Annotated in this window: 90 protein-coding genes (1 of these 90 cut by a window edge); 45 read left to right on the top strand and 45 right to left on the bottom strand. The window is 40.8% G+C overall.

What is annotated here, in order from left to right; genetic code table 11:
* The first annotated feature begins 107 nt into the window (after positions 1 to 107).
* Both BC659_RS04710 and BC659_RS04715 read left to right on the top strand, forming a co-directional pair.
* Positions 108 to 875: a Bax inhibitor-1/YccA family protein gene (locus BC659_RS04710; protein ID WP_133473510.1), complete on the top strand. Its 768-nt coding sequence runs from the start codon at positions 108 to 110 to the stop codon at positions 873 to 875.
* A 107-nt stretch (positions 876 to 982) separates the two neighbouring features.
* Positions 983 to 3,007 carry an alpha-ketoacid dehydrogenase subunit alpha/beta gene (locus BC659_RS04715; RefSeq protein ID WP_133473511.1) on the top strand — a complete coding sequence of 675 codons (2,025 nt, stop codon included), beginning with the start codon at positions 983 to 985 and terminating at the stop codon, positions 3,005 to 3,007.
* A gap of 17 nt (positions 3,008 to 3,024) precedes the next feature.
* Here the strand turns inward: BC659_RS04715 and BC659_RS04720 are convergent, their stop codons facing one another.
* Both BC659_RS04720 and BC659_RS04725 read right to left on the bottom strand, forming a co-directional pair.
* Positions 3,025 to 3,684, bottom strand: coding sequence for an NADPH-dependent F420 reductase (locus BC659_RS04720; protein WP_281277237.1), 660 nt, complete (start codon positions 3,682 to 3,684; stop codon positions 3,025 to 3,027).
* A gap of 35 nt (positions 3,685 to 3,719) precedes the next feature.
* Positions 3,720 to 5,237 (bottom strand): alpha/beta fold hydrolase, encoded by a 1,518-nt coding sequence (locus BC659_RS04725; RefSeq protein WP_133473513.1) that lies wholly within the window; start codon positions 5,235 to 5,237, stop codon positions 3,720 to 3,722.
* 115 nt (positions 5,238 to 5,352) lie between these two features.
* On the opposite strand from BC659_RS04725, the gene BC659_RS04730 reads away from it, so the two are divergent.
* Positions 5,353 to 5,727: a winged helix-turn-helix transcriptional regulator gene (locus tag BC659_RS04730; RefSeq protein ID WP_133473514.1), complete on the top strand. Its 375-nt coding sequence runs from the start codon at positions 5,353 to 5,355 to the stop codon at positions 5,725 to 5,727.
* A gap of 75 nt (positions 5,728 to 5,802) precedes the next feature.
* Here the strand turns inward: BC659_RS04730 and BC659_RS04735 are convergent, their stop codons facing one another.
* On the bottom strand, positions 5,803 to 6,561 hold the full coding sequence (locus tag BC659_RS04735) for an SIMPL domain-containing protein (protein WP_133473515.1): 759 nt from the start codon (positions 6,559 to 6,561) through the stop codon (positions 5,803 to 5,805).
* Positions 6,562 to 6,789: 228 nt separating this feature from the next.
* Here BC659_RS04735 and BC659_RS04740 point away from each other — a divergent pair, with 228 nt between their 5' ends.
* The 3 genes from BC659_RS04740 to BC659_RS04750 all read left to right on the top strand — a co-directional run bounded on the left by BC659_RS04740 (position 6,790) and on the right by BC659_RS04750 (position 10,208).
* On the top strand, positions 6,790 to 8,331 hold the full coding sequence (locus BC659_RS04740) for a serine hydrolase domain-containing protein (RefSeq protein ID WP_133473516.1): 1,542 nt from the start codon (positions 6,790 to 6,792) through the stop codon (positions 8,329 to 8,331).
* A gap of 172 nt (positions 8,332 to 8,503) precedes the next feature.
* A complete protein-coding gene (locus BC659_RS04745) occupies positions 8,504 to 9,724 on the top strand; it encodes a porin (RefSeq protein WP_211340701.1) in 1,221 nt (406 codons plus the stop codon).
* 73 nt (positions 9,725 to 9,797) lie between these two features.
* The gene (locus BC659_RS04750; protein ID WP_133473517.1) at positions 9,798 to 10,208 is read left to right on the top strand and encodes a DUF1801 domain-containing protein; all 411 of its coding nucleotides are present in this window, start codon (positions 9,798 to 9,800) and stop codon (positions 10,206 to 10,208) included.
* A 10-nt stretch (positions 10,209 to 10,218) separates the two neighbouring features.
* Here the strand turns inward: BC659_RS04750 and BC659_RS04755 are convergent, their stop codons facing one another.
* The 3 genes from BC659_RS04755 to BC659_RS04765 are packed head-to-tail and all read right to left on the bottom strand — an operon-like array spanning position 10,219 to position 13,459.
* Positions 10,219 to 10,650, bottom strand: coding sequence for a hypothetical protein (locus BC659_RS04755; RefSeq protein ID WP_133473518.1), 432 nt, complete (start codon positions 10,648 to 10,650; stop codon positions 10,219 to 10,221).
* A gap of 23 nt (positions 10,651 to 10,673) precedes the next feature.
* Positions 10,674 to 11,852 (bottom strand): dipeptidase, encoded by a 1,179-nt coding sequence (locus tag BC659_RS04760; protein ID WP_133473519.1) that lies wholly within the window; start codon positions 11,850 to 11,852, stop codon positions 10,674 to 10,676.
* A gap of 47 nt (positions 11,853 to 11,899) precedes the next feature.
* On the bottom strand, positions 11,900 to 13,459 hold the full coding sequence (locus tag BC659_RS04765) for an N-acyl-D-amino-acid deacylase family protein (protein WP_133473520.1): 1,560 nt from the start codon (positions 13,457 to 13,459) through the stop codon (positions 11,900 to 11,902).
* A gap of 172 nt (positions 13,460 to 13,631) precedes the next feature.
* On the opposite strand from BC659_RS04765, the gene prfA reads away from it, so the two are divergent.
* The 4 genes from prfA (at position 13,632) to BC659_RS04785 (ending at position 16,951) form a co-directional block, all read left to right on the top strand.
* Complete coding sequence (gene prfA / locus BC659_RS04770) at positions 13,632 to 14,693, top strand: peptide chain release factor 1 (RefSeq protein WP_133473521.1); 1,062 nt, start codon at positions 13,632 to 13,634, stop codon at positions 14,691 to 14,693.
* A 74-nt stretch (positions 14,694 to 14,767) separates the two neighbouring features.
* The gene (locus BC659_RS04775; RefSeq protein WP_133473522.1) at positions 14,768 to 15,463 is read left to right on the top strand and encodes a hypothetical protein; all 696 of its coding nucleotides are present in this window, start codon (positions 14,768 to 14,770) and stop codon (positions 15,461 to 15,463) included.
* A 19-nt stretch (positions 15,464 to 15,482) separates the two neighbouring features.
* Positions 15,483 to 16,223, top strand: coding sequence for a hypothetical protein (locus BC659_RS04780; protein ID WP_133473523.1), 741 nt, complete (start codon positions 15,483 to 15,485; stop codon positions 16,221 to 16,223).
* 38 nt (positions 16,224 to 16,261) lie between these two features.
* Positions 16,262 to 16,951 carry a hypothetical protein gene (locus BC659_RS04785; protein ID WP_133473524.1) on the top strand — a complete coding sequence of 230 codons (690 nt, stop codon included), beginning with the start codon at positions 16,262 to 16,264 and terminating at the stop codon, positions 16,949 to 16,951.
* 4 nt (positions 16,952 to 16,955) lie between these two features.
* Here BC659_RS04785 and galE read toward each other — a convergent pair whose 3' ends face one another.
* From galE to BC659_RS04810, 5 genes are all read right to left on the bottom strand, one after another.
* Positions 16,956 to 17,999 (bottom strand): UDP-glucose 4-epimerase GalE, encoded by a 1,044-nt coding sequence (galE, locus tag BC659_RS04790; protein WP_133473525.1) that lies wholly within the window; start codon positions 17,997 to 17,999, stop codon positions 16,956 to 16,958.
* A gap of 42 nt (positions 18,000 to 18,041) precedes the next feature.
* On the bottom strand, positions 18,042 to 19,082 hold the full coding sequence (locus tag BC659_RS04795) for an inorganic phosphate transporter (protein ID WP_133473526.1): 1,041 nt from the start codon (positions 19,080 to 19,082) through the stop codon (positions 18,042 to 18,044).
* Positions 19,083 to 19,152: 70 nt separating this feature from the next.
* A complete protein-coding gene (locus BC659_RS04800; protein WP_133473527.1) occupies positions 19,153 to 19,800 on the bottom strand; it encodes a DUF47 domain-containing protein in 648 nt (215 codons plus the stop codon).
* Between the two features lie 357 nt (positions 19,801 to 20,157).
* Complete coding sequence (locus tag BC659_RS04805; RefSeq protein WP_133473528.1) at positions 20,158 to 21,207, bottom strand: sensor histidine kinase; 1,050 nt, start codon at positions 21,205 to 21,207, stop codon at positions 20,158 to 20,160.
* Between the two features lie 111 nt (positions 21,208 to 21,318).
* On the bottom strand, positions 21,319 to 21,999 hold the full coding sequence (locus BC659_RS04810; RefSeq protein WP_133473529.1) for a response regulator: 681 nt from the start codon (positions 21,997 to 21,999) through the stop codon (positions 21,319 to 21,321).
* Positions 22,000 to 22,169: 170 nt separating this feature from the next.
* Here BC659_RS04810 and BC659_RS04815 point away from each other — a divergent pair, with 170 nt between their 5' ends.
* On the top strand, positions 22,170 to 24,356 hold the full coding sequence (locus tag BC659_RS04815) for a hypothetical protein (protein ID WP_133473530.1): 2,187 nt from the start codon (positions 22,170 to 22,172) through the stop codon (positions 24,354 to 24,356).
* 2 nt (positions 24,357 to 24,358) lie between these two features.
* Here the strand turns inward: BC659_RS04815 and BC659_RS04820 are convergent, their stop codons facing one another.
* The gene (locus BC659_RS04820; RefSeq protein ID WP_133473531.1) at positions 24,359 to 24,994 is read right to left on the bottom strand and encodes an MBL fold metallo-hydrolase; all 636 of its coding nucleotides are present in this window, start codon (positions 24,992 to 24,994) and stop codon (positions 24,359 to 24,361) included.
* A gap of 61 nt (positions 24,995 to 25,055) precedes the next feature.
* Between BC659_RS04820 and BC659_RS04825 the strand changes: the two genes are divergently transcribed.
* Positions 25,056 to 28,433: a hypothetical protein gene (locus BC659_RS04825; RefSeq protein ID WP_133473532.1), complete on the top strand. Its 3,378-nt coding sequence runs from the start codon at positions 25,056 to 25,058 to the stop codon at positions 28,431 to 28,433.
* A 95-nt stretch (positions 28,434 to 28,528) separates the two neighbouring features.
* Here the strand turns inward: BC659_RS04825 and nth are convergent, their stop codons facing one another.
* The 7 genes from nth to BC659_RS04860 form a co-directional block, all read right to left on the bottom strand.
* The gene (gene nth / locus BC659_RS04830) at positions 28,529 to 29,176 is read right to left on the bottom strand and encodes an endonuclease III (protein ID WP_133473533.1); all 648 of its coding nucleotides are present in this window, start codon (positions 29,174 to 29,176) and stop codon (positions 28,529 to 28,531) included.
* Between the two features lie 86 nt (positions 29,177 to 29,262).
* On the bottom strand, positions 29,263 to 29,496 hold the full coding sequence (locus tag BC659_RS04835) for a hypothetical protein (RefSeq protein ID WP_133473534.1): 234 nt from the start codon (positions 29,494 to 29,496) through the stop codon (positions 29,263 to 29,265).
* Between the two features lie 213 nt (positions 29,497 to 29,709).
* A complete protein-coding gene (locus tag BC659_RS04840; RefSeq protein WP_133473535.1) occupies positions 29,710 to 30,015 on the bottom strand; it encodes an FtsB family cell division protein in 306 nt (101 codons plus the stop codon).
* 92 nt (positions 30,016 to 30,107) lie between these two features.
* The gene (eno, locus tag BC659_RS04845) at positions 30,108 to 31,400 is read right to left on the bottom strand and encodes a phosphopyruvate hydratase (RefSeq protein ID WP_133473536.1); all 1,293 of its coding nucleotides are present in this window, start codon (positions 31,398 to 31,400) and stop codon (positions 30,108 to 30,110) included.
* A gap of 53 nt (positions 31,401 to 31,453) precedes the next feature.
* Positions 31,454 to 32,173: an ATP-binding cassette domain-containing protein gene (locus BC659_RS04850; protein WP_133473537.1), complete on the bottom strand. Its 720-nt coding sequence runs from the start codon at positions 32,171 to 32,173 to the stop codon at positions 31,454 to 31,456.
* A gap of 101 nt (positions 32,174 to 32,274) precedes the next feature.
* Positions 32,275 to 32,496, bottom strand: coding sequence for a DUF6814 family protein (locus BC659_RS04855; protein ID WP_133473538.1), 222 nt, complete (start codon positions 32,494 to 32,496; stop codon positions 32,275 to 32,277).
* A 5-nt stretch (positions 32,497 to 32,501) separates the two neighbouring features.
* Positions 32,502 to 34,022 carry an MFS transporter gene (locus BC659_RS04860; RefSeq protein WP_133473539.1) on the bottom strand — a complete coding sequence of 507 codons (1,521 nt, stop codon included), beginning with the start codon at positions 34,020 to 34,022 and terminating at the stop codon, positions 32,502 to 32,504.
* A 181-nt stretch (positions 34,023 to 34,203) separates the two neighbouring features.
* On the opposite strand from BC659_RS04860, the gene acs reads away from it, so the two are divergent.
* The gene (gene acs, locus BC659_RS04865; protein ID WP_133473540.1) at positions 34,204 to 36,141 is read left to right on the top strand and encodes an acetate--CoA ligase; all 1,938 of its coding nucleotides are present in this window, start codon (positions 34,204 to 34,206) and stop codon (positions 36,139 to 36,141) included.
* Positions 36,142 to 36,227: 86 nt separating this feature from the next.
* Positions 36,228 to 37,115, top strand: coding sequence for a WG repeat-containing protein (locus BC659_RS04870; protein ID WP_133473541.1), 888 nt, complete (start codon positions 36,228 to 36,230; stop codon positions 37,113 to 37,115).
* Positions 37,116 to 37,608: 493 nt separating this feature from the next.
* Here the strand turns inward: BC659_RS04870 and BC659_RS04875 are convergent, their stop codons facing one another.
* The 3 genes from BC659_RS04875 to BC659_RS04885 all read right to left on the bottom strand — a co-directional run bounded on the left by BC659_RS04875 (position 37,609) and on the right by BC659_RS04885 (position 43,103).
* Complete coding sequence (locus tag BC659_RS04875; RefSeq protein ID WP_133473542.1) at positions 37,609 to 38,865, bottom strand: DUF1501 domain-containing protein; 1,257 nt, start codon at positions 38,863 to 38,865, stop codon at positions 37,609 to 37,611.
* Positions 38,866 to 38,950: 85 nt separating this feature from the next.
* On the bottom strand, positions 38,951 to 40,885 hold the full coding sequence (locus BC659_RS04880; protein WP_162847353.1) for a DUF1800 domain-containing protein: 1,935 nt from the start codon (positions 40,883 to 40,885) through the stop codon (positions 38,951 to 38,953).
* A gap of 166 nt (positions 40,886 to 41,051) precedes the next feature.
* Complete coding sequence (locus BC659_RS04885; RefSeq protein ID WP_133473544.1) at positions 41,052 to 43,103, bottom strand: OPT family oligopeptide transporter; 2,052 nt, start codon at positions 43,101 to 43,103, stop codon at positions 41,052 to 41,054.
* Between the two features lie 94 nt (positions 43,104 to 43,197).
* Here BC659_RS04885 and BC659_RS04890 point away from each other — a divergent pair, with 94 nt between their 5' ends.
* The 8 genes from BC659_RS04890 to BC659_RS04925 all read left to right on the top strand — a co-directional run bounded on the left by BC659_RS04890 (position 43,198) and on the right by BC659_RS04925 (position 53,141).
* Positions 43,198 to 44,640 carry a POT-type proton-dependent oligopeptide transporter gene (locus BC659_RS04890; RefSeq protein ID WP_133473545.1) on the top strand — a complete coding sequence of 481 codons (1,443 nt, stop codon included), beginning with the start codon at positions 43,198 to 43,200 and terminating at the stop codon, positions 44,638 to 44,640.
* Between the two features lie 95 nt (positions 44,641 to 44,735).
* Entirely contained in the window at positions 44,736 to 46,034 is a 1,299-nt protein-coding gene (gene purD, locus BC659_RS04895) for a phosphoribosylamine--glycine ligase (RefSeq protein WP_133473546.1), read from the top strand.
* Positions 46,035 to 46,210: 176 nt separating this feature from the next.
* Complete coding sequence (locus tag BC659_RS04900) at positions 46,211 to 47,236, top strand: rod shape-determining protein (RefSeq protein WP_133473547.1); 1,026 nt, start codon at positions 46,211 to 46,213, stop codon at positions 47,234 to 47,236.
* Between the two features lie 63 nt (positions 47,237 to 47,299).
* Positions 47,300 to 48,151 (top strand): rod shape-determining protein MreC, encoded by an 852-nt coding sequence (gene mreC / locus BC659_RS04905; RefSeq protein WP_133473548.1) that lies wholly within the window; start codon positions 47,300 to 47,302, stop codon positions 48,149 to 48,151.
* Positions 48,148 to 48,681 (top strand): rod shape-determining protein MreD, encoded by a 534-nt coding sequence (locus tag BC659_RS04910; protein ID WP_133473549.1) that lies wholly within the window; start codon positions 48,148 to 48,150, stop codon positions 48,679 to 48,681. Before mreC ends, BC659_RS04910 begins: the two co-directional genes overlap by 4 nt.
* 246 nt (positions 48,682 to 48,927) lie before the next feature.
* Positions 48,928 to 51,024, top strand: coding sequence for a peptidoglycan D,D-transpeptidase FtsI family protein (locus BC659_RS04915; RefSeq protein WP_133473550.1), 2,097 nt, complete (start codon positions 48,928 to 48,930; stop codon positions 51,022 to 51,024).
* Positions 51,025 to 51,029: 5 nt separating this feature from the next.
* On the top strand, positions 51,030 to 52,376 hold the full coding sequence (rodA, locus tag BC659_RS04920) for a rod shape-determining protein RodA (protein WP_133473551.1): 1,347 nt from the start codon (positions 51,030 to 51,032) through the stop codon (positions 52,374 to 52,376).
* 9 nt (positions 52,377 to 52,385) lie between these two features.
* Positions 52,386 to 53,141 carry an MBL fold metallo-hydrolase gene (locus BC659_RS04925; RefSeq protein WP_133473552.1) on the top strand — a complete coding sequence of 252 codons (756 nt, stop codon included), beginning with the start codon at positions 52,386 to 52,388 and terminating at the stop codon, positions 53,139 to 53,141.
* On the opposite strand, the gene BC659_RS04930 is transcribed toward BC659_RS04925, so the two are convergent.
* From BC659_RS04930 to BC659_RS04940, 3 genes are read right to left on the bottom strand one after another with little or no spacing between them, the layout of a single operon-like run.
* Positions 53,142 to 53,567 (bottom strand): hypothetical protein, encoded by a 426-nt coding sequence (locus BC659_RS04930; protein ID WP_133473553.1) that lies wholly within the window; start codon positions 53,565 to 53,567, stop codon positions 53,142 to 53,144. It abuts the gene before it with no gap.
* A complete protein-coding gene (locus BC659_RS04935; protein ID WP_133473554.1) occupies positions 53,564 to 54,307 on the bottom strand; it encodes a hypothetical protein in 744 nt (247 codons plus the stop codon). Before BC659_RS04935 ends, BC659_RS04930 begins: the two co-directional genes overlap by 4 nt.
* A gap of 32 nt (positions 54,308 to 54,339) precedes the next feature.
* Positions 54,340 to 54,885 carry an RNA polymerase sigma factor gene (locus BC659_RS04940; RefSeq protein ID WP_133473555.1) on the bottom strand — a complete coding sequence of 182 codons (546 nt, stop codon included), beginning with the start codon at positions 54,883 to 54,885 and terminating at the stop codon, positions 54,340 to 54,342.
* A 172-nt stretch (positions 54,886 to 55,057) separates the two neighbouring features.
* Between BC659_RS04940 and BC659_RS04945 the strand changes: the two genes are divergently transcribed.
* Complete coding sequence (locus tag BC659_RS04945) at positions 55,058 to 57,643, top strand: phosphoenolpyruvate carboxylase (protein WP_133473556.1); 2,586 nt, start codon at positions 55,058 to 55,060, stop codon at positions 57,641 to 57,643.
* A gap of 257 nt (positions 57,644 to 57,900) precedes the next feature.
* Here the strand turns inward: BC659_RS04945 and BC659_RS04950 are convergent, their stop codons facing one another.
* On the bottom strand, positions 57,901 to 58,494 hold the full coding sequence (locus tag BC659_RS04950; RefSeq protein ID WP_133473557.1) for a DNA-3-methyladenine glycosylase family protein: 594 nt from the start codon (positions 58,492 to 58,494) through the stop codon (positions 57,901 to 57,903).
* A gap of 60 nt (positions 58,495 to 58,554) precedes the next feature.
* Here BC659_RS04950 and mnmC2 point away from each other — a divergent pair, with 60 nt between their 5' ends.
* Genes mnmC2 through BC659_RS04965 form a run of 3 tightly spaced genes read left to right on the top strand, consistent with a single transcriptional unit; the run spans position 58,555 to position 60,639 of the window.
* The gene (gene mnmC2 / locus BC659_RS04955) at positions 58,555 to 59,223 is read left to right on the top strand and encodes a tRNA (5-methylaminomethyl-2-thiouridine)(34)-methyltransferase MnmC2 (protein WP_133473558.1); all 669 of its coding nucleotides are present in this window, start codon (positions 58,555 to 58,557) and stop codon (positions 59,221 to 59,223) included.
* A 29-nt stretch (positions 59,224 to 59,252) separates the two neighbouring features.
* Positions 59,253 to 59,675 carry a YybH family protein gene (locus BC659_RS04960; protein WP_133473559.1) on the top strand — a complete coding sequence of 141 codons (423 nt, stop codon included), beginning with the start codon at positions 59,253 to 59,255 and terminating at the stop codon, positions 59,673 to 59,675.
* 46 nt (positions 59,676 to 59,721) lie between these two features.
* Positions 59,722 to 60,639 (top strand): prohibitin family protein, encoded by a 918-nt coding sequence (locus BC659_RS04965; protein WP_133473560.1) that lies wholly within the window; start codon positions 59,722 to 59,724, stop codon positions 60,637 to 60,639.
* A gap of 50 nt (positions 60,640 to 60,689) precedes the next feature.
* Here the strand turns inward: BC659_RS04965 and BC659_RS04970 are convergent, their stop codons facing one another.
* The 3 genes from BC659_RS04970 to BC659_RS04980 form a co-directional block, all read right to left on the bottom strand.
* Positions 60,690 to 61,079, bottom strand: coding sequence for a hypothetical protein (locus BC659_RS04970; protein ID WP_133473561.1), 390 nt, complete (start codon positions 61,077 to 61,079; stop codon positions 60,690 to 60,692).
* 139 nt (positions 61,080 to 61,218) lie between these two features.
* Positions 61,219 to 61,449 (bottom strand): hypothetical protein, encoded by a 231-nt coding sequence (locus BC659_RS04975; RefSeq protein ID WP_133473562.1) that lies wholly within the window; start codon positions 61,447 to 61,449, stop codon positions 61,219 to 61,221.
* 156 nt (positions 61,450 to 61,605) lie between these two features.
* Positions 61,606 to 62,577, bottom strand: coding sequence for a M23 family metallopeptidase (locus BC659_RS04980; protein WP_133473563.1), 972 nt, complete (start codon positions 62,575 to 62,577; stop codon positions 61,606 to 61,608).
* 120 nt (positions 62,578 to 62,697) lie between these two features.
* On the opposite strand from BC659_RS04980, the gene alaS reads away from it, so the two are divergent.
* The 6 genes from alaS (at position 62,698) to BC659_RS05010 (ending at position 70,881) form a co-directional block, all read left to right on the top strand.
* The gene (gene alaS / locus BC659_RS04985) at positions 62,698 to 65,313 is read left to right on the top strand and encodes an alanine--tRNA ligase (RefSeq protein ID WP_133473564.1); all 2,616 of its coding nucleotides are present in this window, start codon (positions 62,698 to 62,700) and stop codon (positions 65,311 to 65,313) included.
* A 53-nt stretch (positions 65,314 to 65,366) separates the two neighbouring features.
* Positions 65,367 to 65,879 (top strand): GNAT family N-acetyltransferase, encoded by a 513-nt coding sequence (locus BC659_RS04990; protein ID WP_162847354.1) that lies wholly within the window; start codon positions 65,367 to 65,369, stop codon positions 65,877 to 65,879.
* Positions 65,880 to 66,157: 278 nt separating this feature from the next.
* Entirely contained in the window at positions 66,158 to 67,105 is a 948-nt protein-coding gene (locus BC659_RS04995) for a PDZ domain-containing protein (RefSeq protein WP_133473566.1), read from the top strand.
* 146 nt (positions 67,106 to 67,251) lie between these two features.
* Entirely contained in the window at positions 67,252 to 68,235 is a 984-nt protein-coding gene (locus BC659_RS05000; protein ID WP_133473567.1) for a DUF1028 domain-containing protein, read from the top strand.
* Between the two features lie 62 nt (positions 68,236 to 68,297).
* A complete protein-coding gene (gene gatB / locus BC659_RS05005) occupies positions 68,298 to 69,743 on the top strand; it encodes an Asp-tRNA(Asn)/Glu-tRNA(Gln) amidotransferase subunit GatB (RefSeq protein ID WP_133473568.1) in 1,446 nt (481 codons plus the stop codon).
* Positions 69,744 to 69,753: 10 nt separating this feature from the next.
* Positions 69,754 to 70,881 (top strand): TlpA disulfide reductase family protein, encoded by a 1,128-nt coding sequence (locus BC659_RS05010; RefSeq protein ID WP_133473569.1) that lies wholly within the window; start codon positions 69,754 to 69,756, stop codon positions 70,879 to 70,881.
* A 393-nt stretch (positions 70,882 to 71,274) separates the two neighbouring features.
* Here the strand turns inward: BC659_RS05010 and BC659_RS05015 are convergent, their stop codons facing one another.
* From BC659_RS05015 to BC659_RS05035, 5 genes are all read right to left on the bottom strand, one after another.
* Complete coding sequence (locus BC659_RS05015) at positions 71,275 to 72,717, bottom strand: RagB/SusD family nutrient uptake outer membrane protein (protein WP_162847355.1); 1,443 nt, start codon at positions 72,715 to 72,717, stop codon at positions 71,275 to 71,277.
* Between the two features lie 52 nt (positions 72,718 to 72,769).
* Positions 72,770 to 75,847 carry a SusC/RagA family TonB-linked outer membrane protein gene (locus BC659_RS05020; protein WP_133473571.1) on the bottom strand — a complete coding sequence of 1,026 codons (3,078 nt, stop codon included), beginning with the start codon at positions 75,845 to 75,847 and terminating at the stop codon, positions 72,770 to 72,772.
* A 404-nt stretch (positions 75,848 to 76,251) separates the two neighbouring features.
* Complete coding sequence (locus BC659_RS05025) at positions 76,252 to 77,712, bottom strand: RagB/SusD family nutrient uptake outer membrane protein (protein WP_133473572.1); 1,461 nt, start codon at positions 77,710 to 77,712, stop codon at positions 76,252 to 76,254.
* A gap of 24 nt (positions 77,713 to 77,736) precedes the next feature.
* Positions 77,737 to 80,868 carry a SusC/RagA family TonB-linked outer membrane protein gene (locus BC659_RS05030; protein WP_133473573.1) on the bottom strand — a complete coding sequence of 1,044 codons (3,132 nt, stop codon included), beginning with the start codon at positions 80,866 to 80,868 and terminating at the stop codon, positions 77,737 to 77,739.
* 318 nt (positions 80,869 to 81,186) lie between these two features.
* A complete protein-coding gene (locus BC659_RS05035) occupies positions 81,187 to 83,517 on the bottom strand; it encodes an efflux RND transporter permease subunit (RefSeq protein WP_133473574.1) in 2,331 nt (776 codons plus the stop codon).
* Positions 83,518 to 83,764: 247 nt separating this feature from the next.
* On the opposite strand from BC659_RS05035, the gene BC659_RS05040 reads away from it, so the two are divergent.
* Positions 83,765 to 91,522 carry a PKD domain-containing protein gene (locus tag BC659_RS05040; protein ID WP_162847356.1) on the top strand — a complete coding sequence of 2,586 codons (7,758 nt, stop codon included), beginning with the start codon at positions 83,765 to 83,767 and terminating at the stop codon, positions 91,520 to 91,522.
* A complete protein-coding gene (locus tag BC659_RS05045; RefSeq protein ID WP_133473576.1) occupies positions 91,522 to 92,556 on the top strand; it encodes a PorP/SprF family type IX secretion system membrane protein in 1,035 nt (344 codons plus the stop codon). The genes BC659_RS05040 and BC659_RS05045 overlap by 1 nt, the downstream gene beginning before the upstream one ends.
* 4 nt (positions 92,557 to 92,560) lie before the next feature.
* Here BC659_RS05045 and BC659_RS05050 read toward each other — a convergent pair whose 3' ends face one another.
* From BC659_RS05050 to BC659_RS05065, 4 genes are all read right to left on the bottom strand, one after another.
* The gene (locus tag BC659_RS05050; protein ID WP_133473577.1) at positions 92,561 to 93,220 is read right to left on the bottom strand and encodes a hypothetical protein; all 660 of its coding nucleotides are present in this window, start codon (positions 93,218 to 93,220) and stop codon (positions 92,561 to 92,563) included.
* A 65-nt stretch (positions 93,221 to 93,285) separates the two neighbouring features.
* On the bottom strand, positions 93,286 to 94,776 hold the full coding sequence (gene rpoN / locus BC659_RS05055) for an RNA polymerase factor sigma-54 (protein ID WP_133473578.1): 1,491 nt from the start codon (positions 94,774 to 94,776) through the stop codon (positions 93,286 to 93,288).
* A 379-nt stretch (positions 94,777 to 95,155) separates the two neighbouring features.
* Positions 95,156 to 95,674: a hypothetical protein gene (locus BC659_RS05060; protein ID WP_133473579.1), complete on the bottom strand. Its 519-nt coding sequence runs from the start codon at positions 95,672 to 95,674 to the stop codon at positions 95,156 to 95,158.
* A complete protein-coding gene (locus BC659_RS05065; RefSeq protein ID WP_133473580.1) occupies positions 95,667 to 96,884 on the bottom strand; it encodes a DegT/DnrJ/EryC1/StrS family aminotransferase in 1,218 nt (405 codons plus the stop codon). The genes BC659_RS05060 and BC659_RS05065 overlap by 8 nt, the downstream gene beginning before the upstream one ends.
* A gap of 130 nt (positions 96,885 to 97,014) precedes the next feature.
* On the opposite strand from BC659_RS05065, the gene BC659_RS05070 reads away from it, so the two are divergent.
* Together BC659_RS05070 and BC659_RS05075 are read left to right on the top strand one after the other, a co-directional pair.
* Complete coding sequence (locus BC659_RS05070) at positions 97,015 to 97,668, top strand: DsbA family protein (protein ID WP_133473581.1); 654 nt, start codon at positions 97,015 to 97,017, stop codon at positions 97,666 to 97,668.
* A gap of 82 nt (positions 97,669 to 97,750) precedes the next feature.
* The gene (locus BC659_RS05075; protein WP_133473582.1) at positions 97,751 to 98,872 is read left to right on the top strand and encodes an amidohydrolase family protein; all 1,122 of its coding nucleotides are present in this window, start codon (positions 97,751 to 97,753) and stop codon (positions 98,870 to 98,872) included.
* 72 nt (positions 98,873 to 98,944) lie between these two features.
* Here BC659_RS05075 and BC659_RS05080 read toward each other — a convergent pair whose 3' ends face one another.
* The 5 genes from BC659_RS05080 to BC659_RS05100 all read right to left on the bottom strand — a co-directional run bounded on the left by BC659_RS05080 (position 98,945) and on the right by BC659_RS05100 (position 101,288).
* On the bottom strand, positions 98,945 to 99,166 hold the full coding sequence (locus BC659_RS05080; protein WP_133473583.1) for a hypothetical protein: 222 nt from the start codon (positions 99,164 to 99,166) through the stop codon (positions 98,945 to 98,947).
* A 131-nt stretch (positions 99,167 to 99,297) separates the two neighbouring features.
* Positions 99,298 to 99,834 carry a DinB family protein gene (locus BC659_RS05085; RefSeq protein WP_211340702.1) on the bottom strand — a complete coding sequence of 179 codons (537 nt, stop codon included), beginning with the start codon at positions 99,832 to 99,834 and terminating at the stop codon, positions 99,298 to 99,300.
* A gap of 26 nt (positions 99,835 to 99,860) precedes the next feature.
* Positions 99,861 to 100,241: a VOC family protein gene (locus tag BC659_RS05090; RefSeq protein WP_133473584.1), complete on the bottom strand. Its 381-nt coding sequence runs from the start codon at positions 100,239 to 100,241 to the stop codon at positions 99,861 to 99,863.
* A 15-nt stretch (positions 100,242 to 100,256) separates the two neighbouring features.
* Complete coding sequence (locus BC659_RS05095) at positions 100,257 to 100,754, bottom strand: ankyrin repeat domain-containing protein (RefSeq protein WP_211340703.1); 498 nt, start codon at positions 100,752 to 100,754, stop codon at positions 100,257 to 100,259.
* A gap of 24 nt (positions 100,755 to 100,778) precedes the next feature.
* Complete coding sequence (locus tag BC659_RS05100; protein WP_133473585.1) at positions 100,779 to 101,288, bottom strand: hypothetical protein; 510 nt, start codon at positions 101,286 to 101,288, stop codon at positions 100,779 to 100,781.
* Between the two features lie 302 nt (positions 101,289 to 101,590).
* Between BC659_RS05100 and BC659_RS05105 the strand changes: the two genes are divergently transcribed.
* From BC659_RS05105 to BC659_RS05140, 8 genes are all read left to right on the top strand, one after another.
* A complete protein-coding gene (locus tag BC659_RS05105) occupies positions 101,591 to 102,010 on the top strand; it encodes a DUF5606 family protein (RefSeq protein WP_133473586.1) in 420 nt (139 codons plus the stop codon).
* A gap of 156 nt (positions 102,011 to 102,166) precedes the next feature.
* Complete coding sequence (locus BC659_RS05110; protein WP_133473587.1) at positions 102,167 to 105,067, top strand: serine hydrolase domain-containing protein; 2,901 nt, start codon at positions 102,167 to 102,169, stop codon at positions 105,065 to 105,067.
* Between the two features lie 66 nt (positions 105,068 to 105,133).
* Complete coding sequence (locus tag BC659_RS05115) at positions 105,134 to 106,876, top strand: DUF4836 family protein (protein ID WP_133473588.1); 1,743 nt, start codon at positions 105,134 to 105,136, stop codon at positions 106,874 to 106,876.
* Between the two features lie 70 nt (positions 106,877 to 106,946).
* Positions 106,947 to 107,594: an ATP-binding cassette domain-containing protein gene (locus BC659_RS05120; protein ID WP_133473589.1), complete on the top strand. Its 648-nt coding sequence runs from the start codon at positions 106,947 to 106,949 to the stop codon at positions 107,592 to 107,594.
* 8 nt (positions 107,595 to 107,602) lie between these two features.
* On the top strand, positions 107,603 to 108,796 hold the full coding sequence (locus tag BC659_RS05125) for an FtsX-like permease family protein (protein WP_133473590.1): 1,194 nt from the start codon (positions 107,603 to 107,605) through the stop codon (positions 108,794 to 108,796).
* Positions 108,797 to 109,027: 231 nt separating this feature from the next.
* Positions 109,028 to 109,510, top strand: a complete 483-nt coding sequence (locus BC659_RS05130) for a hypothetical protein (RefSeq protein ID WP_133473591.1) — start codon at positions 109,028 to 109,030, stop codon at positions 109,508 to 109,510.
* 721 nt (positions 109,511 to 110,231) lie between these two features.
* Entirely contained in the window at positions 110,232 to 111,011 is a 780-nt protein-coding gene (locus BC659_RS05135; RefSeq protein WP_133473592.1) for a sensor histidine kinase, read from the top strand.
* 11 nt (positions 111,012 to 111,022) lie between these two features.
* On the top strand, positions 111,023 to 111,673 hold the full coding sequence (locus tag BC659_RS05140; protein WP_133473593.1) for a response regulator transcription factor: 651 nt from the start codon (positions 111,023 to 111,025) through the stop codon (positions 111,671 to 111,673).
* A 61-nt stretch (positions 111,674 to 111,734) separates the two neighbouring features.
* Here BC659_RS05140 and BC659_RS05145 read toward each other — a convergent pair whose 3' ends face one another.
* The gene (locus tag BC659_RS05145) at positions 111,735 to 111,983 is read right to left on the bottom strand and encodes a hypothetical protein (RefSeq protein WP_133473594.1); all 249 of its coding nucleotides are present in this window, start codon (positions 111,981 to 111,983) and stop codon (positions 111,735 to 111,737) included.
* A 443-nt stretch (positions 111,984 to 112,426) separates the two neighbouring features.
* Here BC659_RS05145 and porZ point away from each other — a divergent pair, with 443 nt between their 5' ends.
* On the top strand, positions 112,427 to 114,751 hold the full coding sequence (gene porZ / locus BC659_RS05150; protein ID WP_133473595.1) for a type IX secretion system anionic LPS delivery protein PorZ: 2,325 nt from the start codon (positions 112,427 to 112,429) through the stop codon (positions 114,749 to 114,751).
* 9 nt (positions 114,752 to 114,760) lie between these two features.
* On the opposite strand, the gene BC659_RS05155 is transcribed toward porZ, so the two are convergent.
* Positions 114,761 to 115,343, bottom strand: the 3' portion of a protein-coding gene (locus BC659_RS05155) for a hypothetical protein (protein ID WP_133473596.1). It continues 14 nt past the right edge of the window; only the last 583 of its 597 coding nucleotides appear in the window; its start codon lies beyond the right edge, outside the window; it ends in the stop codon at positions 114,761 to 114,763.

Here is a 115,343-nt window from a genome sequence, read left to right on the forward strand (position 1 = left end):
TTTAAAGGTTATAACTGAATTCGTTTTAGTTAAAATATTGTATTCCTGCCGATTTTCAAAGCAAGACCGCCAGAATTGCGTAACTTAGTATAATAAAAGATATATATATGGCTTTATTCAAATCGGGTAACCCTACCCTTACTGAAAAGATGTTTAATAAAACCCTGCACAGCGAAGCTGCTGCACAAGGTGTGATGAGTGTAAGAGGTACCATCAACAAATTCGGCTTTCTCATGTTGATGGTAATTGGTTCGGCATCCTATACATGGTATTTATTCGAGCAACTCAACCAGGGTTTAATGACAACCCTGATGATCGTAGGTGCTATTGGTGGTTTAATTACTGGTCTGGTAATTGCCTTTAAACCCAACTGGGCACAATATGCGGCACCTGCTTATGGCATTTTGCAGGGTTTCTTTATTGGTGGCATATCGGCCATACTGAATGATGCATTTGCCGATAAATATCCCGGACTGGTTATGCAGGCAGTAGGTTTAACTTTTGGTGTTGCTATTTCTATGTTCCTGTTATACAATTTCCGGATCATCAAACCAACACAACGCTTTAAATCAATCATTATATCTGCCACCATTGGTATTGCTGTATTTTACCTGATTACTATGTTATTAAGGCTGTTCGGTGTAACGGTTAGCTTTATGTACGACAGCAGTTGGCTTAGCATAGGTATCAGCCTGTTTATCGTAATCATCGCAGCACTGAACCTGATCATGGATTTTGAACAAATTGAACAGGGCGCAGAAATGGGTGCGCCAAAATTCATGGAATGGTATGGCGCATTTGGTTTACTCGTTACCATTGTATGGTTGTACATTGAAATATTGAAACTGCTGAGTAAACTTGGCAGCCGCGATTAATACTATCCATTTAATTTTGAAAAAACCATTCCCTATCAGGCGGATGGTTTTTTTATATCCGCTATTGCTGCAATACGATTAACTTAGTCTTTCTTTAATTCGCCCTCATGGAATTTAACAGAACCAAACTTTCAGACGCAGAACTGATATTCATCTACAGAAGCATTGTATTACCCCGGATGATCGAAGAAAAAATGCTCGTGCTCCTGCGTCAGGGTAAAATTAGTAAATGGTTCAGTGGTATTGGGCAGGAAGCCATTGCGGTGGGTAGTACACTGGCATTACAAAAAGATGAATGGATCATGCCCCTGCATCGTAACCTGGGTGTTTTTACCACCAGACAAATGGGACTGGAAAAGCTCTTCAAACAATGGCAGGGTAATAAAGATGGTTATAGTAAAGGGCGGGAGCGCAGTTTTCATTTTGGCAGCAAACCTCATTATATCTGTGGTATGATATCACACCTGGGTCCTCAACTGGCTTTGGCCGATGGTGTGGCACTGGCTTATAAACTCAGAAAAGAAAATAAAGTATCCCTTGCCTATTCAGGTGATGGCGGTACCAGTGAAGGTGATTTTCATGAGGCACTGAATGTAGCAGCTGTATGGGAACTCCCCGTGATTTTTGTAATAGAAAACAACGGATACGGTCTTAGTACGCCCGTAAATGAACAATATAGATGCGAAAGCCTGGTAGACAAAGCCAAAGGTTACGGAATAGAAGGTATCCGTATAGATGGCAATAATATTCTGGAAGTATATGACACCATTCGGGGGGTCAGGGAATATTGTATACAGCATCAGCAACCCTATCTCATAGAATGTATGACTTTCCGGATGCGCGGGCATGAAGAAGCCAGTGGTACCAAATATGTACCACAGGAATTATTTGAAGAATGGGGCAAGAAAGATCCTGTAAAAAATTATGAACAGTTTCTCGTTTCGGAAGGCGTAGTCACTGAAATGCAGATAGCAGACATCAGAAATGAATTCAGGGACTATATAGAAACAGAATTAAAAGCTGCTTTTCAGGCCGAAAAAATCGTGCCCGATACAAAAGAAGAAATAGCGGATGTATATGCGAAAAAGTCAGTAGCCAATAGCCAATGGTCGAATGATATCAATATTGAAGATAAACAAAGTGCCATTCACCATTCACCATTCACCCTTCACGAACAACGTTTCATCGACGCACTGCAGGATGGCCTTCGCCAGAGTATGGAGCAGCATGAGAACCTGATTCTCATGGGGCAGGATATTGCAGAATATGGCGGTGCCTTCAAGATAACAGAAGGTTTTGTAGAAAAATTTGGCAAGAACCGTGTCCGCAATACACCCTTATGTGAAAGCGCCATTGTAGGTACTGCATTGGGTCTGAGTCTGGAAGGTTATAAGAGTATGATGGAAATGCAGTTTGCCGATTTTGTAAGCGTGGGCTTTAACCAGATTGTAAACAACCTTGCCAAAATACATTATCGTTGGGGGCAAAATGCAGATGTGGTGATACGGATGCCAACTGGCGGTGGCGTAGGTGCGGGCCCTTTTCATTCGCAAAGCAATGAAGCCTGGTTTACACATGTACCTGGTTTAAAAGTAGTATATCCCTCCAACCCACAAGATGCAAAAGGTTTATTAATAGCCGCTTTTAATGACCCCAACCCTGTTCTCTTTTTTGAACACAAAGCACTGTACAGAAGTGTAAGTGGCATGGTACCAGAAATTTACTATGAAACACCGATTGGCAAAGCAGCTGTTGTAAAAGAGGGAACCGATATCACCATTATTACATATGGATCTGGTGTACATTGGGCATTGAAATACCAGGAACAACATCCAGACATTTCATTGCACCTTCTCGACCTGAGAACATTACTTCCCTTGGATTATGAAGCTATCCGTAAAGCAGTGGCAACTACCGGCAAGGTTTTACTTCTACATGAAGATACATTAACAGGTGGCATCGGCGGTGAAATAAGCGCCTGGATATGTGAACACTGTTTTGAATTACTGGATGCACCGATTATGCGTTGTGCATCATTAGACACACCCATCCCCTTTAATCTCGATTTAGAGAAAAGTTTTATGGCCAACAGCAGATTGGATCAGTATATTGACAAGCTGATACGATACTGATCATACAAAGACGACTATCATCGTTTCAATAATGCAAATCCAATCTCTCTTCCCTGTCCCTGAAACAGAGCCAGATTGATCCAGAACCATGCAAACTGTTCCATCAGCTCAAATTTTTCATTACCTCCAATATCATAACATTCGGCAAAGCCTGCATCTTTTGCAAGCTGAATAGCAGTCTCTTTTCCTACCCTGCTGTTCCCGGCAACAAACATGTCTAATGACAAATCTCCATACTGTGTATTCTGTATATTGTTGAAGCCGGTGGTATTAAAACATTTCACTACATCCTCAGTATTTGTATGATCGAGTACAGCATCCGTTGTGTTTTCATACCCGACAGGGCCTTTACCCATAACAATATTCATTGCATCGATGATAATTTTTCCTTCGGTATTTCCGAGGCTTTCGGCTACTTCTATGGCTGCAGTTGCTGGGGTTGCCAAAAGAATGATATCAGATTTTTGTACAGCTTCCTTCACCGGACAAACCTTTATATTTTCTTTACTAAGTAATTCACCGCCTTTGAAGCTGTCTAATTGTCTAACACCAAGAAAAATATCATGGTCTGCAATTGCCCATTTTTGAGCAAGTGCTGCACCTACATTTCCTGTTCCGATTATAGCAATTTTCATATATGGATATTCATGTGTTTGATAAAAGAAACCCTTATGTATTACACTCCGCTGTTGAGTGTCATCGAATCAGATACCTACTGTATACTTTGTAAGATTTTTATAAATTCATTGGGCTGAACCACGAATGGCAAATGTGAGGTTTTCATCTCAAATACTTTTTTTACCGTTCCGTTTTGCCTGATCATTTGTTGCTGTAAAGCATAGGGTACCGCTTTGTCATTCAGGGTACTGATATAATATTTAGGTATTCGGGAAAAATTAGTACCAAGTTTTACCTTATCCTTCAAACCCTTCACTGGTTCAGCACGATGGTATTTAACAAGTGTTTCTTTCATATCGGGCGTGCAATCATCACAAACCAATCCAGACAACAGCTCTTTTTTGATACTTACCAGACTATAATCTTCGGAAAACTGAAATGCTTCAATGGGTTGGTTGTTCAGGAACCTATTGGTTATACTGCTGATATCCTCCCCTGTCTTGGGCAGATACGCTGCTACATACACCAGTTTTGCTATTTGCTGAGGTATATTTTCAGCTACTTGTGAAATAATGGCGCCTGCCATAGAATGACCAACTAAAATTACCTTTCCGGGCTGTTGACTTACTACTGAGGATACAAGTTTTACATAGTCGTTTAATCCTGTATTTTTTCCATCTCTTGTATCAATACCATGTGCAGGAAGGTTTACCGTTACCACATTAGCAGTGATGGCCAGTTGGTTTCGAATTGCACCCCATGCACTTTCATCTGCCCATGCACCATGTACCAGTACATAGGTAGGATATCGTTTCCTGTCTTCCTCCAATGCATTTATCACAAGTTCAGCAGCAGCTGCTCCACTGTTTTGCTGCTGACCTGTAATTAGATTACCATCTCTGATTGCATAAGATGAAAAAGGAGCGCCATCCTCATATTTACTTCCAGGCATTTGTCTTGCCAGGTCTTCAATACGAAAGGGTTGAATCTTTTTACCAACATATGCATCTGCATATTGTTCTTCTTCAGAGGCAAAACCTGTCCATCTTTTTCCATCTACCAAAAACTTTCCATTGGGTAGTTTCGCATTCAGCAGGATACAGGTACCATGACATATGGCAGCAGTGGGTTTACCTGTGAGGTAAAAATTGGTAAAAAAACCTTCCATTTCCTGGTTTTTATACATGGTATACATGGGCCCCTGCCCTCCACATACAAAAACAGCTTTATAGTTCTGTGGATTAACAGTAGATAGTTTTATGGTATTTTTCACCAATGCCATTTTCGAAGGATCTTTTTTAAAACCGAGCGATACATAATCAAAGGCCGCATACCTGCTCTCATCTTCCGGATCACTGAATCCATCAAAAAAAAGTTCTCCGCCTTCCAGACTTGCTATATCAACCGTATAACCCGCCTCACTAAATACCCAGTAAGGATGTGTTAATTCTGCGTACCATACGCCAATAGGCCAACCGGTTACAGAACTGATAGATTTATTGGAAGCGATCATCAGAATCTTTCCTTTATTACCAGCATTATGTTGCGCATTTACCCAAACAGTAAAAAAAGTAAACAGTAAAAGAAATACAATAAGAGATAGCTTTTTCATAGTTGATAGAATTATATAGCAAAAATGGATTTATATACTAAATTTAATAGTATACTTACCTTAATAAATGATACATACTTTTAAGAAAGTATCAGCAAAAACAATACTTACAGCTATGCCAGATTTTTTTTACAACAATAAACTGTATTACAATCCTGTTGAATTTGCCATGGACAGAATTGGCGGCACCTGGAAAATGCCGATACTTTGGCGCTTAAAAGATAAAGTGATGCGCTATGGTGAGTTAAAAAAAGACATCCCCCATATTACACACAAAATGCTTACGAGCCAGCTGAGAGAGCTGGAAGAAGAAGGTTTTATCAAGCGGAAAGTATACGCAGTCGTACCTCCCAAAGTCGAGTATTCCATTACCACCCGCGGGAAGAGAGCCGTAATGATTGTGGACATTATCCGGAACTATGGTCTTGAACTGATGAAAGAATTTGGAGTAGAAGAGAATAAAAATACAGGTACTAAAAATCGAAAATGATCGTATTACCTGCCTCATACGATCTGGCCGGTAACTTATACCTGAAAAAAGTTAGCATTAGTGTTACATAATATGCTAATCCAGATTATATGTTAGCCTTACTGTAATACGTGCTGTTTTGTATTTACTGTAGGTATCAAAATTACCGCCATAGCTATCCTCTTCTATTGACCCTTTACCCGTAATCTGAAAAACACCCATTGAAGCATCTTTCAGTTTGCCCAATCTGCCGTTTGCTGTGGAAACAATTTTTTCTGCCCGCTCTCTGGCATCCTGAGAGCCTTTTTCAATTAAGTTATGTTTAAGACTGGGTAAATCAGAATAGGTATATTGAATACGGCTGCCCTCAAACTCAATCCCTGAGTTAATCAATTCGGAAGTCTGATCAACAACCGATTCGATTTTTTTCATTAAAACAGGATTCTTTTTACTGTTGAATGATACTGTTTGGGTAGCTATATATCCATCAAATACCTGTTCAGTTTTTACCTGATCTCCATTCTGTTCAATCGTTATAGTGCGGAAAGATTTCTCGAAACTAACACCTCCAAAACTAAATTCAGTTGATTGAAACCCTTTCGATAGAAAAAAAGATTTTACTTTCTCTCTGTCGGCATTAATCATATTATAAGCATCTTTGGCCAGCTTTGCACGGGCACTATAGCTGCCGGTCCATGAAATTTCATCCGATTCAAAGTCTCTGGTTCCCAGTCCAACTACTGAAATAGAATCCTGATTGGCATTTCTATTCTTAAAGGCACCGCCTAATATGAATGCAGTTATAATAAGAGCTATGGCACCAATTGCCGGTTTTAAGAAAGACTCAACTTTCATATTTTTTTGTTTGAATACTTTAATTTACATCATTTATTTTCATTTTCAAATGATTATTCAATTTTGGCACTTCCACAAATGAGCACAAAGTTGCAAACAGATTTCAGCTCCGGTCTTCTCAGGCCTGGCCTATAAAAGCCAGATAATTTATTTCGGTAGTTTCTTTTCTGAAAACAATGTATATTATACCAAAAAGGGCTTTCTTTTAACACCATAAATAAAGGGAAAATGATGTTTCTTCGCAACTGCTTGCTTGTTTTCGCAATTTTATGCGCTGCCAAACAGGGATATGCCCAAAGTCTACAATCTTATCAGGCACCCTATTTCACTGATAAGGACAGGTTACAGAAAATACAAGCACTCTTTCCTGCTATAGAACAACTCTATCGAAGTCATGCAGAAAAAAATCATTTCCCGGGTTATACTTTTGGAATTGTGCTGGATGGAACCCTTGTTTTTTCAGGTAATGGCGGCTATCTCGATATTGCCCGGAAAAATCCTGTCACATCCCAGTCCATGTTCCGGATTGCATCGATGTCGAAGAGTTTTACCGCGATGGCCATCATAAAACTCAGGGATGACGGAAAACTCAGGCTCGATGATCTTGTTGAAAAATATATTCCGGCATTAAAAGGGCAGCAGCTTACAAAAGATGCCCCCCCAATTACCATACGCGATCTGCTGACACATTCCGGTGGCTTTCCACAGGATGATCCCTGGGGCGATCGGCAACTGGCCGATACAGAAGAAGAGCTACTGGCACTGATTAAAAAGGGACTCCACTTTTCAAATGTTACAGGTCTGCAATACGAATACAGCAACCTGGGATTTACCATGTTGGGTTACATCATTCATAAAGTTTCTGGCAAGCCTTACAGTGAATTCATTGCTGAACATATCTGGAAGCCGCTTGGCATGAACGACGCAAGCTGGGAATACAGTAAAATCCCTGCATCATCACTGGCGAAAGGTCATCGCTGGATCAATAACAACTGGAGAGATGAGCCCTTGCTGCATGATGGTATTTTCGGATCAATGGGTGGTATGATCACTTCACTTTCGTCTTTCAGTAAATACATGGCTTTACATATGAATGCCTGGCCGCCTTCAAACGAAAAAGAAACCGGCCCGGTGAAAAGAAGCAGTATTCGTGAAATGCAACAGGCGCAACGTTTTAGTTCACTTAATGCACAGTACCGGTATGCCGATGGGCGGCTTTGCCCAATGGTTACTGCTTACGGTTTTGGTTTGCGTTGGTCGAAAGACTGTGAAGGAAGGATCACCGTTGGCCATAGCGGCGGCCTTCCCGGCTTTGGGAGTAATTGGGTAATAGCACCTGACTATGGCATTGGTGTGGTTTGTTTTGCAAACTTAACTTATGCATCTACCGCTGGTATTAATGCACAGGTATTGGATACTTTAATAAGAGGAGCGGGATTGAAGCCAAGATTAATACCTGCATCTGAGGCATTAAAAAAAGCACAAAAAGATTTCATTGCGTTATTGCCAGACTGGAATAATGCAAGCAGTACCCATGCATTCGCAGATAATTTTTTTGATGATTATCCCATACAAAGCCTCCGGGAAGAATCCGGCAAACTATTTAACGCCGTGGGAAAAATCATTACTGTCGGAGACATGGTTCCTGAAAATCAGTTAAGAGGCAGCTGCATACTTCAATGCGAGAAAGGCCGTTTACAGTTATTTTTTACCCTCACACCAGAAAATCCGGCTAAAATTCAGGAGTATCGGATCAGGAAAATTGATTGATATTTTTTACCCGTAAGAGCAATCTGATAATAGATTGAAATGAGTTGCTTATATATGCAAACGAGGTCTAGGTTAATTAATAATCCAATGTTATCAAATCGTTACCAAATAATTATTAAATTGTTACCAAATAGTTAAGAGATAATTTTGCCCGCGTCTAAAACAAAATAACATGACACGGTTATGGATGTCGGCTTTACTGGTTTTGATTAGCATCATGTGTTTTTCGCAGCCTGTAAAAGACAGCAGTAAAACAACAACCAAACCTACTGCAGAAAAAAAATGGTTCGAAACCGTTTCTGTAAGAGGCTATGTCCAAATCCGTTATAACCGTCTCCTTGAAACCAATCCCGATCTGGGTAATGAGCAGGGCGATCGTAGCTGGGGCAAAAATGGCGGCTTTTTTATGCGCCGCGCACGCATTATTTTCTTTGGACAGATCAGCAAACAGGTATATTTCTATTTCCAACCCGATTTTGCCAGCTCAGCATCTTCCACTTCACTGCATTTTGGGCAAATAAGAGATGCTTATATAGATCTGGGTGTTGATGTTAAAAATGAATTTCGTTTCAGAATTGGTCAGAGTAAAATACCCTATGGCTTTGAAAATATGCAATCGAGTCAGAACAGATTACCGCTCGATAGAAATGATGCACTAAACAGTGCAGTGGCCAATGAACGAGACATGGGTGTATTTTTTTACTGGGCTCCTACCAAACAGAGAGAATTATTTTCATCACTCGTGCGCGATGGCTTAAAGGGCTCAGGTGATTACGGCGTATTTGCGCTGGGTGCCTACAATGGTCAAACTGCGAATAGGCCGGAACAAAACGACCGATTACATGTTGTTACCCGTCTTACCTATCCGATGGCTGTGGGTAATCAGATTATCGAACCATCAATTCAGGCATATACAGGCAAATATGTAGTAACGAGAGACCAGACCAATATTGGCACCAAAGTAAAGCAGGACAGAAACTACCTGGATCAACGTTTGGCCGGAACATTCGTTTTATATCCAAAGCCATTTGGCATCCTGGCTGAATATACCATCGGTAAAGGGCCCGAATTCAATCCTGCTACAGATTCCATTGAAACCAGATCGTTACATGGCGGTTATGTAACACTGTCGTACATGATGAAAAATAAACAGCAGCAGATTTTCATCCCCTTTATTCGTGGACAGTACTATAATGGTGGAAAAAAACACGAACAGGACGCACGCAGACACCGGGTAAAAGAATTGGAAATAGGTATAGAATGGCAACCTGTAAAACAATTCGAACTGGTAGCCATGTATACGATTTCTTCCAGAAGATATGAAGACTTTGCCTTACAAAACAATCTCCAAAAAGGCAGTTTACTAAGGCTGCAGGCACAGCTTAATTTCTAAGCTATCCGCTTTATTAAAACAATACGGGCAGATTGGTTGGGCTATATTAACTTTAGCACATAAACAAACCCTGATGGCCATTAAAACACAAGTGGGTAAAGAAGATGTGCTATCTTTTCTGCAGGAAAAGCCCGAACCACAAAAAACAGATAGTCTGGTATTACTCGACATGATGAAGTCTGTTACCGGACTTCCACCCCAACTTTGGGGTGGCGCTATCGTAGGTTTTGGCACTTATGATTATCAGCAGAAAGGTGGTACAAGCGGAAGCTGGTTCTTAACAGGCTTCGCCCCCCGCAAACAGAATATCAGCATCTATATCATGACCGGCTTCCCGCAGTATGAAAATTTACTGAAAAAACTGGGTCCGCATAAAACTGGCATGGGCTGTTTGTACATAAAAAAACTAACTGATATAGATCTGTCAGTTTTGAAAGAAATGATTGAAAGTTCTTTTCATCAGATGAAAGCTAAATACGCTTAGCCCTCATTATTTATTGTTGACGCAGAGGCTTACCTACTTCTATAGAACAGTCGTGTCCAGGCTGCCCATGAGGCGGATTCAATTTTACACCAGCTGCATTCATAGGTGCCTGTTGCATAACAGGAGCATTTGTTTGCGGTGCTTGTATCTGAACAGGCGCCGGACCATTTGCATTAGCAGGAGAATTAAGAGGTGCACCAACAGCAATATCGCAGCGGTGTCCGGGTAACCCATGTGCCGGATTCAATGCTACTGCAGACTGTACAGGTTGCGCCGTCATGGTTGCATTCTTTTTACTGGTATCAACAGCTTGCGGTGTTGTGGTGATCGGCAATGGTTGTGCTGTTTGATTGAGCTGTACATTACCATCGCCCTCACTACTATTACAGGCAATTAGTGCGCTTACGAATGTTACGCTGATGATATTTTTTATCTGGTTCATATTTTAAATATACGTCGGTAAATTCATTTACTACTATTTGCAATAAATACACGCATGAAGTTTTCACCGAGTATTTTCCGGATATCTTTCTTCGAATATCCTTTTTCCAGTAGTGCTTTTGTAATCAATGGCAAGCCGGTAACATCATCCAGTTGCTGGGGTGCTGAACTGATACCATCAAAATCTGAACCCAGTCCAACATGCTCCACACCCACCAGTTTTACAATATAATCAAGATGATCGAGTAGGGCAGATAATGGGGGCCTGAGTGCTTTTACTTCCTCGGGATATCTGGCAAAAAGGTATTCTTCTGTAAAATAGGGTTCCGGGTTAATAACCTGCAATGAGTCTCTTTCCCTTTTATGCGCTTGTAAAAAAGCTGCATTCCTTTTACCGAATGTACTATCAATAAAGCCGGAAAAAAAATTAAGGTGAACGACACCTCCATTTTTTGCAATCGCTTTTATCTGCTCATCTTTCAGGTTCCTGAAAACAGGACATAACTGGTGTACACAGCTGTGTGAAGCAATTACAGGTTTGGTACTAATCTGAATAGCATCCCAGAATGTTTGTTCACCAACATGTGAAAGATCTACTATCATACCCAGTTCATTCATCCGTTTTACAATCTGCGCACCAAGAGATGTAAGCCCCTTCTTTTCATTGGCAACCGTATTTTTTGATTCATCCTGTGCCGAACTTGCCCAGCTTGTAGAATTGTTCCAGGTTAGGGTCATATAACGCACACCTCTTTCATATAAGGCATCCAGGTATTCGATTTTATCTTCTATCATATGGCCACCTTCCACCCCCATCATAACGGCCAGTTTTTTCTGCTTGACTGCTTTTTTCAGATCGGCTGGTGTTCTGGCAATCATCATGGCTGATTTGTTTCGGGCCGTCCACGCATACAAAGAATCAATTTGCCGGTTGGCACGTGCATATCCTTTCCCGGTTCCAAAAGAGCCATCGCACCAGATAGAAAATACCTGTACATCCATACCGCCTTCTTTCATTCTTTGCAGATCGGAATGTGTTATACCTTTCAATGACTGATCAAACGAAACGTTTTTTTCTATCGACTGATTCGGAAAATCATTATGTGTATCAATAACGGTAGCCCGTTGATGCAGTTTTTTATAAGACTGGGCCGCTAGCAGAACAGGTAGCAGCAGCATAATCAACAACCTTATTTTATACATAATGAGACTTTAATACTGATAATTGTGAAGGCATCAACAAACCCAGATTATTGTTTCCGGATACTCATTCCTGCCCGGGCACCCGTATGAACACCTTCACTCAGGGTTACTTCTCCATTTACCAATACATAGGCAAAGCCTGTTGAATATTGATGTGGTTTATCAAAAGTCGATAAATCTTTTACCTTTTTTTCATCAAATACCACAATATCGGCCGCATATCCTTCTATCAGTAAGCCCCTACCCTCCAGCTTAAATTTAGCGGCCGGGAGAGACGTCATTCTTCTGATAGCTTCCTCTAAAGAAATAATTTTTTCATCCCGCACATACTTTGCCAATACCCTTGCATTGGTTCCATAGCCTCTTGGATGAGGATTACCCTGGTTATAAATTCTGATGCTTGCATCAGATGCAAACATGTTGTAAGGGTATTGCATAATCGCTTTTACATCCTCCTCACTCATACCATGAAATACCATACCTGCACCACCTTTCTCCATCATCTGCACAATGGTTTCAGCTTCACTGGCAGCGTCATGAGGTCTTTTCATGATTTTATTTACTTCCTCAATACTTTTTCCATTTAGTGACGTATCGGCTTCATAATAAGCAACTACGGGAAAACTAAAATGATGCAGCTTTCTTCTGGCAAGTCGCTTCAGCATATATTCCTTTACCTCTTTTCTGATGGCTGGTTTAGCCAGTCTCGCTTTAATCGAATCGCGTCCGTCGGCCAGTACCCAATCGGGTAATAAAGTACTTAGTGATGTGCTGGATGCCGTATATGGATACTGATCAATCGTTACATCCAATCCCTCCTGCCGTGCTTTGATAACCATGGGCAGGGTTTCTTTACTTCTGCCCCAGTTTTGCTGACCACTGAGTTTAAAATGTGATAGTTGTACCGGTAATCCGGCTTCCCGCCCTATTTGCAATGCTTCTTCAATTGCATAGGTTACACTATCTGCTTCATCACGCATATGACTGGCATAAACACCATGGTACCTGGCAGCTACTTTGGCCAGCCTTAACACTTCAGCTGTTTTTGAGTAGGTACCGGGAATATAAATGAGGCCCGTTGACATGCCAACTGCGCCATCTTTCATCGCTCTTTCAACGATGGCTTCCATTTGCAGCATTTCCTCTTCGGTAGGATCCCTTTTCACAGAACCCATCACAGCTTTGCGAACATTATTGTGACCGATTAAGGCAGCAACATTGACAGAAGTTTTCAGGCTGTCGATCATTTGAAGATATTTTCCAATATCAGATTCCGATAAACCACAATTGCCTGTAATAACAGTGGTTACACCATCGTAAATAAAATTAGAAGCAAGAGGGTTCTTTTTTTCATCGTCTTCGATATGCGTATGCACATCAATAAAGCCGGGTGCTACTATCAATCCTTGGGCATCTATGATGCGTTTAGCAGACCAACCCGAAAGATTCCCTTTCTTTATGATCCTGCCTTGCGAAATGGCGATATCTCCATATGACCAGGAGTTACCTGTTCCATCCAATATTTTTCCTCCTTTGATTAGTACCTCAGCCTCCTGGGCATAGGCTGAAAAACATATAAAAAAACCTGCAATGACCAATAATCGCATAAAACCGAATTATAAAGGTTTATTCTCTGCCACTGAGGATATTCAGGAACAGAAAGGAAAGATAATGATTCTGAACTGACCATTTCACTGTAAAAGGAGCGGGAAAGAGCGATTGGGTAACAAAAACTCAGGCTGAATAGTGTAATTTTGCCATCCAATAAAAAAAGCGGTTATGCTGGATAAGCTCGAAGCAATCAAGGCAAGGTTTGAACAGGTTGGTGTGGCTCTTACCAACCCTGAAATTATTAATGACCAGAAGAAGTTTGGCGCCTTTAGTAAAGAGTACCGTTCACTGGAAAAAATTGTACAGCCCTACGATACCTACCTGAAGGTAATGGCCGATTATACTTTCGCCAAAGAAAACCAGCACAGCAGTGATGAAGATATGCGAGAGCTGGCAAGAATGGAATTACCGGAACTGGAAACCAAAAAAGAAGCCCTCGAAAAAGAACTCACCAAACTGCTGATTCCTAAAGACCCGCAGGATGATAAAAATGCCATCCTTGAAATACGTGCAGGTACAGGTGGTGATGAAGCCAGTTTATTTGCCGGTGATTTATTAGGCATGTATCTCCGCTATTGTGCCAAGAAAGGTTGGAAAGCTGCAGTAGTCAGCGAAAGTGAAGGAACCGTTGGTGGTTATAAAGAAGTAGTGGTGGAAGTGACCGGTGAAGATGTATATGGTACATTGAAATTTGAAAGTGGTGTACACCGTGTTCAGCGTGTGCCCGACACAGAAACGCAAGGTCGTGTTCATACATCAGCCGCTACGGTAGCTGTAATGCCTGAGGCAGAAGAAGTAGACTTTGAACTGAAAGAAAGCGATGTGAAAATGGAAACGGCAAGAAGTGGTGGTGCCGGTGGTCAGAATGTAAATAAAGTAGAAACAAAAGTGTTCTTAACCCATATTCCTACCGGCGTGGTGGTGGTTTGTCAGACCGAACGTTCTCAGTTGGGTAACCGCGAAAAAGCCATGACCATGCTGCGTACAAAACTTTATGAAGAGCAGGTACGAAAGCAGGAAGAAGAAATTGCCAGACAAAGAAAAACCCTGGTAAGTACCGGCGACAGAAGTGCCAAAATCAGAACTTATAACTGGCCACAGGGAAGGGTTACCGACCATCGTATTGGTCTTACTTCCTATAATCTGGATGCTGTTATTAATGGTGAAATTGATGAATTTATTGAGGCATTGCAGATAGCTGAGAATGCGGAGAAAATGCTGGAAAAGTAAGTTTTCTGCCGCTGATACGTTTTAATGTCATGGTTAACAGATGATGCTTATATTTAATACAGTAAATATGTATTATGATAAGAGCATTCGCCATTATCCTCCTTTTTATCTTGTCGGTTATGCCCGCACGGGCACAAATAGGTTCCTATTCTTTTAATTCAAATGTTTTATACAACGATGGATATGGCATACCCTGGAGCTTTGATTTTCCGTTTTTAATGGATGGATCCCCATTTTTTGATACCAGTTTTTGTAAAGGCACGGTAACGCTCCCCAATGGTAAAACCTATGGTGATTTACAACTGAAAATCAACCTCGAACAACAAAAGATTATTTTTAATACAAATGATGGAAAAGCTTTTGCGCTTTCTCAGCCGGTTTCCAGACTTGAAATGTCCTGCAACGATCAAGTGAAACCGGTTGTCTTCAGATCAGGTTTTAGTGCTATTGACAAGCAGCATAGCCAGACTTTATATCAGGTTCTTGATTCGGGTAAGCTGATGTTATTGAAATATGTTGAAATCAGGTACAAAGATTCTAAAGCGTATGGCTCAAATGATATAACCCGTTCTTACAGACAAATACCCACCTATTACCTATGGATACCGGGTAAGGATCTGGTAAAAGCTCCTACAGATGAAAGTGAATTGCTTAACTTACTTCAGGATAAAAGAAAACAACTGATAGAAACCATAGAAAAGGATAAGCTGAAAATAAAAAAGGAAAGCGATTTAATCAGGCTAATTAATAGTTATAACCGGCTTTCATAACCTTCTTAAATAATGCATCATGAAAAATAGCAGTGTTTTTTTCATTATCCTGTTCATGGCAGCTTTTCAAAGTCAAGTAAAGGCTCAGGACTTTGAACGTATTGATCCGCTGAGACATGCCAAAGAGAATATTCATTTTTTGAACGATGCGAATGGAAGACCCTTTAAATCTGTCCGTAATTTTGAAGAAGAGGGCTCCCCTTACTTTTCTGAAAATTATCTGCAAAGCAATATTCAATTACGGAATGGTAAAACCTATCATAATATTCCCATCAAATTCAATCAATTAACCGGTGAAGTAATTTTCAAAACTTCTGATGGTCAGGAAATGCTGGTGGCAAACCCCTTTCAAAGAATTGAACTGCAGCACGAAGGAAAAACCTACATATTCAGAAGCGGTTTCCCTCCTATCGATAAACAAACCGATGTATCGGTATACCAGTTACTTGACTCGGGAACGGCTGTTTTATTGAAATATACTACGGTTCTGTATCAGGATAAACAGGTTTATAATTCTCCTAATACCGTGCGCACTTACAACAAAAAAGAAAATAATTATGCATGGACTCCTTCACAGGGGCTGGTACGTGTACCTAAAAAAGAGAATGAATGGGCTGCTTTTTTTGGAAGTCTGCATACAGAAATGAAAAGCTTTATCAAAAAAGAAAATGTAAAATTAAAAAATGAGGAAGACATCATAAGAATATTCCGTCATTATAATCAATTATTGAAACAGGTTAGTGCAGCCAACACCAACTGACTATTCTTATATTATCTCATAAGGGAATTACAAAGCACATGAAATATTCAGCATTATTCATCGCACTATCGATGTTTGTAACGATTACCTATTGCCAAACACCTAATATGGCTGTTAGCAGGGTAGAAATGGATCGGTTTATGGTGGATGCGAATGGAAGGTTATTGAAACCTGATGGGGATTACAATGAAGAAGGTACACCTTATTTTTCGAGAAATTTCTTACCCGGAACAGTAACCATCCTGAAGGGCAATACATACCATGGTTTGCAAGTGAGAATTAATTTCCATACACATGAAATTATTTTCCTAGATCCTGATGGCAGAGAAATGGTTGTGGCACAGCCCGTTGAAAGAGTTGAACTTACAACACCGGAAGGAAAAAAAATATTCAGGTCTGGATATGCACCTATTGATAAACAGGATCCCAATGTTTTTTACGAGGTATTGGATTCGGGGGCTGTAAGCCTGCTGAAATATACAGAAGTAAGTTTCAGTGAAAGACAACCTTATCCGAATGCACGTTATGTTCGCACTTATCGGGACAAGGTCTTTTATTATATGGCAAAAGGCATACAATTAGAAAAACTCCCAAAAAATACTGATGAGCTGCCTGCTATGTTTACAGGTAAAGAAGCAAAGCTTACAGAACTGATTAAAAGAGATAAATTAAAATTGAAAAAGGAAAGCGATATGATTCAGCTTTTCAGGTATGCAAATACCTTATAACTTTTTAATTATGTGAGATATTCTCTTCTTCCTTTTTGATCTTTTGTTCCCAAGCCCAGGCAGTACGCATCATTTCAGTAATGTTGTATTTAATTTGCCAACCCAGTAAACTGATAGCTTTTTCATTATTGGCATAAATAGCTTCTATATCCCCGGGTCTTCTTGGTCCGATTTCATATTTCAATGTAACGCCACTTATGTTTTCAAAACTTTTAATGGCTTCCAATACGGTAATACCGATACCCGTACCCAGGTTAAACACTTCACAGGATGCTGTATTCTTCCCCTTGGTAAGATATTCCAGCGCCAGTGTATGAGCATGGGCTATATCAGAAACATGCACGTAATCGCGGATACAGCTACCATCCCTTGTATCATAATCGCTCCCGTAAACCGTCATTTTAGGTAGCTTGCCGATGGCTGTTTGTGTAATAACCGGCACTAAGTTTTGGGGTTTCCCCAGAGGCAATTCCCCAATTAAATTGGAAGGATGTGCACCCACCGGATTAAAATAGCGAAGCAGTATAACAGAAGTTTTTCCGGATTCAGCTGTAAAATCTTTGAGTATTTCTTCCGCCATTTTTTTGGTGGCCCCATAAGGAGATGCTGCGGGCTGTAAAATTGTTTCTTCTGTAACCGGCGAAACATCCGGATTACCATATACTGTGCAGGACGAGGAAAAAACAAAATGTGGTACAGAAAATTCTTTTACACACTTCAAGATATTAATGAGAGCACCTATATTATTCTCATAGTACATAAGAGACTGATCTACTGATTCTCCGACTGCTTTATAGGCTGCAAAATGAATAACGCCGGCTATATCCGGGTTTTCCTGAAAAACGGCGAGTGTTTCATCAAAATTTTTCAGGTCAACCTTATAATTTTTAACCCTTTTCCCGGTAATAAGCTGGATTCCTGTTAATGGGTAAGGCGTAGATCTGGATTGATCATCAATAGAAATAACATCATACCCATTTTCGATAAGATCGACAATCGTATGAGACCCTATATATCCGCAGCCGCCTGTTACAAGTATCTTAACCATGATCAGAAATTGACACGGCAAAATACATCCTGCCGCTTAGAATCAGATAAATAATTTTACGATATAATAAAACAGTGCTGCCATCAAAGCCGAAACGGGAATGGTGAGTATCCATGCCCAAAGCAGGTTTACTGTAACACCCCAACGCACGGCACTTAAACGTTTCGTGGCTCCCACACCAATAATTGAGCCCGTAATGGTATGCGTGGTACTAACAGGAATACCCAGCTTTTCAGTAAGAAAAAGTGTAATGGCCCCGGCTGTTTCTGCACTTACCCCTTCCAGCGGTGTTACTTTGGTAATACGGGTTCCCATGGTTTTTACAATCTTCCATCCACCACTCATTGTTCCCAGTCCAATGGCCAGAAAGCTACAGAAAGGTACCCAACTATAATGCACCACAAACTCATTAAAAGACATTTGAACGCCCAATGTGCTTTCATAATAAATAATTGCAGCACCGATAATACCCATTACTTTTTGTGCATCATTACCACCATGACCCAGACTAAAAGCAGCCGATGAAACGAGCTGCAATTTTTTAAACCAGCTTTCTGCTTTATATGGATTTGCCCGTTTACAGAGGTGTACAATGAGAATGGTAATGATAAAAGCTATAATCATACCCAACAAAGGGGCAAAGAAGATGAAAAGGAAAGTGGGTATCACTTTCGCATAGTTTACAACATCAATACCGTTTTCACTAAAACCACCTGCGTGTGCCAATGCTGCTCCCATAAAGCCGCCCAATAAGGTATGCGAAGAACTGGAGGGAATACCAAACCACCAGGTAATCAGGTTCCAGGTAATAGCCGCCAGTAAACCTGCGAAAATCACTTCCAGTGTGATAAAGTTTTCATTAACGGATTTGGCAATTGTATTACCGATTTTAAATTCACCAATCAGGTATTTGGATATAAAGAAAGCTGCAAAATTGAATACAGCAGCCCATAATACAGCCTGAAAAGGTGTTAATACCTTTGTAGAAACAATAGTTGCGATAGAATTCGCAGCATCATGAAAACCGTTGATATAGTCAAAAACGAAAGCAAGTACTATGATGATAACCAGCAGCGTGAACATAAGGCTTGGGGTTTAATAACATAAAAAGAAAAAGGTGAGTATGGGTTTAGCTCACCTTTCACTTTTATTCTTAAGCATACTTGATAATAATGGATTCAATCACATTTGCTGCATCCTCACATTTATCGGTGGCAATTTCCATTACCTGGTATATTTCTCTTTTCTTGATTACTTCTTTAAAATCATTTTCCTGCTGGAACAACATTTCAATACTCATATCGAATACATCATCAGCCTGGTTTTCAATGCTGTTTACCTTTACCATCGCTTCCGTCATTTCACGCAGATTTTTCATATCGCGTAAACCATTAACCGCCTTTTTGATTTCAACCGTACCCTGCAAAATGAGATCTGCCATTTTCTGAATACCGGTATCATTCGGATTTACACTGTAGAAATTGATTTTTTTGGAAGAAGCGAAAATATAATCAGCAATATCATCAAGCGCAGTAGCGAGGTAGTGAATATCTTCTCTGTCGAAAGGCGTGATAAAGTTTCTGCCTAATTCTGTAAAAATGCGGTGGGTATTATCGTCGTTTTTATGTTCGAGGTCCTCAATCTGGGCAAGTACAGCTGCACGTTTGTTATTATCCGGCTCACTTACCATCTCCTTGAGTTTGAGGCCCATTTCGTGTACTTTCTCAGCAACATCCTCGAATAACTCATAGAAAACCTTATTCTTTGGCATAAATAAGCGACCGAATGTATTGATACCCATAATTTAAAATTTATGCAAAAATAGCTTCCTGATTTCGATGTAGGAAGGAAAAGCGAGAATTAATAATTAGGTAACATTAAAATCTGCTTATTTTTTGTATTGAATCAGCGAACAACTGAATTTGATAACAGTTTATTCGTATTGCCATCATATAGACATAACAATCCATCAGGAGTTTTGCAGCACAGTTTATCGTAATTGAGCAACGAAAGTAGATTTTCTCATGTGTGAACCCCTGATTTCTATCGGGGGTTTTTCGTGAATGGTGAATGGTCAATGGTGAATAAAAGGTACTGGTAGCAACATTTATTAATAACGACCATTCTTTCACCATTGACCCTTCACCATTCACGCGTCTTATTCCCTCCTTCGTTCCAATGTAAACCCGATCGTAGTACCCACATCAAGTTTACTGCGGACATGCATGGTTTGTCCATGGGCCTCAATAATATGCTTACAGATAGCAAGTCCCAATCCCGTTCCACCTTTATCCCTGCTACGGCCTCTGTCAGTCCGGTAGAAACGTTCAAAAATGCGGGGCAGGTGTTCTTCGGCAATACCAATACCATCATCACTAAACTCTATAAGTACATGTTCTTCGTCTGTAGTATACACACTGGCTACAATCGAGCCGTCCTGTTTGCCATATTTAACCGCATTCTCCAACAGATTATTGATGACCTGTCTGATTTTTTCCTGATCAGCGAAAACAATAAGTGGCGATTCACAGCCCTTTTTAATACTGCACCTGATATTTTTAGCTGAGGTCTTAATAGAAAGGGTCTCATATATTTCCCGGATCAGATCCTGAATCACAAAATTTTCTTTGTACAAAGGCTGTTCGCCACTTTCCAACCTCGAAATTTCGTCCAGATCCTCTACAAGGTTTACCATCCTGTCTACATTACGAGCCGTATTCTCCAGAAAACGTTTACTTACTTCAGGAGAATCCATGGCACCGCCCAGTAAGGTATCCACATACCCCTGAATAGCAAAAATGGGTGTTTTAAACTCGTGGGCCAGATTTTGCAGAAACTCTTTACGATAGGCTTCATTATTTTTCAACAACTCAATCTCTGCACTTCTTTGTTCTGCCCATTTTTCTACATCTTCCCGCACTTCATCAATCCCTTTCTGCGGAAGTATGTATTTATAATAGGTCTCTTCTCTTTTACTGGCTTTGGTCTGGTAAATGAATTTATAAATCAGCTTGATTTTTCTGTAAATAAAAGACTCCAGTACAACCCTGATAAGCAGATAGCTACCCAGAAAAATAACTACAAACGAAATGAGTGTAATCAGCCAGTCGGGACGAATGATCCAGATACCCAGAGAAATGGGAACAGATAACATCAGAGCTGTAAAAGCCGATAACTGCTGGGGTGAAAGATTTTTGGGTTTAAACATCTACGTTAAAGGTAAGCAGAAGAAACCGGAAGACCGAGAGTCTGTAATATATAGAGGAATTTGACAGGGATTGAGGCTTGCAGCTTGTGGCCTGTAAGTTGTAGCTATAAATTAAAGCTCAAACTTATAACCTACCCCTTTCACCGTAGTAATACAGTCTATACCCAGCTTTTGACGTACTTTACGAATATGTACATCAATGGTACGATCACCTACAATTACATCATTACCCCAAATCTGTGAAAGTATTTCGTTGCGCAGGAAAACACGTCCGGGGCGGGATGCCAGCAGATAGAGCAGTTCAAATTCCTTTTTAGCAAGTATCACTTCAGTATCATCCACATTTACCATAAACTTTACCGGATCAATCTGAATATTGCCAATTTTAATGGTTTTACCTGTTTCTTTTCCATTAAGGCGGCGAAATAGTGCGTTTACACGGCTTACCAATACTTTCGGACTAATGGGCTTGCTTACATAATCATCTGCACCTGTTTCAAGTCCTTTGATCTGTGAGGCTTCATCGCTTAAAGCAGTGAGAAAAATGATCAGTGTATCCTGAAACAGAGGTTGGCTGCGCAGTATCTGGCAAACTTCAACTCCTGTTTTTTTAGGCATCATGATGTCAAGGATAATAAGATCAGGATGAATCTGTTTAGCCCGCTCAATTGCCTCATTTCCGTCTTTGGCCGTATATACTTCATAACCTTCTTTGGTAAGGTTATAAGTAATGATTTCTAATATATCCTGCTCATCGTCTGCTATCAGAATCTGTTTGGCCTTGCCTTCCATTGTTAACCTTATGTTTACACAAAATTAATTTTAAAGATTGGCATAATGGGTTTTTGGCACTATTATGTTATTGTTAACTCAATTTCGGACATAAAATGGGTCTAAACCATTAAAAACGGGTTATCCACCATTTCGTTCATTTGGCAGTATTTTTGCACAAGGATATGAGCATGAAGAAATTTTACCTGATTATACTGATCTCGTCTTTGATGAATACGGCATTCGCACAGGAGCAAATGCCCATACCTCCTGTACCCGCTATGCGCGAATTACACCATGAGTATATACAAACCTCATTACGCAATATCGCCCGGCTCAGCAGTGCGGCAGATGCCGTTTTCCCGGTTACCAATGACCCGAAACTCAATCAGTCCATTGATAAAACCATTCGCATATATGTAAACAATATGCGGGCCATAGTTGAGTCTAGCACCCAATTGAACGACAACCAGAAATACCTGTGGTTAAGAGGTATTAATGATATACTTACCGGTTTTCAATCTGCATGGCAGGCTAAGCTCATTAAAAACGTTATGTATCCCGGGCTGATCAAGGCTTTTTATCAGGCCATGCAACTGGAAATGCAGGGAGAGTCTATTCTCCCTGTTGTTAAGAATAATGAACTTGAAATAGGCAATATTCTGATCCAGAACTTTTGTCTTAAAAACAATATAGGTATTGAAGCTGCCAAAGATGTACTGGTATTAAAAACCTGCCAGCGCGAACCTGCCAGTATTTTAAAAATACTTACCCGCTTTCCGGAAAATAGTTATGCCGACAGTCTCATAACAGTTGCAGCCTTCCGCGACCAGGAAGAACTCTATAACTATGCAGCGGCCCCCAATGCATTGGGTAAACGTATCCAGACAGTTGATCATCCATTGGTGAAATTGATTGCACGGCTTTCACAATCCAAGACCGGAAGGATGTATTTCCCTTTTCTGGATGATTTGTATCAGGGGAAAATAACCATAGAAAAAATTGCACCTGTTTTGGCTGATGAAAACTCAGACGCATACTATAAACTCCTTGTAAAAACAAGGGTTGGTTATGCAGAAAGAATGAGAAGAGGTGATACACCTATGGCAGCCAAAACACTGGCAGCTAAGCTGAAAAGCAAGGCCATTGAGATGTACATCAATGAAATCAATGCACTGCACGATGAAAACAATCCGGCCATACGTTTCAAAAAAATCGATTCACTCAACCCGCAGGAGCTCTACTACCTCGCCGTTTTAGGAGAGGAAGAAATTTATACTTCCAGCTTTGTATCAGGTGTTTATCCGCGTATTTTTTTACGTTCCAAACAGGCAGATGCGGATTCATTGCTGCAATCACTCGGGTACGACTTTTACAGAAAGTTCATAAAAATGTCTGCCGCTTATAATACGCTCGATGATTTTCTGAAACGTATGAGCAAACCTGCTGCCGAAAAACTCATGCGGAATTTCGTGAACGGGCTTGAAAAAACAGGTTCATTGGAAGATGCAGTAGATGTTGCCGACTCTTATGCCAGTATTTACAATAAAGGTATCCGCCATCTTATTCTTACACAGGTACAGCAAAATTTAAAAAACAGTCAGTCGCAGAAAGACAAAAGAGCATCTGTAATTTACAACCTGTTACATACCATTTTTGTCTCTGCTGATTCTGCAGGAAAAACCAATTTATCAGCCACATTGGGTATTAATACGGTTTATAATATGCCCCTGAAAGAGCTGCAGAACGAATCGGGCCGGATTATTATCCAACAATACGCGTATGGCGATAAAGATGCTGAAAGTTATTTCGGCGCTTTTCTGGCCCGTTTTTCAAACAGCAACTGGCGTATTGTAAAAAAACCTTACTGGGTAGAAATCAATTCTGTTCGTGGTACCCCTGTTACCATTTATGCCAACCTGCCACTTGATGAAACCAAGGACCTAGATGCACTGGCACAGGATAGCCTGAATTATTATCTGAAAACCCAGGGTCTCGCCCCTACCATGGTTATTCACCGCGGACATAGCTATTATCTCCAACAAACAATCGACCAATTGGTACCATCTGCCAAAGTGGTATTACTGGGTAGTTGCGGGGGGTATCAAAAACTGAACCTGGTACTGGATATTTGTCCAACTGCGCATATCATCTCCTCCAAACAGGTGGCTGCCGGTGTACTGAATCAGGCACTGATAGATGCCATCACAGAACAGATCCGAATGAATAAGGACCTGGTATGGGAAGAAATATGGCAAAAGCTACAATCAAGGGTAACCGGGGGGTACAAGGAAAAGTTCGAAGATTATATCCCGCCCCATAAAAACCTGGGGGCCATTTTTATTATGGCCTATAATAAGGCTATGGAAATGGAGTAAACCTACAAAAAGGGGTTATGGTGCCGCTCATGCCCGATCGTCGTTTTCATACCATGCCCCGAGTATACTATCACCTCGTCCGGGAGAACCAGTATTTTTTTGTGGATGCTTTCCAGTAACGTGTTATGGTCGCCCCCGGGGAGGTCTGTTCGGCCGATACTTTCATAAAACAGTACATCACCCCCGATCAAAAAACGCTGTTCCTCGCAATAAAAGCATAAACTACCAGGCGAATGACCAGGTGTCAATATTACTTTCAAGGCATCGTTACCCAGCTTAACGGTGTCTCCTTCTGTTAGAAAGTGCAAAGGGCCCTTATAATTATCGAAAGGTAAACCCCAGCGTTCGCCGGAAAACGGAGCTTTTTCCAGAACAGCCTGCTCATCGGCGTGCAGATGGAGTTCCAGACCAAATTCATTATTTACCCATTTATTACCAAATACATGATCAAGATGGCAATGTGTATTGAGCAACTGAACGGGCTGAAGCTTCGTATCTTTTATAAAGTTTTTTAACGTTTCCTGTTCAGCGGAAAAGTAACATCCGGGATCAATTATAATAGCTTTGCCCTGTTCGTTATACACGATATAGGTATTTTCCTGAACGGGGTTGAACATAAAGGCCTTTACATGAAGCATACTGTTTTTTGTGAAGGTTTTACAGGGTAAATGACTAATTTTAAAACACTAAAGTTCGGATATGCAATTGAATCGCATCAAGAAAGGATTGGTTTTGGCCTTTTTTTTATTCCCCATCCTTTCCATGGCCCAGGTAAATACAGTTGAATTTGGTAAAAACAGGGTTCAACATAAAAAGCTGGTATGGAAATTTTATCAGTCACCCAATTTTAATACCTATACTTCACAAGGAGGTGTTGAGTTGGGTAAATTCGCCTCACAGGTAGCTGAAGAGGAACTTCGTTCATTAGAAAACTTCATAGAGTATTCTTTACAACGCCGTGCCAATATAGTAGTGTACAACAACTACAACGATTATAAAAGCAGCAATATCGGATTGGGTATCGACTGGCAGAATTCAGGAGGTGTTACTAAACTGGTTAATAATAAAATTGTGGTGTATTTCGATGGCAACCATGCCAATCTCAAGCGCCAGATCAGAGAAGGTATTGCCAGGGTATTAACAGATAACCTGCTTTTTGGTGATGATATCGGAGAGTTCGCCAGTAACCAGGCACTACTCGACCTTCCGAAATGGTTGGTAGATGGTTATGTATCTTATGCTGCAGAACCATGGAGCACTGCGAAAGATGATGACCTGAAAAGTGCCATCTTAAGTGGCTCATACCGTTCTTTTTATCAGTTTGCTTTTGAAAAGCCGGTTTTGGCGGGTCATGCTTTCTGGTACTATATAGGAGAAAAATACCGCAAAGAAAATATCACTTATCTCTTATACCTCGCACGTATTTACAAGAACCTCAATCAGGCCTGTATGCGTGTATGTAAAAAGAAGTTCAAAGAGGTACTGTCAGAATTTATGCAGTATCAGCAGGATCGTTACGCAAAAGATATTCGCCAGCGTAGAAATGCACCTAGAGGACAATTAAATGTGTCTGAAGAAGTTCGTAAAAAAGATTTCTTCCGTTTTCAGGCCAACCCTAATCCCAGAAGCACCACCTATGCAGTAGTAGAGTTTAACAAAGGAATTTACAGTGTGAAACTCATGGAGAACTTTTATGATGGAAAAGTACTGCTGAAAAGTGGTGTAAGAACCAATCAGGGAGATATTAATCCCAATTACCCGATTCTTGCATGGGATGGAAAAGGTACCCGTCTTTTAGTTGCCTATTGGGAAGACGGAAAAACCAAAATGTTTGTATACGATCTGATCTCAAGAATAAAACGCTATAAACAGGAAATTGAAGGACTTGATCAGATTCTTGACGCCAGCTTTATGCTCGACGCAAATTCATTGATTTTTAGTGCAGTGAAAAATGGACATACAGACATTTTCACTTACAAAATAGAGCAGAATAAATTAGAGCAGATAACGGATGATGTGTATGATGATCTGAATCCGACTTTTGTATCATTCCCCAATCGTTCTGGTATTATTTTCAGTTCAAACAGGCCATCGCCCAATGCTGTTAATGCCGACACTGTATTACCCAGCAGACACCATTATAATATTTACATGGTGGATATTCTGAATACAAGCAAGCAAAAGCAGATTACACAGCTTACCAACCTGAAATTTGGTAACGCCTCATATCCTATGCAATACAACACCAATCATTTCACTTTTGTATCAGATGAAAATGGTATTGGAAACAGATGGGCTGGTTTTTTTGCAACACAACGTAATGGCCTGGATACTTTATATTATGTAGGAGATGAATTACTCCGCAACCCTACACCAAAAGAATTTGATTCTACCTTACGTGCATGGCAAAGAGACGAACCCGATAGCGTAAGTTATTTTCAGGTATATAAAGATTCTACCTACACTTTCCCTATTACCAACTACCAGAGTTCTTTGTTAGAAACAAGGATTGCGGGCGACAATGGTCAGGTAAGTGAAGTGAGAAGAGAAGGAGATTTTAAATTTCTCTATAAACTACGTGTTGATGAACAGGCGCTGAATAAAAGAAATGTAAATAGCCGTCCAACCGAATACATGAAAAAGGTGATGGATGAAAAGAAAGCATCGGAAGGTAAAGCGATTATTTATAACAATGGTCTGGCTACTACTAAAGATACTACATCGAAAATATCTAAAGACTTCTTCCAGAATGAGTTTGCGGATGAAAAAGTGGATACCAGCAGGCGCTTGACAGATGAAGGACTCATACCAAGAACCAAATCATCACTCGAACGTTCAAGGCTGTTTGATTATCGTTTGAAATTCAGCAGCGATTATATCCTTAGCGGATTCACCAATAATGTACTCGTAAACAGATATCAGCCTTATGCCGGAGGTTCAGGACCTATACAACTGAATAATGGTAATGATTTCAATTTTACATTCCGTGTCGGCGTGAGTGATTTATTTGAAGACCAGAAATTTGTAGGTGGCTTCCGTTTTGGCACCAATCTGAGCGACAAGGATGTATTCTTCTCTTATCAGAATTTACGTAAGCGTTTCGATTGGGGATTAACTTATTACAGAAGTAACGTAAGCAACTTCTACAATATACCCTACAACAGTATGCTGATCACCAATCTGTATCAGGGTAATATCTCTTATGCATTTAATGAAGTGAAAAGCCTTAGAGCAACTGTTGCTTTAAGAACAGATCGTGGCGTATTGCGCTCGTTTGATAATGGCAGTGGTTTACCAGATCCGAATGCGCTGGCATTCCCGGATACCATCAGCCGATACATTGTATCCCGAATCGAATATGTACACGACAATACCATTAACCCTACCCAGAATATCTGGAATGGCCTTAGATACAAAGTATATTTCGATGTGAATATGCCTACCTTCAAAACCTCATTGAATAATGGAAAGGGTACCTTCAATTTTGGTTTTGATGCGCGCTATTACCATAAAATCTACCGCAACTTTATCTGGGCCGGACGTGCAGCTGCTGATTTTTCATGGGGTGGACAAAAACTCATCTACTATCTTGGTGGTGTAGATGGATGGATCGGTCCTAAATTCAATAGTCAGAATACACCGGCTCCCGATCAATCATATGCATTTCAGTCATTGGCTGTAAATATGCGTGGTTACAGACAGAATATAGCAAACGGTAACAATGCTTTTGTGATCAACAGTGAATTCAGGTTCCCTCTTTTTGCTACCCTGATCAACAAGCCAATCAACAACGCATTCTTACGCAATTTCCAACTGGTACAGTTCCTGGATCTGGGTACTGCCTGGAATGGAAAATATAACGGCATCAAACGCCCGGGTGACGTTATTTCAGACCCTTCATCTCCTGTAGTAGTTCGTATTGATGCAGGTGGACTTGGCCCATTTGCCGGTGGTTACGGATTTGGTGCAAGAAGTACCCTGCTCGGATACTTTATGAAGTTTGACGCTGGCTGGCCCATGAAAGGCATATTTAAAGGCAAGCCGGTTTACTATTTCGCAATCGGGTTCGACTTTTAAAGTTTGATTTTTTGATCTTTGATTTTTTGATTCAGACATTACAACCAAATCAAAAAATCAAAGATCAAAAAATCAAAAATCTCTATCGGCTTCTTTTACTTTTTCAGGCTTCTTATATAATACCTGCACAAATAACTCAATCCACATTGTTCGCATTTAGGGTTTCGTGCAAGGCAGGTGTAGCGACCATGCAGAATAAGCCAGTGATGGGCTTTATGCACCAATTCTTCCGGAATAAATCTGATCAGTTCTTTTTCAACCGCTAAAGGTGTACTGGCCTTCTCAGTTACCAGACCAAGTCTTTTACTCACCCTGAATACATGTGTATCTACCGCCATATTCGGCTGTTGATCTATTACACTGGTAATAACATTGGCCGTTTTTCTACCTACACCAGGTAGTTTTACCAGTTGTTCAACGGTCATCGGCACTTCTCCATTAAACTGCTCAAGCAGCATATTGGCCATACCAATGAGGTGTTTGGTTTTATTGTTAGGGTAAGAAATACTTCTGATATAAGGAAACAATTCATCGAAACTAGCTTTCGCCAGTTCAATAGGCGTAGGATATTTTGCAAAAATGGCAGGTGTGGTCAAATTAACCCGTTTATCAGTACACTGAGCCGATAAAATTACCGCCACCAGTAACTGGTATGGATTATCATATACCAGTTCAGTTTCTGCAACAGGAACATTTGTATGGAAATAATCAATAACGGCTGTGTACCTTTCTTTTTTTGTCATATTTTTTTATACAAAAAGCATTTTGCTTTTTGTACATCCAAAAATACGCGCTAAAAAAAGATAACTGAAATAAACAAAAGCTATGTTTATCGCTTGCGTACAGACTTATCTGCGTACTGCAGAATGGTTTTCAGCGATAATTTCGACGGTGATTCGAGCTTAAGCTTATCCAACTGGCGCATGGTACGTTTAAGGATATTCAATCGCTCTGTTAATTCAATATCTCCCTCTTCCAGCGCCTCCTCCACATTCTTTTTTATTGCGGGCGAACACTCTTTATACAGGTATAATATCAAATCCTCTTCTTTGAATTTTTTCATAAAAGTTCTGTTAGCTGAGAGGATACGGTATATCTTAAAACGGGAGATGTTGAATGATTATTGTAAGCCCTGGCTCAGTAAACAGAAAATTAGTGATTCGAAACAAAGAATTACTGAGAATACTCAATAATACATTGATAATCAATATTTTGTTTTTATAAAAAATGTACACTTACGCCAATGAGGAGTCGATATTGGCTTTTAAGCCTGTAGTTATTGGTTTTTGGGGGCCACGGAGTCTTCTATGATAAATATATCTTCCCCTTCTTTTTTCATGAGATAACGTTCACGGGCAAATTTCTCGAGAGCTGCAGGGTTACTTTGAATATCCTGTAATTCCTGCTTCGTTTTTTCAATTTCGTCCAGATAATATTTCTTCTTGGCTTCCAGTTTTTTTAGTTCAGCATTGCGCTCACGCTGCTGAAAAAAATCACGTTGATCAAAAAACAACATCCATACTACAAAAAAACCGCCGGCCAGCAGGTATTTATTGGTAATGATGGATGTAATTTTTTTCATAGAGTAAAACTAATAAAAAAAGGTTCAAGATTCAAGTAGCAGTCAGTGTGTACTTGTTTCTAGCAACTTGAATCTTGAACCTTATTACTCGACTATTTTTTTCCAAACTTCACTTTGCCCTTTGGGTAAACAGCTGTTTCACCCAGCATTTCTTCAATACGTATCAGTTGATTGTACTTCGCAATACGGTCGGTACGTGATGCTGAACCTGTTTTAATTTGTCCACAGTTCAAAGCAACTGCCAGATCCGCAATAGTGGTATCTTCTGTTTCGCCACTACGGTGACTCATAATGGTATTATATCCATTATGCTGCGCGAGTGTTACGGCATTAATGGTTTCTGTGAGTGTTCCGATCTGATTTACCTTAACGAGCAAACCGTTCGCAATGCCTTTATCAATACCTGTTTGTAAACGAGTTACATTGGTTACAAAAAGATCATCGCCTACTAACTGACATTTATTTCCAATAGCCTGTGTAAGTGATTTCCAGCCATTCCAGTCATCTTCAGCCATACCATCTTCAATAGAAACAATCGGATATTGTTTTACCCATTTTTCCCAGTATTTAACCAGTTCATCACTGCTCAATACTTTGCCATTACTTTTATGGAATACATATTTTTTCTTTTTTGCATCCCATAATTCACTGTTGGCAGCATCCATAGCGATTACAATCTGTGATCCTGTTTTATAACCTGCTGCCTGTATTGATTCAAGAACGGTTTCAATAGCTTCTTCGTTGCTCTGTATATTGGGTGCAAAACCACCTTCATCTCCCACATTGGTGCTATATCCTTTTTTCTTCAGTACGCTTTTCAGGGTATGAAAAATTTCTACGCCCCAACGCAATCCTTCACTAAAGCTGGATGCGCCAACCGGCATAATCATAAACTCCTGAAAATCGATTTTATTATCAGCATGCGCACCACCATTCAGGATATTCATCATCGGAATGGGCAAGGTTTTGGCATTGGTTCCACCGATATAACGGTATAAAGGTAAACCAGCTTCTTCAGCAGCTGCTTTGGCTACTGCCATACTTACGGCCAACAATGCATTGGCGCCCAGTTTTCCTTTATTCGGTGTTCCATCTAATGCGATCATGGCCTCATCAATGGCTGCCTGTGCTGCCACATCATATCCAACAATAGCATCAGCTATCACATCATTTACATTTTTAACAGCTTTTAATACGCCTTTTCCTACGTATTTCTTTTTGTCATTATCACGCAGTTCTACTGCCTCATGAATACCTGTGCTGGCTCCACTGGGAACAGCGGCTCGGCCTAAAGCACCATCGTCTGTTAATACATCTACTTCTACGGTAGGGTTTCCGCGGCTGTCGAGTATCTGACGAGCGTGTACTTCAATAATGTAACTCATTTTGATTGCTTGTTTTAATGATCAATTGGTTGTTAGGTATGCAATTTAAGCAATTAGACTGAAGCCTGTGCTACTGTAAGGTTACGAAACACATCTTCCAGATTGCCCCCTGAGGTTTTTAGCAGGTTTGCCACATCATCATCTGCAACAATATTACCTCTGTTAATAATAACTACACGTTCACAGATAGCCTGTACCTCCTGTAGAATATGAGACGAAAAAAGAATGGTTTTATGTCTGCCCTGCTCCCTGATAACATTCCTGATTTCAATAATCTGATTGGGATCCAGTCCACTGGTAGGTTCATCCAGAATAAGTACTTCGGGGTCATGAATCAGCGCCGCAGCCAGTCCTACTCTTTGTTTATATCCTTTAGATAACTGGCCCGTTTTCTTATGTGCCTCTATACCAAGCCCCGTAAGCTCGATAACATCAGCTACCGCTTTAGCCGTTTTTGTAATACCATGTACGCCAGCAATAAAAGAAAGATATTCCTTTACATACATATCATAATAAAGAGGATTGGCTTCGGGTAGGTAACCGATTTTTTTCTTGGCTGCCAGAGGATCTTTCTGCACATCAATACCACATACACTTACCGATCCCTGATCAGCTGTTAAGTAACCGGTAATGATTTTCATCGTAGTGCTTTTTCCCGCTCCATTCGGTCCCAAAAAACCCAGAATCGTACCCTTTTCCGCCGTAAAAGAAACATCGTTTACGGCTTTCTGGGAACCAAAACTTTTAGTCAGTTTTTTTATTTCAATAGACATAAAGTAAAGGTATTGACAGAATATGGTAAGAAAGAGATAAAAATGAAGAAAACAACCAAGATTACAGGCTTCCACTGATTAAAAAGCCCCTGAAAATTGTATCAGCTTTCCTGATCATATTCCCCTTTTACTGCATAGTATCCAAATAAGCTCAACCCAAAAGCAATGGGCAGAAATACAACCACAAACACGCCCCATTGTATCCAGGTATCTGCTGAAGGTTTTACTATAATTTCACTGTAAGCAGTTTTTACCAGAAAAAATATTGCCAACGGCCCCAGTAGCAGCCATACCATTCCTGCCATTCTTTTTACCTGTTTCATATATTTCAGTGAATTGCTTTTTTATTACTTAAATAGAGTACCCCTATTACCAGACAAATACCTGCCACAATAATCGGATACATTAATCCCGCCAATTGATTGTTCGCATAAATTGTTGTTAACAAAGTGGCGACAAAAGGTGTGAGTCCGCCAAATACGCCATTACCTATATGATAAGGTAAAGACATAGATGTGTAACGGATCTTTGTAGGAAACAACTCAACCAGGAAAGCTGCAATAGGGCCATATACCATAGTTACATAAACAATCATCAGAAATACAATACCAATCATTTTCCAGTAAACAGTGCCGCCAACTTCCTTCGTAAGGGTTATAACAGGTAATGCGGTTTTCTTTAATCCATCTCCATACAAGGTATCTTTTGTACTTGCATGAAATATTGAGCCATCCGAAAAAAAGCGATCTTCTTTTATGAGCCGTACAGAATCTGTTGTTCCAGCTATGGGCGTTAAGGTTACCTGCCTTTTCGAAAGATCAACCTGTTCTATCTTATTTGCCCCATCACTCAAATAAAGCAGCTCTGTAAACAACGGACGGTAAGTTAATACCGCTAACAACATCCCGGTCAACATAATCCATTTTCTGCCTACTTTATCGCTCCAATGGCCAAAAAGTACAAATAAGGGAGTTCCGAAAACAATGGCCCAGATTAATATGGTACGCGACTGATCGAAATCGATTTTACAAACATTCTCCAGAAAAGATTGTGCATAAAACTGTCCGGTATACCATACCACCCCCTGTCCCATGGTAGCACCAAACAATGCCAGTAAAACCATTTTCAGGTTTGCCTTATGTCCGAAACTTTCTTTCAGTGGATTAACCGAAGTTTTTCCTTCTGATTTTAGTTTCGAAAACAGCGGAGATTCCTGCATTTTAAGGCGTATATAAATAGATACAATCACCAGCACAATAGAAAGTAAGAAAGGAATACGCCAGCCCCAGTCATTAAACTTCGCGATAGAAATCTGTTTATCAGCATCAAGACTATGTCTGGTTAATAAAATAACTCCTAAGGAAACAAAAAGACCAAGTGTGGCGGTAGTTTGTATCCATGAGGTAAAATATCCTCTTCGGTGAGCAGGTGCATGTTCAGCAACATAAGTGGCTGCTCCTCCATATTCACCTCCCAATGCTAAACCCTGGAGCAACCTTAACAGCAATACAATAATAGGTGCAGCAAAACCAATACTTTCATAAGAAGGTACAAGACCGATGGCAAAAGTGGAACCACCCATTAACACCAGCGTCAAGAGAAATGTATATTTCCTTCCAACAATATCACCCAATCTGCCAAATACCAGTGCTCCAAAAGGACGTACAATAAAACCTGCCGCAAAAGTAGCAAGCGTAGACAATAATGCTGCAGTTGGATTTGTTTTTGGGAAGAATTGTCCGGCTATCACCGTTGCAAGACTACCAAAAATGTAAAAATCATACCACTCGATAAGCGTACCCAATGAAGAAGCAGTGATGACTTTCCAGATGCCATTTTCTTTTTTCATATAAGCATACAACTTACTGCAAAGAAACGATTTCACCAAGCTTAGCTTACTGCGTAGGATGGATTGTGACAAAAATTGTTTATGCTGATAATCGCCCTATTAAAAGCGAACAGTCATTCGTATAAAGCAGGTTTCTCGTCCTGAATCATCACGTATATTTATAGCCTGAAATCCGATTGTTATGTCTTATCCTTATCAGATTAAAAGTTTTGAGGCCTATAAAGAAGCGTATCAAAAAAGTATACAGGATCCGGAATCGTTCTGGGGAGAAATTGCATCGCATTTTACCTGGCGAAAAAAATGGGACAAAGTTTTGGAATGGAACTTTACCGAACCCCGTGTAGAATGGTTTAAAGGAGGAAAACTGAATATAACAGAAAACTGTCTTGATCGCCATCTTGAAACAAAATCTAATCATCCAGCTATTATCTGGGAGCCCAATGCACCTGATGAAAATAATCGTGTGCTTACTTATAGGAAGCTGCATGAAAAAGTTTGTCAGTTCGCCCATGTACTTAAAAATAACGGGGTAAAGAAAGGCGATCGGGTTTGTATTTATATGGGCATGATTCCTGAACTGGCCATAGCCGTATTAGCCTGCGCACGCATTGGCGCCATTCACTCAGTTGTATTTGGTGGATTTTCTGCTCAGAGTATTGCAGACAGGCTTGAAGATGCGCAAGCTACATTCATTGTTACCTGTGATGGCGCATACAGAGGAGCAAAAGATATTCCTTTAAAATCTGTGATTGACGATGCTCTTATCGGAAATAAAACTATTAAACGGGTAATTGTTGCTACAAGAACTCGAACACCTGTATCAATGATCAAAGGAAGGGATGTATGGTGGGAAGACGAGATGAAACAGGTGGAAGAAAAAGGGGTCACATTTATTGAAGCCGAAGAAATGGATGCAGAAGATCCGCTCTTTATTCTGTATACATCTGGATCTACAGGTAAACCCAAAGGTGTTGTGCATAGCGTTGGGGGGTATATGGTATATACCAACTATACTTTTGTAAATGTATTTCAATACCAGACCGGACAGGTTCATTTCTGCACGGCTGATATTGGTTGGATCACCGGACATAGCTATATCGTTTATGGCCCACTGAGTGCAGGTGCTACTTCTCTTTTATTTGAAGGGGTACCTACCTGGCCAGATGCAGGCCGATTCTGGGATATCGTAGATAAATATTGTGTCAATATATTGTACACAGCTCCCACAGCAATCCGCAGTCTGATGGGATTTGGCCTGGGCCCTTTACAAGGCAAAAATCTCTCTTCCTTGAAAGTATTGGGTACAGTAGGTGAACCCATTAACGAAGAAGCCTGGCATTGGTACGATGAACATGTTGGTAAAAGAAAATGTCCGATCGTAGATACCTGGTGGCAAACCGAAACCGGTGGATGCCTGATTTCAAATCTGGCGGGTATTACCCCTGCCAAACCAGGTTGGGCCACATTACCTATGCCAGGTCTGGAAATGGTATTGGTAGATGAAAACGGAAAAGAAGTGATCCAACAAGGCGACGAAACTATTTCTGGAAATTTATGTATTAAATCTCCATGGCCCTCTATTTTAAGAACTACCTACGGAGATCATGAAAGATGCAGAACCAATTATTTTGCCACTTATGAGAATATGTATTTTACCGGCGATGGCGCACTAAAAGACAAAGATGGCTTTTTCCGTATAACAGGCAGGGTCGATGATGTTTTAAATGTAAGTGGCCACCGCATTGGCACAGCAGAAGTTGAAAATGCCATTAATATGCATGCGGGTGTCGTTGAAAGTGCTGTAGTGGGCTATCCGCACGACATTAAGGGGCAAGGCATATATGCCTATATCATTTATCAAGGCTCACACGCACAGGATACACATGGTACCGGTGACCTTGTGAGGAGAGATATTCTGCAAACCGTAACACGGATCATAGGAGCTATCGCCAAACCGGATAAAATTCAGTTTGTAAGTGGCCTGCCTAAAACAAGAAGCGGTAAGATCATGCGTAGAATTTTACGGAAGATTGCAGAAGGTGAAACAGAAAATCTTGGCGATACCAGCACCCTGCTTGATCCAGGTGTAGTAGATGAGATCAAGAAAGGCAGATTATAACTCTACAGCATAACCTGGCAAAAAACACAGTCTGTCAGGCTATGTCCGATATACCATCAATCACGCATTAATAGTATATTTAAACAATGAAGAAGATTTTTTTTCTTTATTTGTTGACGCTGTTTTCTCTCAACAGCTATACCCAAAATCTAATCTGGTTCATCGAAAACGATAAGTTCGGATATGCCCATAAAACAACAGGCCGAACAGTTATCACTCCTCAATTTACATTTGCGGGCTATTTCAGTGAAGGCACTGCTGTAGCAGCTGTAGGCAATCATTTACTATCATCTAAATATGGTTTCATCAATGAAAAAGGAAAATGGCTCATCATACCACAATTCAATGCGGCCGGTAATTTTTCAGAAGCAAAAGCCAGGGTACAACAGAATGGGAAATGGGGTTATGTCAATAAAAAAGGGATTTTTATTATTCAGCCGCAGTTTGCACTTTGTTATGATTTCAAAGAAGGATTGGCACAGGCTTCCGTAAAAAATAATTTGTGGGGGCTGATAGACAGTACCGGAAAATTTATTGTGCAGCCAGAGTTTTATAGCATTACAGATGTATTTGCAGGCATTACATGTATACAAAAAAACATAACTGATAAATGGGAAATTCTGGATATCAAAAAGAAAACAAGTATCAAAACAAACTTCACACGCATGCATGCTTTTGCAGATAGTCTGGCACCTGCACGTGATACAAGTAATAAGTGGGGCTTTGTAAATACACATGGCAATTGGGTTATTCAACCCATTTTTACCAATGCCAGTTCATTCAGTGAAGGATTGGCTGCTGTTGAAAAAGAATACGGCTCATGGGGCTTTATTAATAAAAATGGAGAATGGGTGATACCAGCTCAGTTCGACCGACCAGGCTATTTCTTTAAGGGACTCGCATTACTGGAAAAAGGGTCAGATATCGTTTATGTTGACAAAGAAGGAAGTCTCGTTTTCAGTTTTAAGCGATGACCATTTTTAAAATTCACATCATAATACATGTTCTGATTTTCCCAGAAAATACAATATCAATGGCCCCAGAAATAAAATAATGATGATAACCACAGCTGGTATCATAACAAACAGATGAACCTGCTTTTGAATGATATTTTGTTTCAGTGCTTTAACAAGTAAAGCTATAAAGCAAAAGCATCCCACCCATGATAATATTGTTGCAGTAAAATAAAAGAAAAGAGGGCTTTTGTCTTGTTGTGAGATATCAAAACGGGGAAGTAAAAATAGCAACAATGCGTCTGCGGCCAGTAATAAAAAAACAGTGTGGAACGGTATATTCAACAACCTGATAAATAATCGCTTGTTTCGCATTAAAAAATAAACAGGTGTTACATGAAATATACAGCTCGTATTTCACGACTATTTACTTACACAAGATAATTGCAGAAGAAAGAAAAAAAAGCAGTTCGTGCTTACATATTCTTTTTACACTTTTACATATTTACGGGTTTCACTTCATTAAGTCCACCTTTTGACCATCCCATCCGGGGAAAAGTCCATTTGTATTTTTTAACTGAAGGTGCGAAGATGATACACTACTGAATACTGCTCGAAAATCTGTCGAAACCGGCAAATCCCTTCCATCTTCCAGATCGGCTTTCGCGAGTGATTTTATCTTATGATATACCTTACCGCCCTGAACATCATTACCCAAAACAAATAAACAACTAGCCCTACCATGATCGGTACCCCCTGTTCCATTCTGGTGAGCAGTGCGTCCAAATTCTGTCATAGTCATTACAGTAACCTCATCCTGATACTGCCCCATATCGGTCCAGAAAGCAGCAATACTATCACTAAAATCACGAAGGTTTCTTGCAAATGCACCATTTAGGGTTCCCTGGTTAAAATGTGTATCCCAGCCACCACTTTCAGCGAAAGCCACTTCCACACCTACATCCATTTTAATCAAAGTCGCAATCTGTTTCAACGAATTACCAAGAGGAGAATTTGGATAAACCGCACCATTGGCAGGCTGGTAATTTTTAATATCAGAAGATTTTAAAATCTTCATCGCTTCAAAACTCTCTTTACCTGTTTTATTCAATAACTGATTACTGGTCTGATCATATAAAGATTCAAATGATTTTGCCGCTATATTACCCGCCATTGGGTTTCCCTGCATTTGAATAGCAAAATCCTGCAGGTTACTGATGGCCAATGCTTCATGATCACCATAGAGGCTTCGGGGCAAAGCACTGGTAAGACTGACAGCACTAAATGGTGTGGCTTCATGACCACTTAATCCCACAGCTCTGTTAAGCCATCCGCTATTGGTTCCTTTGTTAAAAGGTGTGCCGCTTTCCATATAATCCTGTGCATCAAAATGGCTTCGGGTTGTATTCGGGCTGCCTACACCATGCACAACGGCCATTCTGCCTTCTTTAAAAAAGGAGGATAAACTATTCAATGCAGGATGTAAACCAAACTGACCATCAATATCCATCAGACCACCCTGTGTTTGTAAGGGGCTCATATATAAAGTTGGTCTGAGTGTTTTCAAATTAGGATCTGCAAATGGACTTACTGCCATTAAACCATCCATGGCACCTCTTTGAAAGATGCATACCAAAACCTTATTCTTTTTATAAGGATGTAGTATCTTCCTGTTATTAGCAGCACGTGCAATAAAATTAGGTACACCACCAAAGCCAGCTGCAAAAAGTGCAAGCGCACCAGACTTCATAAATGCTCTTCTGTGAATCATATAATTTTTTTAACTGTTAGTGTTAAGAATTGAACTACAGACTACCCATTGTAATAGCAGTGATTGTTAACAGATGCACCATGTATTATTTTCTCTGAAACTCCGGAGAACCAATAATAATACCTACTACCTGTGCTACTGTTGCCATGGCATTATTCACCTGTAACTTATTATCTTCCTTGTTTCTTACTCCTTGTCTTCTTGATCCCCGCTCTTCTATTTCATCATCTGTCATTTCTGTTTTTACCTTAGCTGCTGCTTCACTGATTTTTTGTTCTACCTGCGTATCTCTTATCATCGCAGTGAGGCGCTTTATATTTTCTTCCTGGTTCCTTTCCGGAAGCAGCAGTTTACTGTAAATACGTAAAGCATCATCTGCGCTCTCAGGCTCATGGTTATCATTTAAAGCGAGCAAATTCATCCTGATACCAGGTATTTTTTGTGTTGCAAGCGCGAGACCAAAATTCATCCTGTTTAGCAGTGAGCCACTGTTGATCCAGAAATTGCCACGATCCGGAAAACCTGTAGGTGCCTGATAGTAATAAAACCGCTGTCCCATTTTAGTACACCAGTTATAAATCTGGTAAGGCTGCATGACCTGTGCTTTGGTGGCACGAACAGCACTGATAGCAAATTCAAAAGGAGATTTTACCTTTTCTCTGAGTGCATTTTTAGACCAGAAATCAGGATGATTAACAATGGTAATCATCATGGCTTTGATATTGCCACCTGTTTCCTGAAAAGTTTTTGTGAGTGCTTTAATGATGGCTTCTGAAGGTTCATCCGACACAAAACGTTTGGCAATTTTTGTGGCAATAAATTTTGCAGTGGATGCATGATCAGCCAGCATTTCTAATACCTGTACGCCTTCCCGGTATCCATCTTTACCACTGAGTTGTTTTCCTAAAATAAGTTTGGGGCTTTCATCATGTTTATCGCCTCGGAAAAGAAAATCTCCCTCTACTAACAATCCTCTTCTTTCAAGTTGCGTTTGATTCAGGTTTTCCACCAACTGTCTGGCAGGACCTTCTTTGTACAAAGGCTTTACACTCCAGCCTGTTAATGCACGAGCCAGTTCGGTAACATCTTTTTGCGTATATCCACCATCAACACCCAGCGTATGCAACTCCATTACTTCGCGGGCATAGTTTTCATTCAGTCCCTGTGTTCTGCGTGCATTAACTGCCTGCTGTACCAATGCGGCTCCGGGCATAGAACTATCTGTCAATTTTGCTTCTACTCTTTCACGTGCGGCGCGTAACAGTGCATTGTTCTGTTGCCTGCGCGATCTTTCATTATCATTGCTCACACTTAATGCATTATCCAGGTATTCCAACATGGCCGGATGTTTAGCCGTTGCCAGCAACATGTCTTTAAAATTACCCAATACATAAGGCCTGATGGCATCTCGCTCATAAGTGAGTACATATTGCTGGCTTTGACCCTTGGTGAGAGATACATTAAAATGATTGAACCAGAAATCAGTAAGTACTTCTTTCAACTGGTTATTACTGTAGGCTGCGCGTAGTACTTTTTGATTGATCAACTGGCGATGTAATTCCTGAATGGGTTTAAATCCTTCCTTTTCCTGAATCAGCCTTAATTGTTCACGGTATTTTTGTCTGTCAGCATTACTGATAGAGTCGGCAGGTATGAGTTTATTTCTGACAGCAACCCTGATAACCTGCGCAGGCGTGAGATAAGTATTTACAATTTGCTCATTACTGAGCGTAAGTGATTCAAAGGTTTGTAAACGACGATCCAATAATGTATCTGGCATATCTGCGTCCAGTTGTTGCAGCACCCATTTATCAAGTCCGAGTTTTACAACTTGAGCTACCTGTCCGGGCTGTATACCATAACTAAACCTGTTCAATAAATGTGCGGCTGCCTGTTCCTGCGTGAGACCTGCTTTTTTATACGGCATTTTTATTTCGGGCAACCCTGCTTTATTATTGGTAAAAGCAGCTCCGATAATAAACAGCATGCCAACTGTAAAAATTTTGAATACCTGCTTCAAGGACATCGGTTTTAGTTTTGTATAGGACATTCCATGGAATAAAAGGTTTAATAGACCCGGTCTGAATTTATTGCCAAAAGAATGCCATATTTTATAGAACCGATCAGGCTACTATTGATAATATGCAAAAAAAGAGCGCCTGAACGAGGCGCTCTTTTTTTGCATATTACTCAGCTTTCTTCATAGCCACCCGATATAATATCAACCCCATCAACGCAAAGAATAAAGTTCCCAACAGGAAGTATCCATTTTCAGATAGCGACGATACCAATCCATGTTCCATACTGATATTCTTCAGGAACTCTTCTCCCCCGGAAGTACCTGTAATGAAAGCAATTACTACACCCGCCACAGCACCTCCTGCAACCAGACCGGTCGCAAACAGGCTACCCTTACTCAATTCTTCTTCCTCCGCACTCACTTCCTTCTTGTCTTTTTTCTGTTTACCTTCTACAATACCACGGATGGCACCACCTATAAAGATCGGCAAAGTAGTAGCCAGGGGCAGGTAAACACCAATGGCAAAACTCAGGGATTTGATACCACAAAGTTCCATAACAACTGCCAGGAACATCCCAACAATTACATATTGCCAGTCGAGGTTTTGTGAAAGAATACCTTTAATCAAGGTAGCCATTAAGGTCGCTTGCGGAGCCGGATATTTTTCGGTACCAATCGCATGCTGTATTCCCTGCTGCACCATTTCAGTGGTAGGTTTATCCAAAAACTTCACAGTGATACCGATAACAATAGAAGAAACGATAGCACCCACAAATAAAGCTATCTGTTGGTTACGCGGTGTGGCGCCTACTATATAACCACTCTTTAAGTCCTGCGATGTGGCACCGGCATTAGCCGCAGCAATACAAATCATACCACCAACTACCAATACCAGTGGTTCATAGGCCTGACCCGACCATCCAAGGCTCAGGAAAATTAAACTCGTACCCATTACTGTCGCAATCGTCATACCACTGATGGGGTTATTCGAAGAACCGATCAACCCCACAATGCGTGAGGATACCGTAACAAACAAAGCACCAAATAAAACAACCAGAATACCAATCAGTATTTTCTGCAGGAACCCGTCGCCAGGTAAACTTGGGATCACAGATATAATGGCAATAAGTGCCAGACTTCCCAGTCCCACAATTTTCAGGCTCAGGTCCTTATCTGTTCTGGAAACGTTGGTATGGGTATCACCTGAACCGCCACGTAAAGAAGCCATGCTGCCTTTTACCGATTTAACAATGGTAGGTAAAGTCTTAATCAGTGTAATAATACCTCCTGCTGCAACCGTACCGGCACCCACCTGACGTACATATGCATAATAGATAGCCGCAGAATAATCGGCAAAAGTATGTGTAACAGGATCCCATCCACCTTTACCACCAGGTTTGGCAATATCTGCCAGATAACCCAGCTTGGCCAGTTGAACAGCAATAGCATCGGCTGGAACCAACGTGGATAGTAAGGGTATAAATACCAGCCAACTTAATACACTACCAGCAACCAGTACACCTGCAATTCGTGGACCTATAATATAACCAACCCCCAGGTACTCTGGTGTAATTTCACCACTTACTTTGGCTGAGGGAAAAAATTTATTGATTTGTTTGGTTGCATAAAAAGGAGTTTCGGCAATTACATGCATTACTTTCTGCAGGAGTGCATACACAAATGCTACACCCAGACCCCAGAAGGCGGTTTTGGCAAAATCACCTCCCCGCTCACCTGCTTTTAATACATCGCCACAGGCTGTTCCTTCAGGATAGGGTAAGTTATCATGCTCATTTACAATCAATGCTTTTCTCAGGGGCACCATTAATAAGGTACCCAATAATCCACCCACAATGGCCAGTATCAGAATAGTGAGGTAATTAAAATATTCAGCACTCGATGGCGAAGAAAGAAACAGAAAGCCAGGTAAAGTAAAAGCAACACCAGCGGCTATACTTTCACCTGCAGAACCTGTTGTCTGTATAATATTATTTTCAAGAATGGTTGTTTTCAAAAATTTACGGCCCAGTGTAATGGCAATAACCGCAATAGGAATAGAGGCAGAAACGGTTAATCCTGCTTTCAGCGCCAGATAAACAGTGGCAGCGCCAAAGATTACACCAAAAAGGCTACCTACCAGAATCGATTTCACGGTAAGCTCTTTCATATTTGTTTCGGGGGAAACAAAGGGTTTAAATGTTTTTTGAGGTTGAGACATGAGTTGGTTTTTAGATGAAGCAAGCAATTTTTTCGGCGAACAAATAAAGGTTTACCGATAGTTTCCGATACTTTTAAATTTCAAAATACGATTTATGTCTGATATACAAAATGAATCCGGTAAAAGCAAAATGCCCAAATCGGTTCCTTACATCATTGGCAGTGAAATTGCAGAAAGATTCAGTTTTTATGGTTTACGTTCTATCATGGTCACCTTCATGGCCGTAACATTTTTCAATCCAACCCTCAATCCGGCGCTTACGGCTGAAGCTGATGCAAAAGCCAATGAAATGTCGCACCTCTTTGTTACACTGGCTTATTTTATGCCAATGGTAGGTGCTATCATGGCCGACTGGTTTTTTGGTAAATACCGGGTTATCTTAACGGTTTCCATTCTGTATACCATTGGGCACCTGATACTCGCTGTTTCCGGCGAAAGCTATACTCTGTTCAGTACCGGACTCATTGTGATCGCCTGTTGTGCAGGTGGTATTAAATCATGTGTATCTGCCAATGTAGGCGATCAGTTCAATAAATCTAATGAACACCTGCTTTCAAAAGCCTATGGCTGGTTCTATATGAGTATTAATCTGGGTGGAACACTTGCGCCCCTGTTTATTCCCCTGCTAAAAAAATATTATGGCCCCGAAATCGCTTTTGGCGTGCCTGGTATTTTAATGGCACTGGCTACCATTATATTCTGGCTCGGGAGAAAAAAATATGTACGTGTACCGCCGGCAGGTATTAAAAAAGAAAACTTTTTCTCCATTTCTCTCTACGCTTTACAAAAGCTGTTTAGCCGGAAACCCGGACAAAAAGTTTGGGAAGCCGTAAGTGAAAAATATTCAGCAACTTCTATTGATGGTATTCAAGCAGTATATCGCGTACTGGCCGTATTTGCTTTTACACCTATTTTCTGGGCTCTTTGGGATCAGAACCTGTCTGAATGGGTTTTACAGGCTACCAGATTAGACCTCAACCTGACCAGTAGTTTTTCCATTTTGCCTGAACAGATCAATTTTATCAACCCGCTGTTTTTAGTATTGCTGATTCCTGTTTTTAACTCCTTCCTTTTCCCTTATCTCGAGAAAAAAGGTATAAAAGTAACACCACTGCGTAAAATTGGTGCCGGACTGGTTATCATTGGTCTCTCCTTTACCATTATTGCCTTGCTGCAAGAAGCCATAGATGCTGGTGGTAAACCTTCTGTATGGTGGCAGATACTGGCCTATATATTGTTGGCCGCCTCTGAAATTCTTGTCTCAGTTACCTGTCTGGAATACGCCTATACCCATTCTCCCAAGTCGATGAAAAGCACTATGAGTGCCCTTTATCTGCTGGGTATTTCAGCCGGAAACCTGTTGGTGGGGCTTATCAACGGGAATATTGTAGACAAAGGCTTTTTCAGTCAGTTTACAGGTGCCAAATACTACTGGTTATTCCTGGCCATACTGGCTGCCTCCTTTATTTTGTTTCTTCTCGTAGCCAAACGCTTACCTGAAAAGCGTTATGTGGGTAATGAAGAGGCAGAAAACTGATAGCAGGCGTGCGTAGGATATGAACAAAAAAAATACCCTGCGCACGCTTAAAATCCTTCTTACGACCTACTTTCGCCACCTGAATCTCTCCTACTATGAATATTCTTCTTCTCGGATCTGGTGGCCGCGAACATGCGCTGGCATGGAAAATGACACAAAGCCATCATTGTGATGCCTTATTTATTGCACCAGGCAATGCCGGAACCAGTGAATTCGGAACCAACCTACCTATTTCCATTACTGATTTCGACGCTATTAAAAACGCGTGCATTGAACATAAAATAGATATGCTGGTGGTGGGTCCAGAAGAGCCTCTGGTAAAAGGTATCTATGATTTTTTTGAAGCCCATCCGCTCTTACAAAAAATACTGGTGGTGGGTCCGTCTGCAAAAGCAGCACAACTGGAAGGAAGCAAGGCCTTTAGTAAAAAATTTATGCAGCGTCACAATATTCCTACTGCTGCATATGCGGAATTCACTGCCGATAATTTCGAAGAAGGGAAAAAATACATTTCGCAGCATAGTTTACCGGTGGTTTTAAAAGCCGACGGACTGGCTGCAGGAAAAGGCGTAGTAATAGCAGCATCACATGAGGAAGCAATCAAAACTTTTGAGGAAATGATTCTTCACAAACAATTTGGTGATGCGAGCAGTAAGGTGGTGATTGAAGAATTTTTGAAGGGTATTGAAGTAAGTGTATTTGTATTAACCAATGGCGCAGACTATCAGATCATTGGCCATGCCAAAGATTATAAGAGAATTGGCGAAGGCGATACCGGTTTAAACACAGGTGGCATGGGCTGTGTAAGCCCTGTGCCTTTTATGGACGAACTTTTTATGCGTAAGGTTGAAGAACGCATTATTGCACCCACGGTTAAGGGTTTGGAAAAAGAAGAACTCATCTATCACGGTTTCATATTCTTTGGTCTGATGAATGTAAATGGCAACCCTCTTGTAATTGAATACAATTGCAGAATGGGTGATCCGGAAACAGAAGTAGTGATGCCACGTTTGCAAACAGACCTCGTGGCACTATTTGCAGCAATGGATAACGGAACACTGGCAGATGCCAACATATCCTATGATGAAAGATACTGTGCAACTGTAATGGCTGTTAGTGGTGGCTATCCGGGTGATTATGAAAAAAACAAAATCATTCATGGACTTGGGCCTAATAACGAAAAAGAAGTACTGGTATTTCATGCGGGAACCAAACAGGATGAAAACAAAGTCTTAACAAATGGTGGCAGGGTTTTGGCAGTAAGCGCTTACGGAAAAAATATTACAGATGCAGTAACCAGGTCAAAAAATAAACTCAGAGAAATTTCGTTTGAAGGAATGTATTTCAGAAAAGATATCGGGTATGAGTTTGATGAGGTAACTGATAGCTTATAGTTCATAGATTGATGTGCTTTCAAATAAAGCAATTCCTACTATTCACCATCAGCCATCAGCCATTTGCAAATCTTTTTGGAACCCTTGAAAAATCAGTATTTTAGACTTTGTTATTTCCAGTAATTTCAACCACCTTTGCATTCATTGATCAAGAAATAAAGCATTTTTAATATACAATGGGATTATTCAACTTTTTTACGCAGGAAATAGCCATGGATCTGGGCACCGCCAATACCCTGATTATCCATAATGATGAAGTAGTGGTAAATGAGCCTTCGATTGTGGCCCTGAACCGTAACAATATGAAAGAAGTGCTGGCAGTGGGGAAAAAAGCCCTCATGATGCACGAAAAAACCCATGAAAGTATCCGAACCGTTCGCCCGCTTAAAGACGGAGTTATTGCCGACTTTAACGCTGCCGAGCTGATGATCAGGGAGTTAATCAAGATGATTTACCCCAAAAAGCCTTTATTTCCGCCCAGCTGGAGAATGGTTATCTGCATTCCGTCTTCTATTACCGAGGTGGAGAAGCGTGCCGTTCGTGATAGTGCCGAACAGGCCGGAGCCAAGGAAGTGTATATGATCCACGAACCCATGGCCGCCGCACTGGGTATTGGCATTGACGTGGAAGAGCCTGTTGGTAACATGATCATAGACATCGGAGGTGGTACTACCGGTATTACGGTGATTGCACTGGCCGGTATTGTATGCGACCAGAGCATACGTGTAGCGGGTGATGAATTTACAGCTGATATTATGGAGGCTTTACGCCGTTACCATAGTTTATTGATAGGTGAACGTACTGCAGAACAGATTAAAATCAATGTAGGCGCCGCCATGAAAGACCTTGATAACCCACCAGATGATATGCCTGTAAACGGACGTGATCTTGTAACGGGTATTCCCAAACAAATCATGGTGAGTTATCAGGAAATTGCAGAAGCACTCGATAAAAGCATCTTCAAAATAGAAGAAGCCATACTCAAAGCGCTGGAAACCACACCACCTGAACTGGCAGCCGATATTTACCGCAGAGGCCTGTATCTCACCGGCGGTGGTGCCCTTTTGCGTGGTCTGGATAAACGCTTAAGTGCTAAAATTAAATTACCCGTACATGTAGCAGATGATCCGCTGAAAAGTGTGGTTCGTGGTACAGGACTGGCATTAAAAAACTACCAGCGTTTTCCATTCATCATGCGATAAGTAAGATTTCAAGCACGGCCTTAGTGGTCAGTGCTGTTTTTTGATCGCTAATAGATTCTCAGGTTGAAAAATATCTTTTTTTTCATACGGCGTTATTTCACTTTTCTGAGCTTTTTGCTCTTGCAGGTAGTTGCCATCATATTACTGACCCGTTCCAGCACAACACATGAGGTCTTTTTTTCCGATGCTACCAGCGAACTTACCGGTAACCTGAATAAACGCTACAGCAACCTTCGCAGCTATTTTAGCCTGGGAGAAACCAACAGACAGCTCGCAGAAGAGAATACCCGCTTAAAAAACCTGCTGGCATCCAACAATATTGCGCCCGACAGTTCCCGGATCAACTATACAGATACCACCGTAAGAGATTCATCGGGCCGTTACCGAAAATTCACCTGGCTGCCTGCCCGCGTAATAGGTAATACCGTAACCCTGCAAACCAATTTCCTTACCCTGGAAAGAGGCAGTAACCAGGGAGTGAAAAAAGGTATGGCAGTAGTGGGGCCGCAGGGTATAGTAGGTGTAGTGGTAGAGATAAGCCCGAATATCAGTAAAGTCATGAGTCTTTTACACCGCAACAGCCGTGTAAGTGCCATGCTTAAAAAAGATAATAATGCTGGTAGCATTGAGTGGGATGGTAACGACCCCTCTATTCTCATATTACGCAATGTTTCAAAAAGCGCAAAAGTTGTGAAAGGCGATACCGTGGTAACCAGCACTTATTCAGCTAATTTCCCATCTAATTTGATGGTAGGAACCGTTTCATCAATAGTAGCAGACCCCTCCAGTAATTTTTACACCCTGAAAATTAAAACAGCCACCAACTTCTTTACGGTTCAGTATGTATACCTGGTGGAAAATACCCGCTATACCGAACAGGTTCAACTGGAAAATACACCCATGACCAATCAATGAGCAGCTTAGTAAAAAATATTATCCGTTTTATTCTGTTTATCCTGTTACAGGTATTCATACTCAATGAAGTACCACCCTTGCATCGTTTCATCGTTCCCTATATCTATTTCCTGTATATACTATGGCTGCCTTTTACCATTAACCGGATTGCTCTCATGCTGATTGCTTTTGCATTTGGGCTGAGTCTTGATTTCTTTTCAGGCACCACCGGTCTGCACGCCGCCCCCTGTGTACTTATTGCCTACATACGACCATTCCTGCTCAACCTGATTTTACCACAGGAAACCATAGAACAGAGCTATTCCGAACCTGGCAGCAAAAGCATGGGCTGGGCTCCTTATAGTTTATATGTTGGCCTGCTGACTTTTATACACCATTTCTACCTCGTACTGATTGAATGGTTAACTTTTGGCGACTTTCTTTATTTCCTTGGCAAAGTGCTTGGTACCACTGCCGTCAGCCTTCTTATGATCTTTCTGGCAGAGCTACTTTTCCTGCGAAAGGGAAAGTATCGGACGAATGCAGCTTGAACGTGAATGGTCAATGGTCAATGGTGAATAGAAGAGATATCGGTAAGCGCCTTTTCCCTCTATTCATTAGCCCGTATAAAATCATATACCTATTCCTCATTCACAATTCACAATTGACCATTCACCAAAACAATCGCCGGGTGCAAAATATTTTCACAACAATTTTTCCTGTTTTTTTTCGTTTGATCCATTACAAAGCACCAATTTTGTAGTACACTTTCTCTTTACGTTTATTCCCAAAGAAATATGCCTGTCTTCAACCAGAGCCGAAGCCGTGTGATACAGTTTATTTTTGCAGGTGTTTTCATCGCCATTACCGGGCAGTTGATCAACCTGCAGTTGTTTTCCAGCAAATACAAACTGGCCGCTGACAACAATGCTTTCTACCGGAAAGTAATTTATCCCGACCGTGGCATCATCTTCGACCGAAAAAAAAGAGGCATACTTGAAAATACCATCAGTTATGATCTGGTTGTAATTCCATCCGAAGCCCGGGGTACAGATACCGCCACACTTTGCCGTTTGCTGAATATTGATACGGCCGTTTATAAAAAGAGAATACGTGATCTCATCTTCAAAAATACAAGTGTAAAACCCAGTGTGTTTGAGGCACTTCTTACACCTGAAATGTTCGCCAAACTCAATGAGAACATGTACCGCTTCCCGGGTTTTTCACTGAATGAAAGATCGGTGCGCACTTATCCTTACAATGTGGGTGCTGCCATACTGGGTTATATGGCTGAAGTAGATACAGGTTTTCTCCGCAGACATAAAGATGAAGGCTATGAAATGGGCGATTATTTCGGTAGCACGGGTTTGGAAAGCACGTATGAAAAAGTACTCATGGGTCAGCGCGGTATCAAACGCTTTATCCGCGATAATAAAGGTCGTTTACAGGGATCCTGGGAAAATGGTGCTTATGATACGGCTGCTGTAGCAGGTAGCAACCTGTATTCCAGTATAGATGTAGAGTTACAGCAACTGGGTGAGAAGTTGATGGAAAACAAAGTAGGTAGTATTGTTGCCATCGACCCTAAAACCGGGGGCATACTTTGTATGGTGAGTGCACCTACCTACAACCCCAACTACCTCACTGGTAACCAGCGAAAAAAACACCTGGTTGAAATGATGTATTTCGACCCTCGCCTCCCCTTATTAAATAGAACATTGGGAACATTCTATTCACCAGGCTCTACATTTAAAACCATGGTGGGCATTATTGGCATGAATGAAGGAGTTATAGATGATCAATTTTCAGTAAGCTGCGGAGGTGCTTATTATGGTTGCGGAAGACCGATGGGCTGCCATGCGAAAGGAACTTTTACCCTGAAACCCGCCATCTCAAAATCCTGTAACAGCTATTTTGCTGCCACTTTTAGAAGAATACTGGATAACGGGAAGTATCCCAACAGAGATAGTGCACTGAGTGCATTTAACCAATATGCGTATTCATTCGGACTAGGTAAAAGACTCGGCGTTGACCTGCCTTCCGAAAAAATAGGTAATATACCTACGCCAAAATATTATCGAAGTATCTTTGGAAAGAACTGGCAGTCTTGTAACATTATTTCAAATAGCATTGGCCAGGGTGAGATAGCTACTTCTCTTACACAACTGGCTAATGTGATGGCGATTATCGCCAATAAAGGTTGGTATTATACACCCCATCTGATCGATTCCATTGAAGGTGGTGATGAATATGGTTTATTGGATAAGTATAGGATAAAACACAAAACCAGAGAGATTCCGGAATATGTATGGGAAGAAGTGCATGAAGGTATGCAAGGTACAATGGAATTTGGTACCGGTTTTTATGCAAAAGTACCCGGCATCAATGTGTGTGGTAAAACAGGTACTGTTGAAAATGCTTATCGCGGTCAAAAATTGAAAGATCATGCCTTCTTCGGAGCTTTTGCCCCTCGTGAAAACCCTCGTATTGCAATAGCCGTTATGTGCGAAAATGCGGGCTTTGGAGCTACTTCGGCAGCGCCAATTGCCAGTTTACTGATTGAGAAATACCTCAAAGATTCTATTACAGGTAATGACCGGAAAGCAAAAGTAGAACAGCTCGCCAATATGAACCTGATTCCGCCACAGATGAAAAAGCAGATGGCACAGCGTGATTCTTTGAGAAGTGCCCAACAATTGGCCGCCGCCAAAAAAGCTGCACGCGACACTTCGGGCGTAACAGAAGCCCCGGAAGAAACAGAGTCGGATAGCGCCACAATACCGGGCAAACAGCAGCCTATGAAAAAGGGTACCAAAAAAGACACCATCACAAAAGTGGCACTGTTACCGGAAGAAAAACGTAAAACCAATAGTAAAAGAAAAACAACGGCCTGAGTTGTATGAATAAAAGAAACCATCAAATAGCCACCCAGGGTGTTGACTATCTCGTTATCTGGTTATATGCCATACTGGTAGCTATTGGCATACTCTGTATTTTTATGGTGGAGTACAGACCCGGAGCAGACTGGTTCACTACTTTTCTTAATGGAAAGACCAACTATAGCAAACAACTCATTTTCGCTGGTGTTTGTGCTATAGCTGCCACTTTTATTCTCCTCACAGACAGTAAGCTCTTTACGGCATTTGCCAATCTGTTTTACCTTTTCGGTATACTGCTTATGCTGGCTACTTTCGTCATTGGTAAAAACATCAATGGCTCCCGAAGCTGGATACCATTAGTGGGTGGATTTAACCTGCAACCAGCTGAACTGTGTAAAATATTTGCGGCGCTGGCGCTCGCCAAGTTTTTATCGAGGCAGGAAGTAGATTTCACCAAAATCCGTTCACAACTCATTGCAGGTGCCATCACACTATCACCCGCTGTGCTTTCCATCCTGCAACATGAATTAGGCCTGGCACTCGTGTATACCAGCTTCCTCATTGCTATGTACCGTGAAGGCTTGCCCGCACAGATACTTATTATTGGTTCCTCATTTGGTGTACTCGTAATTGCCACTTTAATCCTTGAACCCAATATACTTGCCATTATTCTTACCGTAATAGCAGCACTGGTTATCTTCCTTTTACGCAAACAAATTAAAAAGAAGAAAAAACTACTCACGGTTATCATCACCATTTGGTTGATCTGTGTAGGTGTGCAACGTTTTGTTGTACCCTATATTTTCAATAACGTACTCGAATGTTACCAGAGTACCCGTATCTACAGCATGGTTGGTAAAGAATACAACTGCGCAGATAATAAAAAGGCTCAGGATAAAAGCAATACCAATAAACCCGTTAGAAAACCGGATGATTATAATGTACGCCAAAGTAAAATTGCGATCGGTTCCGGTGGCTTTTTCGGACGCGGCTTTTTAAAAGGTACCCAGACAAGAGGTAAATATGTTCCGGAACAACACACTGATTTCATTTTCACTTCTCTGGGTGAAGCTTTTGGTTTTGTGGGTTGCTTTATCTTCCTGCTTATTTATCTTTTCCTTTTGTACCGGATTGTACGGATTGCAGAACGGCAAAGAAGTACTTTCAGCAGGGTATATGCATATAGTGTGGTAAGTATTCTGTTTTTCCATATTGCTGTGAACGTGAGTATGACTATTGGTTTATTTCCGATTGTAGGTATTCCATTACCCCTGATCAGCTATGGCGGCTCATCTTTACTTACCTTTACCGTACTGATCTTTATCATGCTGAGGCTTGATGCAGACAGACAAATGGTTTTAAGATAAAGAAAAGGCATGCAGATCATTCCACTTTCAGAAGGCAGTTTTACCATTGACAAAACCAAAGTATTTGTTCCTTTCGACACAGAAAAAGAGGAACTCAACAATCGACCCATCGGTAGCCTGCTGGTAGAAATACAACCCTTTTTAGTGATCACAGAAAAAGATGTGATATTGCTCGATACCGGGCTTGGCTACAATGAAGCAGACGGTACCCCTCAGTTATATAAAAACCTGCAAAGAGCAGGCATTAACCCGGCTCAGGTTACCAAGGTATTAATGAGTCATCTGCACAAAGACCATGCAGGCGGTGTAACCATTGATAATGTGCAAACACAGGAACGTTTTATCAGTTTCCCATATGCGACTTATTATGTACAGCAGAGAGAAATGGAATTTGCCCTGGGTATTGGCTCTGCCTCTTATATTCCGGAAGATTTTCGTTTACTGGAAGAATTCAGTCGTGTTGTATGGCTTACAGAAGAGGAAGGAGTGATTGACGGTTATATCCGTTACCAACTCACCGGCGCCCACAGTAAATATCACCAGGTTTTCTGGATTGAAGAAAACGGACAAACTGCTTTCTTTGGTGGAGATGACGCACCTCAACTGCAACAGATGAAAAGCCGCTTTGTGGCCAAATACGATTATGACGGAAAAAAATGTATGGAACTACGTAAGCAATGGTGGGAAGAAGGGCAACAGAAAGGCTGGACCTTCTTATTCTATCATGATATACAGTCGCCCGTTTGGGGACCACTCAAATCATAATTACTGATCGGTTATTTTCTGTTCCCGTACTTTTTTACGCTGCTCCATTCTTTGCTGTAGTTCTTTTCGCACAACATTCATAAACTCACGCTCAGCCATCAGCGCTTTATTAACACGCTCATCGGTAACCAGAATTTTTTTCAGATCTGTTTTATACTTTTTACGGATATTCAGCACCGCTTCTTCAAAGGCTAGAATATCATCTTTATTATCACCTCTTGCTTTCCTTATATCGGCTGTATAACTATTATACAGTGGCCAGAATTTTTCGGCTTCTTCCGTAGTAAGAGAAAGATGCTTCGTGAAATAAGCCACTTTTAATACTTCAATATTCTTGCGTTCCCCCATCATTTTACGCTGGGGTTCCTGTGCCATCAAAGAAGACAGCGCGAATACTGTAATAAAAAACAGGATTATTTTTTTCATGATTCACTATTTGTATCAGCCTTAGCTTCTCCTGAAACTTCGGTAGATTCATCTAAATATTGTTTCAATTCATCATCACTACTCATCTCAATATGTTCATCTACTTCGGGTAATGCTTCAATACCATATACATCACGGTCACCTGTATTAATCACCATCTTTTCCGAAGTGGCAAGATAAGTATTCAGCTCCTCTTCGCTTAATCGGGATATTTCATGAGAAACATCCAGCTGGGCATAATTGATATTGGCACTATTATTTTCTGACCGGCTATTGTACATAAAAGCTGTAACAACTATTACACCGGTTGCAACCGCTGCGGCAGCATATTGCATCCATTTGTTTTTCTTCCGAACCGGCATCTGAATAACCGGTATGGCTGCCTCGGCTGCCTTTTCCATAATACCTTCCATTTGAAACTGGGGCAGGCTTATGGATGTATAGGGCATTTGTTTAGATATGGTATTTAATAAAGGCGCAATCTCTTCCAGTTCATTGGCAACCGCCTGTTTGTGTATAGCAGCCATGATACGGTCAGATAGCTGATTAAAATAACCAGCAGGTACCTGGTACCCCCGGCTTTTCTCAACCATTAACCCGACAACTGATTGCTCCAGCAATTTTCCGGTGATACCCTCAAAATAACCAAAAGGCAGGCTGTAAGGCATATGATAAGGCCATAAAGACATAGACGGATCTATCTGTGCTAATTCTGCTGTTATTTCTTCTCTCTGACTCATTGTTTTATTGGATACTTCTGCGAATGCAAAGTTTAATTTTCACGGATAAAAGCCTCTATTTTCTTTGCTGCATGATGATAACTGGCCTTTAATGCCCCCTCACTGGTATCAAGAATACGACTCATTTCCTCATATGGCATTTCATCATAATAACGAAGGTTAAACACCGCCCGCTGCTTTTCCGGCAATTGCTGGATGGCCAGTTGCAGCTTCCATTCCAACCTGTTACCATCAAAATTACTATCTGCTTTTACTTTATTAGTCAAACCTTCCCCTACCTCATCCATGCTAACAGAAGCCCTTCTTTTCTGCTGTTCCAGAAAACTCAGGCACTCATTGGTAGCAATCCGGTACATCCAGGTGTATAAACGACTATCCTCCCTGAAATTCTCCAATCCCTTCCATACTTTAATAAACATATTCTGCAACACATCGTTCGCATCATCATGGTCCACTACCATCCGCCGAATATGCCAGTATAGTTTCTCCTGGTACTTCTTTATAATCGCAGTAAAACCCTGCTCTTTGGTGGGAGGCTTGCGAAATTGATCCAATAAAACCTGATCGTCTAAGTGCATGCAGGATTGATTTATTCGAATATACAATGCAATGGCTGTTGGACTCAATTCTGTGAAAAAAGTTTAATCATTACTAACTAACGATTATTATTTTATAATTAATATGCCGTTAGCTAAAAATGACGTTTTCGTTAGTTTTATTCCGGAAAAAATTGTATCTTTAAGAATACCTATGTCTTCCAGTTACTATATCAATCAATTCAGGCGTAATGTAACAGATAAGTACACCATCTATAACAGCCTGTTTGCAGCATTACCTTTTTCAGGAATCGCCAATGTTGGTGCATTATTACCGATTCTTTCCCAGGCATGTCAGGATGAGTATAAAGCTGGAAAGAATCCGGTTCAGATCATCAACGATTTCTTCCGGCAGCATACAGAAGTTCGTACAGAAAGAGACAAACTGGATCGCCTGTTCAAATTTGTACAATACATCGAAAGGCAGGTGGTGTTATTTGATGCCATAGAAGATGCTGCTTTCGATACGGTAAACAATATTCAGGGATCAGGTAGTTTAAAAGCTTTGTACAATGAAGCTGTTTTTGCCGGTAAAACGCAGGCGCTGAAAAATAAACTGAAGAAATTCAGGATACGGGTAGTACTCACAGCCCACCCCACACAGTTTTATCCGGGTAGTGTATTGGGCATTATTCATGATATGAGTGAATCGATTGCCAGAAACGACTTTCATACCATCAATGAATATATCCAACAATTGGGCATCACTCCCTTCTTCAATAAAAAACAACCCACTCCTTACGACGAGGCATTGAACCTCATGTGGTACCTGGAAAATATACTTTACCACTCCATTGGCAATATCTATAACAGCATTGAACGAGATATTTTTGACCACCAATATGATAGTGACAACCCCTTTATTGAACTGGGATTTTGGCCTGGAGGCGATAGGGATGGTAACCCCTTTGTTAACGCTGCCACTACCATTAAAGTAGCCGAAGCACTAAGAAGTGCCATTACCGTTTGCTATTACCGCGACATCAGAAAATTAAAGCGCCGGCTAAGTTTCGCAGGTGTAGATATTCTTATACAGGAACTCGAAGCTATATTGTATGAAAATGTATTTCGACCTACCGAACAAAACAGGGTACATCTGACTGATTTACAATCAAGACTGATTCAGATACGTGACCTGGTAAAAGAGAAGCACCATTCCTTATTTTTACAAAGACTCAACAGCCTCATTCATAAAGTAAAAATTTTCGGAACCCATTTCGCCACTATTGATATCAGGCAAGATAGCCGTATCCATACGCAGGTATTGCTTTCGATTCATGAAACATTGAAACAAAAAACCGGCAATGCATTGCTGCCAGAGAATTATACGTCACTTGATGAGGCAGACAGGCTGAATATACTGGCTGGTTTACAGGGCAACATAAATCCCGCCCTATTTGAGCCAGGCATTGCAAAAGATACCCTGGAGAGTATTTATGCTATCCAGACAATTCAAAACAATAATGGAGAAGCGGGTTGTAACAGGTATGTAATCAGCAATTGCCAAAGCAGTGTAAATGTGATGGAAGTCTACGCATTGTTTCGTTTATGCGGCTGGAAACAGGATCAGATGCCTGTTGATATTGTTCCGCTGTTTGAAACCATAGATGATTTACAGGCAGCTGAACAAATCATGGATCGCTTATATACACATTCTTTGTATGCCAATCATCTTACCGGTAGAAAAATGCACCAAACCATCATGCTCGGTTTTAGCGATGGCACCAAAGATGGTGGTTACCTGCAGGCAAACTGGAGTATTTATACTGCAAAAGAAAACCTCACAGCCATCTCCCGCAAATACAATATTAAAGCCCGCTTCTTTGATGGCCGTGGTGGCCCTCCATCACGTGGAGGTGGTAAAACGAATAAGTTTTATGCCTCCCTTGGTAACAATATTGAAAATGAAGAAATACAACTAACCATACAGGGACAAACCATTACTTCCAATTTTGGCACCATACAGTCATCGCAGTACAATCTTGAACAGCTGTTAAGCGCCGGCATCAGTAATGAGCTGTTCGCCGATACCCGGATACAGCTCTCTCAACATGATCGTTTCCTCATGGAAGAACTGGGTCGAATAAGTCATCAAACCTATCAGCAATTTAAAGAACATCCTTTATTTCTCACTTATATGCAGCTGTTTAGTCCATTGAACTATTACAGTAAAAGCAATATTGCCAGCCGTCCGGCAAAAAGAGGTAGCGGTGGTGGTCTACGGTTTGAAGATTTGCGTGCCATACCTTTTGTTGGAAGCTGGAGTCAGTTAAAACAAAATGTACCCGGTTTTTTTGGTGTGGGTACAGCACTGCAGCAAATGAAAGAGAAAGGATATTGGGAAGATATCAAAGCCATGTTCCGGAATGTGCTTTTTTTCCGGACATTGGTAGACAATAGTATGATGAGTATGCTGAAATCCTTCTTTCCACTTACCGAATACATAAAAGACGATCCCCAATATGGACCTGTATGGAAAATGGTAAAAGATGAATTTGATCTTACAGAAAAAATGGTACTTGAGCTGGCAGATGCATCCATACTGATGGAAGATGATTTACCCGGTCGTGCTTCTATTCAAATGAGAGATCATATTGTTTTACCCCTGCTTACCATTCAGCAATATGCCTTACATGAACTCCGCAAACCCGAAATTTCAGATACCGAAAAAGGAGTTTATGAAAAGCTAATCACCAGAAGTATGTTCGGCATCATCAATGCTGCCCGGAACTCAGCCTGAGAAAATAATGAATACCGAATAAGGAATATCCAATTTCGAAATGGCATTTTCAATATAGCGTTAAGCAGTATCTATCCATTTATTGCTGGTATTACTTACAACAACTGAATTAATATAGTAAAAACTCCCTTCGCCTCTTTTTCCTGCGAAAAAGGGTTCCTATTTAGTAAAGCCTGAATCGCTTGGTTTTTTTGCAGGGAGAAAGGAAGAAGGAAAGGATACATTCCGAAATTGGATATTCCTTATTCGACATTGCATCAGCTGTCTTTCCACCCCCACAGATGCAAACAGGCATAGGTTCTGTACGGGCTCCAGTTGGCTGATATTTTCAACATGCGTGCTTTCATTTTCTTCTTATCTGCTGTACTTATTTTATACACTTTACACATCGCCTGTTGAATACCCAGATCATCAACAGCAAAAACATCCTCCCTTCCCAGACTAAACATCAGCAACATCTCAACGGTCCACTTACCAACACCTTTGATGGCGGTAAGTTGTTCAATGATTTCCTCATTCTCCATCTTCTGAAGTTTGGTATCGGTTATTTTATGATCAATACAAAACTGCGCCACATTCCGTACATAACTCACTTTGGCATTACTTAAGCCAATACCCCGCAATGTTTCAGGAGCTGTATCTAACACTTGTTGGGGTCTGGGTTCTTTTCCATTGTACAAACTGAGAAAACGGTGGAAGATCACTTTTGCTACTTTGGTGCTCAGCTGCTGACTCATGATACTGGCCATTAAACGCAGCGGTATATTTTTATGCAGCTTTAGTTCATGAACAGTATCACCGAGAATAGCAGCAAGTTTATCATCTTTACGTAAATGCTTTCTGTAGTCCATACAGGGAAGATAACCATTCAGTTTCATTCGGAAAACTTACCTTGCTTTTGATTTTACAACATGGAAAGAATCATCCAGATAACAGCAGACGGCTCTCATACCATTTCCATTCCTGCCATGGAAGTTACTTACCATAGTAAGCATGGTTCCATACAGGAAAGCAATCATGTATTTATAGATGCGGGTTTACAATATTATGTGGACACATATCGTGTGCCATACATTAAAATAATGGAAGTTGGCTTTGGCACAGGATTAAATGCTTTACTAACAGCTATCAAAGCAAGAGAACAGGAGCTAACTGTTGAATACCATACCATCGAAGCCTATCCCTTACAACCGGCAGAACTGGGAAACCTGAACCATGGCATTTTATTAAAAGACGAAGACCTTTTTCAGAAAATACACCAGAGCGAATGGGAGATACCTGTTCAGTTGCATCCTTATTGTACCATACATAAGCACCATACTACTATTGAGCAGTTCAAATTCAGCAACTTTTTCGATTGCATTTTTTATGATGCATTTGCCCCCACGGCTCAACCTGAGCTTTGGACCGAAACTATATTCGCAAAACTATACTCACGCTTAAATACCAATGGTATACTGGTTACCTATTGCAGCAAAAGTATCGTTCGCCGTGCCATGCAGGCTACCGGATTCAGGGTAACCAAAATACCAGGACCACCCGGTAAAAGAGAAATGGTAAGGGCTTTAAAAGACGCATAATTTTCAGTAGCTTACTGAAAATTAACAGCATGAAATATTTTTCCCTTCTTGTATTTGTCAGCCTCACCACCCTTACCCATGCACAGACAGGTGATGAAAAAATAATCCGTAACCTGTTGGACAGACAAACCAAAGACTGGAATAACGGAAATATAGAGGCTTTCATGAAAGGTTACTGGGAAAGTGACAGTTTGATGTTTGTTGGAAAAAGTGGCGTAACATACGGCTATCAGAAAACCCTCAATAACTACAAAAAGAATTATCCCGATACCACAGCCATGGGCAAACTCAGGTTTCATATCCTGGAAGTTCGCAGGTTATCTGCAGACCATTATTTTGTGTTAGGAAAATGGATGCTTACCAGAACCATTGGCGACCTGAGCGGACACTACACACTCATTTTCAGGAAGATAAAGGGTAAATGGAACATTATTGCCGATCATAGCAGTTAGCTGTAATATTTCGTCACATTCCTCTACTTATATAAAAAGACCCTGTATGGCACTTATTATCATTGGCATCATTATTCTGGTAGTTGGCATTATCCTCAAAAATCAACCCAGAGAAGAAATTCAGAAACTGGCGATTGGCGTCAGAGTATTTGGTTTTTTACTGATCATTATAGGATTTTTAACCTCCTGTATCAAACAGATAGATGCGGGCCAGATCGGCGTAAAAAGTCTTTTTGGTAAAGTGTCGGATGATATTCTTACAAGCGGTTTAAATATGGTAAATCCGCTGGTAGATGTGAAAACAGTTGACATTAAAACCCAGAATTATACCATGAGTGGCGTTCATGATGAAGGAGATCAGGTAGGCGATGATGCCATCCGTGTATTAACGGCAGATGGACTTGAAGTAATTATAGATCTCACCGTTTTATACCGCGTAATTGGACAGGAAGCGCCCAGAATTGTAAAAGAAACAGGTCTGGACTATAAGGATAAAATTGTTCGTCCGCTTACGCGTACCAAAATCAGGGATAATGCGGTGTATTTTACTGCTATCGATCTTTATTCCAACAAACGCGATCAATTTCAGAATCGCATATTTAAAAGCATTGAAGATGACTTCAAAAAACGTGGACTGATATTGGAACAATTACTCGTAAGAAATATTACACTACCCAATAACGTAAAAACATCCATTGAAGAAAAAATAAAAGCAGAACAGGAAGCACAGAAAATGGAATTTGTTTTACAGAAAGAAAAACAGGAAGCAGAACGTAAGCGGGTGGAAGCTCAAGGTATCGCAGACTATCAGAGAATTATGAGTAGCGGACTTACCGATAAACAGTTACAATACGAACAAATACAGGTATTGAAGGGATTGGTGACTTCTCCGAATTCAAAAGTAATCGTAATGGGCAAGGGTAATACACCGGTGATATTGGATACAAAGGATAATAAAAATTAACTGCCCTATACTCACGGCTTAAGCACAGTTAAAAAGTTGTCTGTTGTGTTTTATACAGCAATGGGTGCATATCGGATCATCAACCGTTTGAAACAAAGATGACCAATAAAAACACCGATAACAGAAGAAACGATATCCAGATAATCAAAGGTTCTGCCGAAAATCGGAATCAGTTGAAGGTATTCGTTGATCACCACCAGTAATAAGCCAAAGCTACAGGTAATGTTCAGGTCTCTCTGTGTTTCGAGCCTGAAAATGCGTTGAAAAAACCAACAGGCTCCGAAAGGTAACAAAAAAGACCCTATCAGGTTGGGCGCAAGTCCAACCATTGGTTTGAGTGCAGGATCTATAAATACGAAAGGTCTAACTAAAAACTTGATGGCCCATATCATGAGGGTACCAACAATCATAACCAACCTGGAAATTCTTTTAAGGGGCATTCAGTATTCCGTTTCAGGTCTGAAAATAAGGATTTAAAAAGCAATTCAGCAGTAACACTACCTGCTTCTTTTACTTTACCTGCTATATATGGTACATCACAGGCTGTGTATTTACTGGAACGGGTATACAAGTAAAAAGTTACTCTTCGAAGTTGATGGGCTTACTCCATAAACGGATCACATACCATAAATAGGCAGTAAGACTACATAAAAACCATATATAGAAAAGAATATTCCCAAGGGTGATTTTTTCGTGTACAAAGGCCAGGTCATACATAATACCTGCTGTAGAATTGAGGGCAAGCCATAACAACCCCAGTGAGAGAGTATTTACAATACGAATCAGGTATTTTCGGATGCCGGGTTCCATTTAAGTCTTTGAAAGATGTTCTGACAAATTACAAATAGTCACCCTGATTGTTCTGCAAACCTTGATTTCTTTTCAGAAAATCCGATTCAAAAGAATAGTAAATATGCATATGAACGAATCTGGACAACGCGAAGCTCATAGCCGATAACTCTCGGCTTAATCCATACTCTGGTTACTAGCAGCAGCCAGTTTTAGCAGGCGATCGAACTGCGCCGGCGTAAGATCATTGTAGAAATAATAAATGGGATTCACCGGTGTTCCCCTGTAATGTACCTCATAATGGCAGTGAGGACCGGAACTTTTACCTGAATTTCCAACATAGCCAATAACTTCTCCCCTTTTCACCCTTTGACCTACCCTGGCTTTAATACGATACATATGTCCATACAGTGTTTCATAGTTACTGCCATGGTTCACAATAACCCTGTTACCAAAACCACCGGTATTAAAGCCCGCATCCGAAACAACCCCATCAGCCGTCGCATAAATGGGTGTACCCTGCGGAGCCGTAAAATCCATACCCATATGTGCCCTTCTGTCTTTATAAATAGGATCGATCCGGTAACCAAAACCGGAAGCAATGCGGGTCAGGTTTTTATTACTGATGGGCTGAATAGCGGGAATGGATGCGAGTAGCTGCGCCTTGCTTTTCACCATTTTCGTGATATCATCAAATGATTTCTCCTGATAGGCCATTCTAAGGGCCAGGTTATTGAGCTGGGCCGTCATGTTTTTAATGAGTTCCGTTGAACCCATACTCTGCACGAGTTGAACCTCTTTTCGTTTCTCCATTTCTCTTACCCGCGCACTATCGGGAATAGGATTGGCTTCAAAAATGGAGCGGTAAATAGAATTATCACGGTTCGCGATCTCATCCATCTGTAATTCTAGTTGCTTCAGGCGTTCAGCCATGATATTGTAATTCTGCTTCAAATCATCATTCTGCTGTCGTAGTAATTTCTCTTTGGGAGAGTCGATATACCTGAAAGCAATCAGAAAAATAATGACGCCGGTAACAATGGAAGCGGCTATAAAACCAAATAATTGCAATAAACGCACCCGAAGGGGAGTCTCCAGCTTTTCATAGCGAAGCGTATGCGTATTATAGTAATATTTGATTTTTTTCATAAATCGGAAGGCTCATTATTACCTGATTACTACAAAACAGGCCAAATCCTTACCTTTGATGCCTTTTAAAAGCGCTCAAAGATAGCTTCTGAGCGACTAAAATACAGTTTTTAAAATTTTATGACCAGCGCAGAGATCAGAAAACAGTTTTTGGACTTTTTTGCTTCCAAACAGCACCAGATAGTGCCATCGGCACCTATTGTGGTAAAAAACGACCCTACACTCCTGTTCACCAATGCAGGAATGAACCAGTTCAAAGACTATTTTCTTGGCAATAAAAAAGCTGCTTATCCAAGAATTGCAGACACCCAAAAATGCTTGCGGGTAAGTGGAAAACATAATGATCTGGAAGAAGTAGGTGTAGATACCTATCACCATACCATGTTTGAAATGTTAGGCAACTGGAGTTTTGGTGATTACTTTAAAGCGGAAGCTATTGCCTGGAGCTGGGAACTGCTTACGGAAGTATATAAACTGGATAAGGATCGTTTGTATGTAACGGTATTTGAAGGCGATCCTTCCGAAGGTTTACCCCCTTCATCAATTGCACTCGAAGAATGGAAAAAACTCGTTCCTCAAGACCGCATTGTATATGGTAACAAAAAAGATAATTTCTGGGAAATGGGAGAAACTGGTCCATGTGGACCTTGTTCTGAAATTCATGTAGACTGCAGGCCAGACAGCGAAAGAGTAAAAGTTCCTGGCAGGGAATTGGTTAACAAAGATCATCCACAGGTTATTGAGATCTGGAATAATGTTTTCATACAATACAACCGTCTCAAAGATGGCAGCCTTGAGCCCCTGCCTGCAAAACATGTTGATACTGGAATGGGCTTTGAAAGATTGGTACGCGTAATACAGGGTAAGCAGAGCAATTACGATACCGATGTATTTACAGGTACCATTGCAACTGTTGAAAAAATAACCGGAAAAAAATACGACTATAGCGACAGTAAAGAAGCCATTGCCTTCCGTGTACTGGCCGATCATATCAGGGCCATATCATTTACCATCGCTGATGGCCAGTTGCCATCCAATACAGGTGCTGGTTATGTAATCAGAAGAATATTAAGGAGAGCTGTTCGGTATTATTATTCTTACTTAGATTATAAACAACCGCTCCTGTTCCAACTGGTGCCGGTTATTGCTACACAATTCGAAAATGTATTCCCTGAATTGCAACAACAGCTCGACTTTGTAAGTAAAGTAGTGAAGGAAGAAGAAGATGCTTTCCTGAGAACACTTGATAAAGGCTTAAAGCGTATTGATGATATCATTGAAAGCAGTACATCAGGAACCATACAGGGTAAGGCAGCTTTCGAACTATTCGATACCTATGGTTTTCCGATAGACCTCACCAGATTAATTGCTGCTGAAAATAACCTCGCAGTAGATGAAAATGGTTTTGAAGCCGAAATGCAACAACAGAAAAACCGGAGTCGCGCAGCAACCGCTGTAGATACAGAAGACTGGGTGATTGTGCATGAAGGGAATAACAATCACTTTGCCGGTTATACCAACCATGAAACCACTACCAGGGTTAATAAATACAGAAAAGTAAAAGCGAAAGGTAAAGAAGCCTACCAACTGGTACTGGAGAACACGCCTTTCTATGCGGAGAGTGGCGGACAAGTCGGCGATAGTGGTACACTTAACTTTGCTGGTGAAGTAATAGAAGTTTATGACACAAAAAAAGAGAACAACCTGATCATTCATTTTTGTGATAAACTACCTTCAAACATAAACACAGAAGTAACGGCCACAATCAATACTGCAAAAAGACAGTCAACTGCCATTCACCACAGTGCTACACACCTGTTGCACGCTGCACTCAGACAGGTACTTGGTACGCACGTAGCACAAAAAGGAAGCCTTGTAAATGAATCGCAACTAAGATTCGACTTTTCACATTTCGCAAAAGTGAGTGATGAGGAAGTAGCCGCTATTGAGCAGATCGTAAACAGAAAAATCCGTGAAAATATTCCGGTAATCATTAAAGAAATGAGTAAAGATGATGCTGTTGCTATGGGCGCGATGGCATTATTCGGAGAGAAATACGGAGATACGGTACGTGTAGTAATCATAGATCCGAATTATTCAATAGAACTCTGTGGCGGTACACATGTGGGAGCAACCGGAGAATTAGGATTGTTTAAAATAAAATCAGAATCAGCGGTAGCAGCGGGTGTGAGAAGAATTGAAGCGATAAGCGGTATGGCTGCTGAACAATTTGTACTCGAACAGTTACATCAGCTGGCTGCCATTCGTGAAGCATTGAAAAATCCAAAAGAAATACTGAAAGCTGTTGAAAATCTCTATGCTGATAACAACGAATTAAAAAAGAAAATAGAAAGCCTGGAGGCCAAACAGCTGGCTGTAATTAAGCAGGAACTGTTACAACAGGTTGAAAACATTAATGGCATTCAGTTTATTGGTGCAATCATTGATACAGCCAATGCCGATGGTTTGAAAAAACTCTGTTTTGACCTGAAAGAAATACTATCCAACTATGTCATAACACTGGTTGCTAACATAGATGGTAAAGCCAGTGTAGCCATTGCCGTAGCCGATGAGTTGGTAACCAGTAAAGGACTGGAAGCACCCAAGCTCATTAATGAGCATGTAAAAGGATTGATCAAAGGTGGTGGCGGTGGACAAAAAACACTGGCTACTGCCGGCGGACAGGATGCAAGCAATCTTCAGCAGGTAATAGAAAAAATAAAATCACTTTTATAATTTTATTCATCTTTATGCCATCCTGCTTACACAGGATGGCATTTTTTATGACTATGAATGAGTATCTATTCAGCAGCGATCGGTTATTATTTCGTCAATTTACCATTGATGATGCAGCACTGATTCACGAAATGAATAGTCATTCGCTTGTATTGAAATATGTACACGAGTTACCCAGCACACCTGAAAGCGCTTTAACAAGGTTACAAAACAGTATCCTACCGCATTATCAGCAATATGGTTATGGCAGATGGGCTGTATACCTGAAAGAAAGCAACAGTTTTATAGGCTGGTGTGGTTTGAAATACAGAGCCGAAAGAAAAGAAACAGATCTGGGTTACCGCTTTATGCCGTCATACTGGGGAAAGGGCTTTGCTACAGAAGCAGCCATAACCTGTTTACAGTATGGCCTTCATAAACTGCAACTCAACCGGATCACTGCAACCGCCCATATAGAAAATATAGCTTCACTCCGCATACTTGAAAAATGTGGAATGCAATACCTGCATAACGATAAAGTCGATAATTGCCCGGTAAAGTGTTTTGAAATTTTTAGAAGCGCATAGCTAATGGTTGATGGTGTATAGCAGCGTACAAAAAGCACATAGCGGATGGCATATAAGTGTAAAAATTCTATCCTCATTTCAATAAAGAAAACACTTGTCATACCCATTGACTATTAGCTATGGTCCATAAGGTATATACCATCAACTATGATCTATATACTATAGGCTATCTACTCAAACCATTCATTAACCTTTTTTAACATTTCCGAAGCCTTTCGTAATGAATTTTTTACTGACATTTGACTACTAAACATTTCGTACACTTAAAAATAATTCCTATGTATCGCAAATGGATGGCAGCTTTGGTGCTGTTCGCAGGTATAACAGCAACCGCTCAAACAACAGAAAAAGAAAAAACCGATAAAGATCCTAAAGAGAAAATCAGTAGGAAATTATCGATCATAATTGATGGTGATAAAGTAACCATCAATGGAAAAGATATTAAAGATATGGACCCGGATGAAATGGAAAAACTGGGCGATATGGATATGCTCAGACTGAGTCCGGGTTTACGCATGATGATGCCGGGTCGCGGAGGTGCTAACTTTTTTAAACTAGATGACCTACGTAATGGCGGTAAAGAAAGGGCCTTGCTGGGTGTAATGAGTGAGAAGCATGAAAAAGGTGCAAAAATTACATCTGTAACCAAAGAGAGTGCTGCCGCAAAAGCAGGTTTGCAGAAAGATGATATCATTACCAAAGTGAACGATGCAACCATTACTGGCAATGAAGATCTGTATGAAACTATTGGCAAATACAAACCTGAAGACAAAGTAACCATACATTACCTGCGTGATGGGAAAGAAAATACCACCACTGCCCTGTTAGGTAAAACCATGGAAATGGGTTTTGATTTCGATTTTGGCGATAGTTTCAACAGGAATTTCAATTTCGACAATATGCCCCGTTTAAGAAATGGTGGCGCTTTCAATTTTAATTTTTCCGGCAAACCTAAACTGGGTATGTCTATTGAAGATACCGAAAACAATAAGGGTGTGAAAGTAACGGAAGTGGATGATGATACTCCGGCCGACAAAGCAGGTGTGAAAACAGCAGACATCATTACTTCCATTAATGGCAAAACCATTAACTCTGTGGACGAAATTAAAGAAGCACTCAAAGACCTGAAAGAAGGTGATACAGTGAAAGCTGGTATAACAAGAGCAGGAAAAGCACAGGTTATTGATATTAAACTACCTAAAAAACTGAAAACAGCCGATCTCTGAGATCGGATTATCCAGTACTCATTCTCATGTGTATAGCTACCGCGTCGACCCGACAAAGAAGGAAGGGTTGGCGCGGTTTTTTTATTTGTATTTTTAAGGTGCCGGATCCTTCATCCGGAGAAGTGACCTATTTTTAAACATATACCATGAGACATTTACTTTTTGTACTTTTTTCAACCATCATTGCAACACAGACAAGCGCACAGGTTTATCAATCAAAGCAACCCCTTGTTCACACGTTCTCCATAGTGGCAAGAGATGCCAATACAGGTGAAATGGCTGTAGGCGTTCAAAGTCACTGGTTCAGTGTAGGCACATCAGTGCCATGGGCAGAAGCCGGTGTAGGCGCTGTTGCCACCCAATCGTTTGTAGATAAATCCTATGGTCCCAAAGCCCTCAACTTGCTGAAAAAGGGTTTATCTGCTCAGGAAGTATTAAATCAACTCACCGAAGCAGATCCTGGCAAAGAAGTAAGACAAGTAGCTATCATTGATGCGAAAGGCAATGTAGCCACACATACCGGTAAGAATTGTATTCAGGTAGCCAGTCACATCAAGGGTATCAATTATAGTGTGCAGAGTAATATGATGTTGGGTGATAAAGTAGATGAATTCATGTCTGAAGCATTTGAAAAAAGTGCAGATAAACCCCTGGCTGAAAGGGTATTACTGGCGCTGGAAGCCGCACAGAAAGCGGGTGGTGATATTCGGGGCATGCAGGCCGCTGCCATTATTGTAGTACCTGGAAAACCCGTGGAAAGCTGGAACAATAAAACCGTTGACATCAGAGTAGATGATGCCAGAGAACCCTTAAAAGAGTTACGTCGCCTGTATAAAGTTCACCTTGCCTATCAGCATATGAATGATGGTGATCTGGCTGTAGAGAAAAATGATATGACCAAAGCCATGGCCGAATACAATGCTGCCATGCAGCTGTTTCCCAACAACCTGGAAATGCAGTATTGGACAGCCATTACACTGGCCAATAATAAACAGGTTGAAAAAGCTTTACCGATGTTGAAAAAGATTTTTACGCAGGACAAAAACTGGAAAGAATTAACCCGACGATTACCGGCTGTAAACCTCTTAACAGTAACGGAAAAAGACCTGAAACGCATTCTTTCCCTATAATTATCTCATAAAATCAGAAATCTGCCCTGCCGGGTACATCAGGTGCAGTACTTTTGCAGTTCATGTTATTACAGGAAAAATACGAAGCCGTTATTGGCTTGGAAGTACATGCCCAACTGGCTACAGTGAGTAAATTGTTTTGTGGCGATAGCACTGCTTTTGGTGCTGCTCCCAATTCACAGGTAAGTCCTATTACACTGGGTCACCCGGGAACCCTGCCCAAAACCAATAAAAAAGCTGTAGCATTTGCTATTAAAATGGGACTGGCCTGCCATTGTGAAATTGAAAAGGATAATTATTTTGCCCGCAAAAATTATTTCTACCCCGATCTACCGAAAGGTTATCAGATATCGCAACATACCACTCCTATTTGTAAAGGAGGTTATGTAACGATACATACCACCCATGGAAGAAAGGATGTTCAGCTGAACCGGATTCATCTGGAAGAAGATGCAGGTAAAAGTATCCATGACCTGGAAGAAGAGTTTACCTGTATTGATTTAAACCGTGCCGGTACACCCTTAATTGAAATCGTTACAGAACCCTGTATCCACAGTGCAGAGGAAGCCTGGCATTATGTTACTGAAATCAGGAAACTGGTGCAATGGCTGGGTATCTGTGATGGCAATATGGAAGAAGGTAGTTTACGCTGTGATGCCAATATATCGGTTCGCTTGAAAGGCGTAACAAAATTAGGTACCCGTGTAGAGGTTAAAAACCTGAACTCCATCCGCAACGTAAAGAAAGCCATTGAATTTGAAATTGACAGGCTCATCGGCTTATTAGAGGCAGGTAACCCTATACAGCAGCAAACCCGGAGTTTTGATGCGTCTAATGATACCACATTTGCTATTCGTGATAAAGAAGAAGCAAATGATTATCGTTACTTCCCTGATCCCGATCTGGCCCCCTTTCATTTAAGAGATAAGTATATTAACAGCATCAAAGACACTTTGCCGGAACTTCCGGATGCATTGGCTGCCAGGTACAAAAGCAGCTATGGTTTAAGTGAATACGATGCCAGTCAGCTTTGTGATACAAGGTCTACGGCTGATTATTTTGAAACCGTTATTGCATACAGCAAGCATTATAAAGCAATAGCCAATTGGATACTTGGCCCTCTTCGCCAGTACCTGAACGAACAACAAATCGATTTTGCTGCACTTACATTAGAACCGGCAAAACTTGCTGCAATCATTGAATTGGTAGAAAATGGTAAGGTTAGTTTCTCTGTAGCGTCTTCTAAATTATTACCGGTTGTATTAGAGAAGAATGAAGATCCTTTAACACTGGCAGAATCCATGAACCTGATACAGATAAGTGATCAGCATGCCTTAGAAAAATGGGTAAATGAAGCCATGGAAGCCATGCCCGAAAAAGTTGCTGAATATAGGAAGGGTAAAAAAGGGCTTATTGGTTTGTTTGTAGGTGAAGTAAAAAAAAGAAGTCAGGGAAAAGCAGATCCCAAACAGGTAACCATTTTATTGGAACAAAAACTCAATCAATAAAAATAAAAGCATGAAAAGAATACTATACGTGGCGGCTGCGGTCGTATTGATAAGCAGCTGTCAGGAGAAAAAATATGGCGCATTTACCGTAAGCGGTAAAATTTCGAATGCTCCCTCAAAAAAAATATTTCTGCAGGAATTGCCTTATGGTGGTGAACAACCGGTAGTACTGGATTCCGGCACATTGAAAGAAAATGGCAATTTTGAATTACGTGCTGTAGGAAAAGAAGAATCCTTATATAGATTGGTGATTGAAAATGGTCCTGATGTTTTATTGGTAAACGACGGTAAAAGTATCCGTGTAAATATGGATGTGAATAATTACCGTGCCTATACCATCGAAGGTTCTGAGGCCAGCGAGAGCCTGCATACCTTATTTGAAAAATTTAGTGTAAAGGATTCCATCCTATATGGTACACTGGGTATGCTCGACAGTTTACAGAGAGGTGGTAACGATAGCCTTGTAACTATTGAAAAAGCCAAACGCGATCTGCAGATCAAAGACATGAATAAACTGGTTACAGCGTTTATCAATACATCAGAAAGTCCTGCCGCCAGGTATTATGCATTGGGTATGGGTTCACGTACCATGCCACCGGATGAATTAAAATCACTGGCCGATGCTTCTGCCAATAAGTTCAAGGAACATACCGGATTGGCAAAAATTAAAGCACTACTCGCTGCTTATGGACAACAAAGCCAGCAGGCAGGTACCAATTCTTTATTAAACCAGCAGGCTCCTGAAATCAGTTTACCGGATACAGAAGGAAAAATGTTTAGCCTGAGTAGTTTAAAAGGCAAATACGTATTGGTTGATTTCTGGGCAAGTTGGTGTATGCCCTGTAGAAAGGAGAATCCGAATGTGGTAGCGGCTTACAATAAATTCAAGGATAAAAATTTTACCATCTTAGGCGTATCGCTCGATCAGGATAAAGATGCCTGGCTTCAGGCGATTGCAAAAGATAAACTTAGCTGGAAACATATTAGTGATCTGAAGTACTGGGAAAGTGCAGTGGTACCTATGTATAAAATAGAAGGCATTCCCTTTAATGTGTTACTGGATCCTACCGGTAAAATTATTGCGATGGATCTCAGAGGTGAAGCATTGGAACAGAAATTAGCTGAGGTTCTGAAATAAAGAATTCCATTCAAATGACTACTTTATAAAGGGGCTGTATCTTTTTCGATACAGCCCCTTTTTTATTACATCACCTGCAAAGATTTCTTCACTGGAATATTTTGTACCGAAACCATTATTCCCCTATGTTTATAAAATATTATCGATTCATACCATAAAGCAACGGAGCGACTGATAAGAATCCTCATAAATAGCACACAGATTTTCATGATCATCAATATCCGGCATGATATACTATCAACATGAATATTTACTTTCCACACTTCCTTTGCACTTCCGTCATTCATGAGTATGGTTTTAAAAAATTCTCCAAAAACAATTAGTGGAAAAATAAAAAAAAGAGAGCCGATTCTTTTCAGAATCGGCTCTCTTACTATAATGATACAAACTGTATTAGTTAGTATATCCTGGGTTCTGCTGAATAACAGGGTTTGCCTGAATCTCAGCATTAGGAATTGGTAACAGGAAACGGAAGTTGCCAGCTGGCAAAGTAGTAGCAGCATTTACTTGTGGTAAATCAGCTGTAATACGAACTACAGGCAGGTTTCTTCTTTTCAGATCCCAGAAACGGTGTCCTTCATAAGCCAGTTCCTTGAAACGCTCATCCATGATAGCGCTGATAGCAGCGTCTTTTGATGCTAACACAACAGGTGTATAACCATTGATACGGGCAGCTCTCAAAGCATTCAGATCTGCAGCAGCACCTACCAGGTCATTGTTCTCTGCACGTGCTTCAGCACGGATCAGGTACATTTCAGCGGTACGGAAAACCTTAGCATCCGCTACGTTTTCAGCAGCTGTACCATAAGCTGTACCGGCATATTTGGTAATCAGGCGGGTATATTTACGACCAGATCCTACCAGTAATGGTTCATCTTTTGCATAAGATGAGAAACGGATATCATTTGCCTGATCATACATGTTCCAGAGTTTCTGAGAAATGGTCCAGGTAATACCACCGATATTGCTGGCACTTGCAGAAGTAGCGCGCCAGAGGCTACCGATACGACCACCCAAAGAAGCGGTACGGCTTAATTTGAAAGCAGTTTCACTGCTATTTGCATCGGTCCAGATACCTGGGAAATTAGCACGGCTGGCCAGCGGAACAGCATTGATGTATTCAGTGCTGAAAGTAACCGCATCGTTCCACTCTTTCAGGTACAGTGCAGTACGTGCCTGTAAAGCAGAAGCAGCAGCCTGAGTAGCTCTGTAAACGTTGGTGCCAGAAAAATCTGTAGGCAGCAATGGTTTAGCAGCAGCCAGATCAGCTTTTAACTTCTGGAAATATGGCGCTACGGTGATACGTGCCTGAGGCTGTAAAGAAGGTGTTTCCATATAAGCCATAGCCAGGTCGGTACCTACAGCGCTGTTGCTGTAATAGCGGTACAGTTCGAAATGACAGAAAGCTCTCAGGAACAATGCTTCTCCTCTTAATCTTGAACGTTTTGCCTCATCGGTAGCATTTGCTGCAGTTGCAGTTGGTAACGCAGCCAACACACGGTTTACACGGTCAATGATTCTGTAATACAGGTTAAATGCTGTGTAGCTATCACGAATTGAAATGTCAGTTGAAGTGTATTGCCATTCATGAACAGTAGCTGCATTGTAGAAATCAGCAGTTACTACTTCATCTGCAAAAACCGCATTCAACAGAATACCCATTTCCACGTTCATAGCTGCATACGCACCAATGATACCTTGTTCATTGTTGGTAATTGTTTTAAGAGCCACATCACCTGCAATAAGGTCTGTTTCTTTAATCTCTACCAGTTTCTGGCAGGAAAAAAGCGTAGACACCAGCATCGCAGAGAGGATCAGTATTTTCGTTTTTTTCATTTTCATTGTTTTAGAAATTCTATAATGAATACTAATATCTTATTCTGTTGGATTAGAAATTAATATCCAGACCAGCTACGAACATTTTAGGGTTAGGGTATTCGTTCAAGCTGATATTGTTTCCATCTTCAGGATCCAGACCTTTCCATGGGCTCCAGATAGCCAGGTTCTGTGCTTGCACATAGAAACGAGCACCTTTGATAATTGTCTTACCGCTACCCAATTTAATAGCTGGAATCTGATAAGAAACATTCAGGTTTCTGAAACGCAGGAACTTAGCATCATTCAGATCAGAAGAAGTAAATCCTCTGTCATAAGCTGAAGACTGAAATGGCTTAACATCACCTGGCTTCTGCCACTGACCATCGATCAGTTCACGTGAAGCACGTACTGCTCCATGGTAACCTGGGGTACCGCGGGTAATCCAGTTACGGGTATTATCACTTCTTATTACATCAAACTGATAAGAGAATAATGCAGAAACTGTGATGGCTTTGTAACGAACTTCTAAAGTAGCACCACCTACATGTTTAGGAAGGTAGGTACCAAACTTAGCAAACTGACCAGCTTGTGCAGGGTCTAATGTTTCTTTACCATCCTGAGTTTCAAAACGAGGACGACCAGTTGCAGGGTCAGCACCTAAATAGTTGTAAGTATAGTGTGAACCATAAGGCAGACCTTTTCTGATTACGAAAGTTCCAAGGAAATATTCGTTAACCAGACCCAGGTCTTCAATAGTATTGGTATTGATAGCATGGTTTACAGACAGATTCACATTGAAATCTTTCTGTCTAACCACATCTACAGAACCTTGAAACTCAAAACCTTTATTGGTCATGACACCCGCATTGATGCTCAGGCTTCCGAAACCGGTAGTTCCTGACAATGGCTGGCTTACAAACAGGTCAATGGTTTTGTTCTTATAATATTCTACGCTGAATTTAGCACGGTTGTTCCATACTGCGAAGTCAACACCTAAGTTGAATTTCTGGATACGCTCAATTTTCAGATCGGGGTTACCAGGGGTTGTAGGTGCCTGACCAGTAATGGTAGAACCAGCATAGTTGGTTACACCAAACTGTGGTAACTGTGGACCCTGGAAGTTGGTAATACCAGACAATGGAACACCATAACCTGCAGTTGGAATAGAACCGATATTCGGTACAATACCATAGCTCACACGCAGTTTCAACTCATTAAAGATTTTCTGGTTGGCCATGAATTTCTCCTGTAAGCTGTTCCAGATAAAACCTGCAGACCAACTGGTGATCTCACGGTTAGCTGAGTTAACGATACGTGAAGTACCATCACGACGGATATTTGCGTTGATTGAGTAACGGTTGTCGTAAGTATATCTTGCAGTTGCAAAATAAGAACGGATACCGAAACCACTCTTCGCACTAGATGCGTTCTGAGGATAAGTAGTCTGACCAGTGCTGATAGGCAATGCACCTGCACCCTGACCAGTTTCAGTCAAACGTGGATCCAAGTTAAACAAAGTAAAGCCCAATGCTTTCTGATAACCACGAACGGCTTCAAAATAAGCACCTGCTTCTACTTCATGAATACCAAAACGTTTAGAGAAGTTCAGACTGGTAGTATTGATGAACTGAGAAATCATTCTGTTTGATTCCTGAGCCAGACCAGACTGGAAAGTCTGTAAAGAACCGATAAAAGAATTCGGGTTTACATAACGGGAGAACTGATCGTTAGAAACGTCCAGACCAAAAATGTTACGTAAAGTCAGAGAAGGCAGAATCTTATACGCAAGGTTCAGACCAGCATTGATTTTGATCTGGTTTTGCAGTAAAGAAGAGTTCTGAATACCTTCCAGAAGGTTCGCTACCTGACGTAACGCTAAAGATGTACTGGTACCAAAACGGAGTGTTCCATCAGGATTGTATGGGTTCTCATAGGTTTTGGCACGGTAGGTCATCTGGAAAGGGTTACGTGGGCTGTTACCCAATTGCTCACCTTCAGAGAATCTTGTTTTTGAAAAACCAATAGTAGCACTTAAGCCAACAGTTAACTTATCAGCAGTATGGTCTACGTTGAAACGTGTAGTATAACGTTTCAGGCTAGAACCAAGGTCAATACCTTCCTGATCAAAATAAGAACCAGAAAGATAGAATCTTGTTTTTTCATTACCACCAGACATATTCAGTTCATGCGACTGAGTAATACCCTGACGGTAGAAAACATTTGCATAATCAATATCGATAGCACCAATACTATCCAGCATTCTTTGCTTGGTTGCAGCGGTCATACCGGTAGGAATAGCTGGATTCAGTGGAGAATAAACCCATCCTGGCGTACCACCTAATTTTTCACGCTCTTCATAAGCGAGCATTTCTTTGGTATTCATCAGGTTCAAACGGTCAAAGTTTGGACGCTGTGTGAAACCTACCTGTGTACGGTATTGGAAATTGGTAGCACCTGCTTTACCTCTTTTGGTAGTGATAACAATTACACCGGTACCACCACGTGCACCATACAGTGCAGCAGCGTTCGCATCTTTCAATACGGTCAGTGATTCGAAATCATTAGGGTTGATAGTCTGGAAATCCGCAGCTGGAGTAGGTACTCCATCAATGATATACAAAGGCTGCGCACCCGCACCCTGAATGGATTGTACACCACGGATTGTGATGGTTGGACTTGAACCTGGCTGACCAGAGCTTGAGTTAACAAGCATACCGGGTGCACGACCCTGTAAAGCCTGATCGAAAGAACCCACAGGTACCGTTTCAACCGCTTTAGCGCTGATAACAGCAGCAGCACCGGCAAACTGTGTTTTTCTTTCACGGGCATAACCTGTTACAACCACTTCTTCCAGTGATTTGGTTTCAGGATTCAGTGAAGCATTAACCACAGAACCTCTGATGGGAAGCTCAATGCGGTCATAACCCACAAACATAAAAGTGATTGTTTTGGCGCCTGCAGCAACAGAAATGCGGTAAGTACCGGCACCATCTGTTAAAGCATTCGTGCTGCCAGAAGATACAGTAACACCAACAAGCGGCTGGCCTGTTTTTTGGTCTGTTACTTTACCTGTAACGGTTTGGTTTTGGGCCCAAACCTGCGCAATGGATAACAATGCGCACAGAACGACTGTAACGAATTTTCTCATATTTCAGTTTTTAAATAAAAAATGCGATCCGCAATTTAGTTAAAGAAAACATAAATGCACACTAATGGACAGGCTTTAAAGACAAAATGCTGCGTTTTTTGGGGGAGAATAAACAAAAACAAATAATTAATATGTGTATTTTGTTATTTGTAAATTGATTACCAAACAAATTAAAAATAAAATTATATTAACGATTCTTAGCTTTCCGAAAAAAATGTTTATCATGTCTGATATCTACATTGAAATAATCATGGCATGATGATACAGAATTGCTGAATGCTAAAGTTGATTAAACAATAAAATGATAATCAGTATTTTATAGAATAATAAAGCCGGTATGCGAATGCATACCGGCTTTACATAATTTACAAACAAGCATTCTTTGCCTGATGTGTATATAGTGATTAGTTATCTACACATAATGGGTTCAATAACAACTCACTCGAAGAAATGGGCCAGATATATTGCTGAGCCGTTGCTGGAATGGCAGCAACACCTGGTTTAGCAGGCAGTGGTAAGCCTAAACGTGTAAGATCGGTACCACGCAATCCTTCGCCCAGAAACTCAATTCTTCTTTCATTTACGATCGCATTCGCCAGCGCATCAGCATTGGCAAAATTCAATGCAGTGAAAACAGTAGTGGCGTCTGAACGACCACGTACAGCATTCAACAGTGCGATGGCCTGTGCATCTACCGTATTGGTTGAACGCACACGTGCTTCTGCCAGGTTCAATAATACTTCTGCATAACGCATTACAGGAGCCGGATCAATAAAGGTTGACGGCACACTGTACTTGGTGAGGTAACTTTTACCACTGAATACCTGTACGAAACTTCTTCTTCTGTCGGTTGGTAACCAGCCGGCATCAGAAATAATACCAGTAGAGAGTAAAGAATATTCACCGTTACCGCCATTAAAAGCAGAAGGTCCATAGTAATAACCTAACTGATTCTGTGTACCAGGTTGCTCATTGGATGCAAATGGCATTGACAAAATTGATTCAGTTGTAAAATAGTTCGTGGTGAACATGGTTCTGTAATCAGCCTGTAACGCATGAGCCACACCTGTTGAAGCGGTAAAAGGTGCTGTAGCACTTACAATTTTATTGGCTTCTGTAATCACATCCGCATAACGACGCATACTCAGTAACACACGTGTTTTCAAAGCAATAGCCGTATTTCTATGTGCACGGGTAGTATTCAGTGTGGCGTTGGCATTGGTTAACGGCAGATTCTGCTCAGCAAATGTAAGATCCGCCAATATCTGCGTATACACTTCGCCTACAGTAGCACGGGCAAGTGCATAATTATCAGAACCGGTATTTCCTTTCAAACGAAGAGGTACACCTGGTTTGCTACCATTACCATCCCAGAAAGGACGGGCATACAGTTGTAACAGTGAATAATAACTCAGGGCACGAAGCAGACGTGCTTCACCAAGAAAATTATTCGACAAAGTAGCACCCACCACATTCGTACCCTTTGCCGCCATACCATCAATGAATACATTGGCCAGGTTAATTACGTAGTATGCACGTGACCAATGGTTCAATACACTGTTAGTAGAACTGTTGGCAGGCGTATAGTTCCATACATCGAAACCGGTTACCACATTGGTACGGTCGTTCATGAATTCTTCACCGCGGATATCATTGAAGATCTGATAACGACCTCCGTACATACCCGCGTTTTTAATAGAGGCATAAATCGCACGCACCTGTCCTTCAATTCTGTCTTTGCTATCGAAAGCCGTCAGATCAGAAATGGCATTGGTAGGTACCGGGTTTATGAATTTGTCTTTGGCGCAGGAGGTCAATTGAACCACCGCTGCAGCCATGATCACATATAATAGTTTCTTTTTCATTTTACTGCATTAATAGGTTAACAATTAAAATCCTACATTCAATCCAACAGTTAAACCTCTCTGGTTAGCTACTGTGTTTCTGTCTACACCAAAGTTGGTAGTACCGTTACCATTAGAGGAAACCTCAGGATCCGGACCGGGATATTTGGTGAGGATCAACAGGTTGTTTCCATTGATATAGAAACGTGCACTGCTAACTTTGATTTTTTCCAGTAAGGATTTTGGCAGGTTATAGCCTATTGTCAGTGTTCTCAGTTTTACAAAGTCGCCTTTGAACACATTGATATCAAGCGGGAATGATGAACCATTTGATACGTTATCACCAAAAATAGGCTTTGGTATATCGGTTACATCACCGGCTTTCTGCCATCTTCTCAATACCGCAGTTTCATTGTTCCAGAAACGCTGATCTCTTAAACCAGCCTGTGTACCATAATAGATCCAGTTACCGAACTGATAAGTTAATAAGGCAGTCAATTCAAATCCTTTGAAACGGAATGTATTTTCCCAACCACCAAATACTTTAGGATTGGTGTTCTTATATACTACCGCATCAGCATTACTTACTGTACCTGCTGTAGTACCATCAGAGAACATAAATCTTGACTGACCTGCAGGAGCCACATGCTGGAAGTAAACATCACGACCAGCAGCATTTACAAAGATTCTGCGGCCAGTAGCAGGATCAACTCCTTTTGTACGGGTAACAAAAATCATAGAAATAGGATGACCTGGCAATGTGATACTAGGATTCTCCAGACCACCGGTAGAACCTATAATATTATTGATGCCAGGTGCCAGTGATGTTACTTTATTGGCGTTGGTAGACAGGTTGAAAGAAGTATTCCAGCTGAAATCTTTTTTACTTACCGCATTCCAGTTTACCTGGAACTCGAAACCTCTGTTATACATGGTACCAATATTCTGTGGAATAGTTGAAGGCAGACCAGCAGAAGGAGGTTGTGGTACAAATAATAAGAGACCGTTGTTGTTACTATTGTAATAACCGATCTCAGCAGTGATCTTATCTTTCAGGATACCGAAATTAATTCCGATATCTGTTTTCTTACTGGTTTCCCAGGTAAGGTTGGGGTTACCAGCCTGGCTATAGGGTACAGTTGCATTACCACCATATAAACCAGATCCGAATTGTGATAAGGAAGCAAAGTTACCCAGACCTCCGATATTACCCACTTTACCATAGCTGGCCCTAACTTTGAAACTGCTGAATACACGATCCAGTTTCGCAGCACTCCAGAATTTCTCATTCATTACTTCCCATCCTGCAGATACACCCCAGAAAGTACCATATTTGGTATTGGCACCCAGTTGAGATGCTCCATCTCTCCTCAGATTACCCGTTAAGTAATATTTGCGATCGTAGTTATACTGAACACGACCAAATTCAGAATACAGGTAGTTTTCACCTACAGATAAACCAGCAGTGTTTGGTGTGGCCCACCCACCCTGAATATTAGTAAACGCAGGGTCAGATACCGTAATACGATTCAAACCATAACCGTTGTTATCAGATTTCTGGTGTTCAATACCAGCTAATGCACTCACAGTATGTTTTTCACCAAAGGTTTTGTCAAACTGCAAAGTAGTAGTCCATACCCATCTTTTATTTTTGCTGAAGTTGGAAGTTACTGAACCCGTAGAAGAGAAACCTTCACCGGAAATGGGATGGAAGAAGGCGTCATTATCAGACAACACATAATCAATACCATAAGTGGTACGACCAGTTAACCAGCTAAATGGTTTGATTTGGGCATACACATTACCGATGATGTGATCGATGTAGTTATCGTTACGGTTCAGATCCAACTGAATAACCGGGTTGTTAAAACCTACTTGTCCTTGTTTGTTATTCATTACACCAATCAGGGCACCATTGTAGTTATATGTACCATCGTTATTGTATGGAGAAATATTGGGAGCAGTTACCAGCGCCACACGACCCAAACCTGCCGTTGCGAACGCATCACCTAATGAGCCAGAGCTAACAGCAGCCAGGTTTTTCTCAGATGAATACTGGATTTTACCACCTATATTTATTGCTTTACCTACTTTATGATCCACATTCATCGTCAATGATAAACGTCTGTAATCATTTCGTTTGATAATACCTTCCTGTTCAGTATAACCGGCAGAAAAATAGTAACTGGTTGATTCATTCGCACCTGATACGCTGATCGTGTTGCTGTGTTGTACGCCTGTACGGTATACATAATCATACCAACGTGTATTGATCGGCTGGCCGTTAGGACCATTTGTTAAAGCAAAAGCATTCGTAGCTGCATTGAAAGTTCCAGCATTCACCAACGCTTCGTTTTTGTAATCAGTATACTGAAAAGCATTCATCAGTTCAGGTAAACGCTGAACCTGACTAAAACCTACCCAGCTATCCAGGGTAACTTTTGAACGCCCTACTTTACCCTTTTTAGTTGTGATAAACAATACACCATTGGCAGCACGACTACCGTAGATAGCGGTTGCGGCTGCATCTTTGGCAACGTCTACACTCTCAATATCGTTAGGGTTAATGCTCGCCAGAATATTACCTGCAGAACTGGTGGAACTAAAGTCTCCTGTGAACATTGGCACCCCATCCAGTACAATCAAAGGATAAGAAGAAAGAGAAATAGAGTTGGTACCACGGATACGGATTACAGGGGGTGAATTCAATACACCACTTGGAATGGTAACCTGCACACCTGCAGCACGACCACCCAGTGCCTGATCAAAACTCTGTGTTGGCTTGTTGGCCAGGGCCTCGCCTTTTACACTGGCAATACTACCCGTAATTTCTTTTTTCTTCTGTGTACCATAACCCACCACCACTACTTCAGACAAGGATTTGTCTTCTTCAGTCATGCTTACGGTAATGGAATTTTTGTCGGAAATGCTGGCATCGAGAATGTTGAAGCCAACATAACTGAAACGAAGAGATCTCACATTTGCGGCCACCTGAATGGTGAAATTACCCGCATTGTCTGTAACGGTTTTCCTATCGGAACCCGCTGAAACGGTAACACCTGAGAGTGGTGCCCCTTTCGAATCCGTAACCTTACCAGTGAAGGTACGGCTGGTCTGTGCCTGAAGCTGAGCCATAAATAGCACAGCACTGGCAACAAGTGCCATTAATTTTCTCATGCGCATTTAGTTTTAGGTTTATATAGAATTGCTAAATTTAGACAGTCGTGTTTATAAAAACGCTGTTTGACCTAAAAAAAAGATGCTTTTACCGAAAAAGAAGAATAAAATCGAACTGTTTAAAATATTCACATAAGTATAAAAATCTAATAATCAATTACTAGCACATCACTGTGGAGAGCCCCGGCCTATGTGAAAAATCATTCACATGGAATATATTCCGTTTCAGTATAAACTGAAAACAGTATATATACTTCAAAAAATCAGACTAATATTCGGGTACGCGAATACTTATCCTGTATTTTAAATGGATCCTCTTTACCTGCTTTTCTTATTCCCCTTTTTCTGAAAATGTAGAATCAGCACAGGTAATAAAATCAGATTGGTAAGTGTGCCAGTTACAAGTGTCAGGGAAGTTAACCAACCCAATGCTTTTGTACCGCCGAAATCACTTATACAGAAAATAATAAAACCAGCAATCAATACCAATGATGTATAAATAATGCTGATACCGGTATGTCTGATGGTTTGTATCAATGTTTGAGAAACCTGTTGATTATAATGCGGTAGTTCCTGTTTATAATTAATCAGAAAACGAATGGTTACATCAATCGCTATACCGAGGGCCACACTAAAAACCAATACCGTTGAGGGTTTTAATGAAATACCCGCCCATCCCATAATACCGGCAGTAATAACCAGCGGTATCAGGTTCGGGATCAAAGAACAAACCAATATGCGGAATGATCTGAACAGATATAACATGCACAGTGTAATCAGCAGGAAGGCCCAGAAAATACTTTCTTTAAGCCCTTTGATAATAAAACTCGACCCTTCCAGAAAAGTGATACTGCTACCCGTAAAAGTTATTTTGTAAGATGCTGTATCAAATATTTCATGGGCTTTCTTTTCGTAATCAGCTATCATTAATGGCAACTTCGCACTACCCACATCTTTCATATTTACTGTTATCCTTGCTACCTGTTTGGCACTATCCATAAAACTGCTGATAATTTTAGACACGCCTGTTCCAGTGCTGCTATCTGCTTTCTGTTTCAGATAGGGCCCCATAAAGGCAAGATCGCCTTCATAGGGAACATCATAGCTTAAGGTATCGCCATCATAATAAGCCTGCTTTGCAAATTTCAAACCCTCAGCAAAAGATAAAGGCCTTGCTGCTTCTGGTCTTGCTCCGATATAAGCAGAAAACTCATTGATCCTGGATATCGGTCCTGTATTCCGCAGCAGCCCGTTTTTCTTTTTGGTATCCACCAGAATTTCCAAAGGCATCACACCACCAAAATGCGATTCAAACCATTTCAGATCCGTATATATTTTATCTGTTTTAGGAAGATCATCTACAATAAAACCTTCGCTCTTCAAACGGAAAATACCCAGCACTGCAAAAAAACTCAATACAATGGTTACACCATATACCCATTTTGCATGATGGAAGGTCCATCTTTCAATACGCAATAGTACCCTTTCCAGAAAAGGATTATCAAGGTATTTGGTATGCCTGTTTTTAGGGGGGGGCAGGTAGCTGAGTACTACAGGAATAAAGATCAGTGAAATCACAAAGAGTGCCATAATATTGACGCCTGCCACTGCACCGAACTCCTGTAACAAAGCACTTTTGGTTAAGGCGAATACCGCAAAACCAATGGCCGCTGCAATATTACAAAACAGGGTTACAATACCCATTCTCCCAACCATAGTAATCAATGCTTTCTCCTTATCACCTGTTTCTCTGTAAGCGGTATGGTATTTATTGAGAAAATAAATGCAGTTGGGTATCCCAATGACAACAATCAATGGCGGTATCAAGGCATTCAACAAAGTAATTTTATAGCCCAGTAATACCATGGTACCCAAGCTCCAGACCACACCAATTCCTACCACGATCAAACTCATCAGCATAGCGCTGATAGAACGGAAAAAAATCAAAAGCGTAATGGCAGACAAAACAAGTGAACCAATCAGGAACCAATTCATTTCCTCTTTGATCCTGTTGCCAATGGTGGTTCTGATAAAAGGAAGTCCGCTAACATGCAGGGTTGTTTTTGTTTTGGCTTCAAATGATGCAACTTCATGCATAATATCATTAATCAACCTTGTTCTGCCCTTGCTATTAATGGTATCTGCATTTACTGAAACACCCATCAGATAAGCATTTCCTGAATCACTGTACAACAGGGTTTCGTAAAAAGGAAGCTGAAGAAATACCTGTTTTGCTGAATCCAGTGCCGATTGTGACCGATACGGATATTGAAATATTTTTTCAGGTACCAATTGTTGCTTTTCACGGTCGTTCCGGAGATTCACTGCATCAGGAACGCTCAATATGCCCGTTACTCCATTGACTTCTTTTAATGACTGATGCAAAGCTGCTACTTCATTAAAATAATCTACCGAATAAAAAGATTTACTGTCGAATCCCAATACCATCATATTTCCATCACCACCGAATTTTTTCAGAAACGACTGGTATTCCTGATAACGGGGGTTATCGGTTGGAATGGCCCTTGTAAACTCATAGCTCAGCTTTACCTGTGTTGCATAATATGTCATGATTCCCGTAGTAACCATCAACAAAAAAATCAGTGCCAAGCGTTGTTTGATAATGAATTGACCCAATCTATACCACATGATCTGTAAATAGTATTTTTCTTAATGTATAAAGAATAGAAAGTCTGCTTTAAAATCTGTAGGGTTTGAACTACAAAGAAAAGAAGAATATGTCACATACTGATAACATGGAATAGCGCTTTCCGTATTGTACATTGCATAGACCTATGAAAACTGTATAGAGAAAGCTTTTCTTTCTGCTATTTCAGATTTACACGTATATCCAATATCCATGATCCCCCGGAAGCACACATATCATTTTGTGTTCTTGCTGTTTTGTCTCCATACCTCTATACTGGTAAAAGGACAAGGCACTTGTTCAAGCAGCGCATTGGCGCCTGTATTCTCACAAACATTCGGACAAAGCGGGTCCTCTTCGTCCAGATCAACAGTACCTGGCGGCTTTACTACCAATTATAGTTTTCAGAACAGTGGTAATTTAAATGATGGGTATTACATTGTTACACCTCGTGTTCAAAATGCAGGAAGAAATGATTGGGCGGTAGGTACAGACCATACCGGCAACAGCAATGGAAATATGTTTCTGGTAAATGCGGGTACTGGTGGTTCTGTATTTTTTTCCCAACAGGTAGATAATCTTTGCCCGGGGTCTACGTATAATTTTTCCGCATGGCTGGCAAACGTAAACACCAATAGCCTTACTTTACCGATATGCGGTGGTGGGTATGTATACCCAAACGTGACCTTCAATATTAAAAATACATCCGGAACCATACTGGCTTCCTATAGCACCGGTAATCTTCCTCTAACAGCAAGTACGCTTGTTGCACCTAACTGGCAACAATACGGCTTTAGCTTTGCACTACCCTCTGGAACTACTTCGCTGGTACTGGAAATGGTAGATGCTTATGGCGGCTTACCGCAATGCGGTAATGACCTGGCCATAGATGATATCCTTTTTACGGCATGTACGCCAAGCACTACTGTATCTTTTTCCACCACCAATGCAATTTGCACTGGTAGCAACACATCCATCAACGCATCCATCATAAACAGTCCTTTTACAACCCCTGCTTATCAGTGGCAAAAAAGTATTGATGGGGGCAATACATGGGTAAACATCGGTACTCCGGGTAATAATGCTGCTACTTACAATCTGAACAATGTGAGTTCAGCAGACCAGGCCAGTTACAGAGTATTAGTAGGCCCGGATGTAGCAAGCCTTGGATCCAGTACCTGTATTACAGCTTCTGCTCCGGTTTCACTAACCGTTTATGCAAGTCCTACAGCATCAGCCGGAAGCAATAACCCTGTATGCTCCGGCAGTTCCATTAACCTCAGTTCAATCGTTATAGGCGGAACAAGTCCTTATACCTATAGCTGGACAGGTCCCAACAGTTTTAATTCTACTGTCGCATATCCATCCATTACCAATTCTGTATTAGCCAACGGCGGGGTCTACCAGTTTCAGGTTACTGATAACAATGGATGCAAAGCAAACGCCAGTACAAATGTTATTGTGAATGAAAAACCAGTTGTTGATCCCATTGTCGGAGATCCTAAAGGATGCGTAGGTACTAGCTTAAATCTGAGCAACAATACGCCAAATGGCACATGGTCCAGTATTAATACATCCGTAGCTACGGTTGATCAGAATGGGGTGGTAACTTTTCTGGGTGCAGGATCTTCTTTTATTACTTACCGGGTAATTGAAAATAGTTGTACTACAGCGGTTATTAAACCCGTTACGGTTGCTTCTGTAGCTATTGCACAGGATGTTATTGAATGTAATAATGGCGTTCGCAGTTATTCCAGCAATTCTTCAGACCCTTATTATGTTGGATACAGCAATACAAATGTTGGCAACAGTTATTTGTGGACGATTACCAATACGGGTACAGGACTGGTAGAAAACACTGTATATAAATCCGGGACAAATCAAAATTCCATATACCCATCTGTACAACTTCCGAATGGAAATGTATATAAAATCAACATACAGTTTACTACAAACGGTATTACCTGTTCTGCTGAACACACCGTTTATAAACAAATCCAATTAACAGGGTCCATTACAAGTGCTCAGGATACAACCATCTGTGCCAATGCTACCAATATTCCTTTAATGGCATCCACATCGGTAGTTGCAAATTCGCTTAACTGGCGCACATTGAATGGTTCTGGTATTTTCTCATCAACCAATACCCTGATTACCAGTTATACACCAAGTGCAGCTGATATTGCTTCTGGAACCATATTTATTGTTTTCGAAGCAGCTACAACACTCAATATGAATGGCAACTGCGGATCTTCCATGGTTTCAGATACTATGGCTTTGCACATACTGCCTGCCAATACCGGTATCAACACGCTATCTACCATTTGTTCCGGCGGTTTATTTCAATACACACCTACTTCTTCCATTGCCGGTAGTAGTTTCATATGGACTTCTTTGGTATTAAGCGGAACTGGTTCTGGTAACGGAACAAATGGAAGTGGAGCTATCCAAAATACATTGGTCAATCTTTCTGGCACGCTTGATTTTATTGTTCGTTATACCATCACGCCCATATACAATGGTTGTAATGGCACACCTTTTACTGTTACCGTAACCGTAAAACCATTACCCATTATTAACATCACGAACAATGCAACAGAAATTTGCAGTGGTGGGATTTCTAGTATTGCGTTCAATAGTTCCATTTCAAATACACAATATACCTGGACTTCAGATATATTGGCTGGAACCGCTACCGGGGCATCCAGTAACAATATAGCATCAACAACCCATACAATTGCAGATGTCATTAACAATACAAACACTGCAAATGCGATCATCAGGTACAATATTACAGGTACATCTTCCAGCGGATGTACTAATACCGCATCTACCAATCTCACCGTTTATGCCAGTCCGGGTAGTGCTGATGGGGGGCCTGACCAGCAATTATGCAATACAACCGTTACTACACTCAATGCTGTTGCACCTGCTGCAGGTTCAGGCACCTGGAGTATGGTATCTGGTCCAACAACTATTTCTTTTGCAGACATTCATCAAGCTAATACTGCCATTACAGGTTTAACTACAGGTACTTATATTGTAAAGTGGACTGTCAGTAACGGAGTATGCGCAACAGATGAAGATCTGGTCACTATCATTGTTAACACACCTACTGTTGCCGGTATCTTGAGTGCTGATGCCACAGTTTGCGCACCTATTAATAATGGTATTTTATCTATTGCGGGTTATACAGGTAATATCGTCAACTGGCAACAATCAACCGATAATGGTAATAGTTGGAACAATATAAATATTACCAATGCTACCTATCATTTTTCGAACCTTACCGGTACAAGCTTATTCAGAGTATTAGTAAAAAATGGAACCTGTGTTACTGAAACATCCAATACGGTTGTATTAACGGTACTTCAATCACCTGGTACAGCAAACGCTGGAAATGATCAACTGCTGAATGGAGTAAGTGCAACAACGCTGTCAGCCAATCCACCTACTGCAGGATCAGGCTCCTGGACACAAATCAGCGGCCCCGGTGCAGCAGTTTTTTCCAATGTCAATGCTTACAATGCAACTATTACAGGTTTAACAACAGGTAGCTACACTTTCAGATGGACCATAACCAATGGAAGTTGCGGCAGCTCTTCAGACGATGTATCCATAACGATAGAACCTTCAACTGTTGCTGGAATACTTTCTGCCGATGCCATTGTTTGTGCAGCGGGAGGCAATGGAGCTACATTACAGTTGAGTGGATACACGGGTAGTATTATACGATGGGAATATTCAACAGACAATGGTGCGAACTGGAATATCTTATCAAATACAGCAGATACTTATACATATGCAAATCTTACCGTTACTACCTGGTATCGCGTATTGGTACAGAGTGGTATAGGTACACCTGCTTATTCTGCATTAGCCATCATTACGGTATTACAACCTGTAACAATGGCTAATGCAGGTATTGATCTAAACCTTTGTAACCAATCTTCCACCGGCTTATTGGCTAATATACCCGTATCAGGTAATGGGTCATGGTCCTGGGTATCTGGTCCTTCGGCAGTTATTTTCTCAGATCCCACGCAACACAATACAATTATCTCTGGCTTAACTACAGGTTCTTATACTTTTAAATGGAACATTACAAACGGTACTTGTCCTTCGTCAGAAGATTTTGTACAAATCAATGTCTCAGCTGCCACAGATCCTGGTATACTATCGGCAGATACCTCTGTATGTGCTTCCGGCAATCATGGAACACTTGTTTTAACTGGTTTCAGCGGATCCATTATTCATAGTGAGTTTTCTACTGACAATGGATTGAGCTGGAATATATTGAATAACAGTACAGGTCTGTCATCCATCAATTACCATAACCTTAGTACCACCACGCAATACCGAACACTAGTGCAAAATGGTACATGTAATGCCTCCTACAGTAATATAGTTACCATCATGGTTCTCTCTCCAGTGAGTATGGCGAATGCTGGTACAGATACTACTATTTGCGGTGCAGTATCTGCAATACTCAACGCAAATCAGCCTGTTACAGGCATGGGCATATGGACGCAGATTACTGGCCCCAATCATGCAAACTTTACACAAGCAAACACTTATAACAGTACTGTAAACGGACTCATTCCGGGAACCTATACATTCAGATGGAGCATTTCAAACGGGGTATGTGTGACTTCGCATGATGACGTTACTTTACAGGTAACAGCTCCTTTGGCAAACATAATTACCAATAAAACTTACACTGTTTGTGAAGGACAATCTGTAACCATTCTTGCTGGTCCAGCCAGTGGCGGAAACGGCATCTACCAATACCAGTGGCAGGAAACAAAAGATGGTATCAACTGGACAGATATACCAGGTGCCAATAGCATTCAATACATATTTACACCTTCGGTTACAACAACTTCACTACGAAGATTGGTGCAGGCAAACCCTTGCAGTCAGATCAGTAATGTAGTAATGGTTACCATGCAGGCTGCTGTAAGCAACAATCATTTACCAGCCATTACCTATGTATGTAAGGATAGTAGTATTCTAATAACAGGTTCCCAACCTTCAGGTGGAGATGGCTTGTATATATACCGTTGGCAATCCAGTATAGACAATGGTAGCAGTTGGGCAACCATTACAGGAGCAACCGCTAAAGATTATACAACAGGTTTTATTTCAACCAATACCTTATTCAGGAGAATAGTCAGTACAGTTCATTGTACAGGTGTACAGGAAAGTATTAGTAATATAAGCTCCGTGGTAATAAAGTTTAAACCCACTGCTGCTTATAGCGTTTTACCTGATTCGGGTTGCTCCCCGGTGATGATGCATTTTACAAATCAGTCAACCGGGAATAATGTCGTGTACCGCTACAGTTTTGGTGATGGCAAGGATACAGTACTGAATACACTTTCGGCTATATCACATCTGTATAACAGCTATACACTTGTAACTCTGCACACATCTCTGTATGCCACCAATGAATGTGGAACAGATTCAGCGGCGAAACCAGTTATCATTAAACCGGACCATATTCAACCAGATCTCAAATTGAGCGACAGTTCATTATGTGGCATAGGCAGTATTGTGTTTACCAATAATACAAAAGGAGCCCTGAAATATTCCTGGAACTTTGGTGACGGAAGTCAGGTAATACAAACCTCGTCCAACAGTACCATCACACATACATATACACTACCGGGCACATATCTGTTTACACTCACTGCAGATAATGAATGCAGCATACAAACAATTCAACACACCATACGCATCCATCCTGCACCAGTTGCAGCATTCACTATTCCAAAACCTGATTTTTGTGTAGGAGATTCCGTTCACCTCAGTAACCAGAGTATACACGCAAGTGAATATCGATGGTTATTAGGCAATAGTGATTCTTCTAAGGGCATCGCTCCAGTAATTGTTTATAAAAATGAAGGTATTTTCAATATTACTCTTATTGCAGGTAATATATATCCAGAAGATAACAAATCATGTTTTGATACAATTAAAAGTAGTATCAGCATCCTTGGCTCCAGAAAAGGAAATATGCAGATTAACAGCCTTTCAGCCAATTGCCTGCCTCATTCAGTAGAGGCCATCAGTTTGAACACACCTGTTTCAGAAGTAACATGGAACTGGGGTAACGATAGCAGCAGCAAGGGAGAAAAAGCAAGTTATCAATACTTTACAAACGGACAGTATCAGATTACAATGACAGCCATAAACGCAGGTGGCTGCCGTTTCATTGATAGTACAACAATAAACGTAAACAGTCCTTCTGGTACATTCACGATTGCTGATAAGGATATTTGTATAGGACAGACCGCCTCGTTTACGCTTAATATTGTCAATAACGCTGTACATCCGCAAGACTCAATCCGTTGGCATCTGGGTGATGGCTCTATACAAACTAAGGCAGTGGCGAACTTTAGTTATCAATATACCAAAGCGGGTGTGTTTTATCCTAAAGCCTGGTTATTAAAAGCAGGTGGTTGTCTCATTCCCCTCACAACAACTGATTCTGTAAGAGTTGATCAGGTAATTTCAAAATTTGGATTATCTGGCGTATTTGAATGTGGTACTACCACATATCAGTTTGTCGATTCAAGTGAGGCTATCTTCGGTATCAGGTCCTGGAAATGGCTGATGAATGGAAAAGACAGCAGCTATGAAAGAATCAGGGTAAGTCGGTTTAACCAGAAAGGTACGCATACCACTACTTTGATTGTTGAGGGAAATACCGGATGTATCGCTACATCACAGGCTAATTTTGATGTACAGGTATACCAGTATCCCGTTGCTAGTATAAGTGCGATGGCAGAAGCCTGTAAAACAGATTTACTGGAACTGAAATCAACCATTACTTCTCAGGATTCTGTTGCACTTCGTTTATGGACCTTGGGTAATGGCTTTAGCGCCCAGGACTCAGTTATCAAAGCTACTTTTGCCAATGATGGTACTTATAATATAAAACTCACGGTTGCCACGGTTAACAACTGCTTCGACTCCGTATATAAACAGGTTACGGTTCATCCATTGCCGAAAATTTCCGTTCAGCAGAACAATATTGTTTGTCGTGGCGATTCAATTACGATCCACGCCAATGGTGCCAGCAGATTTATCTGGAAAGATCAACAGGAAAATATTATCTGTACAGACTGTGCTGAAATAAAAGTAAAACCAGGAAGCAGTACCAGTTATAAAGTGATTGGATATAATCAGTTTGGCTGTAGTGAAATTAAGTCAACATCGGTTCGTGTTATTAATCCCATTAAAATGATCGCATCATCGGGAGATACACTTTGTGCAGGAGAGAGTAGTCTCTTATCTGCAACAGGAGCAGCCATTTATCAATGGTTACCAACAGGCTCATTTAATGGAAGCAATACTTCCAGCATAAACGTGAGACCATCAGAAACGACGATTTATAAAGTGGTTGGCAAAGACACTTATAACTGTTTCAGTGACACTGCCGAAATAAAAGTGGTAGTGGGCAAACCCACTCCTGTTACACTTGGTAAAGACACCACCCTTGTGAGTGGTAGTTCTTATCAACTCCGCTTACAATCATCTGCAAACGATATCGTAAAGTGGCGCTGGAGTGGCGCGCCTGGTATTTCATGCGTTACGTGCCCAACACCCTTTGTAAAATTATCGGATGATGCCTGTATCAGTTGTGTTGCCGTAAATCAGTTCGGCTGTATCAGCTCAGATACTATCTGCATTAAGACTTTCTGCCCTGCAACCGAAGTATTTGTTCCCAATGCATTTACGCCCGATGGTGATGGTATAAATGATAAGTTAATTGTGCAGGGTAAAGGTATCCGGCTCATCAAAAGCTTCCGGATTTTCAATCGCTGGGGTGAAGTAGTATTTGAGAAAGTAAATTTCAATCCCGGAGACCCGGCTTATGGCTGGGATGGAAAAATAAAAGGCAATATCGCCAGTCCGGATGTATATGTATACATCTGCGAAGTGATCTGTGAAAAAGGGTTACCATCCATATTTAAAGGAAACACAGCAATACTTAAATAATGAAAAAATCAATTACATCCATCAGCAAACTGCTCATACCGCTTACCGGCATCTTGAGTTGTTTCTACGCCGGTGCGCAGGATTTTACTTTTTCGCAGTTTTATGAGCAACCTCTGTTACGCAATCCTGCATTGGCTGGGATTTTTACAGGTGATATTCGGGTTTCACTTGCGCATAGGGATCAATGGGCAAGTGTTACAACCCCATTTCGTACTACTTCATTAAGCATAGAACACAAACTACCGGTTGGTAATAAAAATGATCTGGTAACTGTAGCAGCACAGATGAGCCAGGATGGAGCGGGTGATATCAGGTTAAAAAGAACGCATCTTTTACCTGCCATCAGTTATCATAAATCATTGAGTGATGAAAGAGACAGTTACCTCACCGCATCCTTTATGGGAGGCCCTGTATTCAGCCAGTTTGATCCTACCCAGTTGAAATTTGGTGATCAGTATCAGAATGGAAGCATTAATCAGGGAACCATGCAAACAATCAAATCATCTGGTTATTCGTACTGGGATCTTTCAGCTGGTTTATCCTATAATACTTCTTTCTCCGACAAAACAAGATTTTATATTGCCGCCGGTTTATCACATATTACCAATCCGGTTATTACATCCACAACTGGCAGCGTATCTGGATTTCTTTCTCCCAGAATGTCTGTTAACCTTGGTATCCATGCACCTTCTGGTGAAAGAGGCCATGTATTTGGATTCGCAGATTTGTTTACGCAAAATGGTAGTAAACAGGTACTGGGTGGATTAATGTATGGTATTAATATGAGGGAATATGATAACGGAGATCCAGATATTTTTTATGTAGGTAGTTTTATGCGATGGGGCGACGCTTTGATACCCGTTGTAAAAATAGAATTCAATCATTTGAGTATAGGAGTGAGTTACGATGTCAATATATCCAGGTTAAAAGTTGTCTCCAATTGGAGAGGTGGACTTGAAATGACCATTGCCTATCGGGGTTTTACGAAAATCCGCAATTCAATGATAGACAGGGTTAGGTGTACCCGCTTTTAGCGTATTACATAACAAACCAATAAGCGCCTATCTGACAAACACTACCCACCAGCAATCCGGTATATATTTCTTTTGATGTATGATCACTTACAATAAAACGACTACTGCACACAATACCCGTGAGCAAAGCGGTTGCCGCAATAGGCAGGCCCATTGGTAACCGATAATAGAATGAGAATAAAATCACCGCAGCCAACGCACCACCCATTCCCATACCATGCAAGCTGATTTTAAAGAAATTATTGCAGACAAGTCCAAGTGAACTTGCGATAAAAATTCCCATAAAGAAAAACTTAAGTACGGCTGGTTGATCTGTAAAATTGCGGCTCAGATAATACATCCACCAGTAAAAAAACATGGTAATAACAAATGGAATAATTCTTTCTTTTTGCGTGCGAAGAAAAATACTCTCCGAAAATTTAAGCCTCCACAAAAGAAATACAGCAAAAGCTGGAAAGAATGCAGTGAGCCAGAACAAACCAAACAATCGCATTTTCAACTGCCAGATAGTAATACCTGCAAACTCATATGGCACTTCAAACATTAACAATAAAAAGATGTATGAAGGTATAAATAATGGATGCAGAACATATGAAACCAACTTGGCTAATAAGCGAATAATGAGCGGGTGCCTTTCTGTAACTGTATTCTCTGTTGCGTCCATAATCATTTAATTCAAATGAATTGTTAGTCTCAACTAACAAATTATATATACCTTATTTCTGGTTCTCATAGCTCTTTTCGCAACCTGGCAACCGGTATATTCAATTGTTCACGGTATTTGGCTACTGTGCGTCGTGCAATATTATATCCTTTCTCTTGAAGCATATCAGTAAGCACTTCATCACTCAGTGGTTTGCGTTTATCTTCCGCTTCAATGATATCACTCAGAATTTTCTTTACCTCTCTTGTACTCACTTCTTCGCCACTATCGGTACTCAATGATTCACTAAAGAAAAACTTTAACCGGTAGGTGCCGAATTCTGTTTGTACAAATTTGCTATTTGCCACACGGCTTACCGTAGAGATATCCAAACCGGTTAATTCGGCAATATCTTTCAGGATCATCGGCCGCATGGTTGTTTCATCGCCGGTAAGGAAAAATTCCTGCTGGTGCTTCATGATGGCACTCATCGTACCTATCAATGTATCCTGCCTTTGTTTGATCATGTCGATAAACCATTTGGCAGAATCAATCTTCTGTTTAATAAACAATACTGCTTCTTTTTGCCTTTTATCTTTCTTGCTACCCTTATCATATTCCTTCAGCATATCGCGGTATCCCTCACTGATACGCAGATCAGGGGCGTTTTTTGCATTGAGGGTAAGTTCAAGCTTGCCATTATTATTGATAATGAAGAAGTCGGGAACAATATAACTTTCGGCCTTATTGATCTCACCAATATTACCACCTGGTTTCGGATTCAGTTTAATAATCTGGTTGATAACATCCCTTATCTGATCATCCGTCAGGTTAAGGCCACGCTGTATTTTCTCGTAATGCTTTTTGGTAAATTCATCAAAATATTTCGATAGTACCTGTATGGCCAGTTCAACAGCTATGCCTTCTGTTAACTTTCGCTTCAATTGCAGCAATAAACATTCTTTCAGATCGCGTGCACAAACACCCGGTGGATCAAATTGCTGGATCTGTTGAATAATGGCTTCAATTTCTTTTTCATCCACAGATAATCCCTGTCTGAAAGCCAGATCATCTGAAATAGAAGTAAGCTCCCTGCGCAGGTATCCATCATCATCCAGACTACCTACCACCTGTTCAGCTATTTTATAATTACGTTCATCTAACTCAAGCATTCCCAGCTGGTTTAATACCAATTCATGAAAGCTGGTTTCTACACGGATGGGTATTACCTTCTGGTCATCCATCTCCGGATAATTATCATCCTTCATTTTATAATCAGCAATCTCACCATCATCATCCGTTACATATTCACTGATATCTATATTGTCATAATCTTCTTCACTGCCATCCCTTTCCATGTCCTCATCAGCAGAAGTTTCAAATTCATCCTGCATTTCATCCCCGAATTCATCTGCATGGCCTTCCTCATCCATTTCCAATGCCGGATTTTCCTCAAGTTCTTCCTTGATACGCTCCTCGAGATTGGCAGTAGGCACCTGCAACAGTTTCATTAACTGAATCTGCTGGGGCGACAGTTTTTGTAATAGTTTCTGTTGTAACGACTGGCTTAACGACATAATTCAATCTCTATACTTGGGTGAATTGCTCTTCCATCAATTCAGCTTTAACATCTGCCGATCTTAAAACGCCGTAAATTTACATACAATCAATGCAAGATGTTACCGAAACGAATTTGTTTGTTTGTGAATTTATTCCTAATTACCGGTATTGCAGGGAAAGCGCAAATGCGGAACATCCCTGTTTTGCCCACCAAGACCATAACAGACAGCAGCAGTATAACGTCTTTTCGTTTATTACCCGAAGACTACTACACAAGAAACCTTTCTTTTTTTTGTAAAAAAGAGCTGCAGGTGGAAAAGATAACTAAAATTCCTCTGAGATTCAGATTAGGAAGCATAGAGCAGGTGAATTTTCTGGAGGGAAAGAACAGGCATTTTATGCCACCCTCATTGAGGCAATCATCCGGTCCTCAAAAACAATAACCCTTTCCTTTAGTTGGGTTCGCAATGCAGAGAATAATTGCTGCTTGTCTTCTGTACTGATTGTAGCAAAAGGAATGGAGTCGGTAAAATAGGTAGACGTATACCTGATCGTAATACCCTCTTCACCAATAATTACTTTTTTAATATCCATCCATGCAATTATTTGTTTTTCTTTTGCCTTATAACTTTCTACCGGTAATAACCAACTAATACCTGCATCATCAACCGTAACAAAACAATGATTGATTTTACTTTTCCTGTAACGCTTGACTACACGAATGGAGACTGAGATCAACAAAAAAATATGAACAAATGAAAACCAGTCGCGTCTTTCTCCATTGCCACTGAATATCATGACAAAGTTGTACGCTATACCGATTAACATTACAAACAATAAAAACACTTCCACATAAAACCAGCCACTGAGCGGAACCCGTTTATAATAAGCCGTATATGTTTTGGCATCAGGCATGTACAGTATTATTTGCCAGGACCTTACGAACAGCTGCTGCCAGTTTCTCACCTTTTTCCCTGATCTGCTCATCTGTCCATAATAAACTGATGGAAGTAGAAATACACCTGCTCATGATTGCGTCACTGGCTGTAAACTGTGCTGTTTGCAATTGCAACAATACCTGCTCCTGCTGTGCACTTAACCTATTCAGACTCGCAGCTGTTTTCAGGTGGTCCCATTTGCTGATATAATGCCAGTTATTGGCATACCAGTAAAAATTACCCGCCAATATACCCTGTTCTTTCAGTTCAGCCACCAGGGCCTTGGTAAGTGCTTCAGTTGGCAGGAACCAGCTTAGAAAGCTACAACTGTCACCTGCTTCATCGGGAACTTTTCTGAAACTTACTTCAGGAATGGCTTCGAGATATGCTCGTAATGCCTTGTTATTTTTTCGCTGGATGGATAAGAAGGTGTCCAATTTACGGATCTGTGCCAGACCAACAGCAGCATGCAGTTCACTGATCCTGAAATTATAACCAAGGTATGGGTGCAGATCTGCACCACGGTCTACTCCTTTATGATCATGACCATGATCGGTATAAGCATCTGATTTAACGTATACATCTTCATTGTTCGTCATCACCACACCACCTTCACCACAGGTAATGGTTTTTACAAAATCAAAAGAGAAAGTTCCTGCATCACCAATGGTTCCCAATGCTTTCCCTTTGTAGGTACCACCAATACTCTGGCAGGCATCTTCCAGTAATATCAGGTTATGTTCCCGGCAAATCTGTTTCAGTGCATCCAGATCGGCCATACTTCCGCACATGTGTACGGGCATTACGCATTTTGTTTTGGGGGTAATGGCAGCTTTTACTGCAGCCGGATCGAGGGTCAGGGTTTCATCAATATCAACCAGTACAGGGATGGCCCCTACACTGAGTACGGCTTCAAAACTGGCCACAAAGGTAAAAGAGGGCATAATCACTTCATCGCCTGCACCAATATGTAATGCAGCCATAGCTGTGGTTAATGCGGCCGTACCACTCGATGTAAGTTGTGCATATTTGCACCCAAACACTTCTGTAATGGCTTTCTCCAGTTCCTGCGCCTTCCATATACCCTTACGGGGGCCATCAAAACCATAACGCATCAGGATGCCTGTTTCCAGTACATCATTCACTTCTTTTCTTTCCTCCGCACCAAAAAATTCAAAACCGGGCATAATATTGATTTAGACAGCAAAAATAGAAAGGAAATCTGAATGTCAGATATCAGATAGCAGATGGCAGATTTATTTTCACATCTGAGATCTGCCATCTGAGATCATCAGATCTCCTGCCTACCTTTGCAAGATGACGCCTACTTTATTCTATTGTTATGATGCCTATTGCGGCTGGTGCTATGGATTTAGCCCTGTAATGAAACAAATTCATGAACAGTTTCCACAACTGCCCGTTGAAGTGTTATCAGGTGGTATGATTTTACCGGAGGAGCCCGTATCTATTGCAGCTACTGCCGGCTATATACAGAAAGCCTATAAAACAGTTGAAGAATATACCGGTATTACATTTGGCCCCGATTATCTTTGGCACATTAATAATCCGGATCTGAGCGACTGGTTTCCGAATTCCGAGAAACCTGCTATTGCCCTTTGTATTTTTAAAGAATTTTATCCTGAAAAACAGGTGGTATTTGCCTCCGACCTACAGTTTGCACTTCATTTTGAAGGACGCGATCTTACCGATGATGAAGCCTATCGTCACCTGCTGGAGAAATACAGTATCAACCCTGAAACTTTTTATGAAAAATTAAAAAGTGATACTTACAAAGAACAGGCTTATTATGAATTTTCATTGGTAAAACAATTACAGGTTACCGGATACCCATGTGTATTACTACAGGTAAATGAATCGAAGTTCCATTTACTGGCACGCGGTTTCACAGATTATGAAACCCTGGAAGCCAGACTTATCAATGTACTGAAGGAGCTGAATGAAGACCAATGATTCCGCAAGAAAACGTTAAGATATAAGAGCGGCTTCCGAATTTTCTTTACAGATCATAGCTTACCCTTTGAAACCTATTTACATGAAACAAATTTTTACGATTACGCTTTCCCTGCTTTCCTATGCAGCACTTTCGCAGAATGTAAGCATGGATTTTGAAAAATATGAACCGAAAAGTAACCTTGTTGTGCCGGAACATAAAATCACCAGGGCTAAATTCCCTTTTATTGATGTACACAATCACCAGTTCAATATGCCTTCACAGGATGTAAAGACATTGCTCAAACAAATGGATGAACTGAATATGCGTGTAATGGTAAACCTGAGCGGAAGAGGATTCAAATCTGTAAATGGTCAGTTTGGTTTACAGGACCCACAATACCTGGCAGATGCCATCGCCAATGCAAAAAAAGCGACCCCCAACCGAATCATCCATTTTACCAATGTGTCTTTTATTGGTGTGGGGGAACCAGGCTGGACAGAAAAAGCGTTGAAAGAATTGGAGAATGATGTGAAAGCCGGTGCCAACGGGTTGAAAGTATACAAGAACCTTGGTTTCAATTTTAAGGACAATACCGGAAAGCTATTACGCATCGATGATCCCAGACTGGACCCCATCTGGGCGAAATGCGGTGAACTGAAAATACCTGTATTGATCCATAGTGCCGACCCTGAACCTTTCTGGCAGCCACTTGATGATAAAAATGAACGCTGGCTCGAACTCGCTACCAGACCCGACAGAAAAAGAAACAATACAGATCCGGCTCCATGGTCAGATTTAATTCAACAGCAACACAATATCTTTAAACGTCATCCAAAAACGAATTTTATTGCTGCACATTTTGGCTGGTATCCGAATGATCTTGCCAAACTTGGCAGTCTCTTAGATGCCATGCCCAATATGTATGTTGAATTTGGTGCCGTGATTGCGGAACTGGGTCGCCAGCCAAGAATGGCCAAAGCTTTTTTCGACAAATATCAGGACAGAATTATGTTTGGAAAAGATAGCTGGGTACCTGATGAATATGCCACCTATTTCAGGGTACTGGAAACAACAGATGAATATTTCCCTTACCACAAAAAATACCATGCTTTCTGGAAAATGTATGGAATGGGATTAAGTGATGATGTATTGAAGAAAGTTTATTACAAAAACGCATTGCGTATTATTCCGAATATTGATAAAACTTTATTTCCTGATTAGTGTAAATAATAAGCCACAGATACATTAGATTACTGAAATATAATCTGTTCATCTGTGGCTCATAAAATTTACTTATTCTTCTATTAATGGATTGCGTTCTTTTTTCTTGAAACGCTCCAAAAAACTTTCAGGAAACAAAAGACATAAACCTTCATAGGAAAATACTGTCAAAAAAATTGCCCCGATAAATTCAAATTTATCCGCGTTGGGTAATAAGAAAAAACAGATCACCGAACCAATAAGTAAAACAAGTAAAATTTTACCCGGTATTGATATAGCTTTCCATTTCTTCATACAATAAATATACAAAAAAATACAGGTATTGAACCTGATTTTATGTTAAACCTGGGTTCAGGGAAATCCTCTTTAACCCTTTCTGCAAAGGGCTCTAACTCAATGCAGAAAGGATCTTCAGAAGAAAGAGATTAAAAGAGTTTCTCAGCCGGTGGTGTTACCCCTTGAAAACGAATATAAATAGTACACTGACCGCGGTGGTGGGTCTGGTGCTCATGTGCCTTCAAGATCCAGCTGAGTCTTGATTCATTCAGGTTGCCTCTTTTTACCAGCTCACTCAAAGTAGCAGCATTCATTTCCTTGATACCATTGATGGCAAAATCATAAGAGGCATTCACATAGTAAGTCACAGAATCCTTAGACTGTGCAGTTGCCGATTTTTCCATATTGTACCCAGGATATATCCTTGTCTTACCGGTACCGTTGGCACTCAGTCCGATGGTACCCTGTGCCAGATGGAGCATTTGTTCGGAGAAGCTACGGATACCATCTACAGGCTTAGCCGTGTATTTATCAGCTGGCATGGCTGCGAGATATTCTGCTGTATAAGCTTTTGCCCTCTCCCAGTCTTTGATGAGTTGTGCTTTCAATGAATCATTGTTGAATTGTGCATTTGCCTGTTGTGTTACAAAAAACAGTAAGCCTGCGATGGCCATCATTTTTTTCATGGTGTAGTTATTATGTGATTAAATTTTTATTGAGGTACATTGTGCAAAGCCACGCGGTTTCCTTCACTATCGAGGAATACTGCCATATAGCCATACTCAGGTGATATTTCTGTTTTGGGCACCAGTATTTTTCCGCCGGCAGCTTCTACCCTGTCCAATACCATCTGCAGATCGGGATTGGCATTCAGGTATACCAGCGGACCATGTGTAACAGAAGGCTGGTGAAATCCTCCGCTATCACATAAAGCGCCGGCAACTGAATCTGGGCTCTCTACAGGAAACATCCTCATTTTTAAATGCGGAAAATCAAGTGGTATCATACTGAAACCAAAAATGGTTTCATAAAAATGCTGGGCCCGGTTAATATCGGTTACCGGAATTTCAAACCAGCTGATAGCATGTTTCATAATAAAGTATTGGGTTTATAATCTGGTTTTGGTTTCTTTTAGTCCTTTACTCTTCAGGTATTCCAGTAGTTCTTTGGCATCTTCGCCACCGCGTTGTGCATGGTGAAGTAAAGTGAGTCCATGCGGACCTCTTGCAAATACATAAGACGGAAATGCTTCCAGATAAGGTTTTACAATCGCAGTTTTTCCCAACATGGTTAATACAAACATATTGGTCCGTGCGCCTTTCTCGATCAGAAAATTGGCAATCTCTTTGTTGCCAACATGTCCTGCTCCTTCAAGTGCTGTTTCAAAATCACCGCCACCCAGATCATGTGTCGCATAGATCAAAGTTGGGTGTTCAGCATACAACTGTTTTACTTTTTCAAGATTGTTATGTCCTGCACCTACAAAGTCCTGTACCAGTTGCTTATCTAACTGAGGTGGGCGGTCTGTTTGTGCAGATACAGAAGAAGGTAAATACAATACAGCAGCACCCATTGAACAGTTTCTTAAAAAATCTTTTCGTTTCATGATGATTGGTACTGAGCTTGAGAATTATTTTGTACGACGATACTCCAGGTCAAAATCGGTCTTCCAGTTTTTTCCATTATCTGTTGAACTTTCTCCGTGCTGGCGAACCTTATCTTTTGAGAGGGGTGTAAAAGTCATGCGCATGATTCTGAAAGACTGATCTGGTAACGGAATTTTTTCTGTCTCCATGATCATGGCTCCATTTTCAAAACGACCGTTGAGGTATTCTGTAACCCCTCCGCTATTATCTACCCAGTATTGCTGCCATTTTGCTTTGGCGCCGTTAAAAGTATTAAAGCTTTTCCCACTTGAACCACTTACCGACTGCCAGTTTTCAAGCAATACACAACTATCGAGTAATCTTTCTACTTTACTGGTTCCTGCTTTTTGACCATTCGGCGCAAAAACCTCCCAATCCCCTACCCAGAAATCAAACTGCCGATATACCGGTTGGTCTGCACATCGGGGTCGTTTATTATTTTGGGCTGATAAAAGCAATGGAAATAAAAGCACTACAAAAAGGAAGTATTTCATAGCAAGCAGTTTTCTGTAAGACACAAAAAAGACAATCCTTCACGTATCACTTGTCACAAATTATAACCTCCTGTCCATGAATCCTATCGTTTTAGGAGTATTTTGATGACCGGTAAAAGCAAAATTGCTGCGAGCCATGAGCCATGAGCTATGAGCAGAAGATACGGTTTATGAGATGGCTTTAAAAACGCATAGCTCACCACTCACTGCTCATGGCCTTCTTCCGGCAGTAATTAAAAAATGTAAACAGCCTCTCAGTCTATCCCTTTTTCCCTTACTTTGCAGCCCTAATAATATCATATATGGAGTATAGTAAACTGATATCAATAACAGGTCTCAGCGGTTTATTTGAAATGGTTGGCAGTAAAACAGATGGCGCTATTGTTCGCTCATTAGACGATAAAAGCACCAAATTTGTGAGTAGTCGTGTACATAATTTCTCTCATCTTGAAAGCATTGAAGTGTACACCGTTCGTGAAAATGTAAACCTTGTGGAAGTATTCCAGGCAATGGCTGCCAACAAAACAGCACTTCCTGCTGAAAACGATCCTAAAGCCGTAAAAGCTTATTTCGAGAAAGTATATCCCGATATGGATTTTTCCCGTGTATATGCCAGCGATATGAAAAAAATGGTGAAATGGTATGGCATACTGAAAGCCAATGAGGTAGAGCTGAAAATAACAGAAGAAGAAGAGGAGGCTGGTGAAGGTTCAGAAGCCTGATCACACAAAGAATAATGGTAAAACCGCACCCAAAAAGTGCGGTTTTTGATTTATATACCTGCAAAAACTTTTCTTCACCTATCTTTTCGATTTAAAAACCCGCAAAAAACCGCAAGATTAGCCAGAATCCTTACCTTGTGGTCAGAACTTAGCTATATGAAAAAAAGCATTCTTTCTGCCTTATTGCTTCTTGTATTAAGTGCTGTATCTGCTCAACAATTTTATGAGCATACACCTGCTGCTGATAAATGGGTAAAAAAACAATTCCGAAAATTGTCAAAGAACCAGCGCATTGCCCAACTCATGATTATCAGGGCGCACAGCAATCTCGGAGCCGATCATGTAAAAGAAGTTACTGATCTGATTAAGCAATACAATGTAGGCGGTTTATGTTTTTTTCAGGGGGGCCCTGTGCGTCAGGCCAATCTCACCAATTTTTACCAAAGCATTGCCAAGACACCTTTAATGATTGCGATTGATGGTGAGTGGGGACTGGGTATGCGTCTCGACAGCGTCATCAATTTCCCGCGCCAGCTCATGATGGGTGCTGTTCCGGATGCACGTCTGATTTATAAATTCGGTCTTGCCGTTGGTGAACAATGTAAACGAATCGGTATCCATGTAAACTATGCCCCGGATATCGATATCAACAATAATCCAATGAACCCTGTTATCAACGACAGAAGTTTCGGAGAAGATAAATTCAAGGTAGCTCTCTATGGTGTACAGTACATGAAGGGCATGCAGGATGTAGGTGTAATGGCCTGTGCCAAACATTTTCCTGGTCATGGCGATGTGAGTGTTGATTCGCATTACGATCTGCCCGTGATCAACAAATCACGCGAAGCACTTGATCAGCTTGAGCTGTATCCTTTCCGTGAACTTATCAAAGCAGGGGTGGGTAGTATGATGATTGCGCACCTTGCCATTCCCTCTATCGACACTACCGCTAACCTTCCTACTTCTTTATCACAAAAAAATGTAACAGACTTATTACGTAATGAACTGGGTTATCAGGGTATTTCTTTTACAGACGCATTAGAAATGCAGGGTGTAGCGAAATTTTTCCCAAAAGGAGAAGCTTCTGTACAGTCATTGATTGCAGGAAATGATATGCTCTGTTTACCAGGCGATATACCTGGTAGCATTGCCAAAGTAAGAGAAGCGATCAAAGAAGGAAAACTGAACTGGGATGATATTAATGCAAGGGTAAAAAAAGTATTATTGGCAAAATATCACCTCGGCCTCCATAAAAAACAGGTTATTGATACTACCAATATTGCTGCTGATCTGAATATAAAAACAGAAGAAATCAAAAAAATGCTGGCAGCAGATGCACTTACGCTGCTCAGGAAAACGAATGAGAAACTCTTACCCCTTCGTGCCGGAAAAGTAGCTTTTGTAGGTGTAGGCATCGACAAAGCCAGTCAGTTTGCAACCCGTATTCAACAACAGTTCAATGCAGATCTTTTCTTCTTTTCAAACAAGGATGGTAATGATAAAGCGGCTGATATTTTGCAAAAATTATCAGCGTATGACGCCGTAGTAGTTGGTTTTCACAATTATAACCGCAGACCGGCTAACCAGTTCGGAATTAGTAAAAACAGCCTCGACCTGCTAAACCAGTTACAGAAAAACAACAGTATCACTTTTGTTTTTGGAAACCCCTATGCAGTTCAATATATCTGCAATGCCGGCAATCTGGTTGTTTGTTACGAAGATGACATCATTACACAAGACGCGGCGGCTGATCTTTTATCCGGAAAAATCAGTCCGAAAGGAAAATTACCCGTTACCGTATGTGATGGATTTCGTTTTGGAGATGGCATCGTGTACAATAATATGCTACCACTGGCCACACCCGAATCTGTAGGATTAATCAGTGATTCATTGAATAAAATTGAAAGCATTGCCAAAGCAGCTATCGACAGCGGTGCCACTCCAGGTATGGTAGTACTGGTTGCCAAAAATGGCAAGCTGGTATATCATAAATCTTTTGGGTATGTAAACACCGATCGTAAAGTTGCCATGAGTAATGATATGGTGTTTGATCTCGCCTCAGTCACCAAAATTTCTGCTACTACGATAGCCGTAATGAAATTGTATGAGGAAGGGAAAATAGACCTGACAAAAACACTGGGTGATTATCTTCCCTGGACAAGAGGTACCGATAAAGCTCCCTTACAGTTGAGAGATATCCTATTACACCAGGCCGGGCTCAATCCATTTATTCCCTTCTATCGTGAAGTGATAGATACTGCTACCGGTCAGCCATTACCACAATATTTTGTTCAGTCCCCCACCCCTCAATATACTCACCGGGTTGCAGAAAACCTGTATCTGCGCAACGATTGGCACGATACCATGTTTGCCCGTATCCTGAAAAGTAAATTAACGGTGCAGGGAAAATATGTATACAGTGACAACGATTTTATTTTTCTGGGTAAAATAGTGGAAGCTGTTAGCGGTTTGTCATTGGATGCATATGTACGTAAAACATTTTATGAGCCGCTGAGTATGACCAGCACCGGTTTTAAACCACGTGAAACCATGGCACTGAGTGCATTGGTACCTACCGAGGTAGAAGCTCATTTCCGCAGACAACAGATCTATGGTGATGTGCACGATGAGGGTGCAGCCATGTTTGGCGGTATTGCAGGTCATGCGGGTCTTTTTAGCAGCGCCTACGATCTGGCCAAATTATACCAGCTACTACTCAACGGCGGAGAACTTAACGGTATTCGTCTCTTACAGAAATCAACCATTGATCTTTTTACTGCCTACAGCAGCAATATCAGCCGTCGTGGTCTGGGATTTGACAAGCCTGAAAAAGACAATGCTACCCGCAAAGAACCTTATCCTTCTTTAAGGGCCTCAGCATCTACCTTCGGCCATACGGGTTTTACCGGAACCTGTGTATGGGTTGATCCCGACAGCCAACTGGTTTATATTTTCCTCTCCAGCAGGGTAAACCCCACCCGCAACGACAATAAGCTGGGGCGGATGAATGTGCGTCCAAACATACAGGAAGCCATTTATGGAGCTATAATGAAGTAAAACCAGATTTCTACCATATTTCGGTTTCAGCCTTTACCTTCGTATGCAATAATTTAATATAAGCATATGAAGTCTGTTCTGCGTTACATTCTGCCAGTGACCTTATTAATGGTCATTTTCACTTCCTGCTCCAACAAAGGACCTAAGGAAGCTTCCTTAATTCCCAAAACAGCCAGTGCTGTTATCGTACTCGATCCGGGTGCTATGCAGGACAAATTAACTTCCGGAGGCATCAGCATGGATACACTTTTCAGCCGTGTTTTCCGAAATGATTCAACCGATGTTGAGGATAAAAAGAAAGTAGAAGATTTCAGAAACAATGCGGGTATTGACTGGAAAAAGCAATTGTTCTTTTTCTTTTCCCAGAAAGGAAATTTGAAAGAAGAGAGTATCACCGTAATGAACGTTATGGGAAGCTTATCGGATGCAACCAAATTTGAGAGTTGGTTGAAAGCACAGAAAGAGTTTGCTTCAAAAACCATTACAAAGGAAAAAAGTTATTCTTACCTGCTTGCAGAAAATAATACAGCTCTTTCATGGACCGATAAAAATGTAATGGTAACTATCTACAACCACACACAGATGGCAGGCAATCTGCCTTATGATACGGTAAAAATGGAATTCAAAATTCCTGAGAAAAAAAATGTAGAGGCTGATCTGAAGAAAGAAGTTAACACATACTACACGCAGGAGAAAGAGGCTTCTATGGCAGACGTTTCCGCTTTTACCAATATGTTCAAAGACAAGGCTGACGGTTATGTTTTTAGTTCTTCCAATACTTCTTTAGGCGCATTGAGTATGTTACCTCTATCGCTGCCTAAATTAGAAGAGTTAATGAAGGATAATTATACAACTGCTACCCTGAGTTTTGAAGCAGGTAAAATTGTTGCGAAATCAGCTACTTATACCAATCCGGTTGTAAGTAATATCTTAAAGCAATATGCAGGTCCTACTGTAAATCTTTCTATGATTGAAAGATACCCATCTGATAAAATCAATGGTTTGATGATGGCCTCATTCAATCCTGAAATATTTGGCGGATTCCTCAAACAACTCGAAGTAGAAGGGCTTATTAATGGCAGACTTGAACAGGCCGGTATCAGCCTGCAGGATCTATACAAATCATTAAAAGGAGATATTGCCGTAGTGGTTTCTGATCTCGGATTGAGTCAGCCAGAGCCACAGCAGAAAAATGATGAGGCTGATATGATGATGAAGAAGCCGCTAGGTAAAATGATATTCAATGCGCCCGTGGGCGATAAAGCCAGCTTTACCAAATTAATGGATAAAGTGGCAGATCTGGGCTATATCCGCAAAGATGGCAACACTTATAAAAGCGGAGAACTCATGCGTTTATTTGGCATATACATGCTTGCAGACGACAAAAACCTGGTGATCGCCAGCGATTCTCTAACCTACACGCAATACATGGCTAATAACAGCAGAGCGGTTATTAATAATGACGTACTGAGCCGTTTCAAAGGAAAATCAACCGTATTGTATTTTGATATAGCAAATACGCTTACAGGTTTTATAGGCAATAATACCAGTGGCGACTATAATAAGTCTATGCAAACAGCCAAAGAAACTTTTAAAGATATTATCGGCACTTCCGATAATTTCAATGGTAAAAGTGTAGAGAGTGTTTTAGAGATTCGTATGCAGAATGAAAAGCAGAACAGTTTGGTTACACTAACCAGTTTGCTCACCGATATTGCTGTGGATATGCGCATAGCTGCAAAAAAGCAAAAAGAAATGGAAGAGAAAATGTTCCCGGGTGGTATTCCAGCCATTATCAGGACAAATTAATAGAAAGCTTTACAGTAAAAAGTCCTGCTCTGGCAGGACTTTTTCTTTGATTACCATCAATATTGAATACATGACCATTTCGCTTCATGAAGTAGTGCCGGTTCCGTTAAAAGAAAAATTACTGAAACAGGTTTCTGATATCTGGAACAGAGCGATTGTTTTTAATGCATCGGAATGGATTAAAATCAAAGCGCCAAGTGGTACGGGCAAAACCACTTTTATTCATTCTTTATATAAACTAAGAACAGATTATACCGGTGAGATAAAATGGGACAACCGTAATATTCTTACATTATCGGCGGAAGAACTGGCTGTTGTACGTCAACATAAAATCAGTATTGTTTTTCAGGATCTGCGTTTATTTCCGCATTTAACGGCTTATGAAAACATAGAACTGAACAGGGTTTTACAGGATCCTTATTGTGAGAAAGAACAGATCTTAGAAATGGCGGCAGTGCTGGGTGTAACACATATTCTGCAACAACCGGCTTCCATCTGCAGTTATGGAGAACAACAACGTATAGCCATCATCAGGGCGCTGGTTCAGCCGTTTGAATGGTTGATAATGGATGAGCCCTTTAGTCATCTTGACAAAACCAATGCTGCAAAAGCAGCTAACCTGATCGCTGATGCGTGTAAGAAAAGAAATGCCGGTATAATCATCACCGACTTACATGATGACGACCATTTTTTGTATTCCAGCAAACTTGCGCTATAACAACTGTTATGAAAGGATTGAATATACTACTCCGAAAATTGATTAAAACCGGTGCCGGACGCATTCGTTTTGCCATGGCGATGATCGGTTTGTCTGTGGCCATGGTTTTGATTTTATCTGCTGTTCAACTGCAAAGCAATTACAACGAGTTGCTGCATGGCAGTGCCAATAAAGACAGTATTGCCAATTTTCTGGTGATCAATAAAATATTAACCGATCAGAATTTAAAGAACGCCACGCTTTCTGCAACTGAGATTGATGATATGAAGGCACAAAGTTTTACGGATGCCGTTGGCATCCTCAGTAGTAGCCGTTTCAAAGCATCCATTCAAAGCAGCAGTGCGCAATTCCCATTCTATACAGATATTGCTTTTGAAAGCGTACCAGATAGTTTTCTGGATGTGAACACACAGGAATGGAGCTGGGATGAATCGAGCAGTTTTGTACCCATCATTGTACCGGGTATGTTTCTCGACATTTATAATTTTCAGTTTTCATTATCACAGGGGTTGCCGCAGCTAACCAGAGAAGTGGTGAAGATGATTTTTTTTCAGGTAAATCTGTATGATCAAAATGGTACGCCACATACCATGCGTGGAAGGGTGGTAGGTTTCAGTGACAGAATATCATCACTGCTGGTACCACAGTCCTTTATGGATTGGGCAAACAACAGATATGGCAGTGCAGGTAGCAGTGCTCCATCAAGAATCATTATCCGGACAAAAGATGCAGGTGATCCTGGTTTGGCCACTTATCTGAAAGAAAAAAAACTGAGTACCGATCAGGATAAAACAAGGTTCAGCAGATACAGACAGGTTGTGGATCTGGTCGTAAAAATTTCCGGTGTCACCGGGTTGCTCATGCTGGTTTTTGCCATACTTATTTTTACGCTTTTCATTCAACTAACGATCAGTTCCTGTAAGGATGAAATAAAACTGTTACTGACACTGGGTGCTTCTCCTAAACAATTGCTGTTTTTTTTAATGCGCCAGTTCTTCCCTTCGAATCTATTGATCATATTTTTCTCTGTTGCAACCGTTTGCACTCTACAATACCTGGCCCATTTGTTTTTACAGGATCAGGAAGTATATATTCCGGTCTATATTTCGTTACCAACCTTACTTACTGCCTTCGTGGTTCTGCTGTTTATATGGACCGTGAATTTTATTAACATGAGAAAATATATTAAAATAAATTACTAAATGATATATTAATCAGTTATTTACAAATTATATTTAAAATTATTCGGTTTTTTCACTGAATATAAATTCAGTGAAAAAACCCTTTCGAATTCAGTGATTAAATAGTGTGTGGACAAGAAAAAAAGCCGACCTTTGTATTCGATGGAAACTAAACCCTGTAAGCTTTCATCGACACTTGTAATACCCATTCAAACAAACCTTGGTCAAAAAAACCTATTAAAAACAGATTAGATGAAAAAGTTTCAAATCTTAGGCACAGTGTTAGTACTGTCAGTTGTTACCATCCTTCTGGTAGCCTGCCAGAAAGAACAGGATGGTGTTACCAATGATTCAAGCTCACAAAACGAAACGTCAATTGTAGCGATCGAAGCTGACGCGTCAAGTATTACCGGTATGATTTCTGAAGATGCAGCTGCTTCTATGGCTGCAGAATATGCAAAAGCATACAGCAATTCCAGAAATTCCAAATACACACAATCAGTTACTTTTGATATCAAAGACCTGCAAACCTTTTTAGCAGTGCTTAAACGCAAAGGTGGTAAGAGCGTAACAGTAAACTTTGGTGTTTACAATGAAAGAACAGCGCATAATCCTTCACAGGTTGGTAGATTAACTGTATTCTTTACAGGTTCATCTTCAGCTAAAGGATCTGTACGTTCTAACGACTTCAGTGGTGTGAGAGAGTTCCTGAATGAAGGTAATTTGTTACCATAAATCATTGATAAGATTTCAATAGTTTAATCTTTTATAACTTATCTTGAAAAGGCTCTATCGTTTTAGATATAGCCTTTTTTTATTTCTAAACTTCCCTGGCCATGGTGTTGAATTTGAATAATTACGTTGAGTTGATTGCACTACTTATAGCGCTAATTTTTTACAAGGATCTGGCACGTCACAATTTCTTTATTTATTTCATTCCATTTTTAGCTGTTACATCTATTATTGAGATCTATGCGATTGGCAAAGAGCGCCCTTTCAAAAATGTGATGTACAACTATTTCCAACTATTTCAATATGTGTTTTATACAGCTCTTTTTTATAAAAACTTACATTTCCCAAAATCAAAAAAGATAGTTTTATACTCTTTCCCGTTGTTCCTCATTTTTTTTCTTACCAATATCTTTTTTGTTTATGGCCCCTATGAATACAATAACTATACCTCAATTCTGGGTTCCTTTTTTATAGTTATTTTTATTTGCATGCATTTTTATGAAGCAATCATTCCTCAAACATCTCAAGTGAAGCTTTTCGCCAGTCCATTTTTTTGGGTAGCAGTTGGTCTTCTTTTCTTTAAATTGGGGTCTGTGATCATGTTTGCGATGTTTAAATTTTTATCGAGCATCGATTTACAAAATAAAGGAGTCGTTATTTTTCAAACCATTATTAAGAGCTTAAACGTAATTTTATACGGGTCATTAAGCGTAGCATTTATTTTATGCAGAAACAACAAGAAGACATCCTCATCACCATCGTAATTGCTTCGATATTTCTTGTATTGATCGGTTTTTTCTTGCTGATGATTGTATTTCTTTTTCTAAGGCGTCAAAGAAAATTTCAGCAAGAGCGTGATGAAATGAAAAACAGGTTTGAACAAACCATTCTGAAATCACAATTGGAGATTCAGGAGCAAACCTTTAGCCATATCAGCCGTGAAATTCATGATAATATTGGACAGGTATTAAGTTTAGTAAGGCTGAACATGAGCACGTTTACCGATATTACTGAGCATGAAAAACTGGAACATACGGATGAGCTGCTGGGTAAAGCCATCAAAGACCTACGCGACCTTAGCCACAGTTTACAAACCAACCGCATCCAGGATATTGGTATTGTAGAGTCCATCAGACAATTATTAAATAACCTCCAGAAAAGCGGCCGCTATAAAACAGACCTGAAAATTGTTGAGAACTTCACCGGGATCGACAAGAATACGGACCTGATTATGTTCAGGATGGTACAGGAAATCATCAACAATATCATGAAACATGCCAAAGCCGACCATATTTCAGTGGATATTGATGGCAATGAAAATGAGGTTAAACTCACTATTGCCGATAATGGGGTGGGATTTGATATGGAAAAGTTTAAAACAGCCGGCCCCGGTATCGGTTTACAGAATATCTTTAACCGGGCAAAAATGATAAATGCCACTGTTGATATAAAAAGTGAGCCCGGAAACGGAACAGCTATTATATTGCAGGCAAAATCCAAATAATTCCAATTTGTATGACTTTTGTAGCATTAGTGGACGACCATGAATTACTACGCAGCGGGCTTGCTTCGATGATCAATTCATTCGATGGCTTTAAGGTAATTATGGAGGCCGGTAACGGTAAGGAGTTCATTGAGGCACTCAAGTCTAATAAAGCACCCGCTATCGTTCTGCTGGATATCAATATGCCCATGATGGATGGCTTTGAAACCGCAGAATGGATCAAAGCAAACCTGCCCGAAACACGCGTACTGGTACTCAGTATGCTGGAAAACGATATCGCCATCATCCGTATGCTTAAAAATGGCGCCCGCGGCTACCTACTCAAAGACAGCAAGCCAAAAGTTTTTAAACAGGCATTGGAAAATATCCGTGATACAGGCTATTTTATCAATGAATTGGTGAGCGATAAGCTCATGCACTATATCAGTAATGAAGACTCATTTCTGGGTGATGGCTCTCCACTCAGCAGCCTCACAGAAAACGAAACCATCTTCCTGCAATGGATATGCAGCGATAAAACCTATAAGGAAATTGCAGAAGAAATGCATATCAGTCCACGTACCGTTGATACCTACCGCGACAACCTGTTTAAAAAGCTGGATATCAAAACACGTGTCGGGCTGGCTATTTTCGCTATTAAACACGGCATCGTAAGCATTTAACAAAGCCAATACTACCAATACCTATATTTCCTGCACATACAGCAAGCTGCTGCCCACTGCTTCATTTTTCTATAAACCCGATAAAGAAATTTCCCTCGTCTTCATAGAAATAAGTGTGCTTGAATTTATTATAAGTAATGGGTGCCCCCATCTTTCGCATCATTGCCAGATAAGTAAATAGGGTTGTGAGCGAACAATCAACCTTAATAGCCATTTCAGCCGGTTTACCCGTACACTTCCGAACAATGAGTTCATCTATTTTTTTGAAGGTTTCAATGGCAAGACGGGTTTTATTTTTCTTGTTTTTCATGGGTTTTATTTTAACCCCAAAATAGAATGCTTTGCCTTTCAAAAAAGCCGTAGAAACACCTGATTTTTATGCAAAAACTTCCTGCGAAAACTACCTGATGGAATAGAGAAACAGAAGAACAGAGAAAATACTGAATATGGTTGACCGGTAATGGACTGCTACGAGCTGTGCGCCAAGAGCTATGCATTATAGTAAGCTGAATGGGTAAGATCAAATAGCCTAAGTAAACAGGTAAAGCATTGGGTTGATCTGATGCAGTACCAAAACCCATTCGAAAATCCTGGCCCTTTATTATATGAATAACAGAAAGTCTAGTATGAAAACCCATTCAGGCTTGCAGGTCGTGGCCCACAGCTCACAGCTTATTTTCCTCAGACAGTTATAATACTGAATATCGGATTTCTAAATCGATCTTCTACATTCGATATTTATTACCTTTAAGTATGTTTCGCCACAAAGCAAGTTTATCGGTATTGCATAGGGTATTACTGTGGCTGTCATGCTTTTGTTATGCATCAATTTCTGTGGCACAGATACCGCCTGTTGGTCAGTGGCGCGAACACCTCAATTATCAGCAAACTATACAAGTAGTAAAAGGCGACCGTATTTATTGTGCTACTTCACAGGCTTTATTTGCTATTAATGAAAAAAATGAAGCGGAACGGTTTTCCAAAGTAACCGGACTCAATGATATCGGCATCAGTACCATTGGCTGGGACAATGTAAGTGAGCAACTACTGATTGCGTACAATAACAGCAACCTCGATCTCATTAAAGGAAATACAGTTAAGAATATCGGCGATATTAAAAGAAGCAGTATCAGCGGCGATAAATCGATACTGCATATTTATTACAACAATACACTCGCCTACCTGTCATCGGGTTTGGGCATTATTGTAGTAGACCTTAACCGACTTGAAATAAAAGATACCTGGATCATTGGTAACAATGGCGCACAGGTAAAAACATATGCCACCCTTTTATTCAACAACCAGTGGTACGCTGCAACAGAACAGGGCCTCAAATATGCCCCTGCTTCTTCCGGCAACTTAGCCGATTACCGCAACTGGCTTACAGCAAGCGGTTCAGCCAATTTACCTGCAGGTGGTTACCGGCATGTACTGGCATTGAATAATACCATAGTCGTGCAAAAAAATGATTCGCTGCTGGTGAATACCAGTAGTAGCTGGCAATTACTCTATCATGATCCCGCATGGCCCATTGTGGGCCTTAGTTCAGGTAATAACCGATTACTGGTATGCCAGCGTACCAGCTCGGGTGCCTCCCGGGTAATTGTATTGAACAGCAATGGACAAATTGAAAGAACCATCGCACAAAGTGGCGTTATTTCTTTCCCGCGTTCAGCACTCATCGACAATACCAATATCTGGGTTGCTGATTTTTTTGGTGGACTTTCGCGCTTTGGTAGTACTACAGATCGTTTTATTCCGAATGGTCCTCCCGGCCCGGCCATCGGTGAACTGCTCTCTACCGGAACGGCTGTATATGCAGCCGCCGGAAGTGTGAATGATGCATGGAACTATCTTTTCAACAGAAATGGGGTATTTCAGTTGAAAGAAGATAGCTGGTCTTTTCGGGGTTATTTCAATACCCCTGTTCTCGATTCTGTTTTAGATTTTATTACACTGGCTGAGGACCCGCGCGATAAAAGTATCTGGGCCGGTAGTTATGGTGGCGGACTGGTTAGGTTTAAAGAATCTTCCGTCAGTATATTTAAACAGTATAACAGCACCTTACGTGCGGCTATCGGTGATCCGGGCAGTATAAGGGTTAGCGGTCTTGTTTTCGACAGCCGACAGCGTTTATGGGTCAGTAACTATGGAGCCCCGCAAAATATACAGGTAAGAAATCCGGACAGTACCTGGCATTCTTTTTCGATTCCTTTTTCGCATACAGAGAATGCAGTAGCACAAATCGTAGTGGATGATCTTGATCAGTTATGGATCATGAGCCCTAAAGGCAATGGCGTATTCTGTTATAACCCGGGTAATAATATTGATAACACCAACGACGACCGCTGGAAATATTTCAGACAGGGAACCGGTAATGGCAATCTTCCATCGAATAATATTTTCTCACTGCTGAAGGATAAGAATGGTTTTATATGGATAGGCACCGATAAAGGTATCGGCATCATTCGCTGCCCTGAAACCGTTTTTGGTACAAGTAGTTGCGAAGCCATTCAACCCATTATTCAGCAAAACCAGCTCGCAGGTCTTTTATTCGCAAATGAAGTAGTGCAATGTATGGCAGTAGATGGCGCCAACAGAAAATGGATCGGCACCCGTAATGGTGTATGGCTGATTAGTGCGAATGCCGATAAAATCATTTACCGGTTTACTGCCGAAAACAGTCCGCTGCTAAGCAATGATGTACGCAAAATCAGTATCGATCCTGTCAGCGGTGAGGTATTCATGGCAACCTTTAATGGCATATGCAGCTTTCGGAGTACAGCTACCGAGGGTGGACAAAGCAATCAAAATGTTTTGGTGTTTCCCAATCCGGTACCACCCGGCTATAATGGTACCATTGCCATTCGCGGACTCGTAAACAATGCGCTTGTAAAGATTACAGAACTCAACGGCAGACTGGTTTATCAAACAAGGGCACTGGGTGGACAGGCTATCTGGGATGGCCGCAATTACCTGGGTAAAAAAGTGGCTGGAGGTGTTTACCTAGTCATCATTCGCGATGATGAGGGCCAGGAAAAAGTAGCTACAAAGATTGTTTTAGCAGGTGGACGTTAACGGGAAGAGTTATTGTTTTACATAATCATACGTACGCATCACAATAAATTTCTGCCCGCCTTTATCACCGGGGGCTACCCTGTACATGACCTGTCTTGTTTTTCCGGTGGGTTTTGATACACCCTCATTATCGGTGGCATATAAAGGAAACCTGCGTGTTAGTATGCCTTCCATCAGTAAAAATTCATCATCACCTTTATATCCATCCCGTAGTTTGGGATCATCTGCAATATCCGGGAAAACGATGGGCAATACACTGGTATTGGCTTCTGAGCTGATGCATACAACGGTGCCCTTGTTAAGAGAATCGCCACTATAGATATACAAAACCAGATCAGGGAAATTATCGCGGTTCACATCATCTACTTCCGCTCTGCGTACGCGCCCTTTGATTTCAAAACTGAAATCACGCATACTATTGTCGAACCCAATCGGTGAGATATTGATGGTATTTTTATCTGCACTACGGTTATTGCAAACAACTTTATAGCCCGCTTTACCAATTTTCATGGTAGAATCAAACTTCCTGACAGTTTGCTGCGCATGACTTTTCTGCGATAGAAAAGAAACAGCAACAAGCAACATAAGAGCG

Origin of the sequence: Sediminibacterium goheungense (assembly GCF_004361915.1) — a bacterium.
Taxonomy (GTDB): domain Bacteria; phylum Bacteroidota; class Bacteroidia; order Chitinophagales; family Chitinophagaceae; genus Sediminibacterium; species Sediminibacterium goheungense.

Coding starts and splice junctions, on each gene's coding strand:
- BC659_RS04710 (WP_133473510.1), top strand. CDS start 108: ATGGCTTTATTCAAATCGGGTAACCCTACCCTTACTGAAAAGATGTTT.
- BC659_RS04715 (WP_133473511.1), top strand. CDS start 983: ATGGAATTTAACAGAACCAAACTTTCAGACGCAGAACTGATATTCATC.
- BC659_RS04725 (WP_133473513.1), bottom strand. CDS start 5,237: ATGAAAAAGCTATCTCTTATTGTATTTCTTTTACTGTTTACTTTTTTT.
- BC659_RS04730 (WP_133473514.1), top strand. CDS start 5,353: ATGCCAGATTTTTTTTACAACAATAAACTGTATTACAATCCTGTTGAA.
- BC659_RS04735 (WP_133473515.1), bottom strand. CDS start 6,561: ATGAAAGTTGAGTCTTTCTTAAAACCGGCAATTGGTGCCATAGCTCTT.
- BC659_RS04740 (WP_133473516.1), top strand. CDS start 6,790: ATGATGTTTCTTCGCAACTGCTTGCTTGTTTTCGCAATTTTATGCGCT.
- BC659_RS04745 (WP_211340701.1), top strand. CDS start 8,504: ATGACACGGTTATGGATGTCGGCTTTACTGGTTTTGATTAGCATCATG.
- BC659_RS04750 (WP_133473517.1), top strand. CDS start 9,798: ATGGCCATTAAAACACAAGTGGGTAAAGAAGATGTGCTATCTTTTCTG.
- BC659_RS04755 (WP_133473518.1), bottom strand. CDS start 10,650: ATGAACCAGATAAAAAATATCATCAGCGTAACATTCGTAAGCGCACTA.
- BC659_RS04760 (WP_133473519.1), bottom strand. CDS start 11,852: ATGTATAAAATAAGGTTGTTGATTATGCTGCTGCTACCTGTTCTGCTA.
- BC659_RS04765 (WP_133473520.1), bottom strand. CDS start 13,459: ATGCGATTATTGGTCATTGCAGGTTTTTTTATATGTTTTTCAGCCTAT.
- prfA (WP_133473521.1), top strand. CDS start 13,632: ATGCTGGATAAGCTCGAAGCAATCAAGGCAAGGTTTGAACAGGTTGGT.
- BC659_RS04775 (WP_133473522.1), top strand. CDS start 14,768: ATGATAAGAGCATTCGCCATTATCCTCCTTTTTATCTTGTCGGTTATG.
- BC659_RS04780 (WP_133473523.1), top strand. CDS start 15,483: ATGAAAAATAGCAGTGTTTTTTTCATTATCCTGTTCATGGCAGCTTTT.
- BC659_RS04785 (WP_133473524.1), top strand. CDS start 16,262: ATGAAATATTCAGCATTATTCATCGCACTATCGATGTTTGTAACGATT.
- galE (WP_133473525.1), bottom strand. CDS start 17,999: ATGGTTAAGATACTTGTAACAGGCGGCTGCGGATATATAGGGTCTCAT.
- BC659_RS04795 (WP_133473526.1), bottom strand. CDS start 19,082: ATGTTCACGCTGCTGGTTATCATCATAGTACTTGCTTTCGTTTTTGAC.
- BC659_RS04800 (WP_133473527.1), bottom strand. CDS start 19,800: ATGGGTATCAATACATTCGGTCGCTTATTTATGCCAAAGAATAAGGTT.
- BC659_RS04805 (WP_133473528.1), bottom strand. CDS start 21,207: ATGTTTAAACCCAAAAATCTTTCACCCCAGCAGTTATCGGCTTTTACA.
- BC659_RS04810 (WP_133473529.1), bottom strand. CDS start 21,999: ATGGAAGGCAAGGCCAAACAGATTCTGATAGCAGACGATGAGCAGGAT.
- BC659_RS04815 (WP_133473530.1), top strand. CDS start 22,170: ATGAAGAAATTTTACCTGATTATACTGATCTCGTCTTTGATGAATACG.
- BC659_RS04820 (WP_133473531.1), bottom strand. CDS start 24,994: ATGCTTCATGTAAAGGCCTTTATGTTCAACCCCGTTCAGGAAAATACC.
- BC659_RS04825 (WP_133473532.1), top strand. CDS start 25,056: ATGCAATTGAATCGCATCAAGAAAGGATTGGTTTTGGCCTTTTTTTTA.
- nth (WP_133473533.1), bottom strand. CDS start 29,176: ATGACAAAAAAAGAAAGGTACACAGCCGTTATTGATTATTTCCATACA.
- BC659_RS04835 (WP_133473534.1), bottom strand. CDS start 29,496: ATGAAAAAATTCAAAGAAGAGGATTTGATATTATACCTGTATAAAGAG.
- BC659_RS04840 (WP_133473535.1), bottom strand. CDS start 30,015: ATGAAAAAAATTACATCCATCATTACCAATAAATACCTGCTGGCCGGC.
- eno (WP_133473536.1), bottom strand. CDS start 31,400: ATGAGTTACATTATTGAAGTACACGCTCGTCAGATACTCGACAGCCGC.
- BC659_RS04850 (WP_133473537.1), bottom strand. CDS start 32,173: ATGTCTATTGAAATAAAAAAACTGACTAAAAGTTTTGGTTCCCAGAAA.
- BC659_RS04855 (WP_133473538.1), bottom strand. CDS start 32,496: ATGAAACAGGTAAAAAGAATGGCAGGAATGGTATGGCTGCTACTGGGG.
- BC659_RS04860 (WP_133473539.1), bottom strand. CDS start 34,022: ATGAAAAAAGAAAATGGCATCTGGAAAGTCATCACTGCTTCTTCATTG.
- acs (WP_133473540.1), top strand. CDS start 34,204: ATGTCTTATCCTTATCAGATTAAAAGTTTTGAGGCCTATAAAGAAGCG.
- BC659_RS04870 (WP_133473541.1), top strand. CDS start 36,228: ATGAAGAAGATTTTTTTTCTTTATTTGTTGACGCTGTTTTCTCTCAAC.
- BC659_RS04875 (WP_133473542.1), bottom strand. CDS start 38,865: ATGATTCACAGAAGAGCATTTATGAAGTCTGGTGCGCTTGCACTTTTT.
- BC659_RS04885 (WP_133473544.1), bottom strand. CDS start 43,103: ATGTCTCAACCTCAAAAAACATTTAAACCCTTTGTTTCCCCCGAAACA.
- BC659_RS04890 (WP_133473545.1), top strand. CDS start 43,198: ATGTCTGATATACAAAATGAATCCGGTAAAAGCAAAATGCCCAAATCG.
- purD (WP_133473546.1), top strand. CDS start 44,736: ATGAATATTCTTCTTCTCGGATCTGGTGGCCGCGAACATGCGCTGGCA.
- BC659_RS04900 (WP_133473547.1), top strand. CDS start 46,211: ATGGGATTATTCAACTTTTTTACGCAGGAAATAGCCATGGATCTGGGC.
- BC659_RS04910 (WP_133473549.1), top strand. CDS start 48,148: ATGAGCAGCTTAGTAAAAAATATTATCCGTTTTATTCTGTTTATCCTG.
- BC659_RS04915 (WP_133473550.1), top strand. CDS start 48,928: ATGCCTGTCTTCAACCAGAGCCGAAGCCGTGTGATACAGTTTATTTTT.
- rodA (WP_133473551.1), top strand. CDS start 51,030: ATGAATAAAAGAAACCATCAAATAGCCACCCAGGGTGTTGACTATCTC.
- BC659_RS04925 (WP_133473552.1), top strand. CDS start 52,386: ATGCAGATCATTCCACTTTCAGAAGGCAGTTTTACCATTGACAAAACC.
- BC659_RS04930 (WP_133473553.1), bottom strand. CDS start 53,567: ATGAAAAAAATAATCCTGTTTTTTATTACAGTATTCGCGCTGTCTTCT.
- BC659_RS04935 (WP_133473554.1), bottom strand. CDS start 54,307: ATGAGTCAGAGAGAAGAAATAACAGCAGAATTAGCACAGATAGATCCG.
- BC659_RS04940 (WP_133473555.1), bottom strand. CDS start 54,885: ATGCACTTAGACGATCAGGTTTTATTGGATCAATTTCGCAAGCCTCCC.
- BC659_RS04945 (WP_133473556.1), top strand. CDS start 55,058: ATGTCTTCCAGTTACTATATCAATCAATTCAGGCGTAATGTAACAGAT.
- BC659_RS04950 (WP_133473557.1), bottom strand. CDS start 58,494: ATGGACTACAGAAAGCATTTACGTAAAGATGATAAACTTGCTGCTATT.
- mnmC2 (WP_133473558.1), top strand. CDS start 58,555: ATGGAAAGAATCATCCAGATAACAGCAGACGGCTCTCATACCATTTCC.
- BC659_RS04960 (WP_133473559.1), top strand. CDS start 59,253: ATGAAATATTTTTCCCTTCTTGTATTTGTCAGCCTCACCACCCTTACC.
- BC659_RS04965 (WP_133473560.1), top strand. CDS start 59,722: ATGGCACTTATTATCATTGGCATCATTATTCTGGTAGTTGGCATTATC.
- BC659_RS04970 (WP_133473561.1), bottom strand. CDS start 61,079: ATGCCCCTTAAAAGAATTTCCAGGTTGGTTATGATTGTTGGTACCCTC.
- BC659_RS04975 (WP_133473562.1), bottom strand. CDS start 61,449: ATGGAACCCGGCATCCGAAAATACCTGATTCGTATTGTAAATACTCTC.
- BC659_RS04980 (WP_133473563.1), bottom strand. CDS start 62,577: ATGAAAAAAATCAAATATTACTATAATACGCATACGCTTCGCTATGAA.
- alaS (WP_133473564.1), top strand. CDS start 62,698: ATGACCAGCGCAGAGATCAGAAAACAGTTTTTGGACTTTTTTGCTTCC.
- BC659_RS04990 (WP_162847354.1), top strand. CDS start 65,367: ATGAATGAGTATCTATTCAGCAGCGATCGGTTATTATTTCGTCAATTT.
- BC659_RS04995 (WP_133473566.1), top strand. CDS start 66,158: ATGTATCGCAAATGGATGGCAGCTTTGGTGCTGTTCGCAGGTATAACA.
- BC659_RS05000 (WP_133473567.1), top strand. CDS start 67,252: ATGAGACATTTACTTTTTGTACTTTTTTCAACCATCATTGCAACACAG.
- gatB (WP_133473568.1), top strand. CDS start 68,298: ATGTTATTACAGGAAAAATACGAAGCCGTTATTGGCTTGGAAGTACAT.
- BC659_RS05010 (WP_133473569.1), top strand. CDS start 69,754: ATGAAAAGAATACTATACGTGGCGGCTGCGGTCGTATTGATAAGCAGC.
- BC659_RS05015 (WP_162847355.1), bottom strand. CDS start 72,717: ATGAAAAAAACGAAAATACTGATCCTCTCTGCGATGCTGGTGTCTACG.
- BC659_RS05020 (WP_133473571.1), bottom strand. CDS start 75,847: ATGAGAAAATTCGTTACAGTCGTTCTGTGCGCATTGTTATCCATTGCG.
- BC659_RS05025 (WP_133473572.1), bottom strand. CDS start 77,712: ATGAAAAAGAAACTATTATATGTGATCATGGCTGCAGCGGTGGTTCAA.
- BC659_RS05030 (WP_133473573.1), bottom strand. CDS start 80,868: ATGAGAAAATTAATGGCACTTGTTGCCAGTGCTGTGCTATTTATGGCT.
- BC659_RS05035 (WP_133473574.1), bottom strand. CDS start 83,517: ATGTGGTATAGATTGGGTCAATTCATTATCAAACAACGCTTGGCACTG.
- BC659_RS05045 (WP_133473576.1), top strand. CDS start 91,522: ATGAAAAAATCAATTACATCCATCAGCAAACTGCTCATACCGCTTACC.
- BC659_RS05050 (WP_133473577.1), bottom strand. CDS start 93,220: ATGGACGCAACAGAGAATACAGTTACAGAAAGGCACCCGCTCATTATT.
- rpoN (WP_133473578.1), bottom strand. CDS start 94,776: ATGTCGTTAAGCCAGTCGTTACAACAGAAACTATTACAAAAACTGTCG.
- BC659_RS05060 (WP_133473579.1), bottom strand. CDS start 95,674: ATGCCTGATGCCAAAACATATACGGCTTATTATAAACGGGTTCCGCTC.
- BC659_RS05065 (WP_133473580.1), bottom strand. CDS start 96,884: ATGCCCGGTTTTGAATTTTTTGGTGCGGAGGAAAGAAAAGAAGTGAAT.
- BC659_RS05070 (WP_133473581.1), top strand. CDS start 97,015: ATGACGCCTACTTTATTCTATTGTTATGATGCCTATTGCGGCTGGTGC.
- BC659_RS05075 (WP_133473582.1), top strand. CDS start 97,751: ATGAAACAAATTTTTACGATTACGCTTTCCCTGCTTTCCTATGCAGCA.
- BC659_RS05080 (WP_133473583.1), bottom strand. CDS start 99,166: ATGAAGAAATGGAAAGCTATATCAATACCGGGTAAAATTTTACTTGTT.
- BC659_RS05085 (WP_211340702.1), bottom strand. CDS start 99,834: ATGAAAAAAATGATGGCCATCGCAGGCTTACTGTTTTTTGTAACACAA.
- BC659_RS05090 (WP_133473584.1), bottom strand. CDS start 100,241: ATGAAACATGCTATCAGCTGGTTTGAAATTCCGGTAACCGATATTAAC.
- BC659_RS05095 (WP_211340703.1), bottom strand. CDS start 100,754: ATGAAACGAAAAGATTTTTTAAGAAACTGTTCAATGGGTGCTGCTGTA.
- BC659_RS05100 (WP_133473585.1), bottom strand. CDS start 101,288: ATGAAATACTTCCTTTTTGTAGTGCTTTTATTTCCATTGCTTTTATCA.
- BC659_RS05105 (WP_133473586.1), top strand. CDS start 101,591: ATGGAGTATAGTAAACTGATATCAATAACAGGTCTCAGCGGTTTATTT.
- BC659_RS05110 (WP_133473587.1), top strand. CDS start 102,167: ATGAAAAAAAGCATTCTTTCTGCCTTATTGCTTCTTGTATTAAGTGCT.
- BC659_RS05115 (WP_133473588.1), top strand. CDS start 105,134: ATGAAGTCTGTTCTGCGTTACATTCTGCCAGTGACCTTATTAATGGTC.
- BC659_RS05120 (WP_133473589.1), top strand. CDS start 106,947: ATGACCATTTCGCTTCATGAAGTAGTGCCGGTTCCGTTAAAAGAAAAA.
- BC659_RS05125 (WP_133473590.1), top strand. CDS start 107,603: ATGAAAGGATTGAATATACTACTCCGAAAATTGATTAAAACCGGTGCC.
- BC659_RS05130 (WP_133473591.1), top strand. CDS start 109,028: ATGAAAAAGTTTCAAATCTTAGGCACAGTGTTAGTACTGTCAGTTGTT.
- BC659_RS05135 (WP_133473592.1), top strand. CDS start 110,232: ATGCAGAAACAACAAGAAGACATCCTCATCACCATCGTAATTGCTTCG.
- BC659_RS05140 (WP_133473593.1), top strand. CDS start 111,023: ATGACTTTTGTAGCATTAGTGGACGACCATGAATTACTACGCAGCGGG.
- BC659_RS05145 (WP_133473594.1), bottom strand. CDS start 111,983: ATGAAAAACAAGAAAAATAAAACCCGTCTTGCCATTGAAACCTTCAAA.
- porZ (WP_133473595.1), top strand. CDS start 112,427: ATGTTTCGCCACAAAGCAAGTTTATCGGTATTGCATAGGGTATTACTG.